Annotated in this window: 87 protein-coding genes and 1 pseudogene (1 of these 88 running past the window's edge); 50 read left to right on the forward strand and 38 right to left on the reverse strand. The window is 60.1% G+C overall.

What is annotated here, in order from left to right:
- Positions 1-274 precede the first annotated feature (274 nt).
- Positions 275-1,741 (forward strand): sulfatase-like hydrolase/transferase, encoded by a 1,467-nt coding sequence (locus BGE01nite_RS11980; RefSeq protein ID WP_170266744.1) that lies wholly within the window; start codon positions 275-277, stop codon positions 1,739-1,741.
- 34 nt (positions 1,742-1,775) lie between these two features.
- Here the strand turns inward: BGE01nite_RS11980 and BGE01nite_RS11985 are convergent, their stop codons facing one another.
- The gene (locus BGE01nite_RS11985) at positions 1,776-2,264 is read right to left on the reverse strand and encodes an 8-oxo-dGTP diphosphatase (RefSeq protein WP_146850704.1); all 489 of its coding nucleotides are present in this window, start codon (positions 2,262-2,264) and stop codon (positions 1,776-1,778) included.
- Between the two features lie 121 nt (positions 2,265-2,385).
- On the opposite strand from BGE01nite_RS11985, the gene ccsA reads away from it, so the two are divergent.
- A complete protein-coding gene (ccsA, locus tag BGE01nite_RS11990; RefSeq protein ID WP_146850705.1) occupies positions 2,386-3,168 on the forward strand; it encodes a cytochrome c biogenesis protein CcsA in 783 nt (260 codons plus the stop codon).
- Positions 3,161-4,201, forward strand: a complete 1,041-nt coding sequence (gene hemA, locus BGE01nite_RS11995; protein WP_146850706.1) for a glutamyl-tRNA reductase — start codon at positions 3,161-3,163, stop codon at positions 4,199-4,201. Before ccsA ends, hemA begins: the two co-directional genes overlap by 8 nt.
- Before the next feature lie 158 nt (positions 4,202-4,359).
- Here the strand turns inward: hemA and BGE01nite_RS12000 are convergent, their stop codons facing one another.
- Together BGE01nite_RS12000 and BGE01nite_RS12005 are read right to left on the reverse strand one after the other, a co-directional pair.
- Positions 4,360-5,664, reverse strand: a complete 1,305-nt coding sequence (locus BGE01nite_RS12000) for a DUF1501 domain-containing protein (RefSeq protein WP_146850707.1) — start codon at positions 5,662-5,664, stop codon at positions 4,360-4,362.
- A 58-nt stretch (positions 5,665-5,722) separates the two neighbouring features.
- The gene (locus BGE01nite_RS12005) at positions 5,723-7,915 is read right to left on the reverse strand and encodes a DUF1549 domain-containing protein (protein WP_146850708.1); all 2,193 of its coding nucleotides are present in this window, start codon (positions 7,913-7,915) and stop codon (positions 5,723-5,725) included.
- A 180-nt stretch (positions 7,916-8,095) separates the two neighbouring features.
- Here BGE01nite_RS12005 and BGE01nite_RS12010 point away from each other — a divergent pair, with 180 nt between their 5' ends.
- The 6 genes from BGE01nite_RS12010 to BGE01nite_RS12035 all read left to right on the forward strand — a co-directional run bounded on the left by BGE01nite_RS12010 (position 8,096) and on the right by BGE01nite_RS12035 (position 15,758).
- Positions 8,096-8,617: a GtrA family protein gene (locus tag BGE01nite_RS12010; protein ID WP_146850709.1), complete on the forward strand. Its 522-nt coding sequence runs from the start codon at positions 8,096-8,098 to the stop codon at positions 8,615-8,617.
- A gap of 126 nt (positions 8,618-8,743) precedes the next feature.
- Complete coding sequence (locus tag BGE01nite_RS12015) at positions 8,744-10,141, forward strand: protein kinase domain-containing protein (protein WP_146850710.1); 1,398 nt, start codon at positions 8,744-8,746, stop codon at positions 10,139-10,141.
- Positions 10,138-10,323 (forward strand): zinc ribbon domain-containing protein, encoded by a 186-nt coding sequence (locus BGE01nite_RS12020; RefSeq protein ID WP_146850711.1) that lies wholly within the window; start codon positions 10,138-10,140, stop codon positions 10,321-10,323. The genes BGE01nite_RS12015 and BGE01nite_RS12020 overlap by 4 nt, the downstream gene beginning before the upstream one ends.
- A 72-nt stretch (positions 10,324-10,395) precedes the next feature.
- Positions 10,396-11,883 (forward strand): sulfatase, encoded by a 1,488-nt coding sequence (locus BGE01nite_RS12025; protein WP_146850712.1) that lies wholly within the window; start codon positions 10,396-10,398, stop codon positions 11,881-11,883.
- 66 nt (positions 11,884-11,949) lie between these two features.
- A complete protein-coding gene (locus BGE01nite_RS12030; protein WP_146850713.1) occupies positions 11,950-14,067 on the forward strand; it encodes a redoxin domain-containing protein in 2,118 nt (705 codons plus the stop codon).
- Between the two features lie 53 nt (positions 14,068-14,120).
- Positions 14,121-15,758 (forward strand): arylsulfatase, encoded by a 1,638-nt coding sequence (locus BGE01nite_RS12035; protein ID WP_146850714.1) that lies wholly within the window; start codon positions 14,121-14,123, stop codon positions 15,756-15,758.
- 4 nt (positions 15,759-15,762) lie between these two features.
- On the opposite strand, the gene BGE01nite_RS12040 is transcribed toward BGE01nite_RS12035, so the two are convergent.
- Positions 15,763-16,599, reverse strand: coding sequence for a 3-keto-disaccharide hydrolase (locus BGE01nite_RS12040; RefSeq protein WP_218032971.1), 837 nt, complete (start codon positions 16,597-16,599; stop codon positions 15,763-15,765).
- Positions 16,600-16,678: 79 nt separating this feature from the next.
- Here BGE01nite_RS12040 and BGE01nite_RS12045 point away from each other — a divergent pair, with 79 nt between their 5' ends.
- On the forward strand, positions 16,679-18,043 hold the full coding sequence (locus BGE01nite_RS12045) for an AAA family ATPase (protein WP_218032972.1): 1,365 nt from the start codon (positions 16,679-16,681) through the stop codon (positions 18,041-18,043).
- Between the two features lie 116 nt (positions 18,044-18,159).
- Positions 18,160-18,390, forward strand: a complete 231-nt coding sequence (locus BGE01nite_RS12050) for a hypothetical protein (RefSeq protein WP_146850715.1) — start codon at positions 18,160-18,162, stop codon at positions 18,388-18,390.
- A 51-nt stretch (positions 18,391-18,441) separates the two neighbouring features.
- On the opposite strand, the gene BGE01nite_RS12055 is transcribed toward BGE01nite_RS12050, so the two are convergent.
- The 3 genes from BGE01nite_RS12055 to BGE01nite_RS12065 form a co-directional block, all read right to left on the reverse strand.
- A complete protein-coding gene (locus BGE01nite_RS12055; RefSeq protein ID WP_343203739.1) occupies positions 18,442-20,904 on the reverse strand; it encodes a DUF1592 domain-containing protein in 2,463 nt (820 codons plus the stop codon).
- A gap of 558 nt (positions 20,905-21,462) precedes the next feature.
- Positions 21,463-22,731 carry a DUF1552 domain-containing protein gene (locus tag BGE01nite_RS12060; RefSeq protein WP_146850717.1) on the reverse strand — a complete coding sequence of 423 codons (1,269 nt, stop codon included), beginning with the start codon at positions 22,729-22,731 and terminating at the stop codon, positions 21,463-21,465.
- 127 nt (positions 22,732-22,858) lie between these two features.
- Positions 22,859-23,572, reverse strand: coding sequence for a LamG domain-containing protein (locus tag BGE01nite_RS12065; protein WP_218032973.1), 714 nt, complete (start codon positions 23,570-23,572; stop codon positions 22,859-22,861).
- Positions 23,573-23,746: 174 nt separating this feature from the next.
- Here BGE01nite_RS12065 and BGE01nite_RS12070 point away from each other — a divergent pair, with 174 nt between their 5' ends.
- The 4 genes from BGE01nite_RS12070 to BGE01nite_RS12085 are packed head-to-tail and all read left to right on the forward strand — an operon-like array spanning position 23,747 to position 28,609.
- The gene (locus BGE01nite_RS12070; protein WP_146850718.1) at positions 23,747-24,679 is read left to right on the forward strand and encodes a prolyl oligopeptidase family serine peptidase; all 933 of its coding nucleotides are present in this window, start codon (positions 23,747-23,749) and stop codon (positions 24,677-24,679) included.
- Positions 24,680-24,700: 21 nt separating this feature from the next.
- The gene (locus tag BGE01nite_RS12075) at positions 24,701-26,089 is read left to right on the forward strand and encodes a sulfatase family protein (RefSeq protein ID WP_146850719.1); all 1,389 of its coding nucleotides are present in this window, start codon (positions 24,701-24,703) and stop codon (positions 26,087-26,089) included.
- Between the two features lie 57 nt (positions 26,090-26,146).
- Positions 26,147-27,328, forward strand: coding sequence for a molybdopterin-dependent oxidoreductase (locus BGE01nite_RS12080; RefSeq protein ID WP_146850720.1), 1,182 nt, complete (start codon positions 26,147-26,149; stop codon positions 27,326-27,328).
- Positions 27,329-27,367: 39 nt separating this feature from the next.
- Entirely contained in the window at positions 27,368-28,609 is a 1,242-nt protein-coding gene (locus BGE01nite_RS12085) for a PhoPQ-activated protein PqaA family protein (RefSeq protein WP_146850721.1), read from the forward strand.
- A 7-nt stretch (positions 28,610-28,616) separates the two neighbouring features.
- Here the strand turns inward: BGE01nite_RS12085 and BGE01nite_RS12090 are convergent, their stop codons facing one another.
- Together BGE01nite_RS12090 and BGE01nite_RS12095 are read right to left on the reverse strand one after the other, a co-directional pair.
- Positions 28,617-30,074, reverse strand: coding sequence for a 3-keto-disaccharide hydrolase (locus BGE01nite_RS12090; RefSeq protein WP_218032974.1), 1,458 nt, complete (start codon positions 30,072-30,074; stop codon positions 28,617-28,619).
- Between the two features lie 125 nt (positions 30,075-30,199).
- A complete protein-coding gene (locus BGE01nite_RS12095) occupies positions 30,200-30,877 on the reverse strand; it encodes a DUF4198 domain-containing protein (protein WP_146850723.1) in 678 nt (225 codons plus the stop codon).
- Between the two features lie 349 nt (positions 30,878-31,226).
- Between BGE01nite_RS12095 and BGE01nite_RS12100 the strand changes: the two genes are divergently transcribed.
- On the forward strand, positions 31,227-31,946 hold the full coding sequence (locus tag BGE01nite_RS12100; RefSeq protein ID WP_146850724.1) for an HPP family protein: 720 nt from the start codon (positions 31,227-31,229) through the stop codon (positions 31,944-31,946).
- The gene (locus BGE01nite_RS12105) at positions 31,943-32,422 is read left to right on the forward strand and encodes a DUF488 domain-containing protein (protein ID WP_146850725.1); all 480 of its coding nucleotides are present in this window, start codon (positions 31,943-31,945) and stop codon (positions 32,420-32,422) included. Before BGE01nite_RS12100 ends, BGE01nite_RS12105 begins: the two co-directional genes overlap by 4 nt.
- A gap of 1 nt (position 32,423) precedes the next feature.
- Here BGE01nite_RS12105 and BGE01nite_RS12110 read toward each other — a convergent pair whose 3' ends face one another.
- The 3 genes from BGE01nite_RS12110 to BGE01nite_RS12120 are packed head-to-tail and all read right to left on the reverse strand — an operon-like array spanning position 32,424 to position 34,571.
- Positions 32,424-33,647 carry an MFS transporter gene (locus BGE01nite_RS12110; RefSeq protein WP_146850726.1) on the reverse strand — a complete coding sequence of 408 codons (1,224 nt, stop codon included), beginning with the start codon at positions 33,645-33,647 and terminating at the stop codon, positions 32,424-32,426.
- 53 nt (positions 33,648-33,700) lie between these two features.
- A complete protein-coding gene (locus BGE01nite_RS12115; protein ID WP_218032975.1) occupies positions 33,701-34,033 on the reverse strand; it encodes a helix-turn-helix domain-containing protein in 333 nt (110 codons plus the stop codon).
- Positions 33,993-34,571, reverse strand: coding sequence for an AraC family ligand binding domain-containing protein (locus BGE01nite_RS12120; protein WP_146850727.1), 579 nt, complete (start codon positions 34,569-34,571; stop codon positions 33,993-33,995). Before BGE01nite_RS12120 ends, BGE01nite_RS12115 begins: the two co-directional genes overlap by 41 nt.
- Before the next feature lie 133 nt (positions 34,572-34,704).
- Between BGE01nite_RS12120 and BGE01nite_RS12125 the strand changes: the two genes are divergently transcribed.
- The 9 genes from BGE01nite_RS12125 to BGE01nite_RS12165 all read left to right on the forward strand — a co-directional run bounded on the left by BGE01nite_RS12125 (position 34,705) and on the right by BGE01nite_RS12165 (position 46,292).
- A complete protein-coding gene (locus BGE01nite_RS12125) occupies positions 34,705-36,579 on the forward strand; it encodes a DUF1592 domain-containing protein (protein ID WP_146850728.1) in 1,875 nt (624 codons plus the stop codon).
- A gap of 80 nt (positions 36,580-36,659) precedes the next feature.
- Complete coding sequence (locus tag BGE01nite_RS12130; RefSeq protein WP_146850729.1) at positions 36,660-37,880, forward strand: polysaccharide deacetylase family protein; 1,221 nt, start codon at positions 36,660-36,662, stop codon at positions 37,878-37,880.
- Between the two features lie 131 nt (positions 37,881-38,011).
- Complete coding sequence (locus tag BGE01nite_RS12135) at positions 38,012-39,409, forward strand: efflux transporter outer membrane subunit (RefSeq protein ID WP_146850730.1); 1,398 nt, start codon at positions 38,012-38,014, stop codon at positions 39,407-39,409.
- Positions 39,410-39,432: 23 nt separating this feature from the next.
- Positions 39,433-40,788 carry an efflux RND transporter periplasmic adaptor subunit gene (locus BGE01nite_RS12140; RefSeq protein ID WP_146850731.1) on the forward strand — a complete coding sequence of 452 codons (1,356 nt, stop codon included), beginning with the start codon at positions 39,433-39,435 and terminating at the stop codon, positions 40,786-40,788.
- Positions 40,785-41,510: an ABC transporter ATP-binding protein gene (locus tag BGE01nite_RS12145; protein ID WP_146850732.1), complete on the forward strand. Its 726-nt coding sequence runs from the start codon at positions 40,785-40,787 to the stop codon at positions 41,508-41,510. Before BGE01nite_RS12140 ends, BGE01nite_RS12145 begins: the two co-directional genes overlap by 4 nt.
- Before the next feature lie 2 nt (positions 41,511-41,512).
- Positions 41,513-42,721, forward strand: coding sequence for an ABC transporter permease (locus tag BGE01nite_RS12150; RefSeq protein WP_146850815.1), 1,209 nt, complete (start codon positions 41,513-41,515; stop codon positions 42,719-42,721).
- Positions 42,722-42,733: 12 nt separating this feature from the next.
- On the forward strand, positions 42,734-43,384 hold the full coding sequence (locus BGE01nite_RS12155; protein ID WP_146850733.1) for a response regulator transcription factor: 651 nt from the start codon (positions 42,734-42,736) through the stop codon (positions 43,382-43,384).
- Positions 43,381-44,820 carry a sensor histidine kinase gene (locus tag BGE01nite_RS12160; protein WP_146850734.1) on the forward strand — a complete coding sequence of 480 codons (1,440 nt, stop codon included), beginning with the start codon at positions 43,381-43,383 and terminating at the stop codon, positions 44,818-44,820. Before BGE01nite_RS12155 ends, BGE01nite_RS12160 begins: the two co-directional genes overlap by 4 nt.
- Positions 44,821-44,930: 110 nt before the next feature.
- Positions 44,931-46,292: a DUF1552 domain-containing protein gene (locus BGE01nite_RS12165; RefSeq protein ID WP_246145715.1), complete on the forward strand. Its 1,362-nt coding sequence runs from the start codon at positions 44,931-44,933 to the stop codon at positions 46,290-46,292.
- A 39-nt stretch (positions 46,293-46,331) separates the two neighbouring features.
- Here the strand turns inward: BGE01nite_RS12165 and BGE01nite_RS12170 are convergent, their stop codons facing one another.
- Genes BGE01nite_RS12170 through BGE01nite_RS12185 form a run of 4 tightly spaced genes read right to left on the reverse strand, consistent with a single transcriptional unit; the run spans position 46,332 to position 51,851 of the window.
- Positions 46,332-47,210, reverse strand: coding sequence for a metallophosphoesterase family protein (locus BGE01nite_RS12170; protein ID WP_146850736.1), 879 nt, complete (start codon positions 47,208-47,210; stop codon positions 46,332-46,334).
- Positions 47,211-47,221: 11 nt separating this feature from the next.
- A complete protein-coding gene (locus tag BGE01nite_RS12175) occupies positions 47,222-49,171 on the reverse strand; it encodes a DUF4838 domain-containing protein (RefSeq protein WP_146850737.1) in 1,950 nt (649 codons plus the stop codon).
- Positions 49,172-49,217: 46 nt separating this feature from the next.
- Positions 49,218-50,561, reverse strand: a complete 1,344-nt coding sequence (locus BGE01nite_RS12180) for a hypothetical protein (protein ID WP_146850738.1) — start codon at positions 50,559-50,561, stop codon at positions 49,218-49,220.
- Between the two features lie 24 nt (positions 50,562-50,585).
- Positions 50,586-51,851, reverse strand: a complete 1,266-nt coding sequence (locus BGE01nite_RS12185; protein WP_146850739.1) for a polysaccharide pyruvyl transferase family protein — start codon at positions 51,849-51,851, stop codon at positions 50,586-50,588.
- A 114-nt stretch (positions 51,852-51,965) separates the two neighbouring features.
- Between BGE01nite_RS12185 and BGE01nite_RS12190 the strand changes: the two genes are divergently transcribed.
- Positions 51,966-54,002, forward strand: coding sequence for an FAD-dependent oxidoreductase (locus tag BGE01nite_RS12190; RefSeq protein ID WP_170266746.1), 2,037 nt, complete (start codon positions 51,966-51,968; stop codon positions 54,000-54,002).
- On the opposite strand, the gene BGE01nite_RS12195 is transcribed toward BGE01nite_RS12190, so the two are convergent.
- From BGE01nite_RS12195 to BGE01nite_RS12225, 7 genes are all read right to left on the reverse strand, one after another.
- Positions 53,980-55,578, reverse strand: a complete 1,599-nt coding sequence (locus BGE01nite_RS12195; protein ID WP_146850741.1) for an FAD-dependent oxidoreductase — start codon at positions 55,576-55,578, stop codon at positions 53,980-53,982. The genes BGE01nite_RS12190 and BGE01nite_RS12195 overlap by 23 nt on opposite strands.
- Positions 55,579-55,595: 17 nt before the next feature.
- Complete coding sequence (locus tag BGE01nite_RS12200) at positions 55,596-57,641, reverse strand: FAD-dependent oxidoreductase (protein WP_146850742.1); 2,046 nt, start codon at positions 57,639-57,641, stop codon at positions 55,596-55,598.
- A gap of 66 nt (positions 57,642-57,707) precedes the next feature.
- Positions 57,708-60,782 carry an efflux RND transporter permease subunit gene (locus BGE01nite_RS12205; RefSeq protein WP_146850743.1) on the reverse strand — a complete coding sequence of 1,025 codons (3,075 nt, stop codon included), beginning with the start codon at positions 60,780-60,782 and terminating at the stop codon, positions 57,708-57,710.
- A gap of 10 nt (positions 60,783-60,792) precedes the next feature.
- The gene (locus tag BGE01nite_RS12210) at positions 60,793-61,752 is read right to left on the reverse strand and encodes an efflux RND transporter periplasmic adaptor subunit (protein ID WP_146850744.1); all 960 of its coding nucleotides are present in this window, start codon (positions 61,750-61,752) and stop codon (positions 60,793-60,795) included.
- An 8-nt stretch (positions 61,753-61,760) separates the two neighbouring features.
- On the reverse strand, positions 61,761-63,083 hold the full coding sequence (locus tag BGE01nite_RS12215) for a TolC family protein (protein WP_146850745.1): 1,323 nt from the start codon (positions 63,081-63,083) through the stop codon (positions 61,761-61,763).
- A 54-nt stretch (positions 63,084-63,137) separates the two neighbouring features.
- Complete coding sequence (locus tag BGE01nite_RS12220) at positions 63,138-64,205, reverse strand: sensor histidine kinase (protein WP_146850746.1); 1,068 nt, start codon at positions 64,203-64,205, stop codon at positions 63,138-63,140.
- Complete coding sequence (locus BGE01nite_RS12225; RefSeq protein ID WP_146850747.1) at positions 64,202-64,876, reverse strand: response regulator; 675 nt, start codon at positions 64,874-64,876, stop codon at positions 64,202-64,204. Before BGE01nite_RS12225 ends, BGE01nite_RS12220 begins: the two co-directional genes overlap by 4 nt.
- Positions 64,877-64,997: 121 nt before the next feature.
- Between BGE01nite_RS12225 and BGE01nite_RS12230 the strand changes: the two genes are divergently transcribed.
- A complete protein-coding gene (locus tag BGE01nite_RS12230) occupies positions 64,998-67,076 on the forward strand; it encodes a G8 domain-containing protein (protein WP_146850748.1) in 2,079 nt (692 codons plus the stop codon).
- A gap of 16 nt (positions 67,077-67,092) precedes the next feature.
- On the opposite strand, the gene BGE01nite_RS12235 is transcribed toward BGE01nite_RS12230, so the two are convergent.
- Complete coding sequence (locus BGE01nite_RS12235) at positions 67,093-68,010, reverse strand: DUF4886 domain-containing protein (RefSeq protein WP_146850749.1); 918 nt, start codon at positions 68,008-68,010, stop codon at positions 67,093-67,095.
- A gap of 84 nt (positions 68,011-68,094) precedes the next feature.
- On the opposite strand from BGE01nite_RS12235, the gene BGE01nite_RS12240 reads away from it, so the two are divergent.
- The 3 genes from BGE01nite_RS12240 (at position 68,095) to BGE01nite_RS12250 (ending at position 70,321) form a co-directional block, all read left to right on the forward strand.
- A complete protein-coding gene (locus BGE01nite_RS12240) occupies positions 68,095-68,613 on the forward strand; it encodes a peroxiredoxin family protein (protein ID WP_170266747.1) in 519 nt (172 codons plus the stop codon).
- A gap of 66 nt (positions 68,614-68,679) precedes the next feature.
- Positions 68,680-69,351, forward strand: coding sequence for a class I SAM-dependent methyltransferase (locus BGE01nite_RS12245; protein ID WP_146850751.1), 672 nt, complete (start codon positions 68,680-68,682; stop codon positions 69,349-69,351).
- A 76-nt stretch (positions 69,352-69,427) separates the two neighbouring features.
- A complete protein-coding gene (locus tag BGE01nite_RS12250) occupies positions 69,428-70,321 on the forward strand; it encodes a sugar phosphate isomerase/epimerase family protein (protein WP_146850752.1) in 894 nt (297 codons plus the stop codon).
- Between the two features lie 62 nt (positions 70,322-70,383).
- On the opposite strand, the gene BGE01nite_RS12255 is transcribed toward BGE01nite_RS12250, so the two are convergent.
- The 8 genes from BGE01nite_RS12255 to BGE01nite_RS12285 form a co-directional block, all read right to left on the reverse strand.
- On the reverse strand, positions 70,384-74,760 hold the full coding sequence (locus BGE01nite_RS12255; RefSeq protein WP_246145716.1) for a S8 family serine peptidase: 4,377 nt from the start codon (positions 74,758-74,760) through the stop codon (positions 70,384-70,386).
- The gene (locus tag BGE01nite_RS28975; protein ID WP_170266749.1) at positions 74,736-75,419 is read right to left on the reverse strand and encodes a hypothetical protein; all 684 of its coding nucleotides are present in this window, start codon (positions 75,417-75,419) and stop codon (positions 74,736-74,738) included. The genes BGE01nite_RS12255 and BGE01nite_RS28975 overlap by 25 nt, the downstream gene beginning before the upstream one ends.
- A gap of 303 nt (positions 75,420-75,722) precedes the next feature.
- Positions 75,723-76,712, reverse strand: coding sequence for a carboxypeptidase-like regulatory domain-containing protein (locus BGE01nite_RS12260; protein ID WP_146850754.1), 990 nt, complete (start codon positions 76,710-76,712; stop codon positions 75,723-75,725).
- 4 nt (positions 76,713-76,716) lie between these two features.
- Positions 76,717-84,510, reverse strand: coding sequence for an Ig-like domain-containing protein (locus tag BGE01nite_RS12265; RefSeq protein ID WP_146850755.1), 7,794 nt, complete (start codon positions 84,508-84,510; stop codon positions 76,717-76,719).
- Positions 84,511-85,530: 1,020 nt separating this feature from the next.
- Positions 85,531-86,886 (reverse strand): serine/threonine protein kinase, encoded by a 1,356-nt coding sequence (locus BGE01nite_RS12270; protein ID WP_146850756.1) that lies wholly within the window; start codon positions 86,884-86,886, stop codon positions 85,531-85,533.
- A 69-nt stretch (positions 86,887-86,955) separates the two neighbouring features.
- Positions 86,956-88,710 carry a heparinase II/III domain-containing protein gene (locus tag BGE01nite_RS12275; protein ID WP_170266750.1) on the reverse strand — a complete coding sequence of 585 codons (1,755 nt, stop codon included), beginning with the start codon at positions 88,708-88,710 and terminating at the stop codon, positions 86,956-86,958.
- A gap of 333 nt (positions 88,711-89,043) precedes the next feature.
- Complete coding sequence (locus BGE01nite_RS12280; protein ID WP_146850816.1) at positions 89,044-90,087, reverse strand: SMP-30/gluconolactonase/LRE family protein; 1,044 nt, start codon at positions 90,085-90,087, stop codon at positions 89,044-89,046.
- A 163-nt stretch (positions 90,088-90,250) separates the two neighbouring features.
- A complete protein-coding gene (locus tag BGE01nite_RS12285; RefSeq protein ID WP_146850758.1) occupies positions 90,251-90,559 on the reverse strand; it encodes a hypothetical protein in 309 nt (102 codons plus the stop codon).
- Positions 90,560-90,979: 420 nt separating this feature from the next.
- On the opposite strand from BGE01nite_RS12285, the gene BGE01nite_RS12290 reads away from it, so the two are divergent.
- The gene (locus tag BGE01nite_RS12290; RefSeq protein WP_146850759.1) at positions 90,980-91,741 is read left to right on the forward strand and encodes a lysozyme inhibitor LprI family protein; all 762 of its coding nucleotides are present in this window, start codon (positions 90,980-90,982) and stop codon (positions 91,739-91,741) included.
- Positions 91,742-91,977: 236 nt separating this feature from the next.
- Positions 91,978-92,520 (forward strand): DUF3833 family protein, encoded by a 543-nt coding sequence (locus tag BGE01nite_RS12295; protein ID WP_146850760.1) that lies wholly within the window; start codon positions 91,978-91,980, stop codon positions 92,518-92,520.
- Between the two features lie 30 nt (positions 92,521-92,550).
- On the opposite strand, the gene BGE01nite_RS12300 is transcribed toward BGE01nite_RS12295, so the two are convergent.
- Positions 92,551-93,045, reverse strand: coding sequence for a DUF2726 domain-containing protein (locus BGE01nite_RS12300; RefSeq protein WP_146850761.1), 495 nt, complete (start codon positions 93,043-93,045; stop codon positions 92,551-92,553).
- A gap of 198 nt (positions 93,046-93,243) precedes the next feature.
- On the opposite strand from BGE01nite_RS12300, the gene BGE01nite_RS12305 reads away from it, so the two are divergent.
- Positions 93,244-94,563, forward strand: coding sequence for a c-type cytochrome domain-containing protein (locus BGE01nite_RS12305; protein WP_146850762.1), 1,320 nt, complete (start codon positions 93,244-93,246; stop codon positions 94,561-94,563).
- A 103-nt stretch (positions 94,564-94,666) separates the two neighbouring features.
- On the opposite strand, the gene BGE01nite_RS12310 is transcribed toward BGE01nite_RS12305, so the two are convergent.
- Both BGE01nite_RS12310 and BGE01nite_RS12315 read right to left on the reverse strand, forming a co-directional pair.
- On the reverse strand, positions 94,667-94,936 hold the full coding sequence (locus BGE01nite_RS12310) for a hypothetical protein (protein ID WP_146850763.1): 270 nt from the start codon (positions 94,934-94,936) through the stop codon (positions 94,667-94,669).
- Positions 94,937-94,990: 54 nt separating this feature from the next.
- Positions 94,991-96,298: a phosphoribosylaminoimidazolesuccinocarboxamide synthase gene (locus tag BGE01nite_RS12315; protein WP_146850764.1), complete on the reverse strand. Its 1,308-nt coding sequence runs from the start codon at positions 96,296-96,298 to the stop codon at positions 94,991-94,993.
- A gap of 180 nt (positions 96,299-96,478) precedes the next feature.
- On the opposite strand from BGE01nite_RS12315, the gene rpmI reads away from it, so the two are divergent.
- From rpmI to BGE01nite_RS12345, 7 genes are all read left to right on the forward strand, one after another.
- On the forward strand, positions 96,479-96,694 hold the full coding sequence (rpmI, locus tag BGE01nite_RS12320; protein WP_146850765.1) for a 50S ribosomal protein L35: 216 nt from the start codon (positions 96,479-96,481) through the stop codon (positions 96,692-96,694).
- Positions 96,695-96,816: 122 nt separating this feature from the next.
- Positions 96,817-97,197 carry a 50S ribosomal protein L20 gene (gene rplT / locus BGE01nite_RS12325; protein WP_146850766.1) on the forward strand — a complete coding sequence of 127 codons (381 nt, stop codon included), beginning with the start codon at positions 96,817-96,819 and terminating at the stop codon, positions 97,195-97,197.
- 161 nt (positions 97,198-97,358) lie between these two features.
- Complete coding sequence (gene hisB / locus BGE01nite_RS12330) at positions 97,359-97,961, forward strand: imidazoleglycerol-phosphate dehydratase HisB (protein WP_146850767.1); 603 nt, start codon at positions 97,359-97,361, stop codon at positions 97,959-97,961.
- Between the two features lie 4 nt (positions 97,962-97,965).
- Positions 97,966-98,592 carry an imidazole glycerol phosphate synthase subunit HisH gene (gene hisH / locus BGE01nite_RS12335; RefSeq protein ID WP_146850768.1) on the forward strand — a complete coding sequence of 209 codons (627 nt, stop codon included), beginning with the start codon at positions 97,966-97,968 and terminating at the stop codon, positions 98,590-98,592.
- Between the two features lie 14 nt (positions 98,593-98,606).
- The gene (locus BGE01nite_RS28980) at positions 98,607-98,756 is read left to right on the forward strand and encodes a hypothetical protein (RefSeq protein ID WP_170266751.1); all 150 of its coding nucleotides are present in this window, start codon (positions 98,607-98,609) and stop codon (positions 98,754-98,756) included.
- A gap of 46 nt (positions 98,757-98,802) precedes the next feature.
- A complete protein-coding gene (gene menA, locus BGE01nite_RS12340) occupies positions 98,803-99,684 on the forward strand; it encodes a 1,4-dihydroxy-2-naphthoate octaprenyltransferase (RefSeq protein WP_146850769.1) in 882 nt (293 codons plus the stop codon).
- Positions 99,685-99,703: 19 nt separating this feature from the next.
- On the forward strand, positions 99,704-100,675 hold the full coding sequence (locus tag BGE01nite_RS12345) for an enolase-like domain-containing protein (RefSeq protein WP_146850770.1): 972 nt from the start codon (positions 99,704-99,706) through the stop codon (positions 100,673-100,675).
- A 162-nt stretch (positions 100,676-100,837) separates the two neighbouring features.
- Here BGE01nite_RS12345 and BGE01nite_RS12350 read toward each other — a convergent pair whose 3' ends face one another.
- Together BGE01nite_RS12350 and BGE01nite_RS12355 are read right to left on the reverse strand one after the other, a co-directional pair.
- Positions 100,838-102,001, reverse strand: a complete 1,164-nt coding sequence (locus BGE01nite_RS12350) for an aminotransferase class V-fold PLP-dependent enzyme (protein ID WP_146850771.1) — start codon at positions 101,999-102,001, stop codon at positions 100,838-100,840.
- 14 nt (positions 102,002-102,015) lie between these two features.
- A complete protein-coding gene (locus BGE01nite_RS12355) occupies positions 102,016-102,468 on the reverse strand; it encodes a hypothetical protein (protein WP_146850772.1) in 453 nt (150 codons plus the stop codon).
- A gap of 148 nt (positions 102,469-102,616) precedes the next feature.
- Here BGE01nite_RS12355 and BGE01nite_RS12360 point away from each other — a divergent pair, with 148 nt between their 5' ends.
- From BGE01nite_RS12360 to BGE01nite_RS12390, 7 genes and pseudogenes are all read left to right on the forward strand, one after another.
- On the forward strand, positions 102,617-104,062 hold the full coding sequence (locus tag BGE01nite_RS12360; protein WP_146850773.1) for a hypothetical protein: 1,446 nt from the start codon (positions 102,617-102,619) through the stop codon (positions 104,060-104,062).
- The gene (locus tag BGE01nite_RS12365; protein ID WP_146850774.1) at positions 104,059-105,522 is read left to right on the forward strand and encodes an ABC transporter permease; all 1,464 of its coding nucleotides are present in this window, start codon (positions 104,059-104,061) and stop codon (positions 105,520-105,522) included. Before BGE01nite_RS12360 ends, BGE01nite_RS12365 begins: the two co-directional genes overlap by 4 nt.
- Complete coding sequence (locus BGE01nite_RS12370; RefSeq protein ID WP_146850775.1) at positions 105,515-106,399, forward strand: DUF58 domain-containing protein; 885 nt, start codon at positions 105,515-105,517, stop codon at positions 106,397-106,399. The genes BGE01nite_RS12365 and BGE01nite_RS12370 overlap by 8 nt, the downstream gene beginning before the upstream one ends.
- A gap of 52 nt (positions 106,400-106,451) precedes the next feature.
- Positions 106,452-107,798 (forward strand): Gfo/Idh/MocA family protein, encoded by a 1,347-nt coding sequence (locus tag BGE01nite_RS12375; RefSeq protein WP_146850776.1) that lies wholly within the window; start codon positions 106,452-106,454, stop codon positions 107,796-107,798.
- 221 nt (positions 107,799-108,019) lie between these two features.
- A pseudogene (bamJ, locus tag BGE01nite_RS12380) lies at positions 108,020-108,403 on the forward strand (BamJ family beta-barrel-assembly machinery protein); the annotation flags it as partial.
- Positions 108,404-108,507: 104 nt separating this feature from the next.
- Positions 108,508-109,632 (forward strand): Gfo/Idh/MocA family protein, encoded by a 1,125-nt coding sequence (locus tag BGE01nite_RS12385; protein WP_146850778.1) that lies wholly within the window; start codon positions 108,508-108,510, stop codon positions 109,630-109,632.
- 50 nt (positions 109,633-109,682) lie between these two features.
- Positions 109,683-111,263 carry an alkaline phosphatase D family protein gene (locus BGE01nite_RS12390; protein ID WP_146850779.1) on the forward strand — a complete coding sequence of 527 codons (1,581 nt, stop codon included), beginning with the start codon at positions 109,683-109,685 and terminating at the stop codon, positions 111,261-111,263.
- A 30-nt stretch (positions 111,264-111,293) separates the two neighbouring features.
- Here BGE01nite_RS12390 and BGE01nite_RS12395 read toward each other — a convergent pair whose 3' ends face one another.
- Positions 111,294-112,271 (reverse strand): sugar phosphate isomerase/epimerase family protein, encoded by a 978-nt coding sequence (locus BGE01nite_RS12395; protein WP_146850780.1) that lies wholly within the window; start codon positions 112,269-112,271, stop codon positions 111,294-111,296.
- 186 nt (positions 112,272-112,457) lie between these two features.
- Between BGE01nite_RS12395 and BGE01nite_RS12400 the strand changes: the two genes are divergently transcribed.
- Both BGE01nite_RS12400 and BGE01nite_RS12405 read left to right on the forward strand, forming a co-directional pair.
- Positions 112,458-114,104, forward strand: a complete 1,647-nt coding sequence (locus BGE01nite_RS12400; protein ID WP_170266752.1) for a sialidase family protein — start codon at positions 112,458-112,460, stop codon at positions 114,102-114,104.
- Positions 114,105-114,133: 29 nt separating this feature from the next.
- Positions 114,134-115,343: the 5' portion of a glycoside hydrolase family 32 protein gene (locus BGE01nite_RS12405; protein ID WP_146850782.1), read on the forward strand. Its footprint extends 278 nt past the window's final position; the window shows 1,210 of its 1,488 coding nt (coding positions 1-1,210); its start codon is at positions 114,134-114,136; the stop codon falls past the right edge of the window.

Raw genomic sequence — 115,343 nt, forward strand, 5'->3', positions numbered from 1 at the left:
GCGCTCACGATTCGCATCTGCCCTTCCACGTGCAATGGGCACCCTGGAACGTCGCGGATGTCTGCGCTGGGGTGGCCAGCCCGTGAAGTTTTTTCGTCATATTCAGCGTGGCATTGTGGAAGATATCCGAATGCCTGACCTGGAATCTTACGCTCTATCCGCCGAATTTGTGCCCCAACTCATAGGGAACCAGGGGGTTCCCTCATTCCGGGTGATCACACCCGCGAACAGACTTTTCACACTATGCCTCGCAGCGCTCACGGCCCTGCACTGCTTGCATGCGGCTCAAGCGGAAGATGTCTCAACCAAGCGGCCTAACGTTCTTTACATTTTCACGGATGACCAGAGCGTGCGCACCTTGGGCTGTTACTCCCGCGACGCTTATCCTTGGGTGAAAACGCCGAACATCGACGCCCTGGCGAAGACGGGAGTGCGGTTTCATAGCGTCTACATGGCCGCGTATTGCATGCCTGCTCGCATCAGCATGCTCACCGGCAATCTGCCTCATGCTTCGCGCGGCCTGTTTCAAGGCGCGGAGCTGAAGGGGGCGGCGCTGGAGAAGGAGATCCAGGATCATCCCTTCTGGCCTCAGCGTCTGCGGGAGAGCGGATACCGCACGGGCATGATTGGCAAGTGGCACATCACCTCGCGTCCACCGGCTGTGGGCATCGACTGGGACAGCGCCATTCACTGGTCCAAGGACATGGGAGGAAGCTACTACCACCACCCCATGAGCTTCAATGGAGCGCCGCCCAAGGACGACGATGGCTACAGCGTGGACCGCTACACGGATCTGGCGATCGACTTCCTGAAGGAGCAGCCGAAGGATCCCAGGCCGTGGTATCTGTGGCTGTGCTACACCGGCGTTCACATGCCGACGGAACCTGCGGATCGGCATAAGGGCGCCCTCGGTTCTGTGGATGACATTCCCGAACCAGCCAGCATGAGGCAGCGTGCCGGCAAGCCCGCCTACATCCGGGATCTGCCCGAACGGTCCTGGACGAGAGTCCAAGACGCGATCAGGCGGTATCACGAATGCGTGATGGCGATCGATGAGAGTGTGGGACGTCTCATGCAGGCACTCAAAACGACGAACCAGCTCGAAAACACGGTGGTGATCTTTGCATCGGACCAAGGCATCGCGTATGGCCAGCACGGCCTCGTCCACAAGAAGGACGCGCCCTATGATGCCGCGCTGCGCTCACCGCTGATCTTTAGCTGGCCCGGGCATTTCGCGCAGGATCAGGTCAGCGAGGAGCCCGTCAATGGTCCGGATGTGGTGCGGACACTGCTGGACATCTTCGGGCTGGAGCCGCTGAAGACCATGGATGGCATGAGTCTCCTGCCACTGCTCAAAGATCCCGCCCAGCGACTGTCCCGTGAGGCCATGCTGACGACGAATGTGCAGAACAACATGGGCCAGAGCATTCCTCAGGGAGTGGCAAGGACGGAGCGCTTGATCGCGCGCGGCGCCAAAGGCGAGGAAGCCATGCGTGACTGGGCCATGATCCGCACCGGGGACTACAAGTATATCGGCTACTGTGGCGAGGCGAATGAAGAGGAGATCTATAACCTTGCCGACGATCCCGAAGAATTGGTTAATCTCGCCGATACCGAACACCGAACGCTGGTCGAAGAGATGCGGCGAAAGGCGGCGAAGGAACTTCGTGCCACTCAGTCCGGCTTCGATAGAGGGCACTACATTGACTTTTTTCCTCTGCTCAAGCAGCAGCCGAACTGAACGCTAACCCCCACTTCATATGATGAAGGCGGCTTCAATGCCACTCCATCTCATGCGTGAGCATGGTGTCGTCATCGAAGAGGAAGCGGCCGGTGAAGTTCTTTTGGTCGATCAAGACCTCACCTAACCAAAAGCGGTCGTCCGCCCACATTTCCTCGAAAGGCAGCTCTTTTAATGAGGTCCAGAGCGGGATGGCCTCTGGCGTTTCAGTGGGCTCGCCTTCCCAGCGGGTGGCGCGGTAGACATCCACATGCAGGGCCAGTCCGTCCACGAACTGGAACCACAACTCACCATGCTTCACCGGGTCCAGGGCCGTCACCCCCAGCTCTTCCTGGGTTTCCCGGACGGCGCAGTGCTCGCTGGTTTCACCGGGGTCGATCTTTCCGCCCGGGCCATTGATCTTCCCGGCTCCAAGACCGCGCTTTTTGCGGATCAGCAGCACTCTGCCTGCAGCCTCATCGACGATGAACATCAGCGTGGCGAGCACGCCAGGCTTCCAGTTTTGCCAGTCGGGAGGAGTCATGGAGGCAGGTGGAGTGGGGTTGGCGGTGAGTCAAGAAAGCCCTCAAAGAGCTGCGAACAGGCTAGATGAGGTGTGATCTCAGTTGCCAGCAGCGTTGGTTCTCCGTAATTCCTCATCCGCCATGCCACCTGACCGCCAACTGCTTTTGCTGGCCACCGCCGCCTTCCTCGCGGCCGTGGTGCCTGCCGCGCGCGCGCTCCTCAGCGGGCACTGGCGCACGACGCGCCAGTGGATCCCCATGCTCATCGGCTTCGCGCTGCAAACCGGGGCCGTCTACCTCCGCGGGGAGGCTGTGAGGCAGTGCCCCATGAAGAGCCTCTCAGACGTGCTGGTCTTCATCGCCTGGAGCGTGGTGCTGCTCTACTTCCTGGTGGGGCCGACCTACCATGTGTCCCTGCTCGGCATCTTCACCGCGCCCGTGGTCACACTCCTGCACGGGCTGGCCTTCGTGGTGCCCAATGCCTTTCCGGACTACAGCCTGAAGGCCAAAATTGATCCCTATGTGGAGCTTCACGCGGCGCTGGCGCTGATCGCCTATGCGGCCTTTGCCCTGGCCTGCATCACCGGGGTCATGTACCTGCTCCAGGAGCGCCTTTTAAAGCGACACCGCATCCACGGCCTATTCTACCAGTTGCCACCCATCCAGGACCTGTCGAAGGCCATCAAGAAGCTCGTGCTGCTCGGCCTGATCCTGCTGAGCGCCAGCCTGGCCATCTCCTTCAAGCTCACCACCCCTATCTCGAACCCCAAGCTGATCTTCGCCTGGGTGGTCTGGGGGCTTTATGCCGTGATCGGCCTCATCATGTGGCGGCACGTGCTGTCCCCCCGGCAGACGGCCTGGCTGGCCGCCGTGGGTTTCGTCATCCCGTTCATCTCTCTCTGGCTTGTGACGTCTCATGGTTGAAGCAGGACAAGTATCTCCTCAGCTGCTCTGTCTGGGCCTGAATTACCGCACCACCCCGGTGGAGGTCCGGGAGCGCGTGGCTTTCCCTGAATCCAAGGTGCCGGAAGCCGTGCAGCAGGTGCGCGGTCTGCCAGGCTTTGAGGAAGGTGTGGTGCTGAGCACCTGCAACCGCGTGGAGCTCTATGCCACGCACTCCCACGACCAGCCTCACGCCGCCCACGATGCCCTGGTGAGCTACCTCATCCAGCGCTTCGAGCTGGCTCCCGAGCAGGCAGAAGCCCTGGTGACTTACAAACTCGACGCTGCCGAGGCTGCACGTCATCTCTTCCGCGTCGTCAGCGGCCTGGACAGCATGGTCCTGGGCGAAACCGAGATCTTTGGCCAGGTCAAAGCCGCCTATCAGACTGCCCTCGGCGCCGGCACCACCAGCCGCACCCTGAACAAGCTCTTCCAGCAGGCCTTCTCCGTGGGCAAGAAGGTCCGCAATGAGACCTCCATCCAGCGCGGCTCCACCAGCGTGGGCAGCGTGGCCGTGGATCTGGCGGAGAAGGTGCACGACCTCAAGCAATGCCGTGTCATGCTTGTGGGCGCGGGTGAGATGAGCCGCACCTGCGCGCAGAGTCTGCTTTCACGGGGCGCGCGCAGCATCATCGTCTCCAACCGCAGCCATGACCGCGCGGTGGAAATGGCCACTGAGATGGGTGGCAAGGCCATCCGTTTCGACGAATGGGAAGCCGCCCTGCATGAGGTGGACGTCATCATCTCAAGCACCAGCGCGCCACATTTCGTCATCAAGCCGGAGCTGGTCCGCGATGTGATGCGCAAACGCCGCTGGGAGCCCCTGCTGATCATCGACATCGCCGTGCCGCGCGATGTGGACCCGCAGGTCAATGAGATCGAAGGCGTGTATCTTTACGATATCGATGCCCTCCAGGCCATTGCCGACGAAGGCCGCCGGGAGCGCCAGAAGCAGCTCACGATCTGCGAGGAGATCATCGAGGAGCAGCTCACGAAGTTCGGCTTCATGGCTTGAGGTCTGGATGTAGCGGCAGGCGTCAGCATGCCGTTCTGAGGAGTCTCGAAAACACACTCCACCCGAAGGAAAACTCACGTTTTCCTCTACCCCCCAAAAACAAACACCCGGCCTTTGCAGGCCGGGTGCTGTGGAACCGGAATGAACCGGGAAATCAATTAAGCGAAGATGTCGATGACTGGCACGCCCTTGTCGCCGACCGTGAACGGACGGTTGGAGGGGGACATGACGACTTCGTCCACAGGGAGACCCATGGCGTGACCGACGGTGGCCAGGAAGTCGGAAGGGCTGGTCTGCTTGTCGGCAGGACGGCGGCCTTCTTTGTCCGTGGAACCATAGGCGTAACCACCTTTGACACCACCACCGGCGAGGACCGTGGAGTAGGCGAGAGGGTAGTGGTCACGGCCATCGTTTTCGTTCACGTCCGGCGTGCGGCCGAACTCAGAACCGAGGATGACGAGCGTGGACTCAAGCAGACCCTTGGACTGGAGGTCCAGAAGCAGCGCGGAGAACGCGGTGTCCAGGGTGTTGCCGTTGTTGGTCATCGCGTTGTCGATGGTGTTGTGCATGTCCCAGCCACCCATCTGAACTTCCACGAAACGCACACCGCTCTCAACGAGACGGCGGGCGAGGAGACAGCCCTGGCCGAAGTTGTTGCGGCCATACTTCTCACGAGTCTCAGCGGTTTCCTGGGTCAGGTCGAAGGCCTTGAGGTCTTCGCTCTTCATGAGCTTGAGGGTCTCGTCGTAGAACTCGGTGTAAGCCTTCACATCTTCCGTCTGGAACTTCTTGCGGAAGTTGGTGTCGAACTCGTCCATCAGGCCGATGCGCTTCTTGAACTGCGTGTCGCTCGCCGTAGGGGCGATGTTCTGCAGGCCGTTTTCTGGATTGGAAATCGGCACTGGAGAGGTGGCAGGCGGGAAGAAGCCGGCGCCAGGATAGGCGCTGCCGCTGTTCACGACCACGCTGTCCGGGAGGGTGACGTCCTTGATGCGGCCCAGGAAGTGGGTGCCCCATGCACCCATGGCAGGGTGAACGATGGTGCCGCGAGGCTCATAACCCGTCTTCATGATGTAGGTGCCAGCCTCATGCACGCCAGTCTTGGAGGACATGGAGCGGATGATCGAAAGCTTGTCAGCGTTCGCAGCCAGCTTTGGCAGGTAGCCACCGAGGGAGACGATGTTGTCACCCTTGGCGCGGCACGGAGTGCCAAAGCCCTTCGTGGCGCCTTCCTTCGGATCGAAGGTGTCGATGTGGGTCATGCCGCCGTTCATCCAGAGATAGATGACGTGTTTGGCCTTGCCGAAACCGGGGGTGCCCGGGCCGGACTTGGACACAGCCTCAGCGGCGGCCATCTTCGCGGAAATGCCGGGAAGAAGGGTCACTCCGAGGGCGGTTTTGGCCGTGTTCAGCATGAACTGACGACGGTTGGCGTCATTGAGACGGAGGAGTTCGGTTTTCATGGGTGGAATTGAGTCTGAAGGTTCGTTGAGTGTTTGAGCAAAGAGGTGGGATCAGCGATTACTGGATGAACATGAACTCGCGGGTGTTGATAAGAGCCCAGATCATGTTGGCGTAGCCTTCGCCCTGGCCGAGGACGCGCTTGGCGGTGTCCTTCTCGTTCACCGAGGGTTTGCGGCTCAGGATGGAAAGGAACATGGCGTCCACTTTCTCAGAGGGATCACGAACCTTCTCAATCGTGCGCAGGATGGGGGACTCATCGCTGGTCAGCATCTTCTGCGCCTTGCCGTTCATCATCATGAGCACCTGGGGAACGTTGCCGATCTTGGTGCTGCCGTCGATGAGGTTACGAGGGCTCTGGCCGAAGTCGGTCAGGAAGTGACCGCCAGGAGCGGGCTGCGGAAGTTCCGCGGCGCGCATGAGGCGGAGGCCTTCATAGGAGATGATCTTGCCTGGGCCGTCCGTGGCAGCCACGTCCTCTTTTTTGGTCGTGGTAGGGCGGGTGGTCTTTTTGTCCATCATCATCATGTCATCCACGTCATCCAGGCTGCCACCCATCAGAGCGCGCTCTTTCGCAGCCATTTTGCGGAAAGCGTCATATTTGATGAGGACGGTCTTGGCATCGACAGTGTCGAGGTTCAGGTCGATGGACTTGGCGTAGAGGTCCTGGAGAGGAGCCTTGTAGGTGTCTGGCTTGTCCAGCACCATGGTCATGTAGCTGTCCCAGGCCTGCTCAGCGCTCATGCGGCGCAGCATAGGTCCCTGGAAGTAGTACTTGTCACCCATCGGGATGTTCTCGGAGGTCACCTCGGCGTTGTAAGCGCGTGTGTTGTACACGATGCGCATGAACTCCTTGAGGTTGAACTTCACGCGAACCATTTCAGAAGCGAGATGCTTCAGAAGCTCTGGGTTGGTGGAGTTGCTCGGATCGTCGATGTTGGTCACCGGCTCGTTGACGCCAGCACCGAAGGCGCGCTTCCACAGACGGTTGGCGATGGTCATCGCAAAGCGTGGGTTCTCAGGATGGGTCATCCACTGAGCGAACTTCGTGCGGATATTCTCGTCCGTGGCACCCTTGTAGGCTGGGGTTTCCGTGTCGGTCGGGGACCAGGTCACGAACTTCGGCGACACCATTTCATTCGGGGCACCGTCCTTGTATTTGTAATCGTGAGGGAGCTTCAGGGTGCTGGCACCGCGATCTTTCACGGCAGCGCGATTGGCGCCGATGTAGTTCTGGATGCCATTGCGCAGACGACGGATGTCGAGCTCTGGGTTGGCGGCGACCATCTTCTCGATCTCCTCCATCAGCACCTTGCCGCGGTCACCATTGGCGAAGTCACGACCACCAAGGCGGGTGGTGGTGCCCCCGAAGAAAGCGGCCATTTCATAGAACTGGCGCTGGGTCCAGTCAGCGAAGGGGTGGTCATGGCACTGGGCACAGGCCACGTCGGTGCCGATGAAGACCGTCAGCGTGTTGGCCAGGTTGTCCAGAGGCATGCCGCTGTCGCGGAGGAGGTAGCCAGCAGCGCCATTGTAGGTGCCATCAGGCTTCTTGTCCCACATCTTGCCGGTGGCGGTGATCATGTCATAGACCATCTCATTCCAGGGACGGTTCTTGGCGATCTGCTCCTTGAGCCAGCCGATGTAAGGTGTGCCACGCACGTTGTCCTGCTCGAAGTCGTCCTTCACGCGAAGCATCTCGGCGAAGTAGTTGTAAAGATGGGTCTTGGCGCCATCGGTCTCCAGAAGCATGTCGACCAGCTTGCTGCGCTTGTTGCGGTCAGAGCTCTTGATGAAGGTGGAAGCCTCTTCGAAGTTCGGGATGCGGCCGGCGATGTCGAGATACACACGACGCACAAAGTGGTCGTCGGTGGACACCGGGTTGAAGCCCTTCAGAGGAGCACGATTGCTCTTCACGCGGTCTTCATTGCCACTCATGATGCCATTGTAGACCAGGGTGTCCACCACCTTGGCAGCCTCGGCAGCTGGCATGTTGGCGGAGACGGCCGGAGCTGCTTCAGCCTTGGCGGCCTTGGCAAACGCCTGATCCTCAGCGGTCAGGACAGCCAGCGGGAAGCGGTGCTCGGTGGCGTCAGCCGTCCTCAGGACGACATTTTCACCTTCGATACGGACGAAGGAGGCATTGACTTGGCGGCCCTGGGAGTTCGTCCAGATGCGCAGATCTGCGCCGGAGGCAGACAGGCACATGCTGGCGGCCAGGATGCCTGCAAGCAGTGTAGGTTTGGTCTTCATGGGTGTGGGTGGAGGAGGGAGAAACTAAGTTCCGCCTCCCAGAACGGGCCGGACGGCGGGGCATTAGGAAAAAAAAGCTATTTTTGAAAAACCATACTTCTTTCGCGATCAAAGCCCCTGGAAACCCTGGATGTCAGGAAAGACGCTTGCGCCCACGTCCCCCTGTGCCACAGGCGGGCCATGCTCGCCCTCATTCAGAACGCCTGGCGCTTCTACCGTGAAAACGACCTGCCGACCGTCTGGCGGGCCCTGCTCCAGCGGGATGCCCACCCTCTGCTGCAGTTCTTCAAATACGGGATGTGCGGCGTGGCAGCGGCTTTGACGCACAATGGCATCATGCTGGCCCTCTCACTCAGCGTCTTCCCAGCGGGAAAAGGCATGTTGGTGGACGGCCTGCCCATCACGGACGAGCTCCGTAGCTACAATCTGGTGCTGAACAACGCCATCGCCTGGCCCTTCGGCACCCTGGTGGCCTACTGGCTGAACATCCTCTTTGTCTTCACTCCTGGGCGGCACAGCAAGATGACCGAGCTGGTTCTCTTCTGGATCGTCAGCGCCATCGGCTTCTTCCCTGGGGCCTTTGTGGTGAAATGGCTCGCGGAGGGCTGCGGCTTCTCCTCCACCTTCTCCCAGCTAGGCTTCGTGCTTACCTCCGTGATGGTGAACTTCCTCTGCCGGAAGTTCGTCATCTTCAAAGGCTGAAACAGCCCGGCGAAAGCAGTGCGCTTCCTGACATTTCACAGGTCCGAGAGAGAAGACTTGCGCCCAGGCGGCTCTCCAGGACATTCTGCGCCTCAGATTTCCTGATTTTGCGCCTCTGAAGTGCCCATGAAACGCCTTTTCTCCTTCGGCAAACGAGCCCCCACACCGCCCCCGCGGGTGCCGTCTGCCTCTGAAGGAGTGCCAGGCTGGTCACCGAACCAGAGCTACCCCACGCCCCAGGAACTGACCCAGATGATGCCCGGCGGCGTCTACCAGCTCGACCTGCAGATCGGCCTGGGCGGCATGGGCGCGGTGTACCGGGGGCGGCACTTGCAGCTAGGCCGCGCCATTGCCATCAAGATCCTCCACCAGCATCACGGCACGGACTACGCCTATGCAGAGCGCTTTCGCCGCGAGGCCCAGGCGATGGCGCAGATGAACCACCCTAACATCGTCAGCGTCTATGATTTCGGCATCGTGGGAGAGTATCTCTACTACGTGATGGAGTTCATCCAGGGCATCGACCTGCATCAAAGCATCTGCCATGGCACCACCCCGCCGCTGAAAGCCATCGACATCATGGTCAAGGTCAGCGATGCGCTCACCTACGCGCACTCTCAGGGCATCGTGCACCGGGACATCAAGCCCGCGAACATCCTCCTGGCGGAAGACGGCCGTATCAAGGTCGCCGATTTCGGCCTCGCGAAGCGTTTCGACTCCCAGCTGACCATGCTCACGCAGACGAACATGGCTATGGGCACGCCGGACTATGCCGCTCCGGAGCAATACGACTCCAAGGCGGAGATCGACCCGCGCGCGGATATCTATGCCCTGGGCGTGGTCTTTTACCAGATCCTCACCGGCCTGCTGCCGCGCGGCTCCTGGCACCCGCCCTCGGCCATCAGCGGCTGTGACACACGCATCGATGCGGTCATTCTCCGCGCCTTGAAGCCCGAGCGCGAGCAGCGCCAGCAGTCCGCGGAGGAGTTCAAGAACGAACTTTTGGCTATTCTTGTCGCTCCTGCGGCTCCCGCCCCAGCAGTGCCAGCCCCTTTCTCTCAGGTTCCTCAAACCGCCAGCCCTGCCAACCGTCCGGCCTCTGTCGCCAAGCCTTTTGCGGGCCGGATCCTGGTCCTGGAAGATGACGTGCTGCTGCGGAACCTGATGAGCCGCACGCTGAAGAAGGAAGGCTACGAGATCGTCGAGACCTCGGACGGCAGCGACACCGTGAAAGCCTACAGCGAGGCCTTGCTGGCGAAGCGACCCTTTGACCTCGTGCTCATCGACCTCACCATTCCGCTCGGCATGGGCGGCGCGCGGGCCATGCAGTTGCTTCGTCAAACCGATCCTCAGGTGGATGCCATCGTCTCCAGCGGCAACCGCTCGGATCCCGCCATGCTCCAGCCCAGCGCCCATGGTTTCGCCGATGTGCTGCCAAAGCCCTATGACAGCGAAGACCTCGTGCGCCTGGTGAAGCTCGTGGTCGAACGCCGCCGACAGCGCCTTGGTCAAACCACCGCATGACCGCCACCACTCCCGTCACCTGCCCCGCCTGCTTTGAGGAGTTCGAGGTGCCCGCCCCGCACTTCACCGAGGTGCCCTGTGATGTGGACTACGACTGCGAGGTCTGCTGCCGCCCCATGCGCATCTACTTTGAGGAAGAAGACGGCGAGATCATCGGCAGCGCCTATGGCTTGGGAGATTGAGGGTGCAGATCGAATAGGTGCATGAGCGGTTCAACCGGTCATGAAGCACCATCCCAAACGTTTCATCAGTTCATGCGCCGCACTGTCATCTCCTGCCTCCTGTCATGCCTCCTCCTCACGCAGGCAGGCATGTCAGCGCCTCCCAACGTCTTGCTGATTTTAGTCGACGACCTCAAGCCCGCGCTCGGCTGCTATGGTGACAGCGCCGCAAAGACCCCGAACATCGACCGCCTGGCCTCACGCGGCATGCGCTTTGACCTCGCCTACTGCAACCAGGCAGTCTGCGCGCCCTCGCGCTTCACCCTCATGCTCGGCGCACACTCGAGCTCGACGGGGCTGTATCACCTCGGCAGCCGTTTGCGCCAGCAGTGGCCAGAGGCCGTGACCCTGCCGCAGCACTTCGCCAAGCATGGCGGCTACCGCACCGAGTCCGTGGGCAAGATCTTCCATACCGGCCATGGCAATGAGGGCGATCCGCAGTCCTTCAACACCGAGCCTTATAAGGACAAGGTCATCGAATACCTCGATCCCGCGAGCACAGACGGCGGCCAGCTCACCCGCGAAGAAGCTCTTTTCACTAACCAAAAGCTTGATCAAATCCCCAAGCTGCCACGGGGTGCCGCTTTCGAATTTCCTGATGCCAAGGACGACGACTACGCGGATGGACGTGTGGCATCTGAAGCTGTCAAAAGACTTCAAGAAGCGCAGAAACGCCGGCAAAAGGACGGCACGCCCTTCTTCATCGCCACAGGCTTTGTGAGACCTCACCTGCCCTTCTGTGCGCCGAAGAAATACTGGGACATGCATGATCCGTCCAAGCTGCCGATGCCGGCCTTTGAAGAGCTGCCCGCAGGCTCGCCGAAGGTCGCGCAAAAACGCGGTGGCGAGATCGTCGCCTACAAACCTGTGCCGGAGAAGGGAGACGCTGAGTTCTCACCCGAGCTCAAACGCCAGCTCATCCACGGCTACTATGCCGCCACCAGTTATGTCGATGCACAGATCGGTCGCGTGCTTGATGAGCTTGACCGCCTGGATCTCGCGAAGGACACGATCATCGTGCTCTGGGGAGATCATGGCTTCCACCTGGGAGACCTCGGCATCTGGACCAAGCACACGAACTATGAGCAGGCGAACCGCATCCCCCTGCTCGTCATCGCTCCAGGGATCGCGAAGCCTGGCAGCAGCACACGGCAGCTCGCGGAGAGTGTGGACGTCTTCCCCACGCTCGCCGAGCTCGCCGGATTGCCTGCCCCCCGCGGACCCCAGCCTGTCGATGGCCTGAGCCTGGTGCCCGTGCTCAAGGATCCTGCGGCACGTGTGCGTGATCACGCCTATCACTGCTACCCCAAGGAAAAGCTCGGCCGCGCCATCCGCACGGAGCGCTACCGGCTTGTGGAATGGAAGCAGGTCGGTGCGCCACCAGAGAGTGCCGTGATCGAGCTCTACGACTACGAGCGCGATCCCCATGAAACTCGCAATCTTGCCGCCGAGCAACCGGAGGTGGTTAACCAACTTCGTGGCATTTTGGCGAGGCATCCCGAAGCACGGCCAACGCGCTAACAAGACAGTGGGAGAAGAAAAGAATCGTCACAGCCGTCGTTGGATTTCATAATTCACCCTGCCGCCATGAAGACGATCCTGACCACCTTCTGCCTTGTCGTGCCCGCATTGCTCAGCGCTGAAGACATCCAGCTCGACTGGCAATCCCAGGGCTTCAGCTCCAAGATGGGTTACTACAAGCCCATCCGCGCCGCGCTCTCTACCGAGAAGCCGGCGAATGTCACCCGCCTGCCTGAAGACCTCTCCTCACCGCAATTCGGCAACCTCCCTTTCGGTCCTCAGGACCAGGAAAAGAAGGTCGTTCTCCTGATCGACACCGCTTCCTCCGGCGAGCAACGGCTTTGGGTGGATGCCAATCACAATGGCGATCTGACGGATGATCCTGCCTGTGAGTGGACGGCGCGCAGAAGCGGCTCTGGTGACCAGCCGCTGACCACCTACTCCGGCAAGGCCCAGGTGAGGCTTCCCGCCGGCGAGCAGCCTCGCGACTACACCCTGCAGATGTATCGTTTCGACCCGAACGATCCCAAACGTCCCTCCCTGAAAAACACCCTTCTCTACTACCGGGACTTCGGCCTTTCCGGCAAGGCACAGATCGGTGAGAAGACCTACAGCGCCGTGATGACGGATGACTCCGCTCGCGGCCTCTTCAGTGGTCCAGGAAGCGATGCCGTCATCGGACTCGACCTCAATGATGATGGCAAGTTCGACTCCAGATCCGAACGCTTTTCCGTGAACGAGCCCTTCAACATCGGCGGCACGACTTATGAGATCGCGGGATTGAAGCCCGAGGGCGGCGCCTTTCAGATCGTGAAGTCAGACAAGGTCGTCGCGGAGAAAGCCGTGCCCAAGGCCATGAAGAGCGGCGTTCAGGTCAGTGACTTTGAAGACAAGACCACCACGGGCAAGCCCGTGAAGTTCCCGCAGGACTACAAAGGCCGCATTGTCATGCTCGACTTCTGGGCCACCTGGTGCGGCCCCTGCATCGCCGAGCTTCCCAACCTAACCAAAGTTTACGAAGAGTTTCATGGCAAGGGTTTCGACGTGCTCGGCGTGAGCCTGGATGATGAGCGCACGCTGCCCAAGCTCGCCAAGTTCACGGAAGACAAGGGCATGGTCTGGCCGCAGATCGCTGATGGCCAGGGCTGGGATGCGCGGCTGGTGCAGATGTATGGCGTGCGCGGCATTCCCGCCTGTTTCTTGGTGGATGGCAATACCGGCAACCTCATTGCCGCCGAAAACGAGCTGCGTGGAGCCAGGCTTCGTGAGACCGTTGAGCGCGCCATCGCCAGTCTCGGCAAAGCGGCCCCTGCCCCACATGAGATCCCCAAGAAAACGGCAAAGACTGCAGCTCCGGAAAAACCAGAGCCAGAGAGCCCGCTTGTGACCAAGGCACGTGAGATGACGAGCCAGGGCAAGCTGCCGAAAGCCGCTGCCTTTCTCGATGCGCTCAAAACTCCGACTCCAGCGAAGATCACTCCAGCCAAGCCTTCAACCGAGACTCTGACCGGCCGACAAATCGCCGCCCGGGCCCAGGCAGCGCATGTGCGCGTCGGCTGGCTCTATCAATGCACCAAATGCAGCCGCTGGCACACCACACTGGCTGGCGGCTATGCCATCTCCAACGACGCAGTCGTGACCGCGCACCACGTCATGGATGCCCCACCTAACATGAAGGATGGTCACGGGCATCCTGTGATCGTCCGGGGTGAGGATGAGATCCTGCCCGACCTCACCGTGATCGCCGCAAATCCAGACGATGACGTCGTCATTCTCCGCACAGGCGTGAGTGATTTGAAGCCTCTCGCGATCCTGGATGATGTGCAGGTGGGTGACAGCGTCTTCTGCCTCAGTGACCCGCGCGGCGTGCGTGACTACTTCAGCACCGGCATCGTCAACCGCGCCTTTGATCTTGATCCTGCCACAAGCAATGGCCGCAAAGGCAGGCGCCTTCATGTCAGCACGGACTGGGCCCAGGGCAGCAGCGGCTCCGCTGTGCTCGATGCACAAGGCAACGCCATCGGTCATGTCTCACGCATCAGGGCTCTCCCAGGGGCAAAGCCGGATGCTGAGTCCGATGCCCCCACCGCCATGAACCTGCATGAGGCCATCCCCGCGAGCAGCGTGCTGAAACTCCTCCTGAAGCTGGAGGCAAAAACCCCCGCTCAAGTGGAAACTCGATAGGTGGATGAGCGCTTCGTTTGCAATGCTGCGGAACGTAAGACGTTGCATCTCACATGAACTTCTTGCCGATCGCCTGCCTTCTCCTGGCCCTCACCCTTTCCCTCCCTGCCGCTGACCGTCCAAACGTCCTCGTCATCCTGGTGGATGACATGGGCTTCTCGGATCTCGGCTGCTATGGCAGTGAGATCCCCACACCGAATCTGGATGCGCTGGCGCAAGGTGGCGTACGCTTCACGCAGTTTTATAACACGGCCCGCTGCAGCACCACACGGGCTTCGTTGATGACAGGCCTCTATCCGCATCAGGCGGGCATGGGTTATCTGGATGGATTGAAACTGCCCGAGTCCAAAGGCACACATGCGAAGCTCGAGGATCGCTGCGTGACCATGGCCGAGGTGCTTGGCGGCGCAGGTTACCACACCTCCGTCGTCGGCAAATGGCACCTCGGCCAGCAGAACGGCAGCGTGCCGTGGGAGCGCGGCTTTCAGCGCACAGCGACGACCCAGTTTGGCGAGCTCTATTTCCCGAAGGAGCGCAGCAAGGATGCGTGCAAGTGGGTCTATCTGGATGGTCGCAAAGTCGCGGCAGATTCACCGGAAGTCGGCAGCGGCGAATGGTACTCGACCTTCATGTTCACCGACTGGGCGCTGAAGTTCCTGGATGATGCGAAGGCCAGTGGGAAACCCTTCTTCCAATACTTCGCACATGGTGCGCCACACTTCCCGCTGAAGGCTCCGCAGGACGTGATCGCGAAGTATCGTGGCAAATACAAGATGGGCTGGGACAAACTGCGCGAGGCACGTCATCAGAAGCAAATTGAGTTAGGCATTGTGGATGCCAAATGGCCGCTGTCACCTCGTCCGAAAGATGTGCCTGCCTGGGATTCTCTGAGTGAGGAGGACAAGGACCGCTATGATCATCTCATGGCCATCTACGCGGCCATGCTCGACTGCGTGGACCAGAGCGTCGGCCGCATGATTGCTGGCCTCAAGGAGCGCGGCATGTATGGGAACACGCTGATCCTTTTCATGTCCGACAACGGTGGCAATGCCGAAGGCGGTCCACGAGGCATCAGCGAGGGTGAACCTCTGGGCGGCCCCGAGAGCCATGTCTTCCTCGGCATGACCTGGGCCACGCTGAACAACACACCCTTCCGTCGCTACAAGCACTTCACGCATGAAGGCGGCATCTCCTCACCGCTCATCGCGCACTGGCCAGCCGGCATTCCTGCCGCACGCCACGGCAAGCTCGAGCATCAGCCCTCGCATCTCATTGATATCATGACCACAGCCTGTGATGTCAGCGGCGCCATCTATCCCTCCGAATTCAAAGGTCATGCCATCCTGCCTGCCGAAGGTCTTTCCCTCATGCCTGCCATCCTCGGAGAGCCGCTGCACCGCGTGAAGCCCATCTTCTGGATGCATGAGGGCAATCGCGCCGCACGCACCGGTCCCTGGAAGCTGGTGAAGAAGTTCAAAGGGCCATGGGAGCTCTACAACATCGACGAAGACCGCACCGAGCAGAATGACATCATCACCAAATTCCCCGCCATGAGCCAACACCTCATCCGCCAATGGGAAGATTGGGCCGCCACGACCTATGTCGATGAATGGATCGGCCAGGTCCGCAATGACTGGGGCGATGAGATCCGCGCCGATGGTGCCAAGAAGAAGAAAGCCAAGGCTAACTAACCAATCACTTCTTCTCCAACGACATCAGCTCGATCTTCCGGAACCACACGGGCTGGCCCTCCGCCTGAAGTGCGATGTGGCCATAACCCAGCTTCACATCGCCACCCGCATCCGTGATATCCTTCGCCGGAGCGATGGTGCATGCCGGATCCAGCACCGGGCGCTGATAGCGCAGCACCTCGACTCCATTGATGCGGTGAATGATCTCGTCATGGCCGCGCACCTCCACCTCTGCACGCACCCATTCCTCCGCAGGAAAAGTGGATGAGCTCGATTTGGCGATGTGCTTGGTGAAGAGCTCGCCTGCCATCTCGACATGCGTGCCCGGCGTGCACAGATTGCCCGTGGGCCTCGCGCCTTTGCCTTCATCCGCCAGAAACTGCATTTCCAGGCTTGATGGGAAACCCTGATCAAAGCGCATGCTCTGCGGCGGCTGCGCATGCAGCATCACGCCACTGTTGAGGTTCACATACTTCGGCGCATCCGCCATCATCCTGCCGGTGAAGCGATACTCCATCCGCAGGACATAATGCGAGTAGGCGAGGTTGGTGAAGAGGTGCCCATACTGCTGATCGAACTTCTCGTAGCCATCGTAGCTCACCTTCAGGATACCTTCCTCAACACGGAAGGTGTTTGCAAAATTCTCTCCCAACGGGTGCTTGGCGATCTTGATCGTCCAGCCACTCAAATCCTTGCCATTGAAGAGTGAAATCCACTTTTCTTCCTCAGCGGCGGCAGAGGCTGTGAGCACACTCCAAAGGGCGAGCACGGCAAGGCGGGAAAGGTTGGTCATAGTGGGCATCTTGCCGTGATGCGCCATCTTTCCAATCAGAACCTGCATGGTTCATGAAGCGCCCCACAAGGCCGAAAGGATAAAATGAGTCTGGCTAAAATCAGGCGGCTTGATCATTCTGACTGGGATGAAAAAGAGCTCCCCATCTCGGCGCAAACCCACGGTTATCAGCGTGGCCGCCACTTTGAGAAAGCATTTCCGCCAGCCTGAGCTGCATCGCCTCATGACGAATGCGCGCATGTTTCCCGTCACGGCCCGGGTGGACCTCCAGCAGGCTTTGGAAGACCTGATCAGCGAGCATTGCGTGGTCCGGCATCAGTCAGGCATCCAGGCCGGTTATGCCTACCAGACCTTCACCTTCAGCATGCTGTCCATGGACCGTGACCGGGCTGCCATTCTAGGACCGCTGGAACACGAGGACGTGGATGTGGGCGAGGCCGTGCCTGTGGTCTGCCTGAAATCCACTGTCTGGCTCTGTGATCAAGGCCGCCGAAAGATCGCTCTCTTGCTAACGCCAGTGTTAGGTCATGGTCAGATCACTGGCTGGCAGGTGGAGGTGGCGGAGATGCCGGGCAAGGATGCCTCACGGAAACCGGGCATCGAGATCCTCTCGCAGCTCGAGCAGGCCATCAACCAGGCACGCTCCTACCGGGGGAAGGTCATCTCCCTGCAGAAGAGCGATGACTACTCTGGCAAGGTGGGAAGCGTGCGTGTACACAAACTGCGCAGTGTGGCGCGTGACGAGGTGATCCTCCCTGCGCCAACCCTGAAACTACTGGAGCAGAACGTGACGGAGTTTATCCAAAAGCGTGACCGCCTGAAATCCCTGGGCATGAGCATCAAAAAAGGTCTGTTGTTTTACGGACCACCTGGCACGGGCAAGACGCACACGATTCACTACCTCGCCAGCCAGCTCGCGGAGCACACCACGCTTCTCATCACGGCCGAGCAGGTGGGCATGCTGGATGAGTACATGCAACTGGCCAGGCTGATGCAGCCTGCCATGATCGTGCTGGAGGACGTGGACCTCATCGCCCGCACACGCACCTCCATGCGCAATCCCTGTGAGGAGGGTTTGCTGAACAAACTGCTCAACGAAATGGACGGGCTCCGAGAGGATGCCGCGCTGCTCTTTGTGCTGACCACTAACCGCCCCGAGGATCTCGAGTCTGCCCTCGCCTCCCGCCCGGGACGCATCGATCAAGCGATCGAGTTTCCCCTGCCTGATGAGGAAGGCAGGCGAAAGCTGGTCAAACTTTATGCGGGCAGTCTGCAGATCCCTGACGATGTCGTCTCCGTGATTGTGCGGAAAACTTCAAGAGCCAGCGCGGCCTTCATCAAGGAGCTCATGCGCCGCGCCGCCCAGGTCATGCTGCGTCAGGATCGCAGCCGCAAGCTCAACCTTCAGGATGTCGAATCTGCTCTGGATGAGATGCTCTTCAGCGGCGGAAGCCTGAATGCAAAGCTGCTTGGCGGTGCTGCGACGGAATAGGGCCCTATCCCAAGGAAGGCGGCGCAAAGAAGAAGGGCAGGGGCAAAGGGAAGAGGACTGAGGAATGATGCTCAAGGCTCTGATTGACCCGGTCTTGGAAAGAATGACTTTAAGACATGATCGTGACCTATGAATCCGTGATGTCCTCAGCGATGCAGCTTGGTCCGGAGGATCGCCGTCGATTAGCATCCAATCTTTGGGAGTCCGTTCACTCCTTGACCACTGAGGCTAACGGCACGCTGGAGGGCGTGCTCGATGAGCGTGAGACTGAGCTGGAAAAAGATCCCTCACTCGAGATCAGTCACGAAGCCTTTATCTGTCACTTTTCACGTCGCCATTTGGCATGACAGGCGACACCCAAACTACGGAGCAGATCGAAAGTGAAGACTTAACAAACCTCACCTCGACCGGAAGATCTCACTCATCAGGCACTGCTCGACCAGGGTGTTGAGGCCGAGGCCTTTTTTCTTCAGGGCTTCGTGGAGTTCGTCGATGACGAAATCGTCCGAGGGCTCCATGAGACGGCCGGTGGTGTAGGTTAGGAGCTGGCGAATGAGATGCTTGGTGACAAGGTCCTCACGCGTCTCGCGAATGATCTTTTTGAAGCTGGCGAAGTCCTGATAGGTCTCGCCCGATGGGAACTCGCCGGAGGCATCTACCAGGGGCGCGGGCTTCTTGTTATTCTTGCCCTGCGGGTAGCTTTTGCGCCAGCGCCCCACGGGATCAAAGGACTCAAGACTGAAGCCAAGCGGGTCGATCTTGCGATGGCACTCAGCGCAGGCGTTGTCGGCACGATGCTTCGCGAGACGGTCACGAATCGTGGTGGCACCGCTGACATCCGCATCGATGGCCGGAACCACATCAGGCGGAGGAGGAGGCTGGATGCCGAGCATGTTCTCGCTAACCCACACACCACGGGTCACCGGAGATGTCTCCACACCATTCGCGCTCACGGTGAGCACTCCGGCCATGCCGAGCAGACCGCCGCGATGCTCATTGCCCTTGATGCTCACCTTCTTAAACCCGTCGGCGAGACGCAGGGTCTTCTGCTCCGGCAGGTCATAGAGTTTCGCGAGCTTCTTGTCCACGAAGGTGTAGTCGCTGTCGATGAACTGGGCGACGGAGCCATTGCCCTTCAGCATGTCGCCAAAGAACATGCGCACCTCAGCCCTCATCGAGGCTGGCAGATCCTCCGCATAGTAGTAGCGGAAGGTCTCACGCGGCGGCGGCATCCCACCGAGGTCACGAAGGTTTAACCAACTATCCAGGAAGCCATTCACGAAACCACTGATGCGGTCATCCGCGATCATGCGCTGCACCTGCTTCTTCAGCTCGGCATCCTGCGTGAGCTTGCCAGACTTCGCGGCAGCGAGCAGAGCGGCATCAGGCGGCTCGGCCCAGAGGGCGAAAGAGAGGCGCGTGGCGAGGTCGTAGGGCTTCAGATCTTTCACCGGGTCAGTCGTGATCTCGCTGAGATAGAGGAAGGACGGCGAGCAAAGGATGAGCTTCAGCGCATCCAAAGCGGCCTGGCGCGGCGCGATCTTCTCTGCGATGCGCTTCTCATAGAGCGCACGGATGGGTGCTTTATCGGCATCCGTCAGCGGACGGCGATAAGCTTTCTCAGCGAAAGCATCGAGCTGCTCGACAGCGCGATCTTCCTTGAAGCCACCTTTGCCAAAGACGGCCACTTCCTCAACACTGCCGCTCTCTTCAGCTACGGGGCCGTTGATCTTGATGTCACTGATGCGGATGTGCGGGAGCTTGCCCTCCAGCAGGATATGCGCGCGGCCAACGCCTGAGGAACCCACATCTGCCTTGAACTCATCCTTGTAGCGCTTGTTGATCGTGACCACGGAGGCACGGGATTCAAACGGGCCGTTCGGGAAGATGAAGCGTGGTGTCTGCCCGGCTTCAAGCCAGACGCGGAACTTGAAGGTCGTGGGTGTGTTGTCCGGCACGACGGTGCTGGCGAGCAGCGGCTCGATGGCCTGCGGATAATGGATGTGTCCCTTCGTCACGTCCCCTGGCACCACGCCGAGAATGAACGGCTCGGAGAAATCGATGCCGAAGATTGCCGGATCGTAGTGCGTGTCACGATGCATCGCTGTGGCCTCGACCTCGAGGTCATAGAGACCGGAGACAGGCACGCCCTGCTTGAAGTCCTCGATGTGGCCGTAGCCGCCCTGACGCGTGTCCGTGTTCGGCTGCTCGTAGAGATTGAGGTAGCGGTAATTGAAGGCAGACTTGTGCGAGCCGCTGAGTTCTTCGTATTGAATGAAGTGGCTGTTGAAGTGCCAGCTCTTCGGCTGCGTCGCAGGCTTGCCTAGACGTGTCTCCACAAGACGGTTCGCGGACTGGAAGTACTGATCCACCAGGAAGCCCGAGGTCACCAGCGAACGACCAATGGTGTCCATGTGCTGAGCCGTCTTTTCCTTCGGGAAGTCTGCCGTGAGGCCGAGCGTGTCCACGCGCCGACCAAAAAGTGTGGCAAGCGTGTTCTCATACTCACGGCTGGAGAGGCGGCGCATCACCGTGCGTGATCCAGTGCTCTCGATCAGCCCGCGAGCGGCCACCGTGGCCTCACGGAGTGCACGGAGCACGGCGAGACGCTCTTCTTCCGTGGGCTGGTCCGCCTTCTTCGGAGGCATCTCCTTCAGCGTGATCTGGTCGATGATATCCTTGGCCTCGATGAGGTCAGGCACGGCCTTCAATGGCAGTACGAACTTATCAAATGCGCGGTCGCCCTTCTGAGTGTCCGCGTCATGGCACTCCAGGCAGTACTTGCCGAGGAACTGCTGCACGACCTGGGGTGGTGCATCGACGCCGAAAGCAAACGAAGCCGTAAAGATCGCTGACGTGATGAGGAAATGAGAAAAGTAAGGTTTAGAGCTCAAGGTCGAACGCGATGTGGCGTATGGGCGTTAGTTTTGGGTCGGCGGTGAAAATGGAGTGTAAAGCCATAGCATCCTGCGGACTCATGATCATGTCTGGCGGCTTGCGATGGCAGGATGTCGCCGCGCTAAGACAAGCAGTGGATAAAGCAAAATGAAGCTGCCAAAAACCTTGATGCCTATGAGCATCCAGCTTGGCCTGAGAACGGGCTTGCCTGTGATGCCCCACGCTCCCCCGCCTGGATAGAGCGATTCCCAACTGGAGCTGCCAACCTCGACATCTCCAGGCTTCGGAGGACTCCACAGCGGGGAGACCGGAGGATAGATGTCGTAGGTCGTATGATCGCCACCGGATGCGCTGGTCTTTGTGGAATCACCAAACCAATAGGGCGCGGAAACCACCCAATCCGTCCTAATGGCCTTCCACAGCAGGAGGACAGTCAACAGGCCAAGGGCTAAGCTGCGTCGCTTCAAAGTAGTTATCCGGGTTAGTCAGCGAACCGGCATGGCCGCCGACATTCTACGCCGTCACGCAAAACGTCCCGTGCTGCTGCCGAAGGAGTCGGTCTCCACGCCCATCTTCTGGGCGATATCGACGAAGAGATTGCACAGCGGCACTTTGTTGATGCCCTGGTTGGCCACCTGGCGGAACTCGCCGTGCTTATAACCACCACCGGCGAGAATGATGGGCAGGTCAGAGTTCTTGTGCGAATTACCATCGCCCATGCCGCTGCCAAAGATCGCGGTCGTGGAGTCGAGCAGCGAGCGCTCGCCATCGCTGATCTTGGAGAGACGGGTGATGAATTTGCCGAAGTGCTCGATCTGATACTTCTCCAGCGTGATGAGGCTGGCAACGGACTCGGGGTCGTTGCCGTGGTGCGAGAGACCATGCCAGTCTTTCTTGATGCCAAGATGCTGCGGCATGAAGTCGCCGCCGATTTCCAGCGTGGCGATGCGTGTGCTGTCCGTCTGCAGAGCCAGCGCGATCAGCTCATACAGCAGCGGCAGATCCTCCACGGCGTTGTGATTGGCCGGCTTCTCAAAAGGAGCCTTCGGTTTTGGCTGGGTGGTCCAGCGCTCGCGCAGTTCCAGACGCTTCTCCACATCACGGACAGAGGTGAGGTACTCATCGAGCTTGCTCTTGTCCTCGTAGTTCACCATCTTGGAGAGGCGGTTTGCCTCATCGAGCACGGAGTCGAGGATGGAAGCCTGGACCTTGTTTTCCTGCACGCGGCGGGCCTGGCGCTCCTTGGAGTCGCTGGTGAAAAGCTTGTCGAAGAGTTCGGCGGGATTCGTCACCGGTGGCACACGCACGCCGGACTTTGTCCAGGCGATCTGGCAGCCACCATGGATGCCACCTTCGGAGCCGACGGTGAGAGACGGGAAGCGAGTTTCAAAACCCACGGCATCCGCCAGATACTGGTCGATCGTGACATTGCCATCCGCGCGGTTCTGCGCCTCGGAGTTCAGCACGCCGGAAAGGAAGGAATGCACCGCGAAGTGGCCGCCCTTCACGCCGTGGTCCAGGCCACGGAAAACGGTCATCTGGCTGCGATTGTCCCAGATCGGCTCGAGGAGCGCGGTCTTCTCATAGTTCTTACCAACCGTAGTGGGGAAAAGCTGCTTCGTCTGGTAGCCGAGGAGGTTCCCGACCGCCACGAAACGGCGGGCTCCCATGCCTGCGCCCTTCCCTGCCCCAATGGCGGAGTTTCCACCCACGGTCTTGGCCATGAGGGAGGGCAGTCCTGGCAGTGCCAGCGAGGCACCGAGAGATTGAAGGAAGAAACGACGGTTCATGGGGGGTAGCCGATTAGTACGCAAAAAAGCCGGATTTATTGCAGCAGAGAGCCGGCCAAAAGAGGCCTTGCGCCCACCGCCATAACTGTTCATTTGAATTGAACACTACCCCAACCACTGCTTCACCTCACTTCTTCCGCCAGATCTTCACATCATCCACCACCACATTGCGCGGCACGGAGAGACGGAGCGTGCGCTTGGTCGGATGGGCGATGCCGGGAGAGCTAAAGCTGCCGACCAGCTGGCCGTCAATCGTGGCAGAGAGGGTGTCACCCGAGACTTTCACGATGAGGTCATGCCATTTACCGACCTCCAGCTCATGCGGGAAAGATTTACTTTTGTCCTTCATCGCCGCCTGCTGCTCAGCGGTGAGCTTCTGCTTTGCCTTGCGGGCCTCGCTGATGTCCAGCCGCATGCCACCGGTCTTCAGGTCTGAAAGCTGCACTGCCTTCGTGCTGATCCTGGCGACGAAGAGATGCCCGGCGTGGACTTCCTTGAAGTCCAGGTCGGCGAAATCCAGACCGAGGCTGTCCTGCCCATCTTCCAGCATGAAGCGCAGGCCCACCGCGCCATCGGTGAACTCAGCCGGGTGTGTCACGGAGACGGCGTGATTGGCTTCCTTGTGAATGAAAATGCGCATTGTGCCATCCTTCAGGTCCACCTGCTTGTTGCCCTTCGCCCGGGTCTTGCTGTTGGTGCCCCAGCCGCTGCCAGGCTCATCCGTGGTCTCCTGGGACTCGTTGCGGTCAAAGTGGTCCTGGAAGATCAATTCGCCGAGGTCATCGGCAGCCATGATCGACGAGAAAACCAAAGCGGAGAGAAGAAGCGAAAGGCGTTTCATGAGGCAGTGCGGTTGGGGTGGACGGGTATAGACGGCGTGCATGAACGCGGAGAAGGCTTCTGCCTTTCGCCCTTCATCCGGTGCATTCGGAATAGCTCGAAGTGCTCAGTCACTGCAATGCGCCCACCGGCCCCGCGTTAATGCGTCGTCACACGTTTGCTCATCGTCTCCACCATGAAAACATGCCTCACCCTCGCCTTGGTCCTCGCGGCAGCCTTTGGTTTCGCGCAGGAGAAGCCCGGCAAGAACGACCGCCTGATATCCAAGGATAGCAACAAGGACGGCAAGCTCTCGAAGGAAGAGCTGGGTGAGCAGTTCTGGCAGCGTGCCGCAGGCCAGGATGCGAATGGTGATGGCCTGCTCGATGCCCAGGAGATCGCAGCCCTGCAAAGCAAGGCGCGTGGCAAGGGCACTCCGCAGGCCCGGCCCGGTGGTGCCAATGCCGCCTTTACCGTGCGCGAGTTCAAAGGCAGCAACGGCCACACCATTCGTTATAGTTTGTTTGTCCCTGAAAAGTCCGAAACGCCTTTACCGCTGGTGCTTTGCCTGCATGGAGCCGGAGGCAACACGACGGCGGCGAATGTGCTCGCAGCCCCGGAGATGCAGCAGAAGCATGCATGCATCGTCATGGCCCCGGCTTGCGATGGCAAAAGCACGCGCTGGGTGGCCAGCACCTTCCGCTACTCAGATGCGCGGCCCGTGATGCCTGAGCTGATGGAGGCGCTGGAGGCAGTGATCACTGAGACGAAAGCGGACCGCACGCGCCTCTACATCACCGGCCAGTCCATGGGTGGCATCGGGTCGTGGGGTATCATCGCCAGTCATGCGGACAAATTTGCCGCGGCCGTGCCAGTGTGTGGCATCTGGGAACCCAGTGATGCACCGAAAATGAATGGCGTGCCCATCTGGGCCTTCCACGGTGCCGATGACAAGACCGTGCCCGTCTCTGGCTCGCGTGACATGATCGCCGCGCTCAAGAAGGCGGAAGTGAAGCCGGAGCCCAAGTACACGGAGTTCCCCGGTGTCGGTCATGGAAGCTGGGAACCTGCTTATCAAACAGCCGAGCTGTGGGAATGGTTGTTCGTTCAAAAGAAGATCAAACCCTGAACCTCGCCCACCTAACCATTGATGAAATATTTTATTCTCTTTCTCTGCGCGCTTGGCACTGCACTCTTCGCGGCCAAACCGAACCTTGTGGTGTTGCTGGCGGATGACCACAGCGCAGCGGACATGAGTGTGTATGGGGCGAATGACATCCCGACCCCGCATCTGGACCGCATGGCGGCGGCGGGCATGGTGTTTGAGAAAGCCTTTGTGAACAGCCCGAGCTGCGCGCCGAGTCGTGCGGCGCTTTTCACCGGCCAGTATCCGGCACGAAATGGGGCTGAATCGAATCATGCAAAGCCGCATGCGGACATCAAACGACTGCCGGCCTATCTCAAAGAGCTCGGGTATGAAGTGGTGAGCTTTGGCAAGGTCAGTCACTATGCGCATGTCACGGACCAGGGCTTTGATCGCGCGGAGAATTTTGGTTATCACGACCACAAAGGCGTGGCCGCAGCAGCGGAGTTTCTGGCCACGAGGAAGAGCGACAAACCGCTCGCTCTTTTCTTCGGCACCAACTGGCCGCATGTGCCTCTGCCGGAGCCTGAAAACGTGGATCCGGCGAAGGTGAGCATCCAGCCCATGCACATCGACACACCGGAGTTTCGCCGGTATCGCGCGCGCTACATCAATGCGGTGCTGAAGATGGATGAGGAGATCGGCGCGGTCTATGAGGCCGCGCTGAAGCAGCTCGGCACCGAGAACACCTTTTACCTGCAGACCTCTGATCACGGCGCGCAGTTGCCCTTCGGCAAATGGAACCTCTACGATGAGGGCACACGCGTGCCGCTCATCGTGCAGTGGCAGGGTCACGTGGCCGCAGGCACTCGCACGCAGGCTTTGGTGCAGTGGATCGACATTCTACCCACGCTCGTCGAGGTCGGTGGAGGCACGGCACCGCAGGACGTGGATGGCCGCTCCCTCCTGCCTGTGCTTGAGGGCAAGAGCATGACGCATCGTGATGCCATCTTCACCACGCATAGCAACGATGGTGAGATGAATGTGTATCCCAGCCGTTCCATGCGCACCTCACGCTGGAAATACATCCTCAACCTGCATCCGGAGTATCGTTTCACCAGTCACATTGATCGTTCGGGCAAGGAGGACAGCCTGGCCTATATCCGCTCCTGGGAGGAGCGCGCGAAAACGGATGAGAAGGCGGCGAAGATCGTGAATCGCTATCGTCAGCGTCCTGCCGAGGAACTCTATGATCTCGACGCGGATCCTTTTGAGCTGAACAATCTGGCCGCCGAGCCTCAACAGGAGAGCCAGCTTCAAAGCATGCGCCAAAGTCTGGAAGACTGGATGAAATCCACCGGCGATACCCGCCAGAGCTTCGCCAAGCCGCTGCTGCTCACGGATGAATTCACCCTGCTTGGCGATAAAGCGAAGGGTAAAGGCAAGAAGAAGTGATGCGCCACCCGAACAAAAAGTAGGATAGACCGATCCAACTGACGACGTGATGCCAGCATGAGCGATCTCACCCGCAGACAGGCCGTCAAACTCGGCATCGGCAGCCTCGCGGCCCTGGGCACGAGCCACGCGAAGCCCGCCCCTGCCACACGCTCGTTTTTGACGTCTGCGGCTGACTTTGAAGATGTATCGCGAGGCAATCCAAAGCCGCACACCCTGACCGGAGATGCGCTGGTCCGTGCAGGTCTCACGCCAGAGACCTGGAAGCTCGAGATCCAGGCGGATGAAGCCACCAACGCCATCGTGACGCAGAAGGCGCAGATCGGGAAAGCGGTCACGCTCGACTACCCTGCCCTGCTGGAACTCGGCAAGAAGCATCGCGTCATGTTTCTCAAGGCCATGCAGTGCCTGAACATCGCCACACCGCTTGGCCAGGGCTTGTGGGAGGGAGTGCCGCTGCGGGATGTGCTGCGACTCTGTGGAGACATGACAAATGTGCGGCGCATCTACTTCTGGGGCTTTCACAATGAGGATCCGAAGCAGCGCTTTCAGTCCTCGCTGAGCTACACCCAGGTCATGGAGACAGCTCCGGGCGAGCTGCCTGTGTTCCTGGCTTACAAGCTCAATGGCGAGCCGATCAGCCTGGAGCGCGGCGGCCCAGTGAGGATGGTGGTTCCCTGGGCGCATGGGTTCAAATCCATCAAGTGGCTGCAGCAGATCCGGCTAACCAACGATTATCAAACCAACGACACCTACGCGGAGAAGAACAACGATCCCGAATCGCATCTGAAAACCGCCGCCTATCTGGATGATGTGGCGGTCAGTGGCAAGGATGCACGGGTGAGTGGTCTGGCCATCAGCGGGCTTTCGGGCTTGTCCCATGTCGAGACCTGGTTGCGGCCGGCAGGACCTGAGCTGGCCGATAATGATCCCGCTTGGGCCGCTGCCGAATGGAAGCGCAGCGAGCTGGATCAACCGCCCGACTGGCGGAGCGTGCTGCCCGCAGGTGTGAGCCCGCGTGACATCCTGGGCTTTGACCGCAGCAGCGGCAAACCTCTATCCTGGCCACTGCGCTACAGCATGGTCGGTTTCTCCACCACGCTGAGCGGATTGAGACCCGGCAAGTATGAGGTGCGGGCACGCACAGTGGACCTGAATGGCTTTGCGCAGCCGGAGCCGCGCTCGATTCAGAAAAGCGGGAAGAATGGGATTCAGGTGCGCCGATTCGAAGTGAAGTGACTTGAAGAACGGCCTTCGAGTGGCGTTGAATGCTGCTCCATGAAGTTTTCCCTTCTCTTTGCATTTACCCTCATCAGCAGTCCGCTCATGGCCGAGAAAGTCGGCCCCTGGGATCTCGATGCGCTCAAGAGCACCGTGCCCAGCATGAAGTGGGTGCAGCAAACGCAGCCTGTGCATTCGCTGACCTATGCGGGAGAGAAATACAAAGGGCATGATACCGAGGTCTTTGCCTTTTATGCCTCGCCCATCACCCTGGGTGAGGCGAAGCCTGGCACGAAGTTCCCTGGTGTGGTGTTGATTCATGGCGGCGGCGGCACGGCCTTTGTGGAGTGGGCGCATCTGTGGGCGAAGCGCGGTTATGCGGCGATTGCCATGGATCTGGGCGGCATGCGTCCGCCTGATCCGGTTTATGACGAAAAGACCAAGGCCCCGGTCGGTCACCAATCCGATGCCAAATTTCGCACGCCTCTGCCGAATGCTGGACCTGGGCAAGGTGCTGGCGAGAAATTTGATTCTATCGGTGGGGACACCAGCGATGACTGGCCATTCCATGCAGCCGCGGGTGTGATTCGAGCGCATAATTTGTTGCGCAGTTTTCCCGAGGTGGATCCGGATCATACCGCCGTCACGGGCATCAGCTGGGGTGGTTACACGACCTGTCTTGTGGCGTCATTGGATGATCGATTCAAAGCCGCCGTGCCCGTCTATGGCTGCGGCTTCCTGCATGAGGGTGAGTCCGTGCAGAAGCCAAGCATCGACAAGCTCGGTGACCGCAAGGCGGAATGGGTGAAGGAGTATGATCCGGGCAGTCTGCTGCCACGCTGCCGTGTGCCGATCTTCTTTGTGAACGGCACGAACGATGTGCACTATGTGCTCGACAGCTACATGAAGTCCTTCAACGTCGTCCCTGGCGAGAAGCAGATGCGCATCGAGGTGAACATGCCCCACGGTCATCCGCCCGGCTGGGCACCCAAGGAGATCGGGCTGTTTATCGACTCCAAGTGCCGTGACGGCGCGCCTCTGCCTTTTCCTGGCGAGCCTGCGATCAAGGGTGACTCCATCAAGCTGAGCTGCCAAGCCACCACGACCCTCAAGAAGGCCGAGCTACACTACACCACGGACACAGGCCTGCGCTCCAAACGTGCATGGAAATCACTTCCAGCCACCATCCATGCCAACACCGTCACCGCACCCATACCGCCTGCGGAGGCGAACACGTGGTACATCAGCATCACGGATGAGCGTGATGCCATGGTGACCACGGAGGTGTTTCTCCGATAAACGAAGCTCAACGCTTGATGCGTGAAACGATCACTTCGTCCGTCTTGCGGTCGATGGAGTAAAGCATGCCTTCCTCGCTACGATCCCAGGCGAATGCCTGACCGTGAGCGCTGATGGGGATGGCGGCGGTCCAGGTGATGGATACTTCCTTTCCTGGCACCTCCAGCACATAGAGTTCCTGCGCGTCGTGCCCGGTGATGAAGAGATTATTTCCCGGGCCAAAGCTGCCGCCTGAGCTGCTGTTCTTGCCAAACTGGGCGATGAGATCCGGTGGAAAGCTCCAGGCCTGCTGCTTCTGCCAGTGAGCATCAAAGCTCACCACGCGTGTGTCCGCTGGATTGCCCGTCTTCGCATACTGCGCGAAGCAGGCGAACCACGCGCCATCGCGCTGGTCCACCCAGGTTAGCGAGCCACCGACCTTCGTGACGTCAATGGTTTTGAGGTGCTGCATCGACTTCGTGTCCCAGACCTCCACGCTGCTCTCCATGGGCACGGTGGGGAAGTTGGAATGCGCGCAGTAGAGCTTGCCGTTCAGCACAACGCCTGCGTTCAAGTGCTTGATGCGGCCGTCCTTGGCATCCTGCCAGCCGCCCACGCGCTCGCCATTGTCCTTTCGGTATTTGCCGATGGCTTCGTTCGTGATGGCATAGAAGAACTCGCCATCCACAGCCACGCCTTGATGAGCCTCCTTGATCTTGAAACGGCGCAGCTCTTCATGCTTCCAACCGCCTGAGGTCTTGGTATGTTTGGGAGTTTTGTGCTCTTCCTCCTTCGGTGCGGCTTCAGGCTTCTTTCTGCCTTTCAAGAGTTGTTGCACGCGCTCCTGTTCCTTTTTCAAAGCAGCCTCGGGAACGGGCATTGGTGTGAGGTTTTCGCTGACAAGCTTTTCGTCCGCCGGGATCTTCCGCCAGCGCAAGTTTCGGAACCACACATCAGCCCCATGATCCTGGAGCGAGATGTTCGCGCCGCGCTTGGACAGATCCGCCCCACGAACACGCAGCAGCTCAATCTCGGTTTTGTAGCGTGGGTCGGTGTAATCAAAATCAATCACCTTCTCGCCATTCAGCCAGTGCTGGATGACGGTGCCTTTGCAGACGATGCGGCCTTCGTTCCACTCACCGAAGGGTTTGACCACATCTTTGGTTGGGGCCACGCCGAAGAACAGCGAGGCGGCGCTCTGCCGTGGATTCTCGCCGTAGGGACTGTTGGCGTTGTCGAGCAGTTGATACTCATACTGGCCGGGGCGGTAATACACACCGCTGTTGCAGCCCTTGGCCACCTTCCAGTCAAAGCGCAGCTCGAAGTCATCCGGCATTTTTGCTTTCGAGTACACCAGCGATCCGCCCTTCTTCACGCGGGCGATCTCGCCATTCACGACCTCCCAGTTCCCACCATTCTTCCAGCCATCGAGCGTCTTGCCATCAAAGATGGATTCAAAGCCGGGCTCAACAGCCGGGGCTGCCATGGAGACACAAAATAGGCAGGAGAGAAGCGTGTTTCGGAGGTTGGTTGGAAACCAGGTCATGGTTTTCAAAACGCTCCGGCACGGATCAATCCTGCCTTTGAAATGAGCAAGCGGCTCAACAGATCTCAGTTCGCCTTCTTCACAGTCCAGTACAGCGAGGCGCTGTGGCTGGTGACGCCGTACGGCACGCCGCGGAAGTAGCCCGGAAGCTCTTCCGAATAGCGGGCGATGGCGAGGAGATAGGCGCCGGGCTTGGAGATGTCTGGAGCGCGGACGATGCCTTCAGCATCGGTCTTCAGTTTCTCATCACTCACCGTCGGGGAGAAGAACAGCATGTCGGCGTTTGGCAGAGGCTTGCCGCGGAAGTACACTCGGGCTTCACCTGGCTTCGCGGTCGGCACCACGTCCATGGTCAGCGCAGGTTTGCCTTCAGCCCAGCCTTCAGGGATGAAGCGGGTGTAGAAGAGAGGCGCACGGGCGGGCTTGTCCTTGTGCAACTGGCGCACGGTGAACTGGGCCTGGGCAAAGACGGTCTGGCCTGCGGCGGGCTTGCCGAGGAAGAAGTGGTCGTGCTTCTTGGCGACCTCGAACGACACCGGCTCATTCTTTTCATCGAGCACCCAGCCGGAGACTTCGATAAAGGCATCGAGGTTGCCCGGGGAGACCTCATACTCGTCTCCCCACTGGGCGAAGCGGACCCCGACGCCAGCATTGTCTGGCAGGGCCTCGATCCACAGGGAGTGGGCCGAAGCGGTGATGGAGGTGGTGGCAAGAAGGGCCAGGGCTAGGAAGGTGCGTTTCATGAGATGATTGAAGTTCAGATGTGGCAGCTCGCGATGTGATCCCATCTCTCCTCTAAGCTGTGTGAGCAGCCCCTTGGCGAGGCGGGGTCAGACCAGGGCAGTGGCGGCGAAGGGCCAAACTCATACACATAACGAATGCCGGGCTCATGCGGTCGTTTGTCAGAAACTGTCGGTGCCTTGCGGCGGGGATTTTTCCCTGGCCATCTGGCCAGCCGAACCTTGAGTCACCCCTTTTCCATGCTGCCGATTGATTGATTCACTCAACATGATGAAACGTCCTCATCGTTTGCAACAATCGGCTCCGAGTATGCCTTTATGTGAGCCCGCCTCCCGTTTTCCCAGCCACAACATGCCCCTGCCCCAACTGCGCAAAGTCCTCGGTATCGAACTCATCGAGGTCAGCCGCACTGAAAAGATCGTCGCCACCCTGGGTGGCGGTCTCGCCATCCTGGTACTGTTCTTTTCGACCCTCGCCATCGCACCTTTTCATGGCTCCGTTACCGTGGCCGTCGTGGCTTCCATGGGTGCCAGTGCGGTGCTGCTTTATGCGGTTCCGCATGGTCCGCTCTCACAGCCCTGGCCGGTCATCGGCGGACATACCATCTCCGCGTTGATCGGTGTGGCCTGTGCCCAGTGGATTTCGAATCCACTGCTCGCCGCAGCCTGCGCCGTGGGCCTGGCCATTGGAGCCATGCATCAGTTCAAATGCATTCATCCGCCAGGAGGTGCCACGGCCTTCACGGCGGTCATGGGTGGCGCGGCGATCCGTGATCTCGGCTTCTCGTTCGTGTTGTTCCCGGTGCTGTCCAATGCCATCGGCATGGTGCTGCTGGCGGTGCTCATCAACAGTTTCTTCCACTGGCGCCGCTATCCCGCCATCCTCAGCCGTTCGCCCGTCCATGTGCCAACCAAGGATGATCCCACGCATGAGGAAGTGATCGCCGCGATTCGCTCCATCGACACCTTTGTGGACATCAGCGAGGAGGACCTTTTGCGTCTGGTGGACGTTCTTTCTCATCATGGAGTGAGTCCCAAAACGTCCATGGCTCCCGTCAAAGTCCGAACATGAAAACCTGCCCACCGCCCGGCACCTATCGCTACGCCACGGATCGCGTGGAAGGCGAAGGGCTGCGCATCGGTGTCACCCGGCATGTGCCGCGTGGTGTGAGCAAGGGAGACTGGAAGAAGCGTGGTTACTTTGATCTCTGGCTGCCGCTGCTCTCGCCCTCAGCGGAGCTTCTGAAGTCGTATCGCGACGAGAAGATCATCTGGTCAGTGTTTGCACGCCGCTATCGCGCGGAGATGAAGCGGCCGGAATGCCGGCAGGTGATTGATCTGCTGGCCACTTTTTCTCTGACCATACCCTTTAGCATCGGCTGCTTCTGCGAGGATGAATCCCACTGCCATCGCTCCCTTCTCCTGCCGATGATTCTGGCCAGCCGGGAGTCTCTGACGCCATCATCAAAGTTCACCACCGCCGCCTTCGCCAGCCCACCATGCTATCTGGCGGAACTGGGAGGCGTGATGGACGACTTAGCTCACTAGGTCACTTCACCTTGCCACCTTCAATGTTAGGCAGGAAGACGGTGAGCAGGCCGATCAGCGGCAGGTAGGCGCAGCCGTGGAAGACAGCGACGATGCCGGTGTGATCCGCGATCTTGCCCAGCACGGCGGCACCGATGCCGGCAATGCCAAAGGCAATACCGAAGAACAGACCCGCGACGAGGCCGACCTTTCCAGGCATCAACTCCTGCGCATACACCAGGATGGCTGAGAAGGCCGAGGCCAGGATCAGACCGATGACGATGGTCAGCGCCACCGTGGTGACGAGGTTCGCATGCGGCAGCCACAGTGTGAAAGGTGCCACACCCAGGATGGAAGCCCAGATCACGCGCTTGCGGCCAATGCGGTCTCCGATGGGTCCGCCCAGGATCGTCCCTGCGGCGACTGCGAAGAGGAAGGCGAACAGATAGAGCTGTGATGCCTGCACGGAGACGCCGAAGCGCTCGATGAGATAGAAGGTGTAGTAACTCGTCAGGCTAACCAAATACACGTACTTGGAGAAGGTCAGCGCGATGAGGATGACCAGCGAGATAACAACCGTCCGGCGCGGCAGCTCGACTCCTGCGTGTGCCGCCGTCTTGCGCTTCTGGATCAGGTGCAGGTTCTTCCACTGCCAGGCGCCCACGTGCCAGAGCACGAACATTCCCATGGCGGCCAGCAGCGAAAACCACGCGACCTGGCCCTGCCCATGCGGAACGATCATGATCGCGGCCAGCAAGGGGCCCAGCGAGCTTCCCGCATTACCGCCGACTTGAAACAGCGACTGCGCGAAGCCGCGACGACGTCCCGCCGCCATGTGAGCGATGCGCGAAGCTTCCGGATGGAAGATGGCCGAGCCCATGCCCACCATCGCGGCCGAGAACATGATGGTCGTAAATGAATGCGCTTGGGAGAGCAGCAGCAGTCCCACCAGCGTGAGGCCCATGCCGATGGCCAGAGAATACGGCATCGGCTTCTTGTCCGTGACCCAGCCGACGATAGGCTGCAGCAGCGAGGCCGTGCACTGAAAGGCAAAGGTGATCAGTCCGAGCTGGGTGAAGCTCAGCCCCTGGTTCTCTTTGAACAAAGGATACAAAGATGGAATGAGCGCCTGGATGGTGTCATTCAGCATGTGCGAGAAACTGATCATGAACAAAACCGCGAAAGCGGTCTGCTCGACAGGTGGGTTGGGTGCCGGGGTGATCTCCTCGGCCAGGGCTGTTTTCATGGTCCGACCTTGGTCCATGCAGGGCTCCCATCTCTCAAATCCGATGGGTGGCACTAACCGCACTTTGAATGGTATTTTTCTCGGATTTGCTGTCTGAACTCCGCAGGCGTGACTTCCATCGAACGCCTGAAGAAGCGTGAGAAATAAGAGGGATCCTGGAACCCGAGATGATAGCCGACCTCGGAAACACTCAGGTCGGAATGCGAGAGCAGTCGCTTGGCATCCAGCAGTCTCCGCAAGCGTATGATTTCGCCCGCAGCCTGGCCAGATTGCTCGCGCACGACATCATGCAGATGATTCGTGGTGACACCGAGCAGCTTCGCGTAGTCGCCCACGCTTTGCATCTCACGAAAGCGCTGCTCCACCGCGAGATGAAACTGCCGCATCAACTGCACCGCGCGCGAGGCTTCCTTCGGCGGGTTCACCTTTTGCAAAGAGCCGGTTCGACCGCACCAGCAGGATATGCAACAGCGCACGCAGGATCTCATCCGCGCCAGGCTGCGCCGCATCAAACTCCCGCTGCAGCTCCGCGAAGGTTTCAATGATGCGGAAAGGATCCTTCGGCGGAATGCTCAACCAGGGACGAACCTCGGCGGGAAAGAAAAAGGGAAACTCAAACAGCAGGCTCGGTGGCGCGGAGTGATGATCAAAGAACGCCTGGGTGAAGGACACCGTGGTGCCGCGCATGCCCCGCTGGGGCAGAGCTGTGTGAACCTGCCCAGGACTGAGGAAGACAACGGTGGAACCTTCAGCCGTGAACTCCACGAAGTCATGCATCACCTGCGCCCTGCCCTGAAGCAGGAAGACCTGGAAGAACTCATGGTAGTGCGGCTTCAGACGCTGCGGATCCACCACGACCGAATGCATGAACGGCACCACGCCGACTCCCTGCTGGCGAAGCTCCGCAGATCCGGCCTTGGTCATGCCAAATTGAGGGATCGTGCCGCGGTTCATCACAGCACGTTGCCAGGGTGCGCAGGCTCGTCAACCGGCGGCAGAGTCCTGATTGATCCGTGATGGCATCAGCCGATTGGCTGCGTATGACTGCCTCCCCCCAATGCTGTTGTCTGTTTCGCCACGCTCCCTCATTTCATCTCTCGCCCTCGTCTCCTCCGCTGCCATCGGCGCTGCGGTGGATGCGGTGAACCAGGCCATGGACAAGGACTTGCTGCCCCTGATCGAGCAGCGCTGCATGGACTGCCATGATGGCGAGATGAAGAAGGGCGACATCGATTTCGAGTTCCTGCGCAAGCCTGGCGAGGCGCGGCATGACATCCGTCTTTGGGGCAAGGTGCGCGAGCAGATCCGCGCCGGCACCATGCCGCCGAAAGCCAAGCAGCCACTCGAACAGGCCCAACGAGATGTATTTCTGCGCTGGATCCAGAGCAATGAGCAAGCTGTGCTGGAGATGAATGAGTCCCGCCCCGGGCTGGCACGCTCACGCCGAATGAACCGAGAGGAGTATAACAATACATTGCGTGACTTGCTCGGCATCTCCAAGAAGCCCGGGGACAAGTTTCCAGCGGATGGTGCGGGTGGTGAAGGCTTTGCCAATAATGCGGACACGCTGAGCCTCTCGCCGTTGCTCATTGAGAAGTATCTCGAAGCCGCGGATGAGGCCATCACCGAAGTTCGTGAGCGGGGTGATCTATGGGCACGCCTGCTGGCACCGGTGACTAGTGACAAGCTGGCACCTGACGTGGGCGCGGAGCTGGCGCTGCGTCCGTATCTAGCGAGGGCGTATCGGCGCACACCTGCGGAAGCGGATGTGCAGGCACTTTTGAATGTGTTTCGCGATGCGTGGAAGCGCAAGCCGAACTGGGACGAGGCCATGAAGGTCATGTTCAAGGCTTCGCTGGTCTCACCGAAATTTTTGTTCATCGAAGAGCAGGCCCGTGCGCATGCCAAGGAACCGCGCAGGCTGGATTCGCACGAGATGGCATCACGCCTGTCCTACCTTCTCTGGTCTTCCATGCCGGATGATGAGCTGTTGAAGCTCGCCAATGAAAACAAGCTGCAGGACGATGCTGTGCTGGAGGCGCAGGTGCGGCGCATGCTCGCGCATGAGAAGGCTCTGGCCTTCACCAAGAACTTCGCCGGTCAGTGGCTGCGCTTTGAAGAGGTCTTCAACACCGTGGACCCGGACCGCCGCAAGTTCCCCGACTTCAACGGCGACCTGCGCCAGGCGATGTATGACGAGATTTTTAGTTTTTCCGATCACCTTCTGCGACGCAATGGCCGCGTGCTCGACTTCCTCGACAGTGACTACAGCTTCCTCAATGAGCAGCTCGCGAAGGTGTATGAAGTCCCTGATGTGAAGGGCAAGGAGATGCGCCTGGTGAAGTTTAACAACCCACGGCGCGGCGGCATCACCAGCATGGCGGCCATTTTGGCCAGCACCTCCTATCCGCAGCGCACGAGTCCCGTGCTGCGCGGCAAATGGATCCTGGAGCAGTTGCTCGGCACGCCGCCGCCCCCGCCACCACCGAATGTGGGCCAGCTCCCCGAAGATGACCGCACGCTGAAGGAGACCACGCTGCGCAAGAGGCTGGAAGCACACCGCGACAAGCCTGCCTGCGCTGGCTGCCACGTCCGGCTGGATCCGCCGGGCTTCGCTTTGGAAAACTTTGATCCGATCGGTAAATGGCGGGACACGGAGAATGGCAAGCCTCTGGATGCGACTGGCACCATGCCGGGAGGAAAGAACTTCGCCACGCCTGCGGAGTTCCGTCGCTTGTTGATGGAAGACAAGAATCTCTTCGTCCGCTCCTTCTGCACCCGTCTCCTGGGCTATGCCACGGGGCGCACGGTCGAGCTGCATGATCAACCCACCCTGCTGCGCCTGGAGAAAACCCTGCGCGACAGCGACTACCACAGTGAGCCGCTTATCATCGCCATCGTGAAGAGCGCGCCCTTCAGGTCTCGCCTTTGAGAATCGGGCAAAGTGCCACCATCGTGCAGGTTGCTTTTCGGGGGAAAAGAGTCAGTTTGACCTTCCCCTAAAACCTCTTCATGCGTCTGGCACTTCTCATTTCTTTTGGCTGGTCATTGACCGCGCTCATCAGCGCTGCGCAGGAAGCCCCTGCGACCCCGGCCGTGCCGGACCTGGAAGTGCGCAAGGCTATCGTCTCGCCCGCCGCGCCAGCTCCGACAAGTGCTCCAGCCACCGCAGTTGCACCAGCGCCAGCCTCTGCTCCGGCGACAACTCCGGCACCGCCTGCGCCTGCATCTGCTTCCGCTCCCACAACTACACCAGCGCCTGCTGCGCCAGTTGTCACACCCGCTCCAGCCCAGGCTCCCATGACAGTTCCAGCTCCAGGTGCTGCTGCGACTGATCCTGAGGATGAGCCCAAGGATGGAGAGACCGTGGTCAAAGCCGTGGCTGTGCCGGAAATGATGCCACTGGTCCCGCCGACCGCGCCGCCGGTGCAACCCAAAGAGGGCAAGATTGTCTTCACCCGCTGTGAGCTCCAGCCGCCAGCCATCGCGCTGACCTTTGACGACGGGCCGCATCCGGACTTCACGCCAAAGCTGCTGGACATCCTGAAAAAGGAAAACATCAAGGTGACCTTCTTCCTCGTGGGCCGCTGCGTGAACGCCTATCCAAATGTAGTGAAACGCATGGTGGATGAAGGCCATGAAATCGCCAGTCATAGCTGGTCGCATCCGCTGCTGACTTCATTGGGTGACCAGAGCCTCGACTCCCAGATGCAACGCACGCATGACGCCATCATCAAGGCCTGCGGCGTCACTCCGACTCTGTATCGTCCGCCTTATGGCGCGACTCGCATTAGCCAGCGCAAATTCATCCACGATAAGTTCGGCTATCTCGCCATCTTGTGGGACGTGGATCCTCTCGACTGGCAGCACCCTCGCACGTCCAAGAAGGTTCATGATCGTGTGCTGGAGCAGACCCGCATCGGCTCCATCATTCTCTGCCATGACATTCATGAAACCACGGTGGATGCGATGCCCACGACGATCGCAGATTTGAAGGCCCGTGGTTTCCAGTTTCTCACGGTGAGCCAGCTCCTGGATCTGGAGAAGCAGGCCCCTGCCCTTCCGAACTCTCCTAAACTGCCACCGCAAGCTATTGCCGCGATGGCCGCCGCAGCAGCGCCAGCGACTCCTGCTGCGCCACCGCAGCCAGTTCCACCGCCGAAGCCTGCACCGAAGCCGATGGACACGAGCAAGCCTCTGTCTCTGGAAGCTCCGGGGGAGATCAAACTGTAAGCGTGGGATGACTCTGCGGGCATGTTTCCGCAGATTTTTGGAGATTTTCTTCGGCTCTTCACCTTGGCTAAAGGTTGGCCGGGCATTCTGCGGGCGGGATCGGGCCACCGACCCGCCTTTTTATGAAGCCCATGCATCTCCTGAGCCTGCCTGCACTGGCCACAGCGCTGCTGCTTACTTCCTGCACCTGGACCAAGCGCCCGCAAAGCGAGGTCGCCGTGCCCAACTCATGGCAGCAGAAGAGCGGATCCTCCGCAGTGTCGCTGGACACAGCGCGCCTCGCGCAATGGTGGACGCGCTTCAACGATCCGGTGCTAAACCGAATCATCGCAGATGCGCTGCAGTCCAGCCCTGATGTGCGCACGACCCTGGCGCGCATTGATGAAGCACGCGCACGCAAGGGCGTGGCGCGCTCCGCTCTATTTCCCACACTTTCCGGCGATGTCTCCGGCCAGGGTGCCTACACTGACAACCGGCAGACTGGCTTGACCAAGACAGATAGCTACAGCAGCGCTCTCAGCTTGAGCTGGGAGATCGACCTCTTCGGCAAGCTCCGCCAGAGCGTGCGTGCGAGTTCTGCTGATCTCGCACAAGCTGAAGAGAACTTCTATGGAGCGCAGGTGACGCTGGCCGCTTCTGTGGCAGAGAGCTACATCGATCTCCGTGCCGCGGAAGCCCAGCTCGCGGTGTATGAGCGCAATGTCGCCACGCGCAGTGACACGGTGCAGATCACCCGCTGGAAGCAGCAGGCCGGTGAAGGCAACGGCTTCGAAACACAGCAGGCTGCGAGCACTTTGGAGCAGGCACGTGCCACCATCCCGACGCTCAAGCTCTCCATCACCCAGACGAAGAACCGGCTGGCCCTGCTGTCTGGCAAGACACCTGGCGCGCTGGACTCATTGTTAGGCAAAGCACGCAGTGTGCCCCGCCCGCCATCCACCCTGGCTATCGGCATCCCTGCGGACACCCTGCGTCAGCGGCCCGATGTGCGCGCTGCTGAGCGTGGTGTGGAAGCTGCCGCTGCCCGAACCAAATCTGCGGAACGCGAGCAGCTTCCCAGCTTGAAACTGAATGGTGACCTGGGCACCACAGCTTCACGGGCCGCTGCCTTCCTTTCGCCTGAGACAGCGGCCGCGAGTGTGCTCGGAAGCCTTTCCGCGCCGATCTTCAATGCGGGCCGCATCAAGCAAACCATCCTCATTCAAAGCGCTCAGGAAAAACAGGCGCTCATCAGCTATGAATCCACGGTGCTCACCGCTTTGTCCGAGGTGGAGAATGCGCTCGCTGCGGTTCGCCGCACGCAGGAGCGCTTAAACACGCTGGATGGTGCGGTGACCTCGGCACGTGAGGCCGCGAAGCTGGCATCACAAAGCTTTGAAGCGGGCCAGGCCGATCTGCTGCAGGTGCTGGATACACAACGCACGCTGCTCAGCCTGGAGGAGCAGCAGACACTCACGCTCGGCGACAACGCGACCGCGCATGTGCAGCTTTATCGCTCACTCGGCGGCGGCTGGTCCAAGAACGGCTGATTCACCTTTGACCTCCCTTTTCCATGGACAAGCTTTCATCCCCTTCCCCCGCTGAGCTCAGCAAGATCATCAGTGCCAATAAATCAAGCTCCGGCTCTCGCTGGATCATCTGGCTCCTGGTGATCGGCGCTCTTGCGGGAACTGGCTACTATGCCTGGAGCAAGTCGCACGAGACTGAGATCGCTCCCTTCACCTACACCACTGAGCCCGTGAAGCGTGGCGAAATCAAGCTCACCGTGACCGCCACGGGCAATCTGGAGCCCACCACGGAGGTCACCATTGGCAGCATGCTCTCGGGCAATGCGGGCGAGGTGTACGTGGACATCAATGACCGTGTAAAGAAGGGCCAGGAGCTGGCGAAGATCATCATTCGTCGTCTTGATCAAGATACCGACAACAGCCGCGCGGCGCTGAATGCGGCGCAGGCGAAGGTGAAGCAGGTGGAAGCCACCGTGATCGAGAGTGAAGCCGCGCTGGAGCGCCAGCAGGAGCTGCACAAACTCAGCGGTGGCAGGACACCCTCCAAAGCGGATATGGTCACAGCCACTGCGGCTGCCGCACGTGCCAAGGCAGACCTCGGCAGCGCGCAGGCAGCGGTGGAGCAGGCGAAGGCTTCCCTAGAGGCCAACATGAGTGATCAAGAGCGTGCGGTGCTGCGCTCCCCGATTGATGGCGTGGTGCTGAAGCGCAGCCTGGAGCCGGGACAAACCGTGGCCGCGAGCTTTAACTCGCCCGAGCTTTTTGTGATCGCCGAAAACCTGGAGCACATGAAGCTCAAGGTCGCCGTGGCGGAAGCGGACATCGGACGTGTGGCCGCCGAGCAAAAGGCCAGCTTCACGGTGGATGCATGGCCTGACCGGTCCTACTCGGCGAAGGTGACTCGCGTTTCTTTTGGCTCGGCCATCACGGACAATGTGGTCACCTATGAGACGGAGCTGGAAGTGGCCAATCCCGATCTCAGCCTGCGTCCCGGCATGACCGCCACGGCAGACATTCATGTGGCCGAGGGTCATGATGTGCTGCTGGTGCCTGTTTCTGCTTTGCGCTTCGATCCCCATGCGGCGTCTGAAGCTCCACGCGGAGGTCCTCCTGGCGGAGCTGGAGGTGAGAAGAAGTCTTTTGTGCAAAGCCTCATGCCAGGCCCGCCGCGCCGTGGTGGCAGCGGCGGCCCGCGTGGTGATGCGGCCGATCATGACAAGGGCAGCGACAAAGCCAAGTCCGGCCGGTCCCAAGTCTGGATCCTGCGCAACGGGCAACCTGTGGCCATGCCAGTGAAGCTGGGCATCTCGGATGGTCGCCTCACTGAGGTGACTGGAGAGGGGCTGAGTGAAGGCACGCCTGTCATTGTTCGGGCCAGCAGTAACACACCCAAGTCATGAGCGCCGAAGCTGACCCATCACTGATCACGCTGCACGAGCTCACCAAAACGTATGGGCACGGTGATGCTGCTTTCCAGGCTCTGCGCGGCGTGGATCTCACCATCAACAAGGGTGAGTTCGTGGCGGTGATGGGGCCCAGCGGCTCTGGCAAGTCCACGCTGATGAATGTGCTGGGCTGCCTGGACACGCCGACCTCCGGTCACTATCTCTACCAAGGCGTGCCTGTGGAGACTCTGAATGCCGAGCAGCGATCACTGCTGCGTCGTCATGCGCTGGGGTTCATTTTCCAAGGCTTCAACCTACTGGCGCGCACCAGTGCGCTGGAGAATGTGGAGCTGCCCCTGCTCTACCGTGGCATCTCCAAAAAGGAACGGCGTGAGCGCGCAGAAGAGGCACTGGTTTCCGTGGGCCTGCCTACCAAAATGCGTAACACGCCGGCGGAACTGTCTGGTGGTCAGCAGCAGCGCGTGGCCATCGCGCGGGCGGTGGTGACGCAGCCGAGCACCTTGTTTGCGGATGAGCCGACGGGCAATCTCGACACCAGCACCACGGCGGAGATCATGGAGCTGCTGACACGGCTTAATCAAGACCGTGGCATCACCGTCGTCATGGTCACCCATGAGGATGAAGTGGCTGCGTATGCCCGCCGCACAGTGAGGGTCAAGGACGGGCTGATTGAATTCGACCGTCTCCACCACGAACCTGCCCCTCTCCAACCATGAACATGCTTTGGAATGCCTTCTTCATCGCGCTGAGGGAGATCCGCCGGAATCTCACGCGCGCTTTCCTCACCGTGCTGGGCATCATCATTGGCGTGGCGGCGGTCATCACCATGGTCACGCTAGGTCAGGGCACCACGCAGGCGGTGAAAAACCAGATCTCCAACCTCGGCACGAACCTCATGACGTTGCGCCCAGGCGTGGGCTTCGGCCCGCGTAGTGCCGGCACACCGAACTTCACTCAAGGTGATGCTGACGCCGTTCGGGAGCAGATCAGCGGCATCGCCGCCGTGGCACCGCTAATGTCCGCCAGCCTCAGCAGCATCCATCTGCAAAACGCGCGCAGCACGCAGATCACCGGCACGACGCCAGAGTACTTCATGATCAGCAAGTGGTCCATCGGTGAAGGTCGCTTTTTCAACGAACAGGATTACCGCACAGGTGCTGCGGTGTGTGTCATTGGCACCACAGCAAAAAAGGAGCTGTTTGGCAATGAAGAGGCGCTGGGGCAGAAGATCCGCCTCGGCAAGGCCTCGTGCACCATCATTGGCATTCTTGTGTCCAAGGGCCAGTCCTTTGGCGGTGACCAGGATGACACCATCGTGGTGCCGCTGACCACACTGCAGCGGCGGCTGGTGGGCAAGACATCTGCCCATGACGTGCGTGAGATCATGATCTCTGCGGAGGATGGGGCGGACACGGATGTGATCATTGATGACATCAACGTGCTGATGCGCCAGCGGCGCTCCCTGGGAAAGAATGAGGCTGACAACTTCTCCGTGCGTGACACACGCCAGCTCGCCGAGACACTGAGCTCCTCCACGAAGATGATGACCAGTCTGCTGGCCGCCGTGGCTGGAGTGAGCCTGCTGGTCGGTGGCATCGGCATCATGAACATCATGCTGGTGTCCGTGACGGAGCGCACGCGTGAGATCGGCATTCGTCTTGCCATCGGCGCGCGCTCGCGAGAGGTGCTGCTGCAGTTCCTGGTGGAGGCAGTCACGCTGTCCTCAATCGGGGGTGTCATCGGCATCGCGATCGCGTTGGGGCTGTGTGTTGGCCTGGCCGGCCTGATCCAGGTGCCGTTTCAATTTGATGCGCGCATCAACATCATCGCCTTCTTCTTTTCCACCGCGGTGGGTGTGATCTTCGGCTTCGCCCCGGCACGGCGCGCCGCGAGGCTTGATCCCATCGAGGCCCTGCGCCACGAATAACGTCCTCCCATCATGAGAATCCTCGTCATCGAAGATGATCCGCATCTGCTGCGCAGCCTGGCTGCCACTCTGCGCGAGGAGAACTATGCCGTGGACACCGCGGAAGATGGTGAGGACGGCCTGTACAAGGCCAAGGAAGGTGACTACGACGCCATCGTTCTGGATGTGATGCTGCCACGCATGAACGGCTGGGAGGTGCTGACCAGGCTGCGCCCTGCGCGCAAGACACCTGTGCTCATGCTCACAGCGCGGGACACGGTGCCAGACCGCATCAAAGGTCTGGATGCAGGCGCCGATGACTATCTGACCAAGCCTTTTGATATTGATGAACTTTTGGCTAGGCTGCGCGCGCTCATCCGTCGGGCTGCGGGACAAACCCATACTGTGCTGGAGATCAGCGGACTCAAGCTCGACACGGCCGCCCGCACGGTGACAAACGCGGATGGCGAGATCGCGCTCACTGCGCGTGAATATGCGCTGCTGGAGTACCTGGCGCTGCATCGTGGTGAAGTGGTGAGCCGCACCACTCTCTACGAGCATCTCTTCGATGAAGAGGACAGCACGCTCTCCAATCTGCTGGATGTGCATGTCTCGAACCTGCGCAAGAAACTGGGCGCGGATGTCATCACCACACGCCGGGGGCACGGCTACAGCATCGCATGAAGAACTTCCTTCAATCTCTCCGCTGGCGATTGCAGATCTGGCATGGGTTGCTGCTGCTCGTGGTGGTGGTGGGCTTCACGCTGCCGACCTTTCATTTCGCCCGTGAGAGCCAGACACAGCGCATTGATCGTGATCTCGGTCGCATGGAGCGCGGGCTCATCCGCTCGCTGATGGATGTGATGCAAGGGTTTCAGACGGACCCGAGCAAGCCTGACTACCGCCAGGACCGGCCGTTCATGCAGTTCTCCGAGTTCTCGCAGCGCATCACAACTCAACCGGTGCAGGTGCCGCCCACCACGGCGGCCCAGTTCCATGGCCGTGAGCCGGGTTACGCCTACTTCAGCATCCGCGACAAGGACGACAAGATCATCCTCCAGTCCGAGAACGCGCCGGAGGACATGCGCTTCCTGCCCATCCCGGCCAGTGATTTTACCGAGGAGGCACGCAGCATCGGAAACCGGCGTGAGACAGCGCGCTCGAACTCGCATGGCCTGAAGGTGGTGGTGGGGCGTGACATCACACCGGACCTTCAGGAGATGCATGGAATGGCCACACTGCATGTGCTGATTGGGCTCGGTGTGTGGCTCTTTGGTCTCATCGGAGGCTGGTGGCTGTCCGGCAGAGCCATCCGGCCTATCCGCACCATCAGTGAAACGGCCACACGCATTGCGGAAGGCAATCTCGAGGAGCGCATCAACATTACCGAGACGGATAGCGAGCTCGGCCAGCTCAGCCAGGTGCTGAACCAGACCTTTGAGCGTCTGCACGATGCCTTTGAGCGGCAGCGCCAGTTTACCGCCGATGCCTCGCATGAACTGCGCACACCTGTCACCATCCTCATTTCCGAAACTCAGCGCCTCCTGAAGCGCGAGCGCACCGCAGAAGAATATCGTGAGGCGTTGCAGACCTGTGGTGAGACGGCCCAGCGCATGCGCCGACTGATTGAGTCACTGCTGCTGCTGGCACGTCAGGATGGCCAGACGAGAAAAGAGCCTAACAGCGTTTGTGACGTCTCAGATTGTCTGCGGGATGTTGTCAGCCACTTGAAGCCTTTGGCGGATGAACGGCATCGGCAACTGGAGGCAAAGCTTGGCCCGGCTCCTTGCAAGGCCAATGCTGAGGCCATCTCCATACTCGCCACGAATCTCATCAGCAATGGGCTGCAGCATGGCGGGAACGTCACTGTGACGAGTTGCGCGGACGGAGGCGAGGCGGTCTTCACCGTGAGTGATGATGGCCCGGGCATTGCCGAAGCGGATCAGCCGCACATTTTTGAGCGCTTTTACCGGGCCGATCAGGCGCGCACGGGCAGTTCCGGACACTCCGGGCTGGGGCTGGCGATTACGAAGGCGATTGTGGACAACCATGGCGGCAGCATCCGTGTGATCAGCAAGGATGGTCAGGGGACCTCCTTTGAGGTGCGTTTGCCTGCGTAAAGGCTGGGGACCTGCACGCTTTCAAATTCCGCAAGCATTTGGGCTGAAATGGCGTAGTTTAGGCTCCCCTCAATTCCTTGATGAGTTACGTTTCTATTCCCCGAGAGCCTATGTCCCGCCGTGCTGCATTGCGCGGGCTGGGTGCGACGATTGCGCTGCCGTTTCTGGATGCCATGGCACCCACGGCACGCGGATCTCAGGCCAAGGCGTTTCCGACACGCATCGGCGTGCTCTTCATGCCGAATGGCGTGCACCCGGATCGCTGGACTCCTGAAGGCGAAGGCAAGGACTTCAAATTTTCACCGATCCTGCAGCCGCTGGAGCGGCATCGCGGTGACATCAATGTGCTGACGAATCTCGGTCACGCGAACTGCCGTGGTGGTGACGGACACTATGCCAAGACGGCGAACTGGCTGACCGGCACGGAGATCGAGAAGACCACGGGCAAGAACCTCCGCTGCGGTGTGAGCATGGACCAGGTCTTTGCCCAGCAGGCAGGCAGCCTCGCGCGCTTTCCATCCTTGGAGTTAGGCACAGAGCCGGTGATGACGGGCGTGGATTTCAATGTGAACTACACCATGCTCTATGGCTCGCATGTGGCCTGGCGCACGCCGACCTCGCCACTGCCGCCGGAGATCAATCCGCGCTTTGTGTTTGACCGCCTGTTCCGTGAGAATGCAGAGCAGCGCAAGGCCAGTGCGCTGGAGAGCAAGAGCGTGCTGGATCTTGTGATGACGGATGCGAAGGCGCTGCGTGGCCGCGTGGGCAAGGATGACCAGCGCCGCCTGGATGAGTATCTGGAAAGCATCCGCAGTGTGGAGCAGCGCATCGAGGCGGACATTGCCCGCGTGGCGAGCGGCGAAAATCTGGACCCGGCGGCGAAGGAAGCCGTGGCACAGCTCGACCAGCGCATCACGACCGCGATGGCGCAGCAGAAGGATCCAGGCGGACGTCTGCGACTGGACCACACGGAGCACTGCCGCCTGATGATGGAACTGATGACGCTCGGCTTCTGGAGCGACAGCACACGCGTGAGCACCTTCATGTTTGGCTGGGCGGTCAGCGGCAAGAATTTTACTTTCCTGGATGGCGTGAAGCATGGCCACCATGAGTGCTCTCACCATGAGAAGAAGGAAGAGAAGCTGGAGCAGTATCAGAAGATCAACACCTGGCACATCGACCAGTTTGCCCACATGCTGGACCGCATGAAGTCCATCAAGGAAGGTGATGGCACGCTGCTGGATCACACGCTGATGCTCTTTGGTTCCAGCATGCGTGATGGCAATGCCCACAGTCCGAAAAATCTGCCGCTGGTCCTCGCCGGACATGGCGGCGGTCTTCAAGGTGGTCGCCACCTGGTGAGCAGCCCGGACACACCGATGTGCAATCTCTTCCTCAGCATGCACCAGCTCGCTGGCATGAAGTCAGAGCGCTTTGGTGACAGCACCGGGACGCTGAAGGGCCTGGTGTAGTACAGCAGCCATCACACTCCGTGTGATGAGCTTGGCAGACTACTTTGCAAACGTGCGACTGGTCTGCTTGCGGAAGCCTTGGAGGCGCAGAGATTCGTCGGGCATCACTTCGAGCATCGAGTAGCCATTGTTCTCGAGGCCGGCTCCTTCGACCATCGCCACCAGGGTGATGTAGGGGATGTTGACGATCTGTTGGAGATCGTTCTTGTGCGAATGACCTTGGAACACAGCTAGCACCTTGCCGGACTTCTCCAGCAGAGCACGAACCTCAGCGGCATTGCGAACCGCGTGGGCTTTGTCGAGGTCCATACGCTGATGGGCGAGGATGATCACGGGACCGGTGGCCTTGCCGAGCTCGGCTTCGAGCCACGAGAGCTCAGCCTTCGGCAGATTGGAGTCCTGCCAGCTGAAGTTCTTGCGCTCATAGGGCGTGCCGTCCTCACGGAAGCAGGCATCGAGAATGATGAAGGTCACACCATTCTCGGCGAAGGAGGCATGACCACCAGGAGCCTTGGTATGCTGAGCGAACTCCTGCTTCGTCAAGGTGCCAACACAATGGTTTCCCAGCACGTAGTGGCGCGGCATGGAGAGCTTCGCGTAGTGCTGCTCCATGATCTTCAGCCATTCGATCTCCTTCTCCACAGAGTCTGCCTGATCAATGAAGTCTCCGAGTTCCACGACAAGCGCGGGCTTCTCACGATTCATGAAGTCCACGGCCTCATCGAGCTTGCCCAAGGCTTCGCGATAGAAGCGCGTCTTGGTCGGCACTTTGTCCGCGTAGTGCAGATCCGTCATCAGGCCGACACGCAGCAAGGGCTTTGCCTCGGCCTCCGCGGCGAGCATGGAAGCACTGCTGAAGCCGGCGAGGCAGAGGGTGCCTTGTTGAAGGAACGAGCGGCGTGAAAGAGGGGCGGACATGGGATGAAGTGTCAGGGATACAAATCCGGGGCCTGTTTGGTTTCTTCCGACAATTTCCAACTGAGGTCTTCCAGCCAGGCGAGGTGGTTAAAATTGCTGATGCCCGAGCGCTCATTCGCACGACGGAAGGTGATCACCTCATCGACGCTCTTCTTGATCTGATCGGGAGTGGCGGTGGAGCCTGCGAGCGTGAGCTGCGAAGACACACGCGAGCATAGCTTGGCATGCTCGAGGCCGAGTTGCAGGAACTTTACCCTGGCCAAGGCCACTTCATCATCCTTGACGGCATCTGCTGCCTGTTTCAGCAAGGCATCCGCAGGAGTGAAGCACTCTTGCGGATAGAGCGCATGCGAGGCCTTGGCCCAGTTCCGCCAGCGTGAAGTCTCGAGCTCCACCATGGTCTTGTTGATCTTGTCACCACTGCGCGTGGTGTAGTCTTCCCAGTAGGTGAAGTAGTTTTTCACTAAAGGACCAGCGGCTCCGAAGGCCGCATAATATTCGGCGAGGAGATCATCTGCGGAGGCTTTGGGTTTCACATGCAGGCGAGAGGCCACGTAGAGGTTCGGCCCTTGAGTGGCCCAGTGACCGGTGAGGGAATCATAGTCCGTGGCGACCATGCCATGCTCAACAGCATGATGAAATTCGTCTGTGAACTGATGCGCGAAGATGAAGGGCATGCAGTAGCCATCGAGAAGATGATTCGTGCGCATGAAGAGACGCGCGCCGGTATCGCGCCAGCCGGTCCACTGCTGCTTCATCCAGGCATGCTCCTCCTCGGAGCGAGGGAACCATCCGGCGGACGGGCAGTAACCGATGAGGATGTTTGAGTTGAGCTTGATGCCGCTGGTGGGGGCGGAGAAGTAATTGAAATAGGCATAGCCAACAACCGTGGCATCTGGATGCGTCTTCGCCGCGATCTGCTGGATGCCCAGCCAGAAGTGGGCGTAGCGATCTGACACGAAGCGCGAGCCTGCCATCTTCGAGGTCGCAGGATAGAATTTCAGATAGTCCACAGGTGCGGGGCCATCGAGAGCGCGGCAGTTCTCACAGGTGCAGAGGCCGAGGATGTCGTTCTCACACGCATTGATGAAGCCTGGATTCTTGGCATCTGCCGGACGTTTGGCAGCCCAGCGGGCCACGACTTCATGCTCAAGGTCCGGGTTCGAAACGCACATGGAGAAACGACCACCCTTTTTGTTCGGGCCACGCTTGCCACTTGGCAACTTCTGGAACCATTCAGGATGCGCCTTGCCATCCTTGTCCCACCAATCTGTGAAGGCATGACCATAACTCACCGGATAGCTGCGACCCATGCGATGCCGGCGAAGGAACACGGCCTGCTCTTCACCAAACTTCTTGGCACCTTCCGTGGTGAAGCCCAGGGCGGGATGCTCGCTCTCAAAGCCGCTGCCTGGACGCAGGCGACGCTGGAAGAACTGGGGTGAGGTGGTCTCATCGGTGTTCTTGGCTGTGATGGCTTTAGACTTCGGCACGTGCGTGCCAAGCTCACCCGGCCAGAGCCAGCGCACGCCCATGTCACGATCAAGCCACTCATAAACTCCCCAGAGCGTGCCTGCCTGGGTGTTGGACTCCAGGGGCTCGCCGCCACCATCGGAACCCACGATAAACATGGCTTTGTCCGTGATTCGGAGCACGAAGGTTTCCGGGCTGAGCTTGGTCACGTCGATACCAGCCTCACGTGCCGCCGCACTCTCACCGACATAGATGCGCGAGCGGGTGTCGGCTTTTGCTGAAGCTTCAGCCAGCACTTCTAGCTTCACACCGCTGGCCTTTTGGACATGATGTGCGAGCTCCTCCGCAGCATAGCGCGCCACGCGTGTGGGTTTGTCCGAGATGACGATGACAGCCTGAGGTTTGCCATCGCTGACCAAGGACAGGTCAGCCCGCAGTGAACCGAGGCTGCAAACAAGAAGGGTGGCCCAACAAAAACGTGAAAACATGCCCGCCTGAAACGGAGATCGGACAGGTAAGCTTGCCAGGAAAGCTTCAGCGGCTGTGAGTCGTCACGGTGATGTCCTTGCCTTTGTTCTCCTGGACAGCACCCAGCGTGGAGATCTGGCACTTTTCAGCCTTGGTGCCGATCACAACGGGCATGGTGGTTTGATTGCGCAGGATCAGGCCGCGCGCGAGGCGCTCGCCATGAGCGGTGGCGTTCTCACCCATGGCCGGTGGAGTATAACCAATGAGGATGGGCGAGAGTTGGACTCGCACGCTTTTCGCGGTGATCGTGACCTCATTGTCGATGCCATAGAGGGCAGCGACGGCGTGCACGTTGACCTTGTCTGCCTCCGTGGGCAGCAGTTGCACCTCCACCTTGGCTTTGTCACCTTCGACATAGAGGAGCGGACCGAATTGGGTGTCGCCTTTGCATCCGGTCAACACAGCGCCAGTCGAAACCCAGAAGCCGCGCTCGCAGCCGATGGCAGTGCAGTTCTCCAGCTTGGGAGCGGTCTTGGTGCGCAGCTCAAAGCCGCCACGCATGTTCTTGGACGTGCAGTTCTTCAGCACGAGGCCGCGATGCGTGTGATAGGTGCGGAAGCCATCTTCACTAAGCGCCTTCATGTAGCCGGGCTGGATGCGGGTGGTGCCGCTGCGGTTTTGCACCTCGCCCATGAACCTGCGGTCAAAAGCCAGGCCTGAGATCTCTGCCAGCATTTCGTCCGTACGGCGCATGACGCCTTCCGCGTGGCAGTTTTCAAACACCACGTCGTCACAGTTCTCTTGAAGGTAGAAGGCATGACCGAAGGCTTTCTGGAAGACCTTGCAGTCAATGAAGCGTGAGCGGCTGCCGGTGATGTGGACGCCGCTGTGCTTGTGACCGCCTTTGCCAAAGAGATCGCCATAACCATAAGGTGAGGAACCCTCCACATGGATCACGCAGTCCTTCAGTGTGTTCCCCTGTCCTGTGACACCGAGCACGGCACCACCGAAGGCAATGCCTTTGCCGAGGCTGGTGATGGTGAGGCCCTGCAAGGTATTGCCCTTGCCGCTGATCAAGAACTCATCGGTGTGAATGGGTGAGCCGAGCTTCTGACGCAAAGCGGTATCCAGCTCAAGGGTGACACCCTGGAGATCGAAGGTGTTGTCGTTGCCGCTGAAGGTAATGAACTGCCATTGCTTCTGCTTTCGACGTTCCGGGATGGAGGCCAGCGGGATGAAGTCTGTCAGGCGATACTTGCCCGGTTTCATCTTCAGCTTCTGGCCGCTGCGAGTGGCCGCCTGCGCCAGTTCAGCGAGACTGGAGAGAACGGGTGGACTATCGGCAGCAGTGGCGACGGCCAGGGCGGCCATCCAGAGAATGAAGCAACGGAGCATGGTGACGGTGACCATGCCCCGGCTTGCGCAAATGTCATCTCACGCGTTCAGCAGGCCCTTCACATGCTGCATGGACTTGCCGAAGCACTCATGCACATAGGCCATGGCCTTCTTCACCTTGGCCTGGGCGGCGGGGTAGTCGGCATCGATGGCGAAGAGGGTCTCGGCCCACAGGTCGATGGAGGTGGTGTCAAACTCCAGCAACCACTCAGACAGGCCGATGTCCTTGAACATCCAGCACTTCGGCGAATGGAACTCGGAATAGGTGTGGATGATCGGCGTGCCATTCGCCAGCGCGATGATGGGTGAGTGCGGCTCATGGCAGACGATGGTATGCGCGCGGGCGAAGATGGAGGCCGCCTCATCGGTATTCCAGAAGTACTCCAGGTTCACGACGCTCTTCTGGATGTCCGCAGGCAGCTTGTCCCAAATAAATTTTTTGTTATACTCCATCTCCTTCATGGCCTCGGGAGCGATGAGCACCTTGTGACCAGTCTTCTTCACCCAGCGGGTGATGAGGTCACAATACTTCGCGGCGCGGCGCTCATCATCCGCGATCATCTCCGGTGTTGGATGCAGCGGGTTCAGCTTCTGCGGGCGCTTGTCGTCCACCCCTGGATGCGAAGGTGTGTGCGTGCGCAGCTGGATGGTGATGAACTTCCGCTCCTCAAGGCCGAGCTTCTTCATCGTGGCGAGGCCACGCTCGTCATCACGCACATCGATGCCGAAGCAGCCATCCGGGCCGAATTCAAGCACTGGAGTCTTGATGCCAGCGCCTTTGAGAATGCTCAGCGTTTTAGTCTCGCGAGTGTAGATGAAGGAAGCGCCATTCAGCAATGCGATGCGCTCCTCGGCACCTTTGCCCTCCACCATGTCGGTGAAGTAGGACTGGCCGAAGAGGCCGTACGGCTTCCCATGCTTTTTGCAGAACTGCATGTAGCTCAGGTCCTGACCCATGCCGGAATTGCGGATGAAAAGGTCACAGCCCTTGATGGCTTCCTGGAGCTTGAGATCAGCCTCGCCATCTTTCAGCGGGCTGCCTTGAAGGATGGTGACTTTCGGGAAGCGCTTGTTGAGCATGGCAGTCACACGCTCATCCAGTTTCATGGCCCAGAGGATGACTTTCACCTCGGGCAGGTGCTCTTCGATCACACGCAGCGTGCCGGGCGTGTGGCCGATATCGCCAATGTTATGCACGGCCCAGGCGGACTGCAGTACGATGGTCTTCGGCTTGCCGTCTGCGGCGAAAACAGAGCCGCCCAGCGCGGCGGTGATGGAGGCGATGAAGTGGCGGCGTGTGTTCATGTGAGGTTGGACCTTGAAGAGGCGGATGGAACGCGGATTTGGACAGGGATTTGGCGGGAAAGATCAGGTCGGAGGCCTTTACGGCGGTCCGCTCCTGCTCAAGCTTCTACCATCATGCGCCTCATCCTCACACTCCTTTTCGCCACCGCCCTCCTTGCCCAAGCGGCCAGCACGCAGGTCACAGAGACCGATCTGGAGGCACTGGCCGAGAAGAAGGTGATCGAGTCCCCGGACTACTGGCGCGCGAATGCGACGGAGACGGGAAAATGCGATGGCGAGAAAGTGGCATCACTGCTGATCAAGGTCGCAGGGCTTCTGAAGCCCGTGGCAACGCTCGATGAAGCGCTGGAGGTGCTGGTGAAGCATCGCGTGCTGAGCTCACCTGATTACTGGAAGAAGACGGCGCTGCCCGGTGGCACCTGTGTGGGCAAGAATGTCGCGATCGTGCTCAGTCGAGGTGCGGCGCAACTGCCCATCGACCCACCGAAGTCGGTGACTGCGAAGCCGCTGGAGGCCACGGCCTTTGCGCAGCTTCGGGAGAGCTATGATGTGGTCATCGCCGGTGCAGGCACAGGCGGTGTGGGAGCCGCGGTGCAGGCCGCACGGATGGGAGCCTCCGTGTTGCTGCTGGAAGAGACGGATTGGATTGGTGGGCAGGCCATGGCAGCGGCGGTGACCTCCATGGATGAAGGCGGCACGCTGGTGCGTGAACGCGGTCTGTATCGCGAGTTGTGCGGGCTTATCACCGCTCACTATCAGCCGCTGGGTGTGAATCATCTCACAGCCTACTGGTACAGTCATGTGGGGGTGGAACCACGTGTGGGCCGGCATCTGCTGCTACAGATGCTCAGTGATGCACGTGGTAATGGCGTGCTTGACCTGGCGCTGCTGAGCCGTGTATCGGCGGTGTCCAAAGAGGGCAACAAGGTCACTGGCGTGGACATCACAAGCGGCGGAAGCACGCGGCACATCACCTGCCGCATGCTGATCGATGCCACAGAGTGGGGGGATGTGATTCCGCTCACCGGCGCTCGCTATCGCGTGGGCAACTGCACCAGTGATGCCATTGATCTGAAGCGCCGCGTGCAGGACAACACCTGGACCGCTGTGGTGAAACAGTATCCCCAAGGTGTGCCTGATGAGCTTTTGATCAAAGACAAACCTCCTGGTTATACCGACAAGGTCCAGACGGCTTTTGCGAAGTCGCTCGGGGATGGTGAGAAGGTGGACGCCAAGCTGAAGCCGTGGACCTGGGGCACGTTTATTGGCTATCGCGGCATGCCGGATAGCGCAAGGCCCGCGGACAACAGCGCGATCACACGCACGCATCTAAACTATAACAACGACTATGTTTCGAGCATCGCCGAGATTGAAGATCTGGAGACGCGGCGCGCCACGAATCGCGCGATGCAACTCAAGACACTGCATCTGCTCTACTTCATCCAGAACACGCTTGGAAAGAAGGATTGGTCAGTGGCGAATGATGAGGGCTACGACACGCCATATCGTCGTGCGGAGGTGGAAGCTTGGATCAAGGAGCGCGCGGAGCTTGCGCCGTATCGCGCGATCTTGAATCACTTCTCGATCATGCCTTACACGCGCGAGAGCCGGCGCATCATGGGCCTGCATACCTTGAGCTCAGGAGAGATCGAGCGAGTGCATGGCAAGCCCATCCAGTTCGCGAACACGGTCTCCATCGGTGACTATGCGATCGATCTGCATGGTTCGATGTCGAAGCCTTATCTTGAGATGGATCTGGATCGTGAGGCCGACATTCCACACAAGTTTGGTGAGCATGGTGTGGGACCCTTTGCGATTCCGTTTGAGTGCTTCATTCCAGAGAAGATCGATGGCTTCCTGCCTGCGGAGAAGAACCTCAGCCAGAGCCGCATGGCGAATGGAGCCACACGACTGCAACCCCACACGATGAACATGGGCCAGGCGGTGGGAGCGATTGCCGCCATCGCGGTGAAGGAAGGCATTGCTCCTCGCGCGGTGGATCCGAAGAAGGTTCAGCGAATTCTGCTCGAAGAAGGTGCCACGCTGACGATCGGACCCGTGAAGGCCAGGCGCGGAACCGAGGAATGGCGCAAACTGCAGATGGAAGTGCTGAGCAAGGGAGCTGAGATCAGAACTCCGGCGGACCGTTGAGGTGCTCGCATTTCTCGGGCTGGCCGGGGATGAAATCGACCACCTGCTTCTGTGCGCGCAGCTTGTCTTGAAGGGCAGCGAGAGGGACTTTTTGCACAGGCACATCGTCTTTAATGGCGAGTGATGCAGCGATGCCAGCGGCGTGGCCTGTGATCATCCACACGCTCTCGAGGCGCAGGGTGCAGAAGGCCACGTGCGTGAAGCTGGCGGCTCCGGGGACGAGGAGGTTTGTGCACTGATCGGCCTTTGGAGTGAGCGCACGATACGGGATCTGATAAGCATAACCCATGCGCCAGATGCGGCCTTCATTGACGAACTCCCCCTCGTTCACGGCCACACGCTGGACGTGATGGCAGTCAATGAAATGGCTGCTCATGCCGATGCTGTCTTCCTTGCGGCGATCCGTCTGCACGTCTTGCTGGGTCACCACGTGCTCGCCACGCATGCGGCGTGCTTCGCGAACATACAGTTGGTATGGCAGGTGGCCATTGTCTGCGAACTCATCTTTGTGCAGTCCGTAGGACTTCATCTCGGCGCGCATCTTTTCAGGCACGGATTCGTCATTCGCGAGGAAGAAGATCAGACCGAGCGTGTAGTCCATGTGGTCGTCATAGATGCGCTGGCGTGTGGCGTAGTCTGCCTCAGGCCAGTCAAACTGACCGCCGAAATGGCCGAGCGAGAAGATGGCGGACTGCTTGTTGTTCATCTCGAACTTGCCGTTGCGGCGCTTGTAGGGATCCAGCACGTCATCGAGCTTCACCTCGGTCTTGTTCGCGGCCTTGAAGCGCAGCCAGTCAGCCAGCAGGGCGTAGCGCTTCACGTCATAGTTCTTCGGGGGCGGGATGGGCACCTGCAGCTTGGGATCCTTGGCGACGGTGAGGCGGAAGTTGTAGTTCATCGGAGCACGATGAGCGTCTCCCTCCTTCAGGTCCTTGGCCCAGGCGCTGATGCCGGGAAGAAGCTGGCCCTTTTCATCCACCGTGCGGGCATGACGGGCTGTCTTGTCAAAACGGATGCCTGCAGCTTCCTCGCCGAATTCGGCTTTGGACTCGCGGCCTACGGCATACTTCACGCCGGCACGCGCCATGAGGTCTCCCTCATAACCGGCATCGATGAAGACCTTGGCTTTGATCATCGAGCCATCCGTGAGCTTGATCTCCTTGATGCGGGTCTCTTCCTTAACAACAAGGTCCACGCTCACACCGTAGCGCACTTCCACCTTGGCCTCGCGCAGCATGTCTAGATAGACCTTTTCGGCGACGCTGGACTCGAAGAAGTACTCCGGCTTGCCGGAGCCATAGTGATCGCCTAACCGACGATAGAACTCATCCGCAAAGCCGCCGATCGTCCACTTCAGCATATGCTCACTCTCGGCCGTGTTGATGCCGCTGGTACTGAGGCCGCCAACATGCTTCGTCGGCTCGATGAGAATCACTTTGGCCCCTTCACGGGCTGCGGTGATGGAGGCTGCGATGCCGCAGGGAACACCCCCATAAACGACGATATCGGTCGAGGCAGAGTCTGCAGCAATCAGGGTGGTGGCGCAGAGCAAGCTGGCAAGAATGAGGTGCTTCATGGTTGGTCGGGAGAGGTTCAGTTTTTGGCTTCGATCAATTGCAACGCATCGACAATCACGAATCCATCGGTCTCCGTATTGCTGAGGGTGATGGTGGTCTCGGCATCGGCAAAGAGCTCCACGGTGCCGATGCTGCGGAAGGATTCCTTGGCAGGAAGGGCCTGCGTTTGGTCGACTTTCAGGCTGACCTTGTGATCGCCGCTTTGAATTGTGACGGGCACGGCTTTGGCGCGTGTCTCATGCGCGGAGTAGGCCATGCGGAGATCGTATTTGCCGGCCTTCGGAGCCTTGAAACGGAAGGTGACACTCGACTGGCCATCGCCGCGCTTGTCGTCATGCAGGTAGCCGGTGCCGACGTGTGGTTTGAAGTTCGAAGAACGTGCCCAGGGACCTTTCGTCTCGGCCTGAGCATCATCCAGCACGATGCCGGAAAGGGTCTTTGGATCGATGCTCACGGGGGTGACCGGTACGGGAGGCAGATCAGGCAGGACGGGGAGATCGAGCGCCTGCTTCTGAGCAAGCAAGCGTTCACGCAAAGCTGGATAGGCCAGCTTCTGCACGGCGACGCTCTGCTTGGCACTCATGGCGGCGGCGATACCCGCGCTCTGACCGAGGATCATCCAGGTAGGCTCCACGCGGATGGAGGAGATGCCGACGTGCGTGCAGGAGAGGGCGATGGGCACGAGCAGGTTATCACACTCGTCAGCCTTCGGCAGGATGGCGCGATAGGGGATGTGATAGGGATAACCATTGCGGCGGCCTTCCATGCGGACTGGCATGATGGTGCCTTCATTCGCCACCATGTCTTTCGTGCCCACGCGCTGGCAGTCATGCGAGTCGATGGGGAAGGAGGACACCACGATGGGATCATCCTTCTTCGGCTCTTCCATGATGTCCTTCTGCGAGACGACATACATGCCTTTCATGCGGCGGCCTTCGCGCACATAGAGTTGCGGGGACCAATGGTCATAAGCAGCGAACTCATCGCGGCAGAGACCGAGATCGCCCATCTCCTTGCGCAGATGCTCTGGCACGGACGGGTCGGTGCTAAGGAAGTGATAAAGCTCCAGGGTGTATTGCTTGTGCTCCTCCCAGATCCTGGCACGACCTGCTTCATCCGCTTCACTCCAGCCATTGCAGGCACCGACGAGACCCATGGAGAACTGTTTTCCGATGCCGTTGTTCGCATCAAACTTGTTTCCTGGCAGGGGATACAGATCCCAGAGAAGGATGGGGCGCTTCTCCTGCGCGAAGTAGCGGCGGATGGCCTCGAAGCGGGCCGGATCATACTTCGCGGGCTTCGGGAAAGGCACACGGTTTGCAGCATCTTTGGTTACGCAGAGGCGGAAGCTGTAGACCATCACGTTCTTGTCGCCTTCGTCATCGGGACCCGCATCACCCGTGGTGATGAGCGGGAGCAGCTTGCCCTCGGCATCGAGGCCGGAGATAGCCATCCTACCTTTCGGATACTGTTTGCCTGCGAGTGACTCGCCGAACTCCTTCCGGCCCTCGCGACCGATGGTCCAGCTCACGCCTGCGGCAGCCATGAGGTCGCCTTCATAGGTGCCGTCGATGTAGGTCTTTGCGGCGAACTCTCCATCACTGGTCTTGAGCTGGGTGATGCGCGCACCGTCCTTGGAGACTTGCTTGAGCACGCGTTTGACCAGCACTTTGACGCCGGCTTCATCCAGCATCTCTTTCGTGATCTTGGCGGCCACGTGCGGTTCGTAGGTCCACTTGTCGGCATTCTTCATGCTGACCTTGTAGGGCAGCTCGACACCACGCTGCTGGTAGTCTTTCTCCACGCGGGTGTGCCACTCATCAAAGAGGCCCATCACGGTGCTGCGCACGGTTTGGTTGGAGTCGCTGAAGCAAAGACCGCCGGTGTTCACGCCGCCGACATGGTCCGTGGGCTCCAGCAAGATGACGGAAGCGCCCTCACGTGCCGCGGCGATGGCGGCGCAGAATCCGCCGGGAGTGGCACCGTAAACAATCACATCCGCCTCCGTGGCGGCATGAGCCAGAGGACAGAGCGCGAGGAGGAGGAGGGCCAGGCTTTTCATGGTTGGAAGTCACCACCAAGGCCTGAGACTTGGACTTTTGGACAGAAAAGAGAAGGAAATATGCGCCTACTCCGTCATTGGCTCTCGACGGATGGTGCGCCCGAAGCGGGCATACAGCGCGGGGAGCAGGAAGAGATTCAGCAGCGTGCTGGTGACCAGACCGCCGAGAATGACGAGAGCCATGGGGCGCTCGATCTCATTGCCCGGGACATCTCCTTTCAACACAAGAGGCAGCAGCGCGAGCGCGGCTGTGGCAGCGGTCATGAGGATGGGCACAAGGCGCTCCTCACTCCCTTGCAGCACCAGGGGCAGGCCGAAGGATTGCTTCTCCTCCTGCTCAAGATGCCGATAGTGGCTCACCAGCAGGATGCCATTGCGCGCAGCGATGCCGAGGACGGTGACGAAGCCGACGAGCGAACCCAGTGAAAGCACACCGCCGCCCAACCATGCGGCCAAGATGCCACCGATGAGTGCGAAGGGCAGAGTCAGTGCCACGAGCAGGGTCAGCCGGAGAGACTGAAAGTCTGCCAGCAGGAGAATCAGGATGCCTGCGAGTGATCCCAGAGCCAACCAACCGAGACGGCTCTGTGCTGCTTGCCGCTCGGCCCATTCACCGAGGATTTCGGGATGATGACCAGGCTTGAAGGTGAGCTTTGCCACGCGTGCCTCAATCTCGCGCACCACGTCACCCAGCGCACGACCGGTGACATTGCAGGTCACATCCATGCGGCGGGAGGCGCCCTCGCGTTTGATCGCGTTCGGCGTGGGGACGATGGCCAGGTCTGCCACATCAGCGAGACGTGTGTGACCGCCGGAAGGAGTCGCGATCAGCAGTTCACGGAGAGTCGTGTAGTCGGCACGAGCGCTGGGCACACTCCACACAGTGACATCATGCACACGCTGGTCTTGGTAGACCTCGCCCACTTTGCGTCCGCTGATGAGCGTGGTCACAGCCTGACGGATCTGGCCGGCGGTGAGGCCATGCAAGGCAGCGGCTTCGGGCCTCACCTTCACCGTGATCTGCGGCACCAGTGTGAGTGACTCCACCTTCAGCGCGCTGATGCCTGGAATGTCTTTCACGGCGGCACTCACTTCCGCAGCGTGGGTGCGCAGAGTATCGAGATCAGGACCGAAGATGCGCACCACCACACTGGCGCTGGCCCCCGTGAGCACCTCCTTGATGCGCTCACGCAGGAAGGTCAGCAAATCGCGTGTGAGGCCGGGGTAGCCATCCACCACGGCCTGCACCTTGTGGATCGTTTCATCGTAGTCAGCCTCAGGGGCGATGCTGATCCACAGCTCCGTGAAGTCGGGACCGACCACCTCATCCGCCACTTCCGCACGACCGATGTGCGCGCCTTGATTACGCACACCCGGGACCTGCATGAGATCATGCGCCGCCGCGACGGTGATGCGCTTGCTGGCCTCCACACTGGTGTTGGGCTTCTCCAGCCAGTGCATGAGGAAGTCACGCTCCTTAAAGTTAGGCAGGAACTCCTCCTTCAACTGAGTGTGCCACACCCAGCCACTGCCAGCAAAGGTGAGCAGGAGCAAGAGGATGGCCAGCCACGGGCTGCGCGCGAAGAGAGGAAGGATGCCGCGATACAAGGCCTTCAAGCCACGAGCGAGGAGAGCATCACGATGCCCTGTGTTTTTGACCTTCAGCAGCATGAGGCTCAAGGCAGGGGTCACGGTGAGAGCCACCAGGAGCGAGGCGCTGATGGCGAGGATGTAAGACAGCGCGAGAGGTCTGAAGAACGTGCCTGCGAGGCCGGGCAGGAAGAAGACCGGCATGAACACGAGCACGATGATGACGCTCGCATACACGACTGCGCTGCGGACCTCGAGCGAGGCCTCGAGCACCACACGAAACTTCGATTTTTCCGGATTCTGGCGCAGACGGCGGAGGATGTTTTCGACATCGATGATGGCGTCGTCCACGACCTCCCCGAGGGCGATGATGAGACCGGCGAGGATCATGGTATTGATGGTCTCGCCACGCCAGCCGAGGAAGAGCAGGGCCATGGCGAGCGAAAGCGGGATGGCTGTGATGCTGATGATGGTCGTGCGCCAGTCACCAAGGAAGAGAGCCAGCACCACGACGACCAGCAGACAGCCTAACCACAGGGCTTCTGTGAGATGATCGATGGAAAGCTGGATGAAGGTGGCAGGGCGGAAGATGGTGCTGTCGATGGTGATGCCGGGCAGCGCGGGCTTGAGTTCCTCAAGCATCTTTTCCACACCCACGGTGACATCCAGTGTGTTTCCCCAGGGCTGCTTCTCCACGATGAGCAGGATGCCATCTCCATCATTGATGACGGCATCACCGATGGGCGCGGGATGACCGATCTTCACCTCAGCCACATCACCGAGGCGAATGGGCGCGCCATTACGAAACTCCACCACGGTGCGCGCGAGATCCTCCGGCGTGGTGATGAGGGACAACTGGGCCACACTGAGACGGAGGTTCGGCGTGTCCACGAAGCCACCAGCACTGATGACTGCGGCATCGCCAGCGGCTTTGGTGATCGCATCCAGCGTGACTCCTGAGGCGCGAAGCTTCTGCGGATCCACGAGCACCTGGAACTGCTTGTCACGCTGCCCCCAGATGGCGACATTGGCCACGCCTTTGACCGACATGAGACGCGGGCGCATGGTCCAGCGTGCGAGCTCGCTCATTTCCATCTGCGAGAGGGTCTTTGAGGTCAGCCCCACCTTCAGCACGCGGCTGAGAGATGAGTAGGGGGCCATGAGCACGGGTGGCTTCACCACGGCAGGAAGACGGTTTTGCGCGAGATTCAACCGCTCCTGCACCAGCTGGCGCGCTTTGAGAATGTCTGTGCCGGTGTCAAAGATCATCACCACGGACGAGAGACCGAGCACCGATTTGGAACGGAGTGTCTTGAGGAAGGGCAGGCCGTTCAGCGAGTTCTCCAGCGGCACAGTGACCAGGGAGTCCACTTCCTCGGTCGAGAGGCCCGGCGCTTCCGTCTGCACCTCCACCAGAGGCGGAGCAAATTCGGGAAAGACATCCAGCGGCGCATTGCGTGTGGCATTGATGCCGACCACAAGCATGGCAGCAGCGGCGGCCACGACGAGCACGCGCATGTTCAGAGCCCAGGAGACGATGGAGTTCAGCATAGGGCGGCGGTTACTTTCCGGTCATGAACTCCGTGCCGAACAGCTCGGCAGATCCATCTGTCACGATCTTGGTGCCCACCGGTGGGCCGCTGGCAAGAACCGCATCAGCACCGGCAATGCGTGCAACCTGGATACGTGCCCGTGTGTAGGCATGATCCGCGCTCTGCGCATAAACCCACTGGCCGCCGTGAATGTCATGGAGCACCGCGCTGAAGGGCACGATCAGGCGCTCTTCCTTGCTCTCCACGGTCGGGATCTCCACCGCGACGCGCTCTCCAGCACGCAAGGTTGTGTCTGCAGGCAGGGAGTAATACCAGTCCACGGTGTTGGCCAGTGCATTCGCCGTGGGCGGGCCGGAGACAGGTTGCAACACTTGTGGTTGGGCACTCGGAATGCTGGCTGAAGCCTTGGCATCGAGCTGTGATGACTCGCCACTGTAGATCGCCACGCGCACCCAGGCACGTTTGGCACCTCCCTGCCCCACAGGAGCGCCCAGCAGATCACGCTGCGCTTTCGCGGTGGTCATGGCGGCTTCTGCGAGGGCGAGAGCGGACTTGGATTCGTCCACATTGCGGGCGCTTCCGGCCTCGGCGGTGAGCATTTTTTGCGCACGCTCGGCGGCGATCCTGGCCGCATCGATCTGCACCTGGGCCTGCAGGATGCGGCCGTCTGCCGCTGCCTGCAGATCGGCAAGGCGCAGCACTTCATCCAGCGTGCCGCCGAGCACCGGCGCGACGGTCTTGCCATCTGCCGCGAGCGGAGTGACCACTTCTCCCGAGAAGAGACGGGTGGCGGGCACGACACGCTTCACGACTGCCACAGTCTTCAGCCGCAGGCGCTGCTCGGCCTCCGGGGTCAGCTTGAGGATCACGAGGTCACCCTCCTTGGTGATGGTGGCGGGTGCTGCCGCACCTGAGTCTGCCGCATGAAGCGGAGCCGCGAGCGCAAGAATAACAAAAAGTCGTTTCATGATCGTGATCAGCGGAGCGTGGCCTGCATGGCATCTTCCAGCGCGCCGGCGGCGGTCTGGGCTTCGATCTGGGCCGTCAGATGTGCCACGCGCGCAGCACTGGCCTCGATCTGGCGGCGGGTGTAGTCGAGCGCAGAGACTGCGCCACCTTCGACCATCTTCTTGGTCGTATCAGATGCAGCGCCAGCCTCTTCAGCAAGCTGTGCTGCGGTGCCTGCTTTGGCGCGAGAGGCATTGTAAGCTGCGAGGGCGATATCAAGCTCACCCTGAATGATGCTTTGCTGCGCGAGAAAGCGCTTTTCGGTCGTTGCACGCCTGGCTTCTGCTTGTGCGATGGGGCCTTTGTTTTGATTGAAGGGCAGCGGCAGGTTGATGCCGAGCTGCCAGCGATTCTGCCCCTGGTTGTAATCAAAGCCAGGACTCACGTTCACATCCGGATACTGCTTTGCAATCTCCAGACGCAGCGCGGACTCTGTGGCGGCGTAGTCGGCAAGCAGGGCCATCAAGTCAGCACGCTGGGTCAATGCCTGACGGCGGCTGGCAGCGATGCTGGTGGCGGGAAGGCGCTGGAAGCTTGAGAAATCCAGCTTTGCACCGGCCAATGCATGGACGGGCACACCGACCGCAGCAGCTAGTTTTGCCTCGCCTGTAGCGGCTACACGTTCAGCATCGTGGCGGGCAAGTCGTGTGCGATTGAGCATCAGGCGAGCCTGCGTGAGCTCGAAGGGAGACACATCTCCCGCGTCCATCTGCGCGGTGAGCTTCTTGATGGCCTCGTCATGGAGCTGCTGCTCGGTTTCGAGCAGGCGGATGTTTTCGCGGGCGCTGTAAAGCTCCAGCATTGCCACGCGAACTCGTGAACGGGCAGCCCATGCGCGTGATGAGACACGCCAGCGCGCGGCCTCGGCGGTGGCGTGCGCCTGCTCTGTGCGGCGGGAACGCTTGCCTGCGGTTTCGATGGGGATGGACAGGTTCGCTGCCGCGAACCAGGGCGTGATGGGATTCACGCGATTGCTGGCAAACTGAGGCGCGAAGGTGAAAACGGGGTTAGGCCGCATCTGCGCGGTCTTGATGGCTGCAGCGGCCTCATCTGCCTCGGCACGAGCGAGGGTGACATCGGGATGAAAATAGGCAGCGACCAACGCCAGACGGTTGACATCCCAGGATCCTTGAGATGCTTTTTGTTCAGCAAGAAAGGCCTTCAACCCTGGATCATTCAAGGAATGTCCGGCAAGCTCCTGCACGCCTGCTTCCGCCGAGATCGGACGTGCCTGATAGCTGACACAAGAGGTCAGCAAGGCGAGTGAAAGCAGGAGCGGGGGCAGCTTCATGAGTGGGGTCTTTATGAAACGACAGCACCATGGCCTCCACGAATGAAAAGGCTGTCATTGTTGGCAGGGCAGAACCAGCGTGAGCTGCGTGCGGCCATCTGAAAGCACATCATAATTGAGCGAGCCATGATGAGATTTCGCGATGGACTCGGCAATGCTCAGGCCAAGGCCGCTGCCCTCAACACTGCTGCCGTGAGCGGGATCTCCACGAAAGAAGCGCTCAAAGACACGCTTGCTCAGCTCTCGAGAGAGGGCGTGACCGGTGTTGATGATGCGGAAGACGGCCTTGCCCTCCTGACGGGAAAGAGCGACCCTGATGCTGCCATCTTGTTGGTTATGCTTCACGGCATTGTCAGCGAGGATGATCAGGAGCTGGCGCAGCCGCATGCGGTCACCGAGCACTGCGACCGGCTGGCAGGAGTCCAGGACAGGAGCAATGCCCTTCACTGAAGCCAGATGCGAGAGATCCTCCATGAGATCACGGACGAGATCGTGCAGCGGCACCTCCGTGAGAGCGGCATCCAGCAAGCCGGCGTCCGCCTTGGCGAGAAACATGAGCTGGCCAACGATGCTGGAGAGCCGCTGCACCTCCTCCAGCATGGATGTGAGCCTCTCACGCTGGGCAGGAGGTGTGGCATCATCTCCCATCATCTGTTCCAGCGTGCCATGCAGGATGGTGAGCGGCGTCTTCAGCTCATGCGAGGCATGCAGAGTGAACTCGCGTGACTGGGTGAAGGAGTTGCCGAGGCGCTCCTTCATGTGATTGAAGACCGTGGTCGTGCGGTCGAGCTCATCACCGTTGCCACTGCGCGGCACAGGTTGGGAGAGATTCGAGATGTCTGTTTTCTCCAAGGCTTCTGTCAGTTCCTCAATGGGGCGCAACGCGCGGCCCATGAGCAGGCTGCCACCGATGATCCCGAGCAGAATGGCCGGGATGCCGCCCAGCAAAACGATCTCGAGAGCCTCCTGAAGAGGACTCTCCTTCAGAACAGCGGAGATCCCGCCCTCCAACACCACATTCCGCTGCTCATTGAACTCAAACCAGCTCAAGAAAGCCACAAGCACGAGGGACACACTGAGTGTGACGGCATAGTAGGAGACGATACGGCGGCGCAGGGTCATGACTGGTGACGGAGAGCGTAACCCAGACCGCGCACGGTCTGGATCAAAGGCTGCGGACGGTCGCGATCCACCTTCTCCCGCAGCCTGCGGACATAGACGTCCACGAGATTGGTGCCTGGATCGAAGTCATACTCCCAGACGGTGCCGATGATGTCACGACGACTGACCACGCGGCCTTCCGCCTTTAGCAGGCACTCGAGCAGCAGTCTCTCACGCCGGGAAAGTTCCACGCGTTTCCCTCCCCGGCGCGTCTCACAGGAGGCCGGATCATAGGTCAGGTCAGCGATCGAGAAGACGGTGTGCTTTGCCACGCTTTGACGGCGCAGCAAGGAGCGCAGACGGGCCAGCAGCTCTGATATGGCAAAGGGCTTGGGCAGATAGTCATCCGCCCCCGCATTCAGCCCCTCCACGCGCTGCTCCACCTCGCCACGGGCGGAGAGCATGATGACCGGCGTGACATTGCCAAGACGGCGCATCTCCCGCACAAGGCTCAAGCCGTCACGACCTGGAAGCATGATGTCCACCAGCAAGGCCTCAAAGCGTTCCCGCAGCGCACGCTGCAGGCCGGCTTCGCCATCATTCACCACATCCACCTCAAAGCCTTCCTGACTGAGCGCCCCGGACAGCAGGGCGGCAGTTTTCCTGTCATCTTCGACAATGAGGATCTTCATGGACAATCAGAGGAATGAACTGCTTATGATTGCACCTTCATTCCGCCAAATGACAGCTTTTTCATTCATTCGAAGCCAAATGGCGGGCCTCGTCCGCGTTCCCGCAGCAGACTAACATTCTATGAGATCATTTTTGCTCTGCCACGCCGTCATGCTTGTGCTCATCTGCGGCTTGGCGCATGCCGCAGAACCTCGGCCACTGGTCCGGACGGCACAGAGCGGACCGTGGTCTGACGCGGCCACCTGGGCTGGTGGCAAGCTGCCATCCGCAGGGGCGAGTGTGCAGATCCGCCCCGGGCACACGGTGACGTATGACATCGTCGCGACAGAGGCGGTGCGTGCTGTGTATGTGGGTGGCACACTGACTTTCGCACGCGACCGGGACACGCGACTGGATGTGGGCTTGATCAAGATCCAACCGGGTGACGACACCAGCGAGGAAGGCTTCAACTGTGACGCTCACCTGCCCGTGGCAGACCCCACAAAGCCGAAGCCCGCGCTCGAAGTGGGCACCGCCGACAAACCCATCGGCGCTGATCATAAAGCACTGATCAGGCTGGTGTACTTTGAGGGCATGGACAAAGAGTCCCTGCCAGCCGTCGTGGATTGTGGCGGACGCATGGAGTTCCATGGTGCGGCGATGAGCCACACCTGGGTGAAACTGGGGTCTCCAACCAAGACAGGTGACACTGAGATCTCTCTCGCCGAACCGGTGACGGGCTGGCGCGCGGGCGACCGCGTCATCTTGACCTCGACCACCCGGCAGACCAAAACGGACGAGAAGACCTTCCGGCCCACCGTGCGTGATCTGACCCAGACCGAGGAGCGCATCATCCGGGAGATCCGGGGCACGACGCTGATCGTGGACCGGCCGCTCGATCATGTGCATGTCGCGCAGGATGGGTATCGCGGTGAGGTGGCCAATCTAAGCCGCAATGTCGTGGTCGAATCTGCGGATCCTGCACAAGCACGCGGTCACACGATGTATCACCGGGATTCCTCCGGTGCCATCAGCTACGCGGAGTTCAGGCATCTGGGAAAGGAAGGTGTGCTGGGACGCTACAGCCTGCATTTCCATCTGGCGCGTGACACCATGCGCGGTGCCTCCGTCATCGGAGCCAGCATCTGGGACAGTGGCAATCGCTGGATCACCATTCACGGCACGGACTATCTGGTGGTGAGAGACTGCGTGGGCTACCAAAGCGTGGGCCACGGCTTCTTCATGGAAGACGGCACGGAAGTCTTCAATGTGCTGGACCACAATCTGGCCGTGCAGGCCTGTGGCGGGAAGCCGCTGCCACAGCAGGTGCTGCCTTTTGATCACAATGAAGGAGCTGGCTTCTGGTGGGCAAACAGCCTGAACACTTTCACGCGCAACGTGGCTGCTGAATGCGATGAATACGGCTACCGCTTCGATGCCACGGCCACTCCTGAATTCTCACTGACACTCCAGGTGCCAGGGCCTGACGGCAAACGCACGGCCACCGACATCCGCACCCTGCCGTTTGTGCGCTTTGACGACAACGAGGCGCACTGCCAGCGCAGGCATGCCTTTAATTTCGGCGGTTTCGGAACCGCTCCACGGAGCCCGAATGATCGTGGACCCAAGGCTGGGGTGGCTGGCGTGGGGCCTGACAATGAGCACCCTTTTGTCATCCGCCGCTACAAGGCCTGGGACGTGCACTGGGCGCTGCATCCACGTCCACCCAGCGTGATGATCGACGGTCTCGATGTGCATCATGCGCACTATGCCCTGTGGTTCGCAAACTATGACCGGCATGCCTACCGGGATGTGCGTCTCAACGACATCTCCGTGAATCCAGATTTCCAACCGGTGGGCAAGCAGCCCACGGCGGCGGAGTATCCCGGAGAGCTCAAGCCTGTGGATGATCATCCACCGCAGACCATCATCACGCACGTGATCCCGCAGCCTGACGGATCATGGAAGGTGCGCGGCACTGCGACGGACAATGGCGAAGTCAAACAGGTCGTGGTGAACGGTCTCGAAGCGAAGGCGCAGCGCGGTGACTTTGCTGAATGGGAGGTGGTCATTCCGGCGGATGCCGCCAAGACCCGGCTGCAAAGCAAAGCGCAGGACAAGGCAGGAAACCTGGAGTCACACGCTCACACGCTGGGCCAGGTGGGCGGAGTCTGGCAGCCGATGAATCCGGCCACCACGACTGCGATGACGTCTCCCTGATCCGCGCGCAGGCAGATCACTGACGGGCCTGCACGGCCTTGTGGGCGGTCTCCTGCAGATAGCGGGCGAAGCTCGCATCGAGACCTTTTGGCACGAAGGTGTTTCCCACCGCACTCTCGCCGAACAAGATTTCATACCAAACGCAGGCGCCGAGGTACTCGCCGGCCATGTTCGCATGGTGACCGTCCATGCCGAGCACGATCTTGTCACTGGTCTTGGACTTCGACCAGCGCCAGCCGACGTGCAGAGAGTTCTTTTGGTTCGGCAGTTCCGGCTGCTTCGCTTTCTTCGGGTCAAAGGCGGTGTCCGTCTGGTAGGCCCAGGCCGGGTCATTGTCCACGATGTGGAAGGCATCTCCGGTGGGGATGATGCGCGCGCCGAACTCCGCGGCGAGCTTGTCATAGGAGGCGCGCAGGCCCTGGTACATCTCGTCCTGCGTCTTGGGCTCGCCTTCCTTGGTGGAGGGCTTGGTGAAGCGTGGATCATCCTTCCGATATTCCCAGGTCTCATGCACCAGCAGCTTCGCCTTCGGCGCGTGCTGGGAGACGTAGTCACGCAGCCATCCTGCATGAGGCTGATAGGTGCTGAAGTCGTGACTCTTGATGCTGGCCTGCTGGATGGTCACATAGTCCCAGGTGTCCGCCGCAAGACTTTCCTTCAATCCGAGACCACTGCCGTAGACTCCTGCCTTGTCCTTGGGATCGGCCTCATGCTTCTGCGCTTTCTCCGCATGCACCTGGAAGGAAGAGCCCCCGATCACGAGAGGCCGATGAATCAACGTATGGCCGCCTGCTTTCGCGAGTTCGCCAAGATGACGCGTGGCATTGGCGGAGAAGCTGTTTCCAATAGTCAGCAAGCGAACGGTTTTAGGCTCTCCAGCATGAGCAGAGACGAGGAGAAGCAGGGAAAGGGAGAGCGTGAGGGCGAATTTCATGACGGGGGTGCAACAAGAGCAGCATCACTGAACGTGAAAAGACGGGAATTTTTGCTTCGAGTTGGACTCTCAGCCGGGACGCTTATGAAACACCTCATCCCCACCCTGCTGTTCATCGCCACCACGGCTCTGGCCGCGCCTCCGGAAGATTTCACCGTCAAATCTGCCACGGACAAGAGCAGTTTCACCCTCAAGGACGCACGTGGGAAGTTTGTGGCGATTCATTTCCTGCTCAAGACCGAGTGTCCGCTGTGCCTGCGCCACACGCGCGACTACATGACAAAGGCCTCCACCCTGCCCAATGTGGTCCAGGTCTTTTTGAAGCCTGACACTGACAAGGAGATCGAGGCCTGGGCCACCAAGCTGCCTGCGGAGGAGCTGGCCAAGCAACCCATCTACCGCGATCCGAACGCGAAGCTGGCCAAGGCCTTTGACATTCCGGATGGCTATCAGTTTCACGGACAGGTTGTTCACTATCCAGCGACCGTCTTGATCGGACCCGATGGCAAGGAGGTGTTCCGCCATGTGGGCAAGAGCAACAGCGACCGACTCTCCTTCGAAGCTCTGAGCGCAAAGGTGGCTGAGCTGGCTCCCAAATCTTGATGCCAGCGGGCGAGTGGCTTTGATTGACAGCGCAACTCCGCACGATGAGGGACGGCATGTTCACCCATGCGCACCCGTGTCCTCCAGCAGGAGCTGCTCGAAACCTATCCCGATGATCATCCGGACGCCATCACGGGGCGCGAAGATCTGCTGCTGGTCAATGCGGTGATGGGAAATCACCGCTGGATGGAGAGCATGCTGCGGCAGCACTACCAGCCCGGCTGGAAGGTCACGGAGATCGGCGCGGGTGATGGGGCGCTTTCACGCCGGTTCGTGGAGGCAGGCATCTGCGAGGCATCGTGCTTGCATGCTTTCGATCTGGCTGGCCAGCCCGCCAGCTGGCCGCGTGAGGCGGTGTGGACACAGGGGGACCTGTTTCAGCAGCCGCTGCCGGACAGCGAGGTGCTGATCGCGAATCTCTTTCTTCATCACTTCACTGATGAACAGCTTCGGGAGATCGGCAGGCGCGTCCCGCCGAGGACGCAGATCATCCTGGCAGCCGAGCCTGAGCGACGCTGGATGCACACGGTGATGGGGTGCTTCTTCAGCTGGCTGGCGGAGCTTCACCCCATCACGCAGTTTGACATGCAGGTGAGCATACGCGCCGGCTTCAGGGATGATGAGCTGCCCCGCAGCCTGGGGCTGGATGAGCGGGACTGGCAGTGGCAGTGCAAGGCCACACCACTGGGAGGTTATCGTCTCATGGCCGTCCGCCGCCTAACCAAAAGCATTACTTAGACGCGACAGCTTCAGGGGGGGATTCCCGAAGGCGGGGTCACAGGCGTGACAAGATTCACATGATGTGCGCCACCGCATGAACGATCCGGCCAAAGCGCACGTTCATGAGATCATGATGAACCGCCGCGCCCTCCTGAGCACAGCCACCACCGCCGCCGTCGCCACCACCATGTCTCCCCGCATCACAAGCGCGGGCCAGTTCACCGGCAAGATCAGGAAGTCTCTCAAGTGGGGCATGGCGCAGAAGGCAGCCCAGGGCATGAGTTTGACGGAAGCTTTCAAAAAGCTGCGAACCTGCGGCTATGAGGGCATTGAACCCAGCCTGATCGGCCATGTGACAGAGGAGAATGCCGCGGAGTGGATCACGGCGAGCAAGGAGAGCGGCCTGATCATCGATGGCACTGTGGGCGGACGCGCGGAGGGCCTGGAGGCAGGCATCGACCTCACGAAGAAACTCGGTGGAGACTCCATGCTGGTCGTGCTGGCGTATCCGGCAGACCAACCGCTCGGGCAGACCTGGAAGGAGTCCGTGGCGCGCATGAAAGCCGCCGCGCCACACGCGGAGAAGCAGGGCATCAAGATGCTCATCGAGAACGTCTGGAACACCTTTCTCATCAGCGCCTATGACATGGCCCGTTTCATTGACGAAGTCGGCAGTCCCTGGGTCGGTGTGCATCTGGACATTGGCAACCAGATGCGCTGGGGCATCGCGGAGCACTGGGTGGAGGTGCTGGGCAAACGCAGCGGCAAGCTGGATGTGAAGGAGTACCATCTGGACAAGGCGATGAAGGAAGGCATGCGCAAAGGCTTCGACACACCGCTCGGAGAAGGCAGCATCAACTGGCCCGCTGTGCGCGCTGAGCTGGCGAAGATCAACTTCACCGGCTGGGCTGCCGCCGAGGTCAAGGCAGGAGACTGGGACTATCTCGCCGACGTGGCACGCCGCATGGACAAGGTGCTGGACCTTTGAGTTGGGTTGTTCTCGGTTCGCTGCTCCCGGTTTTATCATTCCAATGCTTCCGGGCACTTTCCTCAAGGCACCTCGACTCTGAGTCGCAGAAACTTCGCCCCGCCCCCCGTCATGGCGGGAACGAGACGCACGGTCACCGTTTCCGTCACACCGTCGCCGGTCGGCACCACGCTGAGCACTTCGACCTCCGCTCCCGCAGGCTGCCAGGTGGCCAGCGTGCTGGAGGTCTCCAGATGATACTGCACGCCGGATGGATTCGAGATCAGGCGGTGATAGCTCAACGTCAGGTGCCGCTGCCCTGTGCTGCCGTCCGTCTGCACGCCCGTCTGGGGCAGCATGCTGAGGCCGGACATGCCCGGGGCATGGAAGGCATACTGCAGAAGCCCGCCCACGCCGTTCCCATCCGTGTCTGACTCAGGATCTGCCAGATGCAGGATGCTCCACTGCTCGCTGCGTGTGTTCGGTGGCACGGCGTTGTCGCTGGCGGAGATCGTGAAACTGGTCACACCATTCGTTAGGCCACTGACGTTGTGCGTCCAGGCGGCAAACGCATTGGCAGAGGAGACACCACTGCCATTGACAGAAACCGACGAGACACCGCTGGGGTCCGTGCCGCTGCCCTGCAGCGTCAGATGGTCCATCAGCACCACGCCGCCGCTTCCCGGTGTCAGCAGCAGATCCGGAGGAGTGGCATCTTGCGTGGAGCGCTGCGGCTCAGACCAGACGCCTGTGAGGCCGGCGCTGCGGGACCGCACACGGTAATGATAGATCTGCCCGTCCGTCAGACCGCTGTAACCCCGCTGCGTGTCCGTGACGAAGCCTGTGGAGACCGCGTCGCTGAAATTGCTCAGCGACGCCTTTTGCAATTCGTACTCATAGCCCGCACCCAGGGAGTTCCACGTGATCGTGTTGCTGGTGCCGCCGGTGTAAAGAGGCTCGGCAGCCAGGACCACATCATTCACGGCCACGATGTCCAGCGGAGATGAAAGGCCTCCCAGGGCCGGATTGGAGGTGTGCGCAGCTTTCAGCCAGGCATCTGTGGCCACAGTTTGCACAGTCACACCGCCGCTCCAGGACCCATGGCTGAAGGTGCCACTCAGCGCCGGAGTCATGGGCAGCGCCGAAACGGCGCGGGTGAAGCGCAGATTGGGCACCGTATTATGGGAAGAGCCTGGCGGCGAGGTGCCTGCCCACGTCAGGGGATCGCCATAGAAGCTGTCTGAGCGAAGCGCCAGCGTGCGGTCCTGGGTGGTGATGGTGCTGCGCACGGTGCCATCACTTGAGAAGTCGTTGTTGTCGAAACTGATGTCGACCATCAGGTTGCTCGTGCCGTTGTAGTCAAAGGGCGTGACGAAGGTGATGGTGTTCCAGCCGAGCGTGGAGATGGACACATTACCGCTGAAGACCGTGGTCCAGCCGCTGCTTTCCCAGTTACGATCCGTGACCGGGTAATACGTGCGCGTGGTGTGCTTCAGCCGGATGGTGAAGTCTTTGAGCGTCTGCCCGGGCAGCTTCGTCACGTCCAGCGCCAGCGAGACGAGCCCGCCCGCAGCCCCTACCTCCGCAGGAGTGTAGATGCTCTGCATGCGAGCGTCATGGTAGTGGCAGGCCAGAGGATAAAACCACCCATAGGTTCCCGTGCCCGTGGTGGTGGGCACCGGCTGCGCGCAGGCAGAGAGGGACACCTGGCCGGTGAAATTGGGGAGCTCATTGTCCCAAACGTCATGCGCGGTGACACGGCTGACAAAGCTGGTGCCGCGCGCAGCCACCTCCGGCACACTGGACCAGGTGAAGTGGTGCAGATCACCCACCGGAGCCACCGTGAAGCTCCAGACGGGTCCGGAGCGCGTCTGGGCACCGAGGTGTGAGATCACCTTCCAGTAGTACGTCACTCCCGGCTCCAGCCTGGGCAGCACCAGTGCTGGAGATGTCACGGTGCCGATCAGCTCCACTGGCACCACTTCGGTGCCGAAAAGCACCTCATAACTCTGCGGCACTCCACCGGTGGCAGGATGGTAGCTCCACGCCAGATCACTCTCCGGATGAGTGGGTGAGTTCAGGTGCGCGGGGGAAGGATTTTGCGGGGCCGCAGGCTGCTCATCATCCGCCACCGTCATGCCGAGCTGGCCTGAGGAATAGCCTGCCGCGCTCGCGGTGACGATGACCGTCTGGTCACCGTCGACCAAGGCATCATCCACCATCGTCAGGTCAAAGCTGGCCGAGCTCGTGCCTGCCGCCATCACCAGCGTCGCCGGCACCTGCAGTTCCGTGGTGTCACTGGAGACCAGGGTGACCGTCAGCGGACTGACCAGCGTGCCTGGCACCGTGACCACACCTCCCGGCACCGTGCCCACGCTCTCCAGAGTGGGTGAGATCAGCGCGACGGAAAGCTGCCGGGATTCATTGTCCAGCACCTGGGTGCTGGCATTCGCCGCAGGCCAGCCAGTCACAGTGGCCGTGACCGTCACGCTCTGCGGCCCATCCAAAAGTGTGTCTTCCGGCATCGTCAGCGTGAAGAAGGCCTGCGTCTGGCCCTGAGGGATCGTCACCGTGGCCGGCACCACCAGCTCCGTGACATCATTGGAACTGAGGTTGATCGTGATGGGCACCCCTGCGGCGGCAGGCAGGCTGACACGCGCTTGATTGGAGATGGCAGCACCACCCTCCGTCACGCTGGCAGGCAGCGTCAGCGTCATGTTCGTCGTCTCATTGTCATTCACACGAACCGTGGCGCTGGAGCCCGGCCAGGTGGACGCGCTTGCGGTCAGGGTCACGGTCTGGGTCCCGTCGATCCGCGTGTCGTTGATGGGCAGGACAGTGGAAAAGTTCACCTCGGTCTGCCCGGCCAGAATCGTGACCGTGGTGGGAAACTGCACCTCCTCGCCCGGCCGGTCAGAGGTCAGTGTGATCACCAGGTTGGAGGTCGGCGCCGGTGCCACCGTGACGGATGACGATCCCGGCGCCACACCTTCCGTCATCGTGGCCGGCACCAGCAGACGCAGCTGCTTGTCAGGCACGGCACTCAGCTCGATGTCATCAATGTTCCAGCCTGACTGCGGATAGGCATCCGAGGTGGTCACCTCATGCTTCCAGCGGATCCACATCTGGCTCTGCCCGTCTGTCAGAGAGGCCAGGTTATGCTCCACAAACGTCCACGCACTGTCACGCGGCGTGCTGATGTTATTCTGCCAGGCCACATTCCAGGTGGACCCGTTCGTGGAGACCTCCACGCTGGTGACCACCCACGGCTGGAAGTCGGCGTTCAGCCAGCGCTGGTAGCGCAGCTTCGCTCCATGTTTTCCGCTGATGCTGAAAGGTCCCGCGAACAAATATTGCGGATTGCTGCTGGCCACGGCGTAGTCGCCGTTCAGGTTGATGCCGAAGACCTTGGTGCCCGTGGCTCCCGAGGTCGGATCTGGATTGCCAAAGCTCTGCCCGCCCTGGCCGGTCGGCGTGCCATGAGCCCACTCACCTCCGCGTATCCAGCCCGGGTCCGTGTCCAGGTTCGTGCTAAAAACCGGCGGCGCGTTCACCTCCAGGTATTGCATGCGTGTCTGCACACGATTGGAGGACGTGCTGGTCAAGGTCAGCGTGGCGACATGCGTGGCGGCCAGCAGCAGATTCGCACTGCTGTTGAGCGTCACCGTGACCTGCGCGTTCGCACCGGCCGCCAGCGTGCCGCTGGTGGCTGAGAGGGTGACCCAGGTGCGGTTGGAGCCCAGTGTCCAGGGCCGCGGGACATTGCTGTTGTTCGTCAGCGTGAGGATCTGCGCCGCCGGCGTGAAGGGGCCGCCCACAGGCCCGGCCGCGCTCAGGTGATTCGTCGGCGTGACCAGGATGTCATTGCTGGCCAGCATGGCGTTGTAAACGTTCAGGCGGCCTCCCGTCACACATTTGCCGGTCAGGGAAGCCAGCGGGTTCACGGTGTTCATCACCAGCTCGCGTAACTGCAAGTGTGTCAAAGCTGGCTTGTAGCTCTTCAACAGGGCGCAAGCGCCTGTCACGTACGGTGCCGCCATGGAGGTGCCGTCTTTAGAGCCATAGGTGCCGCCGGGAAGCGTGCTGTAGATCTCATTTCCAGGAGCTGCCAGATCCACCTTGGTGGCGCCAAAGTTGGAGAAGGAGGCGAGGCCGTCCGTGCGCGTCGTGGCGGTCACGGAGAGGATGTTCACGCTGTCATACGCGGCGGGATACGCAGGATACTGGTCCACATCCAGCGAGTTGTTCCCGGACGCTGCCACAAACAGGATGCCCTGCTCATGCGCCTCGTCGATGGCATCCTTCATCGCCTGGGTGTAGGTCGTGCCCGTGTAGGAGTTCGAGGTCATCGTCACCCCCAGGTCCGTCGCGTAAGATATCGCCTCCGCGCCATCAGACTCAAAGCCATTGCCGCTGGAGTCGAGGAACTTCAGGCCTAACAAAGAGATCTGCCAGCACACACCGCCCACGCCGGTGCTGTTGTTGCCGCCGCCTGCGCCGTCATGATGTGATCCGGCTCCACCACCAGCACATGTTCCTCCAGCTTGGAAAGGCGCGAGATCGCACGCGGCACCGTGTCCGTCTTCGGCTCTGCAAAAGCCACCAGCCAGAGTCCGGAGGCCGGCATCCGCTTCCGCACGCTGGCGCCACCATCTCCGAGGACCTTCAGCAGTTCCGCCTCGGGCATTTTCGGGTTCCGCAGCTTCACCATCACATGATCACCCACCATCGCGTTTTGCCTGACCAGGCGGTCTCCCTGCGGCGTGCGCACGATCTCATCCTCCACCCGCAGCACGGGATACTTGAACGACTCGTCCCGCACCAGGCGCACGCGGCGAAGCAGCTTCTCCCCGGACGCCGTCTTGACCTCCGTCTGCTGGCTGGCCAGGACCTCGGCTTTCGCGAACTTGTCCACGATCTCACGCCCCTCGGAGGGCAGGGCTGACTTTTGGGCGGACATGGACGCCGACATGACTCTGGGCACCGGTGACACCTGGGAAACAGACAACCTTTCAGCGGCTGCCAGCGGCACTCGACCGCCCTCTCCCCGTCCCATGAGCCATCCCAGCAGCGCGGCGAGCGTCGCCAGCCCGATCAAGCCATGGAACAGGCGTTTCATTAACGTGGAGGGGAATCACGGCGGGGGGGCCGTGGTAGTCAGACAAACGGGGGTGTGGTTTGTTGAAGCTGTTTTACACCCGAAGCCCCCTCCCCGGCAATGGCAAACCCTCAAAACCAGTGGCTTACGGCGGCCCCGCCTGCGTTTGAGGTGGGTCTGAGGCTGGCGTGAATTAGGACTGGGGGATTCCTGGCCTCTCGCCGACAAATAGCCCGGATCGATCGGGTTCCCGGTGCGTGGCGTTTTTCCGAGCCATGAAAACTGTCAAGGTTTTGCACACTGGCCCCGTTTCATTTCATCTCCTCAAGGCGAGGAATGGGCCTCCAAGTTTCGTGAGCCTGTCTTTGGATTATAGTAGCCTTCTACCTCTACAAAGTAATCACCAAAGGCAATCATTTCGACGTCGACCCGCGCGTAAGTATCGTCGTCAAAATGCACGAAATATGATCGCCTAGTAGAATCAACCCATTGAGGCCGTGCAATGGCTTGGTCCATGTCCACTATATCGCTTAGCGCGTAACCAACCGATGGAGCTTCAAAGTCAAGATTTCCGGCTCGCTGCTGAATCTTGCCGGAAACGGCACGAACTTCAAAGCGCCAAGAGAACCGACCGTCGGCTGTTTTGCTCTCTGCACTTTTACAGGATAACCATATTTTGTGGTTTGCCCCGTGATCTTGGTCAAGCGCAACCTCGATTGGCTCTCCAGTTCGTTTCAACTGCCGGGGCTTGGCCTTCAAATGTACCAGAGCTTCGCTAGGTCCGGGCTTGTAAAGGTAGAAGACAATCGGCCTAGAAGGATCAGGTTCGTGAATTCCATCGCCGACACCTGCGACATAACTAAATCCACGTTCTGAAAACATCCCGCTTTTTTGCCCCGGGAATAGGTGGATAAACCCCGGCCTATTGACACTAACGAACAAACGTATTCCCTTCGATTGCAGAGTAAAGTTGCCCGCATCATCGGTCTTTGTCGCTACCTTGGTGGTACTACCCAGCGTAGCAGTCGCCGACCCCGCAACAGTTGCATTCGCCACAGGGGTGCCATGCTGATCAATGACTCGCCCATAAAATGTAATCGGCGTCGCAAAAGCTACCGCCATGCGCACGTTGGAGGGCAATTCGGAGCGAGGGGACGATGGCTTGTTGGGCGACGGGGACACCAACTCGGCAGGCGGTCTTACCGGTATAGCGACATCATTTTCGCTGGCAGCGAGAGGTGCTGGCTTGGGGCCAACCCAATACAGCAAAGAAGCAATTGCGATGAGCGCTAAAGCAATGAGAGCCTTTTTCATAAAATCAATTGGGAACAGCCATTATGCCAAACTGCTTGAGCAGCCTTGCGTAGACGCGAGAAGTCAGTTGGATCGAGTAGACCCATTCCGCGCTATGTTCATCACCAAAACTATAAATGTCCATCGGCTCTGAATAGGCGACGCTCCCCGCCGTAAAGTACGTGTTGCCAGCAGGCTTTGAGCGAGTTTGAACGATATAGGCCATTGCTTCCGCCAATTTGTTTACTCGTCGTCCACCTGTGAGTTCAGCGTTGAGCGGTTCTCCGGGGGAGTCTATAATTCTGTACTGCAAGTTATGCCACATCCTGTTACCAGCAGCTGGCATATTCGGCGGTGCCACTATAGACGCCCATACACTGTCTCCCAAATAAGGAAACTCAGGTAGATATGACCAACTATTGGAGGTAAGAACTTCCGGTTTATTGATCGTGTGGTTGAATTCCCACGCTCCCATGGCGAAGTCCTCCGTTAGAAAGAAATTGATCGCGGTCGTCGCCATTGGATTGAAAACACTACGCAACCCAAGGCTGTTGGTCTCAGTGTCGCTAGCAGTATCAGGTGTGGAACGGTCTCCGAACTCTCGGATGGTTGTTCCATAGGCCATGTGGGCCATAGCTGCATTGAACATGGCATATCTTGACACGTTGGACATACCCTCTCTGAAAGCAGAGCCTGATACCACATTACCCATGCTGTGAGCCATCAAACACTTGGTATAGTCTGTTGAAAGGGAGTTAACGTAGTCCGCAAGAGCTTTGCCAGAGAGCCAGGCGCGGTATTCGCTATCGTTATAAGTGAGACGTCCGTTTGTGGGATTCATCCCCGCAAATGGATCAGTCTCTGCGCTAAAAGTAGGCCATCGAAAGGCTGCAAACCGTCCCTTAAACCCTTGGTGCCAAAGTCTTTTGAACGTTGTTTGGCCCCAAGTTTGAGTTTCATCATACTCCATTCGCCAGCCGTGGACGTGAACAATATAAGTCTTGGTTTCATCAGGATCACGATCCGGAGGGAAATCACCAGGATCCGCCCTGGAGGTCAACGATGGCTGAAGGTCGTCTCCGGTCACCCATGAATCGGGAACATCGTCCGGCTCTGCGTAAGGTTCACAGACTCTGGCACGCTCGAACATTCTTCGCACATCCATGACCCTAATCCAGGGACCCGGGACGACAATCTCCGGGTTGGAGTCTATCTTGACAACGGTGCACAACTTCGCTTGTCCCTCTACACAGCCCTCAAATAGAAAGCATCGCTTATTCGCCGATTGAGTGAGGGTGCTTTGCCAGTATGAGGCTGGTAGATAGACAGTCTGCTCTCCCGCCACATCTGCGATTGAATGGTAAAAATCTCCTGTTACTTGCTCATTAGCTTTCTGAGGGTTGCTCAAGTAATCCAGCCCTCCGTTCGGATCGGCAGCTTTGTACATTCTAATACGAGGGGAACTCCCTCCTTCCCATTTAAACCCGATCTTCGCCTCGCCAGATGCGGCTTTTTGCAATACATCCGAAGGCAAGGTGAGATGGATTCTTGTAAAATCTTCCAAGTCTCGAACCCCGTCAATTGTGCCAAGTGTCGGGGAGTTCCGCCAGTCAGGCCATAGAGGCACCATTGCTTCGTTTTCGCGCATGGCATCCTCAATATCCTCATGAAGCGTGTTGGGATCGTCGTCGTTGTTGACCCAAAATCTAAATGGCTTTTCCTGGGAGGCGTACTCGCCGCTATTGATCACCCCATCGCGATCAGCATCCACAGCGAGGTCCGCCATCAGTCGGTTTGCACGGGTGAAGATTGTGCTTCCCGGCACGTCGGTTGCATCGCAGCTGTAGACGGCGCTATCTTGGCCAGGCTTCAGCTTAACAAATTCATAGGTAAATGAATACTCCCCGCTTGGAAGTGTTTTCCTCGCCGTCACCGCCACCACCTCATCATCATAGTCAGCCGCATTGGTGCCCTCCGGCAGCTCATAACTCAAGCGCCACTTGGTGATCAGGCCGGACGCCGTGGCGTCGCCTTTGGAGCTTGTGGACTCCGCCGCAAACTGGGCCAGCTCCACACGCTCCCATTCCCCCCAGTCCTGCTGTCCAAGATCGGTCAGCATACCTGAGTAGATTTGCCCCGGCGTGATCGGGTCCACGTATTCATAGCTGGCGCTTGTGGATCTCGACCCAGATATAAGTGTTGTCTTGCCATCGCCCCCTGTTTGAGGAGGCTGGAAGGCCGTTGCGGTCTGTGTTTGCGAGGAGGTGGAAGGGCTCCAGTCAATTCCTGGCTCATCCCAGATCCAGCTGATCGAGTCCAGCTCAGGACTGTAGTTGTCTGATTCGCTCACCGTGATCACCGGGGGAGAACTGCTGGATTTCGTCTCTGTGTACCTGTACGAATGTCCCGTGCTATTGATCGGGCCCGCTGGACCTTCTTCGGATGAATAGGTATTGGAGAACATGCTCTGGGTTTTTGGCTGCCCCGTTGCACGCGGAGCCGTGCTGACCGAGGTGCCAAAGGCACTGTAGACCGTGCTGGTTTGAGCATCGTACTCCGTGACCAACCCGCTGGCGGATGTGTTGCCCGTCATCGTTGGCCATAGGACTGGATTTGTCATTCGATGCTCGGCGGAGGAGTGATGCTGGCGGGAATAACTCGTCGTGCTGGACGAAACCATCGTTGCCTCGGTCACGTCGTCCTTGCTGTTTTCGGTCTTGCTGACCGTCCACTGCTCGGATTCTTGCTCTTCGATCTTCCGGGCGGCATAGCGTCCGACAGGCGGGTCCTGGAAATAAAATCCGCTGAGTGAGATGGGATTGGCCTCGGCGAATCCCCTGACCGATGATCTGTAGGCCACAATCTTGGGAGCTTGCGGGAACGGCCGGTTCACCGTGCCCAGAGAGGGCAGAGTGGGCAGTGATCCAGGGTTCGTTGGATTGGGGGTGACAATGACACCACCACCGCTGTTCTCCACCTTGTAGGGCACACTCAGCGTGGCGCTGCCAGCAGCGCTGTTGATCATTATGGCGCGTGGTCCCAGCTCGGTGGGTGCCTTGACATGAAACACCACGTTTCCGGCACCATTCGTCATCAGATCCAGCTCACTCACCCAGGGAGCCCCAGTAGTGGTCGCGCGCACCTGGCCCGAGCCTCCTGCTGAAATGTGCACCAACACCGCCCTTTGGCCGATCCGCGCATTGACCGTCACGCGGCTTCTCAGTTCCTGCCCCGGGCCGGTCACTTGCCCGCCTCCGGAAACCAGCTTGAACTTCAGCACAGGCTTGCTGGCACTGGAGAAGATGTCCGTCCCCTCTCTCGCCTCCTCGACATCCGAGAATCCATCCCCGTCAAAATCCAAATTTTCGATGTATAGTTTGTTAGCCTCTTTCGGATTTTTGGTATTGCGGAACTCGTCCAGATTGCAGACACCATCGTGATCCGGGTCAATTTTTGAGAACATGTTCCACTGCTGCTGCGTGATGTGGGGAGTTGCCACGTAAACCGCAGGAAACGGCTTCACCATGCCCCGGGCATCTTTCGCTGAACGAAGATCGGCTGCCACCTGCGCCGGCAGCAGGGCGAAAGGTGTGTCCCGATGGTATTCGTAATGCAGCGGGGAGACATCGGCATCCAATGCACTATACTTGTTCAATGCATACTGAGTTTCCCATCCGTCGTCCATGCCGTCTCCATCGGAATCGGGTTGAAGCCCCGGACCCGGTGGAGGAGGTCGGGTTACGGAGGTGCTGAAAGTGACCTTGATAGTGGGCTTGAGGGAAGCCGTAACGGTGGTCGTGAGAGCCAGAGTAGCCGCCGTGTTGGGGATGTGAGGAGCCTTCAACTGGATCACGGCCCGTCCGGAGGAATCTGTGACAACCTCCAGCGTCTTGAGTTTCCACGCATCCGGGGAGACACTCGTCCCGGTGGCAAGCAGCACATGATTGTTGTTCAGGCTGGTAGTGACGGCCAGTCTCAGACCTGCTTTGACCCCACCAAGGCTGCGCGCCTCCACCACAAGCGGTTGAGCGAGCTGCTTGTGCAGATGCACCGACTGGCTGTTCCCGCTGATAACATGCAGGGTGAAAGCGGGATACTTGGAGGCATCACGAGAGTTCGTGCCTGCGGCCACTTCCTCCGCATCCGTGAAGCTGTCTCCATCGGAATCACGACTTCCTGTCGGCGCATAATCCGCCACACCCGGATTTAAGTGCAGACGCCATTCGTCCTTGTTCATCAGCCCATCGTGGTCGGGATCAATCCGTTTCAGCATCGTCCACAGATGATACTCGATGAACTCAGCGCGCCAGGTGGCCCGCCTGGTCTCCCACACCGTGGTCAACGGGTTGGGCGGCATACCGAGGGTTATGGAAGGTTTCGGAATCAGCAGCGGATACTCATTCACCAAATTGTTCTGCGCGTTTGACTGGGTCAAGGCAGACAAGTTCAGTCTCTGCTGCAGAGTCGCCACAATGCTTTGGCCACTGTTTTCCAGTCTGCTAAGCTCCAATCTTTCCGGAGGGCTGAGAGTCAGCCCCGAGACATAGCCAGCCACACCCTCCCGCGCCTTGGCAAGTGAGGCATCCATGGGATCCCGCCAGTCAAGATCATGCTTATGGTAACCTGCCTCCCAGTCATTGGGCGCTTCATCGCCATCCACGTCGCCGGTCAACGGCAGCCGGGAGCGCAAGTTCGCGAGAATCACCTGGGATGCAGCGTCGGGTGCAGGAACAATTCCAGCCAGGGGCGGAGCCGCAGGAAGCTGGGTCACCCCTTTGCTACGCAACCAGCTCACGTAGCCTGAAGGAAGATGGTCAAAACCAGGTACGTGGGAGGTTGTGTTCGGATTCGAGGTGGAAGGGGGATTCAGGTAGACGATGGCAAAGAAGGACGCGGCGTTCGGGCGAACGCCCGTCGAAGGATCTCTGACTTCATGGCGGGCAAGGCGGAGGAGACCGTCGTCCATCCACAGCCTGTAGTTCTCCGCACGTTTGCGCCAAGTCCACTCCAGCTTAGGATCTGACAATGAAGCTGGGGCCGTCTTGATGGAGGTTCTGCTGTAGGTGCCGGTGGCGTATTGGGTTGTAGGCCCGCTGGTGGTAAGAAAGGGGTCGGTGAAGAAACCCGCGGGATCGGCTATCGGCCGCCCCCAGAAACCGCGAAGTTCTTCAACGGTCAACACACCGTCCTCATCAGGGTCCTCAAAGGCATCACTAAACTTGTATTTGTTGAGTCGGCCTGGATAAAGCTTTGACCAGTTTTCCTCAGTGATGTTGGTCAGTCCGTCAAAGTCCACGTCGTGATTGTCGGCCAGGGTGGTCGAGGGGTTGCCGCGAAGATCAGTCCCATTGAGGTACTCTTGAAAGTTGCTCACTCCGTCCGCATCGAGATCACCATCCCGTGTCACTACCAACGGCTTGTACATGTCATCAACACGATCAGGAATGCCGTTGTGATTCGCGTCGGTCAAGTCAGCAAAGAAGTGTGTCCGGTTCGTGTACCACATCCCCGAGATGCTTTTCAAAGTCACATCGAATACCGGCTCATCAGCGTCGTTGCTCGTGATGTGGATGGCGGCGGTGACACTCGTTCCTGCCGACGCAGTTGCCTTGAAATTCACGGTCAAGGTCGTCTCTGCTCCTGCTTCCAGGGAGGTGGTGGACAGGGGACCGACAGTAAACTGAGTCTTGTTTGCTCCGTCCAAAGTTACACTCAAAGTGAGATCCTCGGTGCCGGTGTTGTGGATGGTGAACGTCTTTTTAAGATCACTTTTGTCCGCCTTCATGCTGATGCTGGGGAAGGTGGCGGTCGCCCCGTCCTGGATGAAGAAATTAGAGCCAGCAATTCCTCCCAAAGATTCCTCCACAGCTATCTCGGGTCCCGGGACAGGCTGAGAACCTCCTGCGGCTGATCCACCTCCAGCGTTCTCAATCGGGTTAGGTGTCAGCGGATCGGTGAAGTAGGCATAAATCTCTTCATAATCCGTCAATCCATCACCGTCCGTATCCACATTCAGCGGGTCTGTTGCCTGATAGATTTCCTCACCATCACGAAGCCCATCACTGTCACTGTCATTTGAAGCAGGATTTGTGCCGCGTGCCAGTTCGTCGGCATCGCTGAGTGAGTCGTTGTCCAGGTCGTAAGGAAATTCATCCTCAGCATCGACAACGCCATCGCCATCACTGTCTGACGGAGCCTCGAGATCATCGTTCACCGCATTGTTGTTGTGGTCATTCCAGAGGGAAGCGTCCTGAGGATGTGTATCGAGCTCATCGGCATAACCGTCTCCGTCGCTGTCTGTGATGATGACTTCACTCTCGTCGTTGATGCCATTTCCGTTGTGGTCATTCCAAAGAAGAGAGTCGGAAGGATGAGTGTCAAAGGCGTTTGGATGACCATCACCATCATCATCCAGATAATTGGCCTCGACGCTGTCGTTATAGCCATTGTGGTTCCAGTCTTCCCATAGATACATATTGCCCGGGTCGGAGTCGTTCTCGTTAGCATAGCCGTCTCCATCGCCATCCTGGGTGGTCTGCTCCTGATCATCGTTGATACCGTTGCGGTTCCAGTCGTTCCAGAGGCTGGAGTCGCCCGGATCTGAGTCGATGGTGTTGTAGTAGCCATCCCCATCCCCGTCCTGCTGAACCTCCAGTTCATCATTGATGCCGTTACGGTTCCAGTCATTCCAAAGGGAACTGTTGTCTGGATCAGAATCATTTTCGTTAGGCATCAGGTCGTTGTCGCGGTCAGGATTGGTGGACTCCTGGCTGTCATTGGTACCGTTGCGGTTCCAGTCCTCCCACAGATTGAAATCATTGGGGTCGGAATCCAGGTAGTCTGGAACCGGGTCGCCATCGGCATTGTTACCCTCGGTGCTGTCGTTGCAACCATTGTTATTCCAGTCTTCCCAAAGGCCACTGTTGAAGGGATGAGAGTCCGTGTTGTTAGGCACGTTGTCCCCGTCATCATCGCCCAGGTTGGCCTCGGTGTCGTCATTGATGCCATTGTTATTCCAATCACACCACAAGACGTTGGAGTTGGGGTGGGAGTCCTGAAGATTGCTCACGCCATCGCCATCCCAGTCTTCATCAGGGTCGTTGATGCCATTGTAGTTCCAGTCGTTGTAGAGCGCCGGATCGCCAGGATGGGAATCGGTGTCATTGGAGACACCATCGCCATCCACATCACTGTTCTGGTTTTCGGCATCGTCATTAATGCCGTTGCCATTGGCATCATTCCAGACGCCGGGATTAGAGGGATCGCTGTCCTGGGAATCTGGCACGCCGTCACCATCGCTGTCCGGATCGTTTTCGGGAGAGGTTGGGTCGGGGTCCACGGGATCAGGGATGCCATCGCCATCATGATCGTAGGGCGTCTCACCTGGGCCATCCTCATCCTCGTCCACGGAGCCGTTACCATACTGTTCGTTATAATCGGAGATGCCGTCCCCATCACTGTCAGTGGTGGTGGGGTCGGACCCTGTCTGGTTGACCTCGTCGGCGTCTGTGATGCCGTCTCCGTCCGAGTCTGGATTGTAGGGGTCGCTTCCCGCCGCCGCTTCATCGGCATCGGAAAGACCGTCTCCATCTGAGTCTCCGGTCGGCGGTGGGGTCTCGGGCGGAGGATCCCCAGGAGGCGGGTTTCCGTCATCATAGCCGGAATCCATGATCCCGTCTCCATCAGTATCCACCTCAATCCAGACCGCGTGCGAATTCGGCGGAAAGGGCATGAGAATGAGCTGGGCGATAAGCAGCCCATGCAGGAAGTAGGCGCGGCGAGACCAGGAACGGCACCAAGGAAGAAGGCGTGAACGCATAAGGCAGATTTTCCGATGAACCCACCTTTGTAGTTATATACGCTACAAGATGTCAATCCTGACGAATAATCAAATGACTAACAAAGAGTCTTTGCCACCTAAACGAACAATCGCGCTCTTCTGGCGAATTTTCATTTAAATCGAAGGGGATGGAGGCTCGCTGTGACCGCTTTTTGAAAAGGGCAAAAGGACTGTTTTCGAACTTGGCGGATTTGAGGGAGGATCAGGATGCAACCTCACTGGAATGGCAGTTCGTACTCGGATTCACGGTGTCCAAAGGGTCCGCTTGGGTCCGTTGGATGGGGGGAAGAGGTGGTGGATGATGGGGGAGCCCATTTTTTTAATCGGCGCCTCACTTCAGTCTTCTTATGAATCCATCTTTTGTTATGCGCGATGATGCCTGGCAAACGGGAGCCGTTGACGGTTCGTCCTTCGCAGAATGCTTCGGAGAATGCATTGTTTACTGTGGTTGACGATTGTTTACAGTAGTTTTCCAGAAGGGCCGATCCGGCTGGATCCGAGTGGATCCGACCTGGGGCGGTGGAGGGAGCCGTTTGCAGTGGTTTGCGATTGTTTGCGATTGTTTACCGTGGTTTGTCAGAAGAGTCGATCCGGCTGGATCCGAGCGGATCCGACCTGGGGCAGTTGGAGGGAGCCGTTTACGGTTCATCCTTCGCAGAAGGCTTCGGAGAATGCATTGTTTACCGTGGTTTGTCAGAAGGGCGATCCGGCTCAATCCGACCAGATCCGACCTGGGGGCGTGGTGGAGGCCGTTTACGGTTCGATCTTCGCCGAATGCTTCGGATAATGCCTTGTTTGCAGGGGTTGACGGTTGTTGACCGTGGTTCTCCAGGAGGGCAATCCGGCTGAATCCGAGTGGATCCAGGTTGGTTTGGTTCGCGGGAGGCCCCTCATGCTGGTGAACCAGCTTACGCCCCAGATGATCCAAGTGGATCAAGGCGGATCCAGCTCAAGCGCACTCGTTGGACAGCGCAACGCAACGCAGCGCCCCACTTCACCTCATTTCTTCTTGGCGCCCGACTTCTCCACCGCGGCGGGCGTGGCCTCGTTCTTCTTCGCGGGGGCAGGTGTGGCCGCAGCCGGAGCCGCCGACGATTCAGCCGCCTCACCCCCTTTCGCCTCCTCTGGAGCAGCGCTCTCAAAGACATGGAAGAACCACAGCACAAAGATCAGCGCCGCCAGATTCAGCACGATGGCGATCACCCCCCTCTTGGTAAAGATCGGCTTCTTCGGCACGGCAGGCGCGGCGTCCGCCGCACCCGTTTCATCGGAGGCTTTTTTGGCGGGCCGCAGCGCGGCCGTCGTGGCGCCGGGCAGTTTCGGTCCCCCGGGCAGCGGCTTCGTCAAAGAGCCCGTCGCCTGTGGTTTGCCGATGGGTCCCGTGGCCTGAGGCTGCTTCGGTGCCGCAGGGGCTGGCGCGGCCGGGGCTGCCTGCTGGGGCGGCCTGGGTGCGGGTGCACGCGGCATGGCCGCATTTGGCTGACCACCTGCCACCAGCGGAGCCGTGACCGCTCCCGGTGCCATCTGGGGCGCTGGTGCCGGCTGGTAAATGAAACCCGTCTGCATGGTGCGCATCAGCACATCCAGCGCATGCCCCACGGAGTGCGGTCGGTGCCCTGGATCCCGCTGCAGCAGCCAGGCCAGCCAGTCGGCCAGAGGCTGATCCATGTCCGGCCGCACGGCATACATGGATCCGCGCGCGTCAAAGTGCGCCCAGTCAGCCAGAATCTCCTCAGGCGTGCTGCCCTGTGCCGGTGCTGTGCCCGTGGTGAGGTAAAAGAGGCTGGCCGCTGCGGAGAAAAGATCAGACTGCGAGCTCGGGGGTGCTCCATGCAGCCGCTCTGGTGCCGCGAACCACATGGTCTCCGGGGTGGGATGCGCCCTGGCCATGGAGATGCCCCAGTCCTGCACCTGCAGGAAAAGTCCGCCGCCCGGGTGATCCGCCACGATCAGATTGCTCGGCTTCAGGTCACCATGCGGCAGCCGCATGTGCTCTCCCACCATCATCGCGTGCAGCAACTGCACCGCCAGTGCGCGCACGTCGGCAGCGGAGAGGCGTTTCTCTGTGGGCAGCGCACGGCCGCTGATCCCCGGCACAAACTCATACACGAGCGCAAACTCCTCCTCCGTGGGCAGCAGTGTGATCAGCCCCGCGATCTGCGGATGCCGCACATGCAGCAGCGAATGCGCCAGGAGCTGAAGCCGCTCACGATCCAGCGGGTAGGAGCTCTCATGATCCTCCAGCATCACCTTGATCAGCACCTTTCGTCCCGTCGCCGTTTCCACTCCGCGATAGATTTTCGCGGAGGGTCCTGCGGCCAGCAGTTTTTCAGGATGAAACAGATCAGAATGCATCACGGGAGCACGAGCGCGCCCATGAGAACTGCGGATGCGCGTTTGTGCAAGAGTCGAGTAGGGACAAGATCAGCCCAAACGCTGAATCTTCGTCGCCAGCCCCGCCTTGATCTGGCGGACCATTATCACCTTTGCCGTTTCGATCCGCGCATAGGCCGGCGAAACCCGCCGCTCTTCCACGCTGATCTTCGCGTCCGCCACCTGCAAGCTCATGAGCCAGGACTTGCCTGCACGGGTCAGGATGAAACTTGTGTCCGTGGCCGAAGGCAGCGCCTTGACCTCCGTGCCCGGCGGCAGCGTCCACGTCACGGAGAAAGGCTTCCGGTAGTCTTCCGTGTCACGGATCTCCAGATGATCCTCATGGCGCCGCACCTGCCGCTGAAACTTGTAGCCCTCATGCTCAAAGCGCGCCATGGCCGTGCTGCCCTCCACGATCATTTTTGGCACCGGGTGATGCTGGATCTGCAGAAACGGCCCGATCCTCCGCGGTGTCTTGAACCCCGCCGGATCCGGCAGCGGACCATTGTGCGCCTTCCACGCCGCCAGCTCCGTACGCAGTTCCGCATGACCATGATACCCGCCTGTGCCCGGATCGATCAGCAGCGCGTGCGGCCCGTCCCACACAGACACATGCAGTGCATCTCCATGACCGTGCGCCGCCAGTGACCCGAGTCCGAGGGGAGAGGCATCCAGCCGCGCCGCCCAGCCGTGAGATCTCAGCCCGGCATAACCAGAAGTTGGGAAAGGCTGCCACTCATGCACCGTCAGTCCCGCCGTGGGGATGTTCATGGTGATCACCGGCGGATCCCCCATCCACCAGCGCAGCGGGCAGTCCTCTCCCAGCAGCCAGGCGCGTGTCTCCTCCGCGGCCTGGTCACGGCTCAGCGTCAGCGGCACCACGGCGGCGTCATCACTATCACCGAAATCCCACGGCTCAGTGCCATGCCCCAGCGCCAGTAGAAACCGCGCCGCCAAAGCCAGCCTCTGATGCACCTCACCTGCCTTGCAGCCCACCGCACGCGCGGCCTGCCAGGCCAGGTCCAGGGCGAAGGCGTGATAGTGCAGCGCCTGCTCATACGAGCCGCCATCCGGCGCGAACTGCCGCAGCACCTCGCGCCCCAGCAGATCCCACGCCGTGTCCGCGCTGCAGGAAACCTTTGCCACGCCAGGCCAGCGTGACACCGCCACCACCAGCGCCGCCAGCTCACCTAACAAATGATTGTTCGCCGATGATCCTGTGGACCGGTGGCGCCAGACCCACGCCGCATGCACCGGCACGATCCGCTTCCGCAGCATCGTCTGGTGGTCACGCAGCGTCCGGCCGCGCACCGCCTGCTCTGTCGACCACGCGGACACGATCGCATCAAACCAGGTGAAATTGATCAGCCGCAGCGCCGCCTCCAGCGGGCTCGTCCAGTTGATGCCGATCCCCGCCGGGTTCCGCTCGGTCCAGTCCTCCAGCCAGAGCTGCGCCGTGCGGATCGCGTTCGCATCGTCATTCAGCCAGCCATGCATCGCCAGCCGTGTCATCTCCGCCCAGCGGTTGATCTCCCAGATGCTCCGCGCATCCGCACCATCCGGCAGGCGGCGGTAGTCGATCTTGTCCGCCGGACGATCATGGGAGATCACCACCCCGCACACCGGATCCCGGTGCCAGCAGGGCGGCGCGCCCACCTCCACATCCTTCCAGCCAAACAGCCGCCAGCTCCCGAGGATGAGGTTCTTCGCATCTGCGGAAAGCTGGATCCGCAGCGGCACAGGAGCCGTCGCGCGGTCCGGCAGCCTCGGCACCTTATCATCCACCGGCCCTGGCTCAAATACCATCACCCGGCGCAGGAAGCCCTTCAGACCTCGTTGCCGCCATCGCGCAGCCATCCGGTGCACCACCTCCCCGGGACTCATAGCCCGGAGCCGATGGACATACCATGCAAAACGCGACATCCCCCTCTGTAAGCATGGCGCGCCCCCCGTGGCAAGGCTGGCCTCTCTCAGAACCGCCACTCACGACCTCAACCCTGAGAATTCAAGCACACCACTACCCGAAACGGAGAGCACAGATCTCCACCGCCGCCCATCCGGCCCTCACGACGTATGAGAACTATCTGTGCCCTCTGCGTTATCTGCGGTTAAAAAAACCTCCGCAGTTAAAGATCTGGCTCAACAATGATGCGCCCCGCGCGTGTTCACATACAGCGTGTAAAGACTCTGGCTCGCGGTGATGAACAACCGGTTACGCTTCGGCCCGCCAAAGCACAGATTGCTCGTCGTCTCTGGCAGCTTGATCAGCCCGATCCGCTTCCCTTCCGGGTTGAACACATGCACTCCGTCGAACCCGTCGCCGATCCATCCCGCACTCGCCCAGAGATTGCCTTCCACATCACAGCGGATGCCATCGGATCCGCCCTTGCCTTTCGGATCCACAAACGTGCCCGGATCGATGTTATAGCCCTTGGTGAAGTCCGCAAAAACCTTCCCGGCCTTCACCTTCGTGCCTTCCACCTCATACACACGGATCGTCTTCGGCGCGCCCGTGTCCGCCACATACATCTTCTTGTAGTCCGGTGAGAAACACAGCCCGTTCGGCTTCTCCAGATCATCCGTGATCTTCGTGATCTCGCCCGAGGGATCGATGCGATACACCGCCTCCTTCAGCAGCAGCTCACCTTTGTTGCCCTCATAGTCCATCATGCTCCCGTAACCCGGATCCGTGAACCACACCGAGCCATCCGGATGCACCGCGCCATCATTCGGCGCGTTCAGCGGCTTCCCGTCAAACTTGTCCGCCAGCACCGTGATCTTCCCATCCAGCTCATACCGCACCACACGACGCGTCGCATGCTCGAAACTGATCTGCCTGCCATGCAGGTCAAACGTGTTGCCATTGCTGTTGTTCGCCTGGTTGCGCAGCACGCTCACATGTCCGTCTTCCGGCAGATAGCGCATCTGCGCATTGTTCGGAATGTCACTCCACACCAGATAGTTCCCGGATCCATTCCAGGCCGGCCCCTCGGCCCACAGCATCCCCGTGTGCAGCCTCCGGATCGGCGCATTCCCCTGCACCAGCTTCGCGAACGACGGATCGATCGCGATCACATCCGGATCCGGATACCGCTCCGGCGTTTGCCCGCTCCAATCCCGCCCCCAAGCGCTGGCAGCAGCGGCAGAAGCAAGAGTCGTCAAAAAAGCGCGTCGGTCAGTCATCATAAAAAGGGGAGGCAGAAGGTTGGAAGTCGTCGGTTCTAAAAAAACGCACCGATGAACGCAAGCCTTCTGAAAAACCTCCCTCTCCCCTACTCCCAATCTCCTGTGAAAAACTCTGGGCAACTACTGCCTACCGCTCACAGTCCACCGCCTACTTCCCCTTTCACCTCCACTGCATCGTCCTCGCCCGCACCACCACATCCCGCCGGTCAAAGCGCCGCTCCAAAGCATGCCTGTAGCCGGACCACCACACCTCATCGAACTCCCACGCCACCACCTCATACGCCACCCGGTCTTCCTGCACCTTGCCCACCATCGGAGGCTCCTGGCCATGGATCGGCGGGCGGCTGTAAGTCGTCAGCCCGCCAAATTTCTGCATCAGTTCCGCCTTCACCTTCGCATGAAGATCCTGCGGAAGCGGCTTTTGATCAAAAGCACACAGCGGCAGCAAAAGCTGGATGACATGAGGCATGACGGGAATCGGGGTGGCTGACACCCCTAGTTCGCACCAGCCACCCACTCCGGGCGTGCCGTTCCCATTTCTGGATTTCCCGCATCTGTCGTAGGCGTCCCGCAGGCTGGGCCAAAGTGCGGAACGCCCCGCACCACCCCCGGACTCCGCATCTCAAGTAACGTTGTTCACGCTTCAACGTGTCAGGAACGCATCACTAAAACACACAGCCATCAAACCTCCCCCAAATGCCTCGCGAGCCAGAGGCTCGCCGGCCAGTAGCCGGCGGTGAAGCGAACCCGCGCAGCGGGTGAGCGAGAACCGCCGGAACCGCGCCCACCCACTCCCAGTTCAGCCCCGCGTTCCGGCAGGAACGCCGGAAGCCCCCGCCAACTCACACAACCCATTTACACCCCGCGCCCAACCACCTATTCTCCCACCATGCGCACCTTGATCACTCTCCTCCCAGCGTTCCTCGTCGCCACCCTCTGGGTCTCCACCTCCGTCCTCGCCCAAAACGAGCCCGCTCCCATCAACCCCGCCGAAGCCAAGGCCGCCTTTGACAAGGCCGACCGCGCCCTCAACGAAGCCTGGGCCGCCGCCAAAAAAGCCCTCGACGAATCCGACTTCAACAAGCTCAAGGAAGAGCAGCGCGCCTGGCTCGAGTATCGCGACTACCTCGCCCGCTCCCCGCTCTACACCGGTGCCTCCGCCCAGGATGAGCTGCCCCTCACCGCCCCCGAATATCTCGAAGCCGCCTCCCACCTCTCCAACGAGCGCGCCGTCTGGCTCAAAGGCCTCATCCGCGCCCAGGAAGGCGAGGAAACCCTCACCGGCTCCTGGAGCGACAGCTACGGCGGCAGCATCGACATCGTCCAGAAGGGCAACCAGCTCCACTTCGTCATCCAGTGCGTCCGCGGCCCCACCTCACACGTCGGCGGCCTCGCCGGCATCGCCACCTGGAATGAGTCCATCGGCTGGTTCAGCGACAAAGGCCGCGCCGACAAAGGCGACGATCCCGAGACCAACCTCAGCTTCATCCAGCGTAACCAAAAGCTCGAAATCATCGGCGCCCACACCAGCTACTACCACGGCGCCCGCGCCTACTTCGACGGCACCTACGTCAAGACCGCCAACCTCGACCCCAAAGAACAAACCAAGATCCTCAAATCTGCCAAAGACGGCGAAATCCCCGAGGAATAACGAGTTCATCACAGCCCTCTGAAAATCTTTCTGCCCTAATTTTCCTGCCATCAAACCTAACAGAAAGTGCAGAAACCAAAGCTCCCCATCCTGTTAATCCTGAATCCTGTCAATCCTGTAAAAAACAGCCGAGAAGATCGAATGGCTCCGCGATCACTCGACATCGCCTATCCAACACTCAGGCACCCTCCCGCCAGCCAACACCTCATGCAGATGCGTTCCCTTCCCAGCATCTCATGAACATCCTCACCTGCCTGAAGGCCCTTCTCATCCCAGGCATGATGGTCCTCGGGCTCTCCGCCTGCAGCAGCCTGAAACCCGCTGACTTCGCCGACACGCGTCCGGAGTTCGATATCCTCCAGTTCTACACCGGCCACACCCGCTCCACCGGCCTCCTCGAAAGCCCCCGCGGCCGCCCCATGAAGCGCGTCGCCACCGAGACCTGGGGCCGCATGCAAGGCCCCGAACTGCACATGACCCAGGACGTCACCTTCGATGATGACAAGCCCACCCGCCGCACCTGGATCATCCGCCGCCTCGACGCTCACCACTACGAAGCCACCTGCGAAAACATCATCGGCAAAGCCCGCGGCGAAGCCTGGGGAAACACCCTCCGCCTTGACTACACCCTCACCCTCAACCGCCGCAATCCTCTCACCCGCGTCCGCATGACCCACCACATGGTCCTCCAACCCGACCACCGCACCATGCTCAACACCGTCACCGTCCGCAAACTCGGCCTCATTGTTGGTCGCATCACTGAGATCTTCCAAAAGTAGCCAACGCGACCGATTTCACTTAGAGTTCCTTTATCTCGTTTGTGCTCCTGGTGCGCCCGCGATGGCCTGTTGAATCTGCATGAACAACTCCTGCGGAACATAACCTTTAGCGGCACGAACATGGAGAATGGGGAGGCGGGCTGCCTTCAGAGCCTCATCCACAAATTCATCGCGATCCCGCCGATCCTTCCTTTGATGACTGCTATCATCTAGTTCAACCACAAGACGAGGTTTCATAGTCGCTGTTTCACAAAGCAGGAAGTCTACATGCTTGCGATCAATTCGATTACGAGCAGCCTTGTTGATATGCGGCTGACGGACAAAAAGAATGTCGCTGAGTCTCGGCTTGATAACGATGGTCACGTCAGCCGCCAAGGTGTTGCGCAGCACATGATACAAAGAAATTTCCGCCGCAGAAAGGAAGTCATCCCGCAAACCATACGGGAACTCGGTAGTATTTGAGATTGCGGGCTCACGACGCCCCAGAAGCCCAAAAGTCAGAAGAGAGAGGCAGCCATTGTTCATGCGGGTGAGAGAAAGTAAGAACTCAGCAGCATTCGTCTATTAGTTGGAACGCCTGAAGCAAGGCACAAACTGGGGACCTCAATATGAAGTGGCCGACTTTCTCCGCAAGTCGAGCCGAGTGCAGTGACATCTTCATGTGTTCGAGTCACCTTCAGCGCAAGGACACGGCGGCCTGTCCACGTATCCTTTGCATCCCCCATGCCACCCAGCCGCCTGCTGCTCGCCAGCTTCCTTCTCACCCTCCCAGCCCTCTCCGCCGACCCCAAGCCCGCGATGCGGGTGCTGCGGGACCAGTGCGTGGGCTGCCACAAGCCGGGGAAGGCCAAGGGCGGGCTGCTGCTGACCTCGCATGAGAAGATGATGAAGGGCGGGGACAATGGTGTGCCCTTGAAAGCCGGGAAGGCCGAGGACAGCCTGCTCTACCAACTGGTGCTTGACGATGGCGATCCGCACATGCCGCCGAAGAAGGACCTCACCGCCGCCGAGATCACCGCGCTGAAGACCTGGATCGATGGAGGGGCCGTGTGGGATGCGAGCGTGTTTGATGAGGCTCCCGCGCCAAAGCCCGTGAAGCTCGTCACCATGCCCGCAAGCTACCAGCCCGTGCTCGCGCTGGCGCTTTCGCCGGATGAAAAACGTCTCGCTGTGGCCCGTGCGAATGCCGTGACCTTGGTGGATCTCACGAAGCCGGAGCGGCCCGTGCTCGGCAGGCTCGAAGGCCACACGGAAGCGGTTCATTCGTTAGGCTGGAGCCCGGATGGCAAATGGCTCGTCACTGGCGGCTTTCAAAAGCTCATCGTCTGGGATGCGGCAAGTATGCAGAACGTGCGCGAGCTTAAAGAATCCCTCGTCGGCAGTGTCACCGCCCTCGTCGTGGATACCGCCGGCAAGCAGGTCTTTGCCGCGGATGGCGAGGCCGGCGGCGCGGGCTTCATCCGCAAGTATGATCTCGAGACCGGCAAGCTGCTCACCACCTGGAAAGCCCATGACGACAACGTCCTGGCCCTGCGCCTCTCCGCGAAGGGCGACCGCCTGCTCAGCGGCGGCGCGGACCGCATGGCGCGCCTCTGGGATCCGGCCACGGCCAAGCAGGTGGCCTTCTATGAAGGGCACACGAACCACGTCACCGCCGTGGCCTTCAACAAGGATGCCAGCCAGATCGCCACCGCAGGCGCGGACCGTGAAGTCAAACTCTGGAACACCCAGAGCGGCGAGCAAGAAACTTCGTTAGGCGACAAAAAGACTGCTTTCTCCGCCATCGCCTGGTCCCCGGATGGCAAGACTCTCGTGGCCCTCACCGACAAAGGCAGCGGCAGTCTTTACACAGATTTCGTCAGGCACACTGGCGGCGAGCGCAGCGAGCGCGCCAAGGAGCGCAAGCTCACCGGCGTCACCGAGCCCGTCACCAGCGTCGTCATCACCGCCGACTCCAAATGGGTCTTCGCCGGCACCTTCGATGGCAAGGTCCACATCTGGGAAGCCGCCGGCGGCAAACTCAGCGGCGAGCTCAAGCTCTGAGCCGCGAGCATACGCCAGCAAAGTAGCCATCACACTCCGTGTGATGAGCTGTGGACTCTGCTCACACTTCAACGTGTCAGAGATTCGGTGGACTTTGTTTTACTCACCTCTTTTTGCCTCCGCTTGCTAACAACGAGAGACAAAAACCAACGAGCATGGCCAGCAAAACGGCATTGGCAGTTGTGGTGACGGCCACCCACAACATGGGATAGAGCTGCTCGGTAAGCCATGTCTCTTTAAGCCAAAAAGATAGAGGAGCATTTAAGTATACCCACACCATCCCCCACATTTCACCCGTCACCAAGTATGGCACTAAGCTGCCCAGCATCCATAGGCAACCAACAGCAGGTGGCAGGAAGGTGTATTTGTTCATTCTCTTCTATTCAAGACAAGCCTCGCTGAACGAGGCTTGTCCACCTAACCAAAATCACGGCATCGCATTCAGCTTCAGCAACTCATCGAGCTTGCCCTTCGCGCGATAAAACTCCGCTTCCGCCAGACCGGCTTCCTCGAGACCCGCGCGAATGGTGGCCGCATCAGCCTCACCCAGCACATGCTGCTTGATCAGCGCCGTCTTGCGGGCCTGCAGATCCAGGAAGGCCGGATCCACCACCGGCGTGTGCGGGTAGCGGCCTGCGGCTTGTCCAGCCTTCAGCATTTCCTTGAAGGCCAGACCGGCCTTCGCGGCCTCCACCTTGGCGGAGTTCACCCCGGCATACCAGTCCGCGCAGATGATGCGGTAGTAGTCACGCATGGCCTGCTTGTTGTAGTGGATGATGAGATTGCAGCCGTCCACCGGCACCGTGCCGGTGGCGCGGAAGCTGTCGGCATCGATCGTGTCGACAAAGAAGAGGTCATCCCCATCCACCGCGAACTCCCACTTCAGATCCCAGAGCTGGAGGCCGATCTCCTCCAGGAGCGCACGCACGGCCCAGGCACCGAGGAGGGACATCTTGATGGTGCTGGTGAAGAGCTGCGCGCTGAGGCCGGACATGATCAGCGCCTCCTGCTTCGTCACCGCGCGGTCCTCCGGCTCATACTTGCTGGTCAGATCGTAGATCGGGCGGTCCAGCATCTGCCAGGCCTCCATGGGGTCACTGAGGCCCAGCTCCTGCTCAAAGGCGCGGCGTTCCTTCTCATTCAGGGTCTCATACTTCTTCAGCACCGAACTGCCGCTGGTCACCCCGAAACGCACAATGTACTCCAGAGGCACCACATAGGTGCCGCTCTGCTGAAACTGGGCGTAGTCATAGACAAAGTTCCCCATCACGTTCCGGAGCGGCGGCTTCATCACCGGGAAGCGGCGCACCACATTGTAGCAGCTCGGGTTTTTCGGGATGCCCTGGGCCACGATCTCCCCGGTCACGGCGTCCAGCATGCCCACATGGTGGGTCTGCGCGCCGCCCTCAATCATGGCCGGGAGGGTGCCGTCCATGAGCTGGGAGCGCCAGGTGCCGCCCAGAGTGTGGGTGTCCAGCAGGACCTCCTCCACCCGCTGCCAGGTCTCCGGCTTCGCCAGGCGGGCATACATCACATGGCGGAAAATCGCCCGGTTGATGTCATTTCCCTCAATTTTGAAAATGCTGCCCACATCAAAGACCGACCCGGCCTCCGTGGTCTCGCAGACGATGTACCCCGGGTGGTCAGGCACGGCGTAGAGATTCTGCACGGACCCGCGGTACACGGGCTCGCCGAGGGACTGGGGGGAGAGTTGGGAAGGAAGGTTGGCAGCCATGGTTTCTGCCCGCAGGCTCGCCACGGGCGGGGACCTTTTCAATTTCCGGTTTTGGTTTTTCGAGACTTTTTGGCAGTTTTTACCGCCTCCCTTCCCCCAGGGCTGCCGCTACCCGGGAGGGGAAAAGGACCCGAAAAACACCTTGCCAATCGGGGGATTGCCTCCACCTTCGCCGCCCCTATGTCCAAAAACGCTGGTATAGCCAAAACGAGAAAGTCCGTGTCGAAGCGATTCAAAGTCACTGCGACGGGTAAGGTGCTGCGCCGTAAACAAGGCAAGCGCCATATCCTGCAGAACAAGAGCCGCAAACGTAAGCGCAATCTCGGTAAAGTCGCCCTCGTGGCAGAAGTGGATAAGAAAGCCATCCTTGCGAACCTTCCGTTCTCGCATCGTTGATTTCTTCCCACAGGCCTCCCCAATGGAGGCCACGATGCTCCGGACTGGTCCTCCCCGCAGGATCTACGTTCAGATGAGTCCGGTCATCGAATCCAAAAACAGTCTGATCACCGACGAAGAAAATGCCCAGAGCAACTAACGCCCCAGCTAGTCGTAAACGCAGGAAGCGCACCATCGCGAAAGCGAAGGGTTTCCAAGGCTTCCGCAAAACCCATTTCCGTTACGCCAAGGACGCTGTCCGCAAGGCGATGACGTATAACTACCGCGACCGCAAGGTCCGCAAGCGCACCTTCCGCAACCTGTGGGTGCAGCGCATCAATGCCGCCTCCCGCTTGGTCGGCATCACCTACAGCCGCCTGATCGAAGGTCTCAATGCCGCCGGCATCGAGATCGACCGCAAGGTGCTGGCCGACCTGGCCGTGAAGGACGAGGCTGCCTTTGGCGCCATCGCCAACCAGGCCAAAGCCGCCCTCGAGCAGAAGACCGCCAAGGTCGCTGCTTAATCGAGATCAGCCTAAATTCCCCAGACCCAAACAGCCGGAGCCGCAAGGTTCCGGCTGTTTTTCTTTGGCAAGGACCTCCCTCCCCCCGGATCACGACCCATCCCAAAGTCCCATCCCCACGTTGACCTGAATAGGCAGCGATTGTTTAGTGACACCTTCCCATGCAGACCACCCGCACCGCGAAACAGCACCGCAAGACCGCTGAGACCGACATCCAGATCGAACTGGTCGTCGATGGCTCCGGCGTGTCGCAGATCGATACCGGCGTCCCTTTCTTTGACCACATGCTCACGCTGTTCTCGAAGCATGGCCTCTTCGATCTGAAGGTGAAAGTCGTCGGTGACATCGAGGTGGACTATCACCACACCGTGGAGGACACCGGCATCGTCCTCGGCCAGTGCTTCCGTGAGGCCCTGGGAAACAAGGCCGGCATCACCCGCTACGGCTTCTGGCTTCTGCCCATGGATGAGACCCTCGCCGAGGTGGCCCTGGACCTCAGCGGCCGCGCCTTCCTCAGCTACCACGCGCCTGAGCGTGTCGAGGCCATCGGTGGCATCAACCGCTTCAGCTACCAGCTCGTGGAGGAGTTCCTCCGCGCCTTCTCCTCCAGCCTGCTGGCCACCCTGCACGTGGAGATCCGCCGCGGGCGCGATGCCCACCACATGGCCGAAGCCATCTTCAAAGGTCTCGCCCGCGCCCTGGACGTGGCCACCCGCCACGACCCCCGCGTCACCGGCATCCCGAGCACGAAGGAGGTCCTCTAACGCAATGAACCTCGGAGTGCTCGACTACGGCGCTGGCAATCTGCGCAGCGTCCTCAATGCCTTCACCGCCATCGGCCGCGAGGCCAAGCTGGTGACCAAACCCGCTCAATTTGACGACATCGACCTCCTGGTCTTCCCAGGCCAGGGTGCCTTTGGCGATAGCATCCGCATCCTGAAGGAAACCCATCTCTGGGATCCTCTCAAAGCCTGGCTGAAGGCCGAGAAACCTTACCTCGGCATCTGCCTGGGCTATCAACTCCTGTTTGAGGACAGCGAGGAATCCCCCGGCGTGGAAGGCCTCGCCGTCGCCCCAGGTCGTGTACGCAAATTTGATTCGGCGCACGGCCTCAAGATCCCGCACATGGGCTGGAACAAGGTCACCTGGGCGGAGGACAAGCCCGTGTGGTGGAAGGACCTCCCGGATCCATCTCACCTCTACTTCGTGCACAGCTACTATCCAGACGTGGCGGACCCATCCCTCGCCCTTTGCCGCACGGATTATGGCGTCCCCTTCATCGCCGGCATTGCCAAGAAGAACCTCATGGCCGTGCAGTTCCATCCGGAAAAAAGCCAGGAAATCGGCCTGAAGCTGCTGAAGAACAGCGTCGACCACCTCGCCACCACGCTCTAACCAACTTTTCCACCATGTCACGCCGCCGCTTAGGTCCGCCCTTGATCCCAGGTTTCTGGATCATCGTGGCCTTTCTGCTGCTGCTGGCATCCGTGGCCGGTTATTACTACCTGCTGGCCAGCGAGACCACCTTTGAGCGCAAGGTGGTTCCCGCCGAGACCTGACACCAGGTCCGCGGCTCTTCCATTCCAGCCACGCAAGATCGATCTCATGGCTTCCCTCTCTGACTGGATCCAGGCCGCACGGCCCAAGACCCTCGGCGCGGCCATCGCTCCCGTTTTGGTCGGCTTCTTCATCGGCTCCAGGCTCGGCGGCCATGAGATCCTTACCACCCTGCTCATCTGCACCCTCGGCAGCACCATCGCTCTGCAGATCGCCACGAACTGGTTCAATGATGCCCTGGACTTCAGCCAGGGGAAGGACACCGCCGCGCGTGTCGGCCCGCGCCGTATCACCGCCGCCGGAGTCGTGAAACCTTCCAGCGTCATGATTGCTGGCTTCCTCATGCTCGGCGTCGCCATCGCCTTCTCTCTGCCACTCATCGCCGCGCGCGGCCTGCCCATTCTCTTCATCGGCGTTCCCTCGCTTTATTTCTGTTATGGTTATACCGGCGGCCCCGCGCCGCTGGCCTATCGCGGCCTTGGCGAACTCTTCGTCATCCTCTTCTTCGGCCTCATCGCCGTCACTGGCTCCGCCTTTGTGCAAACGGGTGAGTGGCTCACCGGCGGCCTCATTGGTGGCTTGCAGATCGGCTGCCTCAGCACCGTCCTCATCGCCATCAACAACCTACGTGATCTTGATGAAGACCGAAGCACGGGCAAACGCACTCTCGCCGTTCGCTTCGGCGCCACCTTCGCACGTCTGGAGATCACCCTGCTCACCGCGTTCGCCTACGGCACCGGCATCTACTGGGCGCAGACAGGCCTCAGTCGCGTCTGCACGCTTCCGCTCGCCGTCCTGCCCTTGGGAGCCTTTATCGTGATCAAGCTCTGGACCACACCTCCTGGCCCCGCGTATAACAAACTGCTCGCCATGAGCGGCGCGCAGTTGCTCATCTTCGCCGCGCTGTTTTGTGCGGCAATGGATGGCTGAGCCTCGTTTTCACAGAGCGATGCTTTCCGAGCCCATCTACGTTTACGACTACCTGCTGCGCAGCGGCGTGGCGCTGAACTCGGCCTCGCATCGCCGCACCTTTCCAGGCGCGCTCATCCGCATCGGCTCCGGCTTCGGCTGCATTCATCCCTGGCCTGAGTTTGGCGATGTCTCTGTCGAGGAACAGCTCCGCCTGCTCACCGAAGGCATCACCACTCCCGTCACCGCCATGGCCCTGCGTTGCGCGGAGCTCGATGGGGCTGCCCGCGAGGCTGGAGTCAGCCTGTTTGAAGGTCTCGAGATCCCGCCCAGCCACTACTCCTGGAGCTTCGCCCAATCCACCGAACCCCAGATCCAGCGCGTCCTCAGCGAAGGCTGGCCCGCGCTGAAAGCCAAAGGCTACGCCAACTCCGGCGAAACCCGCCGCTTCCTGGAACAATGCGTGCGCGCCGCAGGTAAAAACGATCTCAAGCTCCGCGTCGATTTCAATGGCTGCCTGGATGCGCGCAGTTTCTCGCAGTTCATCGAGTTCATGCCCCTGCGCACCTATCAGCGGCTCGACCTCATCGAAGACCCCTTTCCTTACGATGCCCAGTTGTGGCAGCAGGCGCAGCAGCAGTGGGGCGTGAAGCTCGCACTCGACAAAGGCTGGCGTGACGGCACCGAAGGCTTCTCTGCCGTCGTCGTCAAACCCGCGCGCCGTGACTGGCGCATCGTCGCTGAGAGACACCCCGGTCACTCGCTCATGCTCACTTCCGCCATGGATCATGCGCTCGGCCAGATGTTCGCCGCTTATGAAGCAGGCATCGCCCGCCAGGAGCTCGGAGACCGCATCGGCCTCACCGGGCTCTGCACTCAGCACCTCTTCGAGAACGATGGCTTCTTCGAGCGCGTCCACTCTCCCGGCGGCCGCCTCCAGCCCGATCTAGACGGCGGCGGCCTCGGCTTCGGCGACGTCCTCGAACGCCTCCCCTGGCGCCGATTGGTCTAACAATGAATCGCGAGCAAACTATTAGCCGGTGGTGAAGCGAAACCGCGAAGCGGTGCAGCGAGAACCACCGGATATGTGAAGCATGCCTCTCGACGAGTCACCGCGCCCTGAAAGGGCGCAAGAAGTCCTGTCATCTCCCCCAACCAAAAGCGCGACAACGCCTCACTCCTTCATCGCGGCAATCTCCCCGACCACCCGATCCATCTCGGCTTCGGTGTTATAAAAATGCGGGCTGAACCGTAGATACGCCTTCCCGGCGCGGTCATACCTCAAACTCGGGCTGATCTTCATCGCGCTAAGATGCTCAAACACCTTGTCCGCCGCCGGACCACTCCCCTCCTCACGCCAGGCCGTGGTGATGCCAGACGCGTTCGGCCCGTCCTTCGGACTGATGAAGCGGAACCCCAGCGGCTCCAGCCCGTCCATGAGCTTCGCCTTCAAGCGCAGAAGCTGCTCGCTCACCTGCGGAATGCCCTTCTCCAGCAGCAGCTCCAGCCCTGCCTTCATGCCAATGATGCCCGCCACATTCAACACACCCGGTTCATACCTGCGGCCACCGCGCTCAAAGGCAATCTCCGTCTGCGCGATGAAATTCGGGCTCTGCACGTTCCACGAGCCGAGCAACGTCGGCCGCAGCTGCTCCTGCACTTCCTCACGCACATACACCACACCGGCCGCCATCGGCCCGAGCATCCACTTGTGTGAATCCGCGCTCAGAAAGTCCACATAATCCACCCGTGTCTCAAAGGCACCCAGTGTCTGGATCGCATCCAGGCAGAAAAGCACACCGCGCTCACGCAGCATGCGGCCAATCTCATTGAGCCGGATCCGATAACCACTCAGGAAATGACAGGAGGCCAGCGCGACTAACTTCGTGTTAGGCGTCAGCGCCGCTTCCACCAGTTCCGGCGTGATCACTCCCGGAGCCTCCGGCTTCAGCAGCTTCACTATCACCCCATGGCGCGCCAGATCCGTCCAAGGGTACACATTCGCCGGATAATCATCCTGATAGCACACCACCTCGTCTCCAGGCTTCCAATCAAGCCCGTTCGCCACCAGAGAGAGCCCGAGCGAGGTCGGCCCGAGCAGCGAGATCTCGCTCGCTTTCGCTCCGAGCATCTTCGCCGCCACCGCACGCGTCTCATTCGTCGCGCGCCAGGCTTCCGGAAACTCTTGCATGCGCGTGCAGGCCTCATGCAGGTAGTCCTGCATCACCTTCGTCACCCGTGCAGGCAGTATGGTGACACCCGCATGGGCAAGAAAAATGCTGTCCCGGGCGACCGGGAACTCGGCGAGACGTTCGGCTTCAGAAGCAAAGAGAGACATGGGAGCTGAGTCCACTACTGGACTTGCGATCTACGTCTGCCAAGCCGGTAACTGGTACCACAATACATGCAGCGGAAACCGAAAGTGATCAGCAGGGAGATCACCGCCGAGGCGCGATACGACAGCGGCCAGATCCGGAAGGCCTCATGATGCTTGCGGCAGCGGCGCTCCTTCATCACCGCACCATGGCAGAGCGGGCAGTTCAGCGAGTCCGCCAGAAGGAAAACCACCACCCGCGAGAACGCAAACGTGCCCAGCCCCGCGAGCGCCAGCACACCCCAGGTCCGCGCCTGCGTGGCCGCCATGCCCGTCACCCCTGCCACAAAGGCCAGGAAGCCCAGGAAGGCCGTGAACATCAGGAAGGCCACGCAAAAAAGCTTCATCGACCTCGGGAAGTGGCGCTTCCGACGCTCACGAGGAGCCTGCGAAGGCAGCGGATCAGCGGGGCGGAAGCCTGGGTCTTTCATGGATGACGGTGAAGGAACTCTGATCAGATAACCAAGGACTCTCCAGACACCAAGGACAAAAAGACTTCCGAGCACGTCATCCTTTTTGTCCTTTCCGTCCTTTCGGTCCTTCGCTATCTCTAGCGGTCAGCTTCCCTTTTCGCGCTGCATGAGCTCCACCGCCCTCCCCGTCCTCACTGATTTTTCGGACCGGCTCTCGCCCATGGTGGTGAAGGAACTCCGCCAGGGCCTGCGCACCAAGGCCTTTGCGAGCACGCTGCTGCTGATGCATGCGCTGCTCATCATCGCCACGCTCATCACCGGCTCCGCCCAGAATGCGGATGACACACGCTGGTTGTTTGATGGTCTCTCCACCCTTGTGCTCTGCTTCATCATGCCCTTCCGCGTGGCCAATGCGCTGGCGGAGGAGGTGAAGCTGAACACGCTGGACATGCTCCTGCTCACCCGGCTCTCCTGCAGCCGCATCGTCTTTGGCAAATGGGCAAACGTGGCCCTGCAGTCTCTGCTCATCGCCCTGAGCCTCATGCCCTATGTCGTCGCGCGCTACATGTTTGGCGGGCTGGAACTCACCACGGAGTTTCTCCTGCTCGGCTCACGCTGGCTGGTCGGCTGCGTGGCCACCGCCGCCCTTGTGGCCCTTTCCACCATTCGCCAGGCCTGGCTGCGCATGGTGCTGATCCTCGTCCCGCTGTTCTTCTTCGGCTTCGGCGTGTTTGGCTGGATCTTCGCCATGAGCATGAGCCGCATCACTGGTTCCGGTGGCGTCACCATGACTGCCTCGTTTGAGCTGATGGCCATCTTCATCACGCTGGTCTCCTCAGCCTGGCTCATCTTTGCCTTCCTCAGCCTGGCCGCCTCGCGCATTTCCTCCCAGGCGGAGCCGCTCGCCCTCATCAAGCGCAGCGTTCATTCCGTGGCCTTCGTCCTGCCCATCATCTTGTATTGGATCACGGGGGAAAAAGCCGTGCTCATGCTCTGCTCACCCGTGATCGGCATCATCACGCTGGATGTCCTCACGGAGACCTTGAATGACGTGCCCTCCGCCTACGTCACCTTTTACCGCGGCGGCGCCCTGCGGCGCAGCCTCATTGCCTTGTTCTCACCCGGCTGGAACTCCGGCTTCTGGCTCACGCTTGTCCTCGCGGCCATCGTCACGGCCTTCATGATGCTCACCGGCGGCTCGGACCAGGCGCCTTACTTTCTGCTCGGCACCTGCTCGGTCTGGATGGTCAGCGCCGTCATCCAGATCCTGCCCACCCGCCACTCGCATGATCTCCTGCCCATCTTCCTCGGCATGTTTGCCCTGATGTATCTCATCACCGGCATGTTCTCCGCCCTCGGCATCATGGTCGCGGCCAGCGCGGACCAGCAGCCCTGGCTTCTCGCTGCCCTGCCCACCACTGCCGCCATCGGCGCCTCCAACATGTCCGGCGGTGCCGAGCAGGAGCGCTTTTTGCGGATCTCTTTGTTATGCGCCGCCTTCTGGCCCGTCCTGCATGCCCTCCTCAGCATGCGTGCCTGGCGCAGGCTCCGCCCGGTTCGTGAGGAAGCCCGCCGCCTCGCTGAAGATCGTGCTGCTTCCAGCCACGCATGACCACCCCGCTGCCAGCCCTGCGTGATTTCAGCGACCGCCTCAGCCCGATGGTCGTCAAAGAGATGCGCCAGGGCCTGCGCACCCGCTTCTTCACCGCGGCGCTGATCTTGTTTCACGTCGTGTTAGGCTGTTTGATGATGGCCTATGTCAGCTCTCTCGATCACCGGCAGATCCATGAGATGTTCTGGACCATCATTTCCGTGACTCTCCTCGCCGTGCTGCCCAGCCGGGGCTTCGATGCCCTGCATGCCGAGATCAAGGACGGCACGCTCGACACACTCCTGCTCACCGGCATGCCTTCCTTCCGCATCGTCTGGGGAAAGTGGGTCTCGCTCTTCAGCCAGACGCTCCTCGTCACAGGCTCTCTGCTGCCTTACATGATCGTGCGCTACCAGTTCGGCGGCGTGGAGATCGTGCGCGAGCTGATTTCACTGGCTGCGCTGGTGGTGGGGTCGGGCCTTGCCACGGCGTCTTTGGTGGGACTTTCCTCTCAGAGCCTCAAGCTTGTGCGCCTGCTCGCCGCAGCTCTCACGGGCATCGGCGTTTTCGCCATCGGCATCTTCGCTTATTTCACCGCCTGCAATCAATCCGCCGGCCAGGAGGTGGTCCGCGCCCTGACAGCCTATGGCCTGCCGGCGGCCATCGCCATCCTCCTCTGGCTCCTGCTGCTCGCTGTCTACCTCGGTTATGTTTTCCTCGGCGTGGGTTCCGCGCGTCTCCCCGGCCTGCCTGACAGCCACGCGCTCGTCAAACGCAAGGCGGCGTTCGTCATGATGATCGTCCTGGGCGCGGTCTCCTGGTGGATCCATCTGGCCAGGCCCGGCGGTCTGTCCGGCTACAATGCGCAAAATGTCATTGTCTGGGCCAGTTTTTTGCCATCCCTTTTGTTAGTCATGCTGCTTGGCATGGACCTCTGCACTGAAGAGGTTCCTCCAGCTTCACCCGGCCGCTTTTCCTTCCTCTCCCGGCCAGGCTGGCCCTCAGGTGTTTTCATCATCCTTGGCCTCTCGGTCTCACCCATGCTCAGCCATGAGGCGTTGCTCAGCACCACCACCCGCTCGTCGAGCCTCATGTCCTGGCATTTCACCACCAGTTTCCTGATCGCTTGCCTGCTTCCCCTCTGCCTGCCGACCGGACCTTGGCTCGCCAGGATCTCCCCGCTCAGCCGGTGGTGGCTGGTCCAGATGGTCTTGGGCATCCTCGGCTTCCTCCTCGTCGCGACTGCGGAGGCTGCACGCTCGAGCGACCGCATCTTCTTCGGTTACCTGGGCCTGGTCACACCCGTCACCAGCTTGTTTACCACCATCGGTGTCCGGACTGCAGACCGCGAATCCATCTCCATGCTGGGCATTGTTGCCAACAGCGTCTGGATGCTCATCGCGGTCCTCTTCGCCTGCGGTCGTCTGAACCGGCACCGCCGTGAATGCGCCCTCCTGAACGACCACGAACCTTATGCGTGACTCCCCTGATCAACTCCGCTCTATCCAGGCGCATGCTCGGGGCTGGGCACGTGTGCTCAAACTGCCCTTCCGCCAGCAGCGCTGGCGCGGCCAGACCGGCGAGTTCGCCGGCACCGGCACGGGCAGCAGCCTCGACTTCCAGGACCACCGTGCCTACATGCCAGGTGATGATCCGCGCCAGATCAACTGGCAGGCCTATGCGCGCACCGGCAGCTACACCATGAAGCTCTACCGCGAGGAGGTGCGCCCGCTCGTCGACATCATCCTCGATGCTAGCGAGTCGATGTTTGCCTATCCAATAAAGGAACAACGCTCGCTCGAACTCCTCACCTACATCGTCGAAGCCTCGCTTCAAACCGGTGCCACCGTACGTGCCTTCGCCATGCGCGGGGCTTCTCACATCATGCTCGAGGTCGATGCCCTCGTCTCCGGCCGCTGGACCCAGGAGCTCGCCAAACTCCCTGCCACCTCGGCGGGCGATGCCCCCGCCCTCTCACGCCTGCCTCTGCGAGCCGGAGCCATGCGCGTGCTCATCAGTGATCTGCTCTTCCCGGCTGAGCCCGAGCCCACGCTCGCCCCGCTCAGTGCCCGCAACGGTCGCGGCCTCGTCTTCGCTCCCTTCACGCAGCAGGAGTCCGCCCCCTCCTGGGAAGGCAACTACGAGTTCATCGATGCCGAGACCCAGCAGCCTCACGAGCACCGCGTGGAGTCGGATGTCCTGCAGCGCTACCTCCACGCCTACTCACGCCACTTCGACCTCTGGAAAAATGCCGCCGCCAAACACGGCATCGCCCTCGCTCGAGTAAGCGCCGAGGCCGACTTCCTCACCGCCCTGCGCACTGAAGGCATCATCACCAATGCGGTCGAGGCCGCTTAGGTTCACGAAGGATTCTGCCTTCTCGCACCGATCTATCCCACCAACCACCGCCATGAATACCCAACCTGCCACGCCCCTGTCACGTCGTCGTTTTGTCGGAGGAGCCGGACTCGTCGCCGGCACCATGATCACCCGCCCCATCTTCGGAGCCGGTGCACCGAGCAACAAGCTCAACGTCGCCCTCATCGGCGTCTGGGGCCGCGGCCTCGCCCATTATGACTCCATCGCCGAGGAGAATGTCGTCGCTCTCTGTGACATCAATGAAGCCCGTTTTCCCGATGCACTGAAGCGCTTCCCGAATGCCACCACCTATGTCGACTGGCGCAAATGCCTCGACCACAAAGGTCTCGATGCCGTCGTCATCTGCACGGCCGACCATACGCATGCCTTCATCGCCAACTGGGCGCTCAAGCGTGACCTCCATTGCTACTGCGAGAAGCCCCTGGCCATCACCGTGAACGAGGCCCGCACCGTCCGCGCCACCTGGGAGACCAAGAAAGGCAAGCTCGCCACCCAGGTGGGCATGCAGCGCCATGCGCAGCCTAACTTTAACCGTGTCAAAGAACTCATCCGTGATGGTGCCATCGGCGAGCTGAAGGCTGCCTATGCCTGGGGCAACCGCAAGATCCCGAAACCCGGCTATGCTCCTGAGGAAGGCGCGCCGCCGAAAGGCTTCCATTACGACCTCTGGCTTGGCCCATCGCCTTATCATCCCTACAACCCCTCCTACTTTTCTGGTGGCGCAGGCGCGAACTGCCTTTCCTGGAACATGTTCTGGGACTTCGGCGCCGGCCAGATCGGCGACATGGGCAGCCACACGATGGACCTACTCTGGAATGCCGTGGATGCCAAGCTCCCCACCTCCGCCGATGCCAAGGGCGAGGCCATGAACTCCGATGTCACCCCCGTGGAGTGCGAAAGCCACTTTGAGCATCCTGCCAATGACTGGCGCGGCCCCATCACCATCAGCTGGTATCAGGGCGGCGCCATGCCCCGCTCGCCGAAACCCTTCATCGACCTCACCAAGATCGGCCACGGCGCCATGTTCAAGGGCACCAAAGGCTTCCTCATCGCCGACTTCGACTCGCGCATGATCCTGCCCTTTGGCGATGACGCCGATCTGACCTATTACAAGCCGCGCACCCAGGAGACCGTGCTCCCGCCGCTCGGCCACTTCCAGAAACAGTGGTTCGATGCCTGCCGCAACCCCTCCATGAAGACCGCCTGCGACTTCGGCTACAGCTCCGAGATGATCGAGCAGATGCTCCTCGGGTTGGTTGCCTACCGCGTCGGCAAAAAGATCAATTACGACGGCAAAACCGGCACCAGCCCCGACACCCCCGAGGCCAACGCCTTCATGACCAAAGCCTACCGCGAAGGCTGGAACATCGACGGCTGATTTCTCGAAAAACCCTGGTAGGGACGAGCTGTGCTCGTCCCACTTGTCCGTGGGCGAAGGGGGCGCGGAGCCGATCCGCGAGACACCCCGTGCTCTCGTCCCACCAGGAGCACCTGCGAACACGCATCCAAAGCCCTCCATCCGCCCTTGCCAGCAAGAGGCGGCGGTCTAATCTGCATGCCCGTTTAATCCCCAACCCCCATCAGATCATGTCCGATATCGCACTCGCCAAAGGCGAAAAATTCCTCGAAGACAACGCCAAGAAAGAAGGCGTGACCGTCACCGCCAGCGGCCTCCAGTACAAAGTCATCACAGAAGGCACCGGCAAGAGCCCGAAAGCCACCGACACCGTGGAAGTCCACTACGAAGGCACCCTCCTCGACGGCAAGGTCTTCGACAGCAGCTACAAGCGCGGCCAGACCATCGAATTCCCCCTGAACCGCGTCATCGCCGGCTGGACGGAAGGCGTGCAGCTCATGAAGGAAGGCAGCAAATTCCGCTTCTACATCCCCTCCAAGCTCGCCTACGGCCCCCGCGGCGCCGGTCGTGACATCGGCCCCAATGAGGCCCTGATCTTCGACGTCGAGCTCTTCAAGGTGAAGTGAGTTTTTGAGCTTTATCCGCCGGGCAGGTCCGATCCGTCCTAAATTTTGTCGTTTCGCAGAAAAGGACGGATCGGTATAAAGCGGGGTCTCACACCTCAACCACCATGCCCAAAAAGAAGCTCAACATCGCCGTCGTCGGCCTCGGATTCGGGGCGGAGTTCATCCCCATCTGGCAGCGTCATCCCGACACTGTTTGTTACGCCATCTGCCAGCGCGACCCGAAGAAGCTGAAGGCCATCGGTGATGCCTTTGATGTGAACGTGCGCTACACGGACTTCAAGGAGATGCTGAAGGACCCGAATATTGATGCAGTACACATCAATTCACCGATTCCAGATCATGGCTGGATGTCCATTGAGGCACTGAAAGCCGGCAAGCATGTGGCCTGCACCGTGCCCATGGCCACCAGCATCGAGGACTGCAAAAAGATCTGCGACCTCGTCAAAAAGACCGGCCTCAAGTACATGATGATGGAGACCGTGGTCTATGCCCGCGAGTTCCTCTTCATGAAGGAGCAGCATCAGAAGGGCAAGCTCGGCAAGCTGCAGTTCCTTCAGTCCAGCCATCAGCAGGACATGGACGGCTGGCCAAACTACTGGCCCGGCCTTCCGCCCATGTGGTATGCCACGCACTGTGTCGGCCCTGTCGCCGCACTGGCTGGCACACCGGCAGAATACGTGAGTTGCTTCGGCTCCGGCACCATCCGCCCTGAGTTGGCGAAACAGTATGGCTCTCCCTTCGCCGTCGAAACCGCGCATGTGAAATTCAAGGGCAGCGACCTCAGCGCCCGCGTCATTCGCAGCCTCTTTGACACCGCACGCCAGTATCGCGAAAGCATCGACGTCTATGGTGACAAGGCCTCCATCGAATGGCCGCTGGTCGAGCATGAACCGCTCGTCATGCACACCGCGAAGCTTCCCGAACACAAGATTCCCAAGCTCGTCAAAGCCCCTGACTACGCGAAGCTGCTGCCGAAGAGCATCCGCGACTTCACCACCAAGGGTGTCTACGATCTCGGCAAGAAGACGCATCTCAGCTTTGTGCAGGGCAGCGGCCATGGCGGCAGCCATCCGCACCTCGCACACGAGTTCGCCACGGCGCTAGTCGAGGATCGCGATCCCTTCCCGAACGCCAAGCAGTCTGCCAACTGGACCTGCGTGGGCCTCTGCGCTCATGAGTCCGCCATGGCAGGTGGCAAAATCGTCAAACTGCCCGCCTTCACCGTGTGATGCATCTCTGGAAATCTAACGTGCCTTTTTCACGTTCTGATTTCCTGCCGATGACACCACCCCTTTTCCCGATCCCCGACACTCGTTTCCGTTCCCGCCGCAGCTTCATCACCGCTGGCACAGCCTCGCTCGCCGCCGCTGTCCTGTCTCGTGAGTATGCGCGCGGAGCGGTGGTGAGCTCGCCTAAATTTCCGAGCTATCCCTTCACGCTCGGTGTCGCTTCCGGAGATCCCACGGACACGGGCGTCGTGCTGTGGACACGCCTCGCGCCATCACCTCTTGAAGGTGGTGGCATGGGCACAGAATCTGTCGAGGTCTCCTGGCAGATTGCCGAGGACGAAGGCATGTCCAAAGGGGTGCAGAAAGGCACCGCCATCGCCACACCTGACTGGGGTCACTCCATCCACATCGAGGTGGAAGGCCTGCAGCCTGAGCGCTGGTACTGGTATCAATTCAAAGCTGGCAGCGAAGTCAGCCCCAAAGGCCGCACCCGCACCTTCCCGGCCGCGAAGACCCTGCCTGATCGTGTGCGTTTCGCCGTTGCCTCATGCCAGCACTATGAGACCGGCCTCTTCACCTGCTACGAGCACATGGCGCGTGAAGATCTCGATCTCGTCATCCATCTCGGTGACTACATCTATGAGGACGGCGGCATCGACAAACGCGTGCGCAAACACGTCGGCCCGGAGATCATCACGCTCGATCACTACCGCAACCGCCACGCCCAGTACAAAACCGATCCCGCGCTTCAGGCCATGCACGGTGCCGCGCCCTGGCTCGTGACCTGGGACGACCATGAATTCGACAACAACTGCGCGGGTGATATCTCCGAGCACCCCGAAGTGCAGAAGGCCGATTATCTGAAGCGCCGCGCCGCAGCCTATCAGGCCTACTACGAGCACATGCCACTGCGCCGCGCTGCCATGCCCAAAGGCCCTGACATGCTGCTCTACCGCCGCGTGCCCTACGGCCAGCTCACGGATTTCCACGTGCTGGACACGCGCCAGTATCGCACCGACCAGCCCTGCGGAGATCACACCAAGCCCCAGTGCCCGGAAGCACTCGATCCTAATGCCACACTGCTCGGCGCCATCCAGCGAGACTGGCTCTTTGAGAACCTCGCCAAGTCACCCGCCACCTGGAACGTGCTCGCCCAACAAATCATGATGGCACGCGTGGATCGCACCGCCGGCACAGAAGCCGGTTTCAGCATGGACCAGTGGCCTGGTTATGAAATGGAGCGCCGCAAGGTGCTGAAGTACATGCACGACCAGCGTGTCTCCAATCCCGTCGTGCTTACTGGCGACATCCATTCCAACTGGGCCAACAACCTCATCGCCGATTTCGACAACCTCGACTCCAAAGTCGTCGCCACCGAGTTCGTCGGCACCTCCATCAGCTCTGGCGGCGATGGCATCTTGAAACCGAAGACCCTCGACTCCACCTACGCCGAAAATCCCTTCGTCAAATTCCACAGCCCCGAGCGCGGCTACTTCACCTGCGAAGTCACCCCCAAGCTTTGGACCACCCACTTCCGCGGCGTCGAATACGTCTCCAAACCCGGCGCCCCCGTCCACACCCGCGCCTCATTCACCGTCGAAGCCGGCAAACCAGGACTGCAAAAGGCGTGAGCCTCCTGCAGTCCTCTCAGTCACACTTGGTTAGGCGCCAGCGATGATCGCCTTCAGCTCATCCAGCGCCTGCTTGGTCCGGGCGATGCCATCCTTCTCGCTGTGCTTCGAGCCTTCATACTCGATGCCGATGTAGCCGTTGTAGCCAGCCTTCACCACGATGTCGATCAGGCGCTGGTAGTCGAGCGTCATCTCGCGGCCTTCACGGCGGTCTTCAGTGTAGAATTTGCCAGCACCCGTGTCCCAGTCATAGGCCTTGGCGCTCATGCCCTTCTTCACCCAGGGCATGAACTCGCGCAGGCCCTTGTAAGGATTGTACAACTCGCCCTTCGCACGGTCCGTGTAGAAGTTGCCGAAGTCTGGAAGAATGCCGACGCGCTTGTGATCCGCCGCCTTCATCACACCCGTGAGCCAGAGGCCATTGCTGGAGAGGCCACCATGGTTCTCCACCACCACAAAGAGACCGCGCTTGTCAGCCTCTAGGCACAGGCGGTGCAGGCCATCCGCCGCGAGCTTCATCTGCTCTTCAAAGCTGAGCTTCGCATCACTGGCCGCATTCACGCGGATGCTGTGGCATCCCAGAGTCACCGCCGCATCCAGCCACTTCAGATGGTTCTCGATCGTCTTCGCACGCTTCGCATCATCGGCATCACCCAGGTTGCCTTCGCGGTCGCACATGATGAGCAGGCCCTGTACGCCTTCACCTTCCTGGCGCTTCTTCATCTCGCCCAGGTAGGCCGCATCCGTGGCCTTGTCGAAGAACATCTGGTTCACATACTCCACGCCATCGATGCCGAAGCTGCGGGCGATCTTGCAGAAGTCGAGATGATCGATCGGCTCCGCGCCATCACGCTTGAACATGCCTTTGTTCAGCGACCATTCGGCAAGCGAGATCTTGAAGGGCTCTTTCTTGTCAGCAGCGCGGACAGTGCCAGATGAAACCGAGGCGGCAAACGCAGCGGAGGCGAGCTGGAGGAAATGACGGCGGGAAGGGGTGGAGGTGGTCATGAGGAGTTTTGCAATCTGCCACGGAATCCGGGCGCAGCGCAAGCATGAGACGCGTGTGTTGAGTCTGCCTGATGTAAAAAGCTCGTCTGCAAACCACCAGCGCAAGGGTTTCTCCTGACGCCCCGTTCTCTCCCGCCACGGCGACCACCTCGCCGCGCCACCACAACCTCCAAAAAAATGGCCGAGATGACTCCTCCTCCTGTTCCCGCTCGTCGTCGTTGGCGACTCCTCCCGGCCCTGCTGGCCACCGCCTGTGCATTGACCACTCCCGTCCACGCGGATGACAAGGACATCACCTGGCTCATCAACTATGACGGCAAAGCTCTGCCTGATTCCACCTGGAAGGTCGTCGGCACTCCCAAGTCCAGCATCACTTCTGAAGGTTTGAACTTGGTCGATGACGGCACAGGCATCGGCCACTTCCGCACCGCATGGAAAGCGGAGCCCGCCCAAGAGATCATCGTGGAAGCTACGGTCAAAGTACTGACCACCACAGGCTCGGTTAAAGGCAAGACCACCTCATCCCTCTGGCCCTGGCGTGATGGCGCTCCCATCTCCATGCTCGTAGGTGATGGCAAACATGAGGAAGGTCTCGTGCTTTTCCCGAATCAAGCCACCAGCCACACGGACCGCTTCATTCCGATGGACACGACGAACCGCTTTCACACCTACCGGCTCGTGATTCGCGGCAGCGACATGAGCATGTTGGTGGACGATCAGACTAAGGTGGAAGGCCAGAATGCTTTCTGGAGAGCCGCGAGTTCGGCAGAACCCTTCATCCAGTTTGGCTCCAGCTCTGAAAGGGCCACGGGCAGCGCCATCTGGCAGTCCGTGAAGCTCGGCGTGCGCAAGATGACCACAGCTCCGAAAGCAGATCCCATCAAGCTGACTATCAGCGAACCCTGGCTCATCGAGCGTGAAGATATCAGGCAGACACGCCCCTATCTTTATGACATGGGCAAGGGCCTGCTGCTCATGAGCGCGGCACAGGGGAAAGACTTCTTCTACGAGCCCTATGGCCTGCTGAAGTCCACCGATGCTGGCAAGACCTGGACACCCATTCCCGGTCTCGACAAAGTGGACACCACACCCCTGCCATGCCTGCGCCGTCCCGATGGCAGCATCCTCGCCGTATCACGCTGGACACGCCTTCAGCCTGATGGATCCGTCACCGGCAAAACCGTGCATCTCAATGCCGATGCCACCAGTTTCACGATGATCGACAATGTCATTCATCTGCCGAAGCAATATGCCAACGAGGTCAAAACAGATCAGACCATCTGCGAACGTCACATCTGGAATGATACCGATGGCGGTGTGACGATGGTCCTCTGGTCACGCAAAGGTGTGAAGCGCCCCGATGGCCGCAACAACACTGAGCGCTGGTCCCACCTCATGCGCAGCACGGACGAAGGCAAGACCTGGAACTACTTCTCCACCGTCGGCCCTGGCGGCGAGCCATCCGTGGTGCGCCTCAGTGATACTGAGCAAACCGCAGTCATCCGTGGTGATCGCGATGCCTGCATGAAGCAGATGTTCTCCAGTGATGGCGGCAAGACTTGGAGCAAGCCCATCGCGCTGGAGGTTGGCAAGGTGCTGCCGGATCTCTTTCTCATGAGCAACGGTGTGCTCGCCTGCAGCTATGGTCGCCCCGCAAGCTGTCTCATGTTCAGTCTCGATGGCGGCAAGACCTGGCCCTCGCATCATGTCCTCTCGGAGAAGGTCGGCTTCAACTACACCAGCATCCGCGAGATCAGCCCCGGCAGGCTTCTCTACATCCACGATGCACCCAAGATGAGCGGCATCTATGTGGATGTTGAACGCGTGAAGTAACCCCGGCCTCAGCCTCCACTCCAAAGCTCATGCGCAAGCTGCATCTCGCTTATATCTCACTTTTGGTTACGCTCGGCCAGATCATGGCGGCGGACACTGTGACAGACATCGGTGACCGCCTCGAGATCTTCGTGGACCGTGCGCTCATCGACACCATGGAGGGCACGACACTGCAGCTCGGCCAACCACGACCCGAGGAAATCAGCCTGAAGTTCGATCAGCCATGGGAGAGCAATTTTTCAGCCGCCTATATGACCGTGATCAAAGATGGAGGCACCTACCGGCTTTACTATCGCGGAGGCACCAAGGAGCCGAGCACGATGGTCAAGGCCGGAACCGAGGTCACCTGCTACGCGGAGAGCCAGGACGGCAAGACATGGGTGAAGCCAAAGCTGGGCCTCGTCGAGTTTGAAGGCAGCAAGGATAACAATATCATTCTCGGCCCCACCAAGCTTCGCTCCTCGGTGAATTTCACCGCCATGCTCGATGACCGCCCCGGCATCCCCGCAGCGGAGCGCTACAAAGGCGTGGGCTCTGGAAACGGCCGCGAAGAAGGGCTCATCCGCTTTGTCTCGCCCGATGGCATCCATTGGAAGGTCTACTCCGAGGAGATCATCTTCGCGGGCTACAAGCTGGATTCGCTCAATGTCGTGAGCTGGCTCCCCGCGGAGCAATGCTACGCCATCTACATGCGCGCCTGGAGCGAAGGTGGCACGCCGGGGAACCTCAAACCAAGAGATGCTTATCGCACCATCGGTCGCGCCACATCGAAAGATTTCAAGACTTGGTCGGAGCCGGTGCGCATGCAGTTCAAGGACGAGCCAAAGCCCCGCAATCTCTACTCCAACGCCACGATGCCCTATTTCCGCGCGCCCCATGTCCTGATCTCCATGCCGCATCGCATGGTGAGCGAGGAAGTGGTGCCGCGTGCCGAGCTAGAAGCCTACAAAACCGAGATCCGCGCCATCGCCAATTCGATCGGCGATGTACTGCTCATGTCTTCACGTGACGGCACCACCTATGACCGCGCCTTTATGGAGGCCTTTGTACGCCCAGGCATGGAGCGCGGTGCCTGGCATGCCCGCAGCCTCTTTGCTTCCATGGGCATCGTCCCGACCAGCGCTGACGAGATGTCCTTCTATGTCTCCACCAACTACGGCATCCCCTCACATCAGATCCGCCGCTACTCTCTGCGGACCGATGGCTTCGCCTCCGTCCATGCGGGTTATGTCGGTGGCA

It is taken from the genome of Prosthecobacter gellanilyticus (genome assembly GCF_007992435.1).
Lineage (GTDB): Bacteria > Verrucomicrobiota > Verrucomicrobiia > Verrucomicrobiales > Verrucomicrobiaceae > Prosthecobacter > Prosthecobacter gellanilyticus.

Excerpts from the sequence above, each read along its gene's own strand:
- BGE01nite_RS11985 (WP_146850704.1), bottom strand. The coding sequence starts at position 2,264 with ATGACTCCTCCCGACTGGCAAAACTGGAAGCCTGGCGTGCTCGCCACG.
- ccsA (WP_146850705.1), top strand. The coding sequence starts at position 2,386 with ATGCCACCTGACCGCCAACTGCTTTTGCTGGCCACCGCCGCCTTCCTC.
- hemA (WP_146850706.1), top strand. The coding sequence starts at position 3,161 with ATGGTTGAAGCAGGACAAGTATCTCCTCAGCTGCTCTGTCTGGGCCTG.
- BGE01nite_RS12000 (WP_146850707.1), bottom strand. The coding sequence starts at position 5,664 with ATGAAAACCGAACTCCTCCGTCTCAATGACGCCAACCGTCGTCAGTTC.
- BGE01nite_RS12005 (WP_146850708.1), bottom strand. The coding sequence starts at position 7,915 with ATGAAGACCAAACCTACACTGCTTGCAGGCATCCTGGCCGCCAGCATG.
- BGE01nite_RS12010 (WP_146850709.1), top strand. The coding sequence starts at position 8,096 with ATGCTCGCCCTCATTCAGAACGCCTGGCGCTTCTACCGTGAAAACGAC.
- BGE01nite_RS12015 (WP_146850710.1), top strand. The coding sequence starts at position 8,744 with ATGAAACGCCTTTTCTCCTTCGGCAAACGAGCCCCCACACCGCCCCCG.
- BGE01nite_RS12020 (WP_146850711.1), top strand. The coding sequence starts at position 10,138 with ATGACCGCCACCACTCCCGTCACCTGCCCCGCCTGCTTTGAGGAGTTC.
- BGE01nite_RS12025 (WP_146850712.1), top strand. The coding sequence starts at position 10,396 with ATGCGCCGCACTGTCATCTCCTGCCTCCTGTCATGCCTCCTCCTCACG.
- BGE01nite_RS12030 (WP_146850713.1), top strand. The coding sequence starts at position 11,950 with ATGAAGACGATCCTGACCACCTTCTGCCTTGTCGTGCCCGCATTGCTC.
- BGE01nite_RS12035 (WP_146850714.1), top strand. The coding sequence starts at position 14,121 with ATGAACTTCTTGCCGATCGCCTGCCTTCTCCTGGCCCTCACCCTTTCC.
- BGE01nite_RS12040 (WP_218032971.1), bottom strand. The coding sequence starts at position 16,599 with ATGCAGGTTCTGATTGGAAAGATGGCGCATCACGGCAAGATGCCCACT.
- BGE01nite_RS12045 (WP_218032972.1), top strand. The coding sequence starts at position 16,679 with ATGAAAAAGAGCTCCCCATCTCGGCGCAAACCCACGGTTATCAGCGTG.
- BGE01nite_RS12050 (WP_146850715.1), top strand. The coding sequence starts at position 18,160 with ATGATCGTGACCTATGAATCCGTGATGTCCTCAGCGATGCAGCTTGGT.
- BGE01nite_RS12060 (WP_146850717.1), bottom strand. The coding sequence starts at position 22,731 with ATGAACCGTCGTTTCTTCCTTCAATCTCTCGGTGCCTCGCTGGCACTG.
- BGE01nite_RS12065 (WP_218032973.1), bottom strand. The coding sequence starts at position 23,572 with ATGAAACGCCTTTCGCTTCTTCTCTCCGCTTTGGTTTTCTCGTCGATC.
- BGE01nite_RS12070 (WP_146850718.1), top strand. The coding sequence starts at position 23,747 with ATGAAAACATGCCTCACCCTCGCCTTGGTCCTCGCGGCAGCCTTTGGT.
- BGE01nite_RS12075 (WP_146850719.1), top strand. The coding sequence starts at position 24,701 with ATGAAATATTTTATTCTCTTTCTCTGCGCGCTTGGCACTGCACTCTTC.
- BGE01nite_RS12080 (WP_146850720.1), top strand. The coding sequence starts at position 26,147 with ATGAGCGATCTCACCCGCAGACAGGCCGTCAAACTCGGCATCGGCAGC.
- BGE01nite_RS12085 (WP_146850721.1), top strand. The coding sequence starts at position 27,368 with ATGAAGTTTTCCCTTCTCTTTGCATTTACCCTCATCAGCAGTCCGCTC.
- BGE01nite_RS12090 (WP_218032974.1), bottom strand. The coding sequence starts at position 30,074 with ATGGCAGCCCCGGCTGTTGAGCCCGGCTTTGAATCCATCTTTGATGGC.
- BGE01nite_RS12095 (WP_146850723.1), bottom strand. The coding sequence starts at position 30,877 with ATGAAACGCACCTTCCTAGCCCTGGCCCTTCTTGCCACCACCTCCATC.
- BGE01nite_RS12100 (WP_146850724.1), top strand. The coding sequence starts at position 31,227 with ATGCCCCTGCCCCAACTGCGCAAAGTCCTCGGTATCGAACTCATCGAG.
- BGE01nite_RS12105 (WP_146850725.1), top strand. The coding sequence starts at position 31,943 with ATGAAAACCTGCCCACCGCCCGGCACCTATCGCTACGCCACGGATCGC.
- BGE01nite_RS12110 (WP_146850726.1), bottom strand. The coding sequence starts at position 33,647 with ATGAAAACAGCCCTGGCCGAGGAGATCACCCCGGCACCCAACCCACCT.
- BGE01nite_RS12115 (WP_218032975.1), bottom strand. The coding sequence starts at position 34,033 with ATGCGGCAGTTTCATCTCGCGGTGGAGCAGCGCTTTCGTGAGATGCAA.
- BGE01nite_RS12120 (WP_146850727.1), bottom strand. The coding sequence starts at position 34,571 with ATGACCAAGGCCGGATCTGCGGAGCTTCGCCAGCAGGGAGTCGGCGTG.
- BGE01nite_RS12125 (WP_146850728.1), top strand. The coding sequence starts at position 34,705 with ATGCTGTTGTCTGTTTCGCCACGCTCCCTCATTTCATCTCTCGCCCTC.
- BGE01nite_RS12130 (WP_146850729.1), top strand. The coding sequence starts at position 36,660 with ATGCGTCTGGCACTTCTCATTTCTTTTGGCTGGTCATTGACCGCGCTC.
- BGE01nite_RS12135 (WP_146850730.1), top strand. The coding sequence starts at position 38,012 with ATGCATCTCCTGAGCCTGCCTGCACTGGCCACAGCGCTGCTGCTTACT.
- BGE01nite_RS12140 (WP_146850731.1), top strand. The coding sequence starts at position 39,433 with ATGGACAAGCTTTCATCCCCTTCCCCCGCTGAGCTCAGCAAGATCATC.
- BGE01nite_RS12145 (WP_146850732.1), top strand. The coding sequence starts at position 40,785 with ATGAGCGCCGAAGCTGACCCATCACTGATCACGCTGCACGAGCTCACC.
- BGE01nite_RS12150 (WP_146850815.1), top strand. The coding sequence starts at position 41,513 with ATGCTTTGGAATGCCTTCTTCATCGCGCTGAGGGAGATCCGCCGGAAT.
- BGE01nite_RS12155 (WP_146850733.1), top strand. The coding sequence starts at position 42,734 with ATGAGAATCCTCGTCATCGAAGATGATCCGCATCTGCTGCGCAGCCTG.
- BGE01nite_RS12160 (WP_146850734.1), top strand. The coding sequence starts at position 43,381 with ATGAAGAACTTCCTTCAATCTCTCCGCTGGCGATTGCAGATCTGGCAT.
- BGE01nite_RS12165 (WP_246145715.1), top strand. The coding sequence starts at position 44,931 with ATGTCCCGCCGTGCTGCATTGCGCGGGCTGGGTGCGACGATTGCGCTG.
- BGE01nite_RS12170 (WP_146850736.1), bottom strand. The coding sequence starts at position 47,210 with ATGTCCGCCCCTCTTTCACGCCGCTCGTTCCTTCAACAAGGCACCCTC.
- BGE01nite_RS12175 (WP_146850737.1), bottom strand. The coding sequence starts at position 49,171 with ATGTTTTCACGTTTTTGTTGGGCCACCCTTCTTGTTTGCAGCCTCGGT.
- BGE01nite_RS12180 (WP_146850738.1), bottom strand. The coding sequence starts at position 50,561 with ATGGTCACCGTCACCATGCTCCGTTGCTTCATTCTCTGGATGGCCGCC.
- BGE01nite_RS12185 (WP_146850739.1), bottom strand. The coding sequence starts at position 51,851 with ATGAACACACGCCGCCACTTCATCGCCTCCATCACCGCCGCGCTGGGC.
- BGE01nite_RS12190 (WP_170266746.1), top strand. The coding sequence starts at position 51,966 with ATGCGCCTCATCCTCACACTCCTTTTCGCCACCGCCCTCCTTGCCCAA.
- BGE01nite_RS12195 (WP_146850741.1), bottom strand. The coding sequence starts at position 55,578 with ATGAAGCACCTCATTCTTGCCAGCTTGCTCTGCGCCACCACCCTGATT.
- BGE01nite_RS12200 (WP_146850742.1), bottom strand. The coding sequence starts at position 57,641 with ATGAAAAGCCTGGCCCTCCTCCTCCTCGCGCTCTGTCCTCTGGCTCAT.
- BGE01nite_RS12205 (WP_146850743.1), bottom strand. The coding sequence starts at position 60,782 with ATGCTGAACTCCATCGTCTCCTGGGCTCTGAACATGCGCGTGCTCGTC.
- BGE01nite_RS12210 (WP_146850744.1), bottom strand. The coding sequence starts at position 61,752 with ATGAAACGACTTTTTGTTATTCTTGCGCTCGCGGCTCCGCTTCATGCG.
- BGE01nite_RS12215 (WP_146850745.1), bottom strand. The coding sequence starts at position 63,083 with ATGAAGCTGCCCCCGCTCCTGCTTTCACTCGCCTTGCTGACCTCTTGT.
- BGE01nite_RS12220 (WP_146850746.1), bottom strand. The coding sequence starts at position 64,205 with ATGACCCTGCGCCGCCGTATCGTCTCCTACTATGCCGTCACACTCAGT.
- BGE01nite_RS12225 (WP_146850747.1), bottom strand. The coding sequence starts at position 64,876 with ATGAAGATCCTCATTGTCGAAGATGACAGGAAAACTGCCGCCCTGCTG.
- BGE01nite_RS12230 (WP_146850748.1), top strand. The coding sequence starts at position 64,998 with ATGAGATCATTTTTGCTCTGCCACGCCGTCATGCTTGTGCTCATCTGC.
- BGE01nite_RS12235 (WP_146850749.1), bottom strand. The coding sequence starts at position 68,010 with ATGAAATTCGCCCTCACGCTCTCCCTTTCCCTGCTTCTCCTCGTCTCT.
- BGE01nite_RS12240 (WP_170266747.1), top strand. The coding sequence starts at position 68,095 with ATGAAACACCTCATCCCCACCCTGCTGTTCATCGCCACCACGGCTCTG.
- BGE01nite_RS12245 (WP_146850751.1), top strand. The coding sequence starts at position 68,680 with ATGCGCACCCGTGTCCTCCAGCAGGAGCTGCTCGAAACCTATCCCGAT.
- BGE01nite_RS12250 (WP_146850752.1), top strand. The coding sequence starts at position 69,428 with ATGAACGATCCGGCCAAAGCGCACGTTCATGAGATCATGATGAACCGC.
- BGE01nite_RS28975 (WP_170266749.1), bottom strand. The coding sequence starts at position 75,419 with ATGAAACGCCTGTTCCATGGCTTGATCGGGCTGGCGACGCTCGCCGCG.
- BGE01nite_RS12260 (WP_146850754.1), bottom strand. The coding sequence starts at position 76,712 with ATGAAAAAGGCTCTCATTGCTTTAGCGCTCATCGCAATTGCTTCTTTG.
- BGE01nite_RS12265 (WP_146850755.1), bottom strand. The coding sequence starts at position 84,510 with ATGCGTTCACGCCTTCTTCCTTGGTGCCGTTCCTGGTCTCGCCGCGCC.
- BGE01nite_RS12270 (WP_146850756.1), bottom strand. The coding sequence starts at position 86,886 with ATGCATTCTGATCTGTTTCATCCTGAAAAACTGCTGGCCGCAGGACCC.
- BGE01nite_RS12275 (WP_170266750.1), bottom strand. The coding sequence starts at position 88,710 with ATGGTATTTGAGCCAGGGCCGGTGGATGATAAGGTGCCGAGGCTGCCG.
- BGE01nite_RS12280 (WP_146850816.1), bottom strand. The coding sequence starts at position 90,087 with ATGACTGACCGACGCGCTTTTTTGACGACTCTTGCTTCTGCCGCTGCT.
- BGE01nite_RS12285 (WP_146850758.1), bottom strand. The coding sequence starts at position 90,559 with ATGCCTCATGTCATCCAGCTTTTGCTGCCGCTGTGTGCTTTTGATCAA.
- BGE01nite_RS12290 (WP_146850759.1), top strand. The coding sequence starts at position 90,980 with ATGCGCACCTTGATCACTCTCCTCCCAGCGTTCCTCGTCGCCACCCTC.
- BGE01nite_RS12295 (WP_146850760.1), top strand. The coding sequence starts at position 91,978 with ATGAACATCCTCACCTGCCTGAAGGCCCTTCTCATCCCAGGCATGATG.
- BGE01nite_RS12300 (WP_146850761.1), bottom strand. The coding sequence starts at position 93,045 with ATGAACAATGGCTGCCTCTCTCTTCTGACTTTTGGGCTTCTGGGGCGT.
- BGE01nite_RS12305 (WP_146850762.1), top strand. The coding sequence starts at position 93,244 with ATGCCACCCAGCCGCCTGCTGCTCGCCAGCTTCCTTCTCACCCTCCCA.
- BGE01nite_RS12310 (WP_146850763.1), bottom strand. The coding sequence starts at position 94,936 with ATGAACAAATACACCTTCCTGCCACCTGCTGTTGGTTGCCTATGGATG.
- BGE01nite_RS12315 (WP_146850764.1), bottom strand. The coding sequence starts at position 96,298 with ATGGCTGCCAACCTTCCTTCCCAACTCTCCCCCCAGTCCCTCGGCGAG.
- rpmI (WP_146850765.1), top strand. The coding sequence starts at position 96,479 with ATGTCCAAAAACGCTGGTATAGCCAAAACGAGAAAGTCCGTGTCGAAG.
- rplT (WP_146850766.1), top strand. The coding sequence starts at position 96,817 with ATGCCCAGAGCAACTAACGCCCCAGCTAGTCGTAAACGCAGGAAGCGC.
- hisB (WP_146850767.1), top strand. The coding sequence starts at position 97,359 with ATGCAGACCACCCGCACCGCGAAACAGCACCGCAAGACCGCTGAGACC.
- hisH (WP_146850768.1), top strand. The coding sequence starts at position 97,966 with ATGAACCTCGGAGTGCTCGACTACGGCGCTGGCAATCTGCGCAGCGTC.
- BGE01nite_RS28980 (WP_170266751.1), top strand. The coding sequence starts at position 98,607 with ATGTCACGCCGCCGCTTAGGTCCGCCCTTGATCCCAGGTTTCTGGATC.
- menA (WP_146850769.1), top strand. The coding sequence starts at position 98,803 with ATGGCTTCCCTCTCTGACTGGATCCAGGCCGCACGGCCCAAGACCCTC.
- BGE01nite_RS12345 (WP_146850770.1), top strand. The coding sequence starts at position 99,704 with ATGCTTTCCGAGCCCATCTACGTTTACGACTACCTGCTGCGCAGCGGC.
- BGE01nite_RS12350 (WP_146850771.1), bottom strand. The coding sequence starts at position 102,001 with ATGTCTCTCTTTGCTTCTGAAGCCGAACGTCTCGCCGAGTTCCCGGTC.
- BGE01nite_RS12355 (WP_146850772.1), bottom strand. The coding sequence starts at position 102,468 with ATGAAAGACCCAGGCTTCCGCCCCGCTGATCCGCTGCCTTCGCAGGCT.
- BGE01nite_RS12360 (WP_146850773.1), top strand. The coding sequence starts at position 102,617 with ATGAGCTCCACCGCCCTCCCCGTCCTCACTGATTTTTCGGACCGGCTC.
- BGE01nite_RS12365 (WP_146850774.1), top strand. The coding sequence starts at position 104,059 with ATGACCACCCCGCTGCCAGCCCTGCGTGATTTCAGCGACCGCCTCAGC.
- BGE01nite_RS12370 (WP_146850775.1), top strand. The coding sequence starts at position 105,515 with ATGCGTGACTCCCCTGATCAACTCCGCTCTATCCAGGCGCATGCTCGG.
- BGE01nite_RS12375 (WP_146850776.1), top strand. The coding sequence starts at position 106,452 with ATGAATACCCAACCTGCCACGCCCCTGTCACGTCGTCGTTTTGTCGGA.
- BGE01nite_RS12385 (WP_146850778.1), top strand. The coding sequence starts at position 108,508 with ATGCCCAAAAAGAAGCTCAACATCGCCGTCGTCGGCCTCGGATTCGGG.
- BGE01nite_RS12390 (WP_146850779.1), top strand. The coding sequence starts at position 109,683 with ATGACACCACCCCTTTTCCCGATCCCCGACACTCGTTTCCGTTCCCGC.
- BGE01nite_RS12395 (WP_146850780.1), bottom strand. The coding sequence starts at position 112,271 with ATGACCACCTCCACCCCTTCCCGCCGTCATTTCCTCCAGCTCGCCTCC.
- BGE01nite_RS12400 (WP_170266752.1), top strand. The coding sequence starts at position 112,458 with ATGACTCCTCCTCCTGTTCCCGCTCGTCGTCGTTGGCGACTCCTCCCG.